Origin of the sequence: Maribacter antarcticus DSM 21422, assembly GCF_000621125.1 — a bacterium.
Lineage (GTDB): Bacteria > Bacteroidota > Bacteroidia > Flavobacteriales > Flavobacteriaceae > Maribacter > Maribacter antarcticus.
Map to the genome: position 1 here is coordinate 1 of NZ_KK211214.1, position 115,343 is coordinate 115,343.

At 38.5% G+C, this 115,343-nt stretch carries 91 protein-coding genes, 1 tRNA gene and 3 pseudogenes (1 of these 95 running past the window's edge); 51 read left to right on the forward strand and 44 right to left on the reverse strand.

What is annotated here, in order from left to right:
- The 3 genes and pseudogenes from Q360_RS23735 to Q360_RS0116580 all read right to left on the reverse strand — a co-directional run.
- Nucleotides 1-275 (reverse strand): annotated as a pseudogene (locus Q360_RS23735) (hypothetical protein); the annotation flags it as partial.
- Nucleotides 276-859: 584 nt separating this feature from the next.
- Nucleotides 860-4,012, reverse strand: coding sequence for a S41 family peptidase (locus Q360_RS0116575; RefSeq protein WP_084273490.1), 3,153 nt, complete (start codon nt 4,010-4,012; stop codon nt 860-862).
- A gap of 295 nt (nt 4,013-4,307) precedes the next feature.
- Nucleotides 4,308-5,243 carry a hypothetical protein gene (locus tag Q360_RS0116580; RefSeq protein ID WP_027078068.1) on the reverse strand — a complete coding sequence of 312 codons (936 nt, stop codon included), beginning with the start codon at nt 5,241-5,243 and terminating at the stop codon, nt 4,308-4,310.
- 221 nt (nt 5,244-5,464) lie between these two features.
- Here Q360_RS0116580 and Q360_RS0116585 point away from each other — a divergent pair, with 221 nt between their 5' ends.
- The 11 genes from Q360_RS0116585 (at nt 5,465) to Q360_RS0116635 (ending at nt 17,385) form a co-directional block, all read left to right on the forward strand.
- A complete protein-coding gene (locus Q360_RS0116585) occupies nt 5,465-6,679 on the forward strand; it encodes a DNA polymerase Y family protein (RefSeq protein WP_027078069.1) in 1,215 nt (404 codons plus the stop codon).
- Nucleotides 6,680-6,824: 145 nt separating this feature from the next.
- Nucleotides 6,825-9,839 carry a DNA polymerase III subunit alpha gene (locus Q360_RS23740; RefSeq protein ID WP_051554784.1) on the forward strand — a complete coding sequence of 1,005 codons (3,015 nt, stop codon included), beginning with the start codon at nt 6,825-6,827 and terminating at the stop codon, nt 9,837-9,839.
- Between the two features lie 23 nt (nt 9,840-9,862).
- On the forward strand, nt 9,863-10,027 hold the full coding sequence (locus tag Q360_RS25915; protein WP_156950148.1) for a hypothetical protein: 165 nt from the start codon (nt 9,863-9,865) through the stop codon (nt 10,025-10,027).
- A 37-nt stretch (nt 10,028-10,064) separates the two neighbouring features.
- A complete protein-coding gene (locus Q360_RS0116600) occupies nt 10,065-10,937 on the forward strand; it encodes an AraC family transcriptional regulator (RefSeq protein WP_027078070.1) in 873 nt (290 codons plus the stop codon).
- A 95-nt stretch (nt 10,938-11,032) separates the two neighbouring features.
- Nucleotides 11,033-12,364, forward strand: a complete 1,332-nt coding sequence (locus tag Q360_RS0116605) for an L-fuconate dehydratase (protein ID WP_027078071.1) — start codon at nt 11,033-11,035, stop codon at nt 12,362-12,364.
- Nucleotides 12,354-13,127 (forward strand): SDR family NAD(P)-dependent oxidoreductase, encoded by a 774-nt coding sequence (locus Q360_RS0116610; protein WP_027078072.1) that lies wholly within the window; start codon nt 12,354-12,356, stop codon nt 13,125-13,127. The genes Q360_RS0116605 and Q360_RS0116610 overlap by 11 nt, the downstream gene beginning before the upstream one ends.
- Nucleotides 13,128-13,144: 17 nt before the next feature.
- The gene (locus tag Q360_RS0116615; protein ID WP_027078073.1) at nt 13,145-13,999 is read left to right on the forward strand and encodes a fumarylacetoacetate hydrolase family protein; all 855 of its coding nucleotides are present in this window, start codon (nt 13,145-13,147) and stop codon (nt 13,997-13,999) included.
- The gene (locus Q360_RS0116620) at nt 13,999-14,829 is read left to right on the forward strand and encodes an amidohydrolase family protein (RefSeq protein ID WP_027078074.1); all 831 of its coding nucleotides are present in this window, start codon (nt 13,999-14,001) and stop codon (nt 14,827-14,829) included. Before Q360_RS0116615 ends, Q360_RS0116620 begins: the two co-directional genes overlap by 1 nt.
- Nucleotides 14,830-14,904: 75 nt before the next feature.
- The gene (locus Q360_RS0116625) at nt 14,905-15,684 is read left to right on the forward strand and encodes an L-fucose dehydrogenase (protein WP_027078075.1); all 780 of its coding nucleotides are present in this window, start codon (nt 14,905-14,907) and stop codon (nt 15,682-15,684) included.
- 15 nt (nt 15,685-15,699) lie between these two features.
- Complete coding sequence (gene fucP / locus Q360_RS0116630) at nt 15,700-17,022, forward strand: L-fucose:H+ symporter permease (RefSeq protein WP_036196258.1); 1,323 nt, start codon at nt 15,700-15,702, stop codon at nt 17,020-17,022.
- Nucleotides 17,023-17,049: 27 nt separating this feature from the next.
- A complete protein-coding gene (locus tag Q360_RS0116635) occupies nt 17,050-17,385 on the forward strand; it encodes an L-rhamnose mutarotase (RefSeq protein ID WP_027078077.1) in 336 nt (111 codons plus the stop codon).
- A 128-nt stretch (nt 17,386-17,513) separates the two neighbouring features.
- Here the strand turns inward: Q360_RS0116635 and Q360_RS0116640 are convergent, their stop codons facing one another.
- Complete coding sequence (locus Q360_RS0116640) at nt 17,514-18,632, reverse strand: ThuA domain-containing protein (RefSeq protein WP_156950149.1); 1,119 nt, start codon at nt 18,630-18,632, stop codon at nt 17,514-17,516.
- Nucleotides 18,633-19,513: 881 nt separating this feature from the next.
- Between Q360_RS0116640 and Q360_RS26775 the strand changes: the two are divergent.
- The 7 genes and pseudogenes from Q360_RS26775 to Q360_RS25920 all read left to right on the forward strand — a co-directional run bounded on the left by Q360_RS26775 (nt 19,514) and on the right by Q360_RS25920 (nt 25,102).
- A pseudogene (locus Q360_RS26775) lies at nt 19,514-19,987 on the forward strand (sugar-binding domain-containing protein).
- A complete protein-coding gene (locus Q360_RS26780; protein WP_245603283.1) occupies nt 19,957-21,153 on the forward strand; it encodes a glycoside hydrolase family 2 TIM barrel-domain containing protein in 1,197 nt (398 codons plus the stop codon). Before Q360_RS26775 ends, Q360_RS26780 begins: the two are co-directional and overlap by 31 nt.
- A 60-nt stretch (nt 21,154-21,213) precedes the next feature.
- Nucleotides 21,214-22,263, forward strand: a pseudogene (locus tag Q360_RS26785) (beta-galactosidase small subunit-related protein).
- Entirely contained in the window at nt 22,172-22,387 is a 216-nt protein-coding gene (locus Q360_RS27020) for a beta-galactosidase small subunit-related protein (RefSeq protein WP_262493236.1), read from the forward strand. Before Q360_RS26785 ends, Q360_RS27020 begins: the two are co-directional and overlap by 92 nt.
- A 287-nt stretch (nt 22,388-22,674) precedes the next feature.
- Nucleotides 22,675-24,633 carry a metallophosphoesterase family protein gene (locus Q360_RS0116650; RefSeq protein WP_051554785.1) on the forward strand — a complete coding sequence of 653 codons (1,959 nt, stop codon included), beginning with the start codon at nt 22,675-22,677 and terminating at the stop codon, nt 24,631-24,633.
- Between the two features lie 37 nt (nt 24,634-24,670).
- On the forward strand, nt 24,671-24,940 hold the full coding sequence (locus tag Q360_RS0116655) for a hypothetical protein (RefSeq protein WP_027078080.1): 270 nt from the start codon (nt 24,671-24,673) through the stop codon (nt 24,938-24,940).
- 3 nt (nt 24,941-24,943) lie between these two features.
- The gene (locus Q360_RS25920; RefSeq protein ID WP_156950150.1) at nt 24,944-25,102 is read left to right on the forward strand and encodes a hypothetical protein; all 159 of its coding nucleotides are present in this window, start codon (nt 24,944-24,946) and stop codon (nt 25,100-25,102) included.
- An 88-nt stretch (nt 25,103-25,190) separates the two neighbouring features.
- On the opposite strand, the gene Q360_RS0116665 is transcribed toward Q360_RS25920, so the two are convergent.
- The 14 genes from Q360_RS0116665 to Q360_RS0116730 form a co-directional block, all read right to left on the reverse strand.
- On the reverse strand, nt 25,191-26,048 hold the full coding sequence (locus Q360_RS0116665; protein ID WP_027078081.1) for an endonuclease/exonuclease/phosphatase family protein: 858 nt from the start codon (nt 26,046-26,048) through the stop codon (nt 25,191-25,193).
- 39 nt (nt 26,049-26,087) lie between these two features.
- Complete coding sequence (gene iolG / locus Q360_RS0116670) at nt 26,088-27,095, reverse strand: inositol 2-dehydrogenase (protein ID WP_027078082.1); 1,008 nt, start codon at nt 27,093-27,095, stop codon at nt 26,088-26,090.
- Nucleotides 27,092-28,105 (reverse strand): Gfo/Idh/MocA family oxidoreductase, encoded by a 1,014-nt coding sequence (locus tag Q360_RS0116675; RefSeq protein ID WP_027078083.1) that lies wholly within the window; start codon nt 28,103-28,105, stop codon nt 27,092-27,094. The genes iolG and Q360_RS0116675 overlap by 4 nt, the downstream gene beginning before the upstream one ends.
- A gap of 34 nt (nt 28,106-28,139) precedes the next feature.
- Nucleotides 28,140-29,045, reverse strand: a complete 906-nt coding sequence (locus Q360_RS0116680; RefSeq protein ID WP_027078084.1) for a sugar phosphate isomerase/epimerase family protein — start codon at nt 29,043-29,045, stop codon at nt 28,140-28,142.
- A 12-nt stretch (nt 29,046-29,057) separates the two neighbouring features.
- A complete protein-coding gene (locus Q360_RS0116685; protein WP_027078085.1) occupies nt 29,058-30,533 on the reverse strand; it encodes a CoA-acylating methylmalonate-semialdehyde dehydrogenase in 1,476 nt (491 codons plus the stop codon).
- A 33-nt stretch (nt 30,534-30,566) separates the two neighbouring features.
- Nucleotides 30,567-32,165 carry a solute:sodium symporter family transporter gene (locus Q360_RS0116690; RefSeq protein ID WP_084273491.1) on the reverse strand — a complete coding sequence of 533 codons (1,599 nt, stop codon included), beginning with the start codon at nt 32,163-32,165 and terminating at the stop codon, nt 30,567-30,569.
- A 9-nt stretch (nt 32,166-32,174) separates the two neighbouring features.
- Nucleotides 32,175-34,034 carry a 3D-(3,5/4)-trihydroxycyclohexane-1,2-dione acylhydrolase (decyclizing) gene (iolD, locus tag Q360_RS0116695; protein ID WP_027078087.1) on the reverse strand — a complete coding sequence of 620 codons (1,860 nt, stop codon included), beginning with the start codon at nt 34,032-34,034 and terminating at the stop codon, nt 32,175-32,177.
- Between the two features lie 15 nt (nt 34,035-34,049).
- The gene (gene iolC, locus Q360_RS0116700) at nt 34,050-35,063 is read right to left on the reverse strand and encodes a 5-dehydro-2-deoxygluconokinase (RefSeq protein WP_027078088.1); all 1,014 of its coding nucleotides are present in this window, start codon (nt 35,061-35,063) and stop codon (nt 34,050-34,052) included.
- Nucleotides 35,064-35,068: 5 nt separating this feature from the next.
- Nucleotides 35,069-35,944 carry a 5-deoxy-glucuronate isomerase gene (gene iolB / locus Q360_RS0116705; protein WP_027078089.1) on the reverse strand — a complete coding sequence of 292 codons (876 nt, stop codon included), beginning with the start codon at nt 35,942-35,944 and terminating at the stop codon, nt 35,069-35,071.
- Entirely contained in the window at nt 35,941-36,894 is a 954-nt protein-coding gene (locus Q360_RS0116710; protein ID WP_027078090.1) for a class II fructose-bisphosphate aldolase, read from the reverse strand. Before Q360_RS0116710 ends, iolB begins: the two co-directional genes overlap by 4 nt.
- 125 nt (nt 36,895-37,019) lie before the next feature.
- On the reverse strand, nt 37,020-38,060 hold the full coding sequence (locus Q360_RS0116715) for a LacI family DNA-binding transcriptional regulator (protein WP_027078091.1): 1,041 nt from the start codon (nt 38,058-38,060) through the stop codon (nt 37,020-37,022).
- A gap of 256 nt (nt 38,061-38,316) precedes the next feature.
- Nucleotides 38,317-40,629 carry a GH92 family glycosyl hydrolase gene (locus tag Q360_RS0116720; protein ID WP_027078092.1) on the reverse strand — a complete coding sequence of 771 codons (2,313 nt, stop codon included), beginning with the start codon at nt 40,627-40,629 and terminating at the stop codon, nt 38,317-38,319.
- 168 nt (nt 40,630-40,797) lie between these two features.
- The gene (locus tag Q360_RS0116725) at nt 40,798-42,540 is read right to left on the reverse strand and encodes a RagB/SusD family nutrient uptake outer membrane protein (RefSeq protein WP_027078093.1); all 1,743 of its coding nucleotides are present in this window, start codon (nt 42,538-42,540) and stop codon (nt 40,798-40,800) included.
- A gap of 17 nt (nt 42,541-42,557) precedes the next feature.
- Nucleotides 42,558-45,530 (reverse strand): SusC/RagA family TonB-linked outer membrane protein, encoded by a 2,973-nt coding sequence (locus tag Q360_RS0116730; RefSeq protein WP_027078094.1) that lies wholly within the window; start codon nt 45,528-45,530, stop codon nt 42,558-42,560.
- A gap of 653 nt (nt 45,531-46,183) precedes the next feature.
- Here Q360_RS0116730 and Q360_RS0116735 point away from each other — a divergent pair.
- Nucleotides 46,184-47,974, forward strand: coding sequence for an alkaline phosphatase (locus tag Q360_RS0116735; protein WP_051554786.1), 1,791 nt, complete (start codon nt 46,184-46,186; stop codon nt 47,972-47,974).
- 94 nt (nt 47,975-48,068) lie between these two features.
- Here the strand turns inward: Q360_RS0116735 and Q360_RS0116740 are convergent, their stop codons facing one another.
- From Q360_RS0116740 to dnaE, 7 genes are all read right to left on the reverse strand, one after another.
- The gene (locus tag Q360_RS0116740) at nt 48,069-48,404 is read right to left on the reverse strand and encodes a hypothetical protein (RefSeq protein ID WP_027078096.1); all 336 of its coding nucleotides are present in this window, start codon (nt 48,402-48,404) and stop codon (nt 48,069-48,071) included.
- 18 nt (nt 48,405-48,422) lie between these two features.
- Entirely contained in the window at nt 48,423-48,785 is a 363-nt protein-coding gene (locus Q360_RS0116745) for a hypothetical protein (RefSeq protein WP_156950151.1), read from the reverse strand.
- Between the two features lie 146 nt (nt 48,786-48,931).
- Nucleotides 48,932-49,005 (reverse strand) — tRNA-Asp (locus Q360_RS0116750).
- A 74-nt stretch (nt 49,006-49,079) separates the two neighbouring features.
- Nucleotides 49,080-50,009, reverse strand: a complete 930-nt coding sequence (locus tag Q360_RS0116755) for a DUF58 domain-containing protein (protein ID WP_027078098.1) — start codon at nt 50,007-50,009, stop codon at nt 49,080-49,082.
- A gap of 122 nt (nt 50,010-50,131) precedes the next feature.
- Nucleotides 50,132-50,449: a thioredoxin gene (gene trxA, locus Q360_RS0116760; RefSeq protein WP_027078099.1), complete on the reverse strand. Its 318-nt coding sequence runs from the start codon at nt 50,447-50,449 to the stop codon at nt 50,132-50,134.
- A 253-nt stretch (nt 50,450-50,702) separates the two neighbouring features.
- Entirely contained in the window at nt 50,703-51,395 is a 693-nt protein-coding gene (locus Q360_RS0116765; protein WP_316931541.1) for a DUF2490 domain-containing protein, read from the reverse strand.
- Nucleotides 51,396-51,674: 279 nt separating this feature from the next.
- Nucleotides 51,675-56,060, reverse strand: coding sequence for a DNA polymerase III subunit alpha (gene dnaE, locus Q360_RS0116770; RefSeq protein WP_027078101.1), 4,386 nt, complete (start codon nt 56,058-56,060; stop codon nt 51,675-51,677).
- Nucleotides 56,061-56,259: 199 nt separating this feature from the next.
- On the opposite strand from dnaE, the gene Q360_RS0116775 reads away from it, so the two are divergent.
- The 3 genes from Q360_RS0116775 to rimM all read left to right on the forward strand — a co-directional run bounded on the left by Q360_RS0116775 (nt 56,260) and on the right by rimM (nt 59,257).
- The gene (locus tag Q360_RS0116775) at nt 56,260-57,681 is read left to right on the forward strand and encodes a sulfatase family protein (RefSeq protein ID WP_027078102.1); all 1,422 of its coding nucleotides are present in this window, start codon (nt 56,260-56,262) and stop codon (nt 57,679-57,681) included.
- A 451-nt stretch (nt 57,682-58,132) separates the two neighbouring features.
- A complete protein-coding gene (locus Q360_RS0116780) occupies nt 58,133-58,714 on the forward strand; it encodes a 30S ribosomal protein S16 (protein WP_027078103.1) in 582 nt (193 codons plus the stop codon).
- Between the two features lie 12 nt (nt 58,715-58,726).
- Complete coding sequence (gene rimM / locus Q360_RS0116785) at nt 58,727-59,257, forward strand: ribosome maturation factor RimM (protein ID WP_027078104.1); 531 nt, start codon at nt 58,727-58,729, stop codon at nt 59,255-59,257.
- Nucleotides 59,258-59,437: 180 nt separating this feature from the next.
- On the opposite strand, the gene Q360_RS0116790 is transcribed toward rimM, so the two are convergent.
- The 3 genes from Q360_RS0116790 to Q360_RS0116800 all read right to left on the reverse strand — a co-directional run bounded on the left by Q360_RS0116790 (nt 59,438) and on the right by Q360_RS0116800 (nt 67,626).
- Nucleotides 59,438-62,785: a VCBS repeat-containing protein gene (locus Q360_RS0116790; RefSeq protein ID WP_027078105.1), complete on the reverse strand. Its 3,348-nt coding sequence runs from the start codon at nt 62,783-62,785 to the stop codon at nt 59,438-59,440.
- A 248-nt stretch (nt 62,786-63,033) separates the two neighbouring features.
- Complete coding sequence (locus tag Q360_RS0116795; protein WP_027078106.1) at nt 63,034-64,512, reverse strand: SusD/RagB family nutrient-binding outer membrane lipoprotein; 1,479 nt, start codon at nt 64,510-64,512, stop codon at nt 63,034-63,036.
- A gap of 9 nt (nt 64,513-64,521) precedes the next feature.
- The gene (locus tag Q360_RS0116800; RefSeq protein WP_027078107.1) at nt 64,522-67,626 is read right to left on the reverse strand and encodes a SusC/RagA family TonB-linked outer membrane protein; all 3,105 of its coding nucleotides are present in this window, start codon (nt 67,624-67,626) and stop codon (nt 64,522-64,524) included.
- Between the two features lie 857 nt (nt 67,627-68,483).
- On the opposite strand from Q360_RS0116800, the gene hutG reads away from it, so the two are divergent.
- The 4 genes from hutG to Q360_RS0116825 all read left to right on the forward strand — a co-directional run bounded on the left by hutG (nt 68,484) and on the right by Q360_RS0116825 (nt 70,739).
- Nucleotides 68,484-69,437, forward strand: coding sequence for a formimidoylglutamase (gene hutG, locus Q360_RS0116810; RefSeq protein ID WP_027078109.1), 954 nt, complete (start codon nt 68,484-68,486; stop codon nt 69,435-69,437).
- Nucleotides 69,438-69,439: 2 nt separating this feature from the next.
- The gene (locus tag Q360_RS0116815; protein ID WP_027078110.1) at nt 69,440-69,784 is read left to right on the forward strand and encodes a hypothetical protein; all 345 of its coding nucleotides are present in this window, start codon (nt 69,440-69,442) and stop codon (nt 69,782-69,784) included.
- A 294-nt stretch (nt 69,785-70,078) separates the two neighbouring features.
- The gene (locus Q360_RS23750; RefSeq protein WP_051554787.1) at nt 70,079-70,330 is read left to right on the forward strand and encodes a hypothetical protein; all 252 of its coding nucleotides are present in this window, start codon (nt 70,079-70,081) and stop codon (nt 70,328-70,330) included.
- A gap of 13 nt (nt 70,331-70,343) precedes the next feature.
- Complete coding sequence (locus Q360_RS0116825; RefSeq protein WP_027078111.1) at nt 70,344-70,739, forward strand: group III truncated hemoglobin; 396 nt, start codon at nt 70,344-70,346, stop codon at nt 70,737-70,739.
- Between the two features lie 50 nt (nt 70,740-70,789).
- On the opposite strand, the gene Q360_RS0116830 is transcribed toward Q360_RS0116825, so the two are convergent.
- On the reverse strand, nt 70,790-71,224 hold the full coding sequence (locus Q360_RS0116830) for a COG2426 family protein (RefSeq protein WP_027078112.1): 435 nt from the start codon (nt 71,222-71,224) through the stop codon (nt 70,790-70,792).
- A 181-nt stretch (nt 71,225-71,405) separates the two neighbouring features.
- Here Q360_RS0116830 and Q360_RS0116835 point away from each other — a divergent pair, with 181 nt between their 5' ends.
- Nucleotides 71,406-72,797 (forward strand): Gfo/Idh/MocA family protein, encoded by a 1,392-nt coding sequence (locus tag Q360_RS0116835; protein WP_027078113.1) that lies wholly within the window; start codon nt 71,406-71,408, stop codon nt 72,795-72,797.
- Nucleotides 72,798-72,800: 3 nt separating this feature from the next.
- Here Q360_RS0116835 and Q360_RS0116840 read toward each other — a convergent pair whose 3' ends face one another.
- From Q360_RS0116840 to Q360_RS0116850, 3 genes are all read right to left on the reverse strand, one after another.
- Nucleotides 72,801-73,622: a universal stress protein gene (locus Q360_RS0116840; protein ID WP_027078114.1), complete on the reverse strand. Its 822-nt coding sequence runs from the start codon at nt 73,620-73,622 to the stop codon at nt 72,801-72,803.
- A 28-nt stretch (nt 73,623-73,650) separates the two neighbouring features.
- A complete protein-coding gene (hemN, locus tag Q360_RS0116845) occupies nt 73,651-75,000 on the reverse strand; it encodes an oxygen-independent coproporphyrinogen III oxidase (protein WP_027078115.1) in 1,350 nt (449 codons plus the stop codon).
- Nucleotides 75,001-75,074: 74 nt separating this feature from the next.
- Nucleotides 75,075-75,536, reverse strand: coding sequence for an Lrp/AsnC family transcriptional regulator (locus Q360_RS0116850; protein ID WP_027078116.1), 462 nt, complete (start codon nt 75,534-75,536; stop codon nt 75,075-75,077).
- Nucleotides 75,537-76,057: 521 nt separating this feature from the next.
- Here Q360_RS0116850 and Q360_RS23755 point away from each other — a divergent pair.
- The 4 genes from Q360_RS23755 to Q360_RS23760 all read left to right on the forward strand — a co-directional run bounded on the left by Q360_RS23755 (nt 76,058) and on the right by Q360_RS23760 (nt 82,080).
- Nucleotides 76,058-79,021, forward strand: a complete 2,964-nt coding sequence (locus Q360_RS23755; protein WP_036196259.1) for a TonB-dependent receptor — start codon at nt 76,058-76,060, stop codon at nt 79,019-79,021.
- A 33-nt stretch (nt 79,022-79,054) separates the two neighbouring features.
- Nucleotides 79,055-79,555 (forward strand): hypothetical protein, encoded by a 501-nt coding sequence (locus Q360_RS0116860; protein WP_036196369.1) that lies wholly within the window; start codon nt 79,055-79,057, stop codon nt 79,553-79,555.
- Between the two features lie 26 nt (nt 79,556-79,581).
- Nucleotides 79,582-80,772 (forward strand): pyridoxal phosphate-dependent aminotransferase, encoded by a 1,191-nt coding sequence (locus Q360_RS0116865; protein ID WP_027078118.1) that lies wholly within the window; start codon nt 79,582-79,584, stop codon nt 80,770-80,772.
- A 123-nt stretch (nt 80,773-80,895) separates the two neighbouring features.
- On the forward strand, nt 80,896-82,080 hold the full coding sequence (locus tag Q360_RS23760; RefSeq protein WP_084273492.1) for an AEC family transporter: 1,185 nt from the start codon (nt 80,896-80,898) through the stop codon (nt 82,078-82,080).
- 144 nt (nt 82,081-82,224) lie between these two features.
- Here the strand turns inward: Q360_RS23760 and Q360_RS0116875 are convergent, their stop codons facing one another.
- Together Q360_RS0116875 and Q360_RS0116880 are read right to left on the reverse strand one after the other, a co-directional pair.
- Nucleotides 82,225-82,566, reverse strand: coding sequence for a hypothetical protein (locus Q360_RS0116875; protein WP_027078119.1), 342 nt, complete (start codon nt 82,564-82,566; stop codon nt 82,225-82,227).
- 237 nt (nt 82,567-82,803) lie between these two features.
- Nucleotides 82,804-84,156: a Gfo/Idh/MocA family protein gene (locus Q360_RS0116880; RefSeq protein ID WP_027078120.1), complete on the reverse strand. Its 1,353-nt coding sequence runs from the start codon at nt 84,154-84,156 to the stop codon at nt 82,804-82,806.
- Nucleotides 84,157-84,320: 164 nt separating this feature from the next.
- On the opposite strand from Q360_RS0116880, the gene Q360_RS0116885 reads away from it, so the two are divergent.
- Together Q360_RS0116885 and Q360_RS0116890 are read left to right on the forward strand one after the other, a co-directional pair.
- Complete coding sequence (locus Q360_RS0116885; RefSeq protein ID WP_027078121.1) at nt 84,321-85,199, forward strand: nucleotidyltransferase family protein; 879 nt, start codon at nt 84,321-84,323, stop codon at nt 85,197-85,199.
- Entirely contained in the window at nt 85,190-86,272 is a 1,083-nt protein-coding gene (locus Q360_RS0116890; RefSeq protein ID WP_051554789.1) for a phosphotransferase enzyme family protein, read from the forward strand. Before Q360_RS0116885 ends, Q360_RS0116890 begins: the two co-directional genes overlap by 10 nt.
- A gap of 698 nt (nt 86,273-86,970) precedes the next feature.
- Here the strand turns inward: Q360_RS0116890 and Q360_RS0116900 are convergent.
- Complete coding sequence (locus Q360_RS0116900) at nt 86,971-88,149, reverse strand: acyl-CoA dehydrogenase family protein (protein WP_027078124.1); 1,179 nt, start codon at nt 88,147-88,149, stop codon at nt 86,971-86,973.
- Nucleotides 88,150-88,245: 96 nt separating this feature from the next.
- On the reverse strand, nt 88,246-89,334 hold the full coding sequence (locus Q360_RS0116905) for an aromatic ring-hydroxylating oxygenase subunit alpha (protein ID WP_027078125.1): 1,089 nt from the start codon (nt 89,332-89,334) through the stop codon (nt 88,246-88,248).
- A gap of 76 nt (nt 89,335-89,410) precedes the next feature.
- Between Q360_RS0116905 and Q360_RS0116910 the strand changes: the two genes are divergently transcribed.
- Nucleotides 89,411-90,721, forward strand: coding sequence for an amino acid permease (locus Q360_RS0116910; protein ID WP_027078126.1), 1,311 nt, complete (start codon nt 89,411-89,413; stop codon nt 90,719-90,721).
- A gap of 8 nt (nt 90,722-90,729) precedes the next feature.
- Nucleotides 90,730-91,608 carry a dimethylarginine dimethylaminohydrolase family protein gene (locus Q360_RS0116915; protein ID WP_027078127.1) on the forward strand — a complete coding sequence of 293 codons (879 nt, stop codon included), beginning with the start codon at nt 90,730-90,732 and terminating at the stop codon, nt 91,606-91,608.
- Between the two features lie 2 nt (nt 91,609-91,610).
- Here Q360_RS0116915 and Q360_RS0116920 read toward each other — a convergent pair whose 3' ends face one another.
- Genes Q360_RS0116920 through Q360_RS0116935 form a run of 4 tightly spaced genes read right to left on the reverse strand, consistent with a single transcriptional unit; the run spans nt 91,611 to nt 95,582 of the window.
- Nucleotides 91,611-92,324, reverse strand: coding sequence for a tRNA1(Val) (adenine(37)-N6)-methyltransferase (locus tag Q360_RS0116920; protein ID WP_027078128.1), 714 nt, complete (start codon nt 92,322-92,324; stop codon nt 91,611-91,613).
- A complete protein-coding gene (locus Q360_RS0116925; RefSeq protein ID WP_027078129.1) occupies nt 92,321-93,781 on the reverse strand; it encodes a sulfatase family protein in 1,461 nt (486 codons plus the stop codon). The genes Q360_RS0116920 and Q360_RS0116925 overlap by 4 nt, the downstream gene beginning before the upstream one ends.
- A complete protein-coding gene (locus Q360_RS0116930) occupies nt 93,778-94,494 on the reverse strand; it encodes a LytR/AlgR family response regulator transcription factor (RefSeq protein WP_027078130.1) in 717 nt (238 codons plus the stop codon). The genes Q360_RS0116925 and Q360_RS0116930 overlap by 4 nt, the downstream gene beginning before the upstream one ends.
- Entirely contained in the window at nt 94,491-95,582 is a 1,092-nt protein-coding gene (locus Q360_RS0116935; RefSeq protein ID WP_027078131.1) for a sensor histidine kinase, read from the reverse strand. The genes Q360_RS0116930 and Q360_RS0116935 overlap by 4 nt, the downstream gene beginning before the upstream one ends.
- Before the next feature lie 373 nt (nt 95,583-95,955).
- Here Q360_RS0116935 and Q360_RS0116940 point away from each other — a divergent pair, with 373 nt between their 5' ends.
- Entirely contained in the window at nt 95,956-97,086 is a 1,131-nt protein-coding gene (locus Q360_RS0116940) for a carbohydrate-binding family 9-like protein (protein ID WP_316931542.1), read from the forward strand.
- A gap of 92 nt (nt 97,087-97,178) precedes the next feature.
- On the opposite strand, the gene Q360_RS0116945 is transcribed toward Q360_RS0116940, so the two are convergent.
- The 3 genes from Q360_RS0116945 to hutH all read right to left on the reverse strand — a co-directional run bounded on the left by Q360_RS0116945 (nt 97,179) and on the right by hutH (nt 102,213).
- Complete coding sequence (locus Q360_RS0116945; protein WP_027078133.1) at nt 97,179-99,182, reverse strand: urocanate hydratase; 2,004 nt, start codon at nt 99,180-99,182, stop codon at nt 97,179-97,181.
- A gap of 59 nt (nt 99,183-99,241) precedes the next feature.
- Nucleotides 99,242-100,489 carry an imidazolonepropionase gene (gene hutI, locus Q360_RS0116950; protein WP_027078134.1) on the reverse strand — a complete coding sequence of 416 codons (1,248 nt, stop codon included), beginning with the start codon at nt 100,487-100,489 and terminating at the stop codon, nt 99,242-99,244.
- Nucleotides 100,490-100,632: 143 nt separating this feature from the next.
- Nucleotides 100,633-102,213 carry a histidine ammonia-lyase gene (gene hutH / locus Q360_RS0116955; RefSeq protein ID WP_027078135.1) on the reverse strand — a complete coding sequence of 527 codons (1,581 nt, stop codon included), beginning with the start codon at nt 102,211-102,213 and terminating at the stop codon, nt 100,633-100,635.
- A 79-nt stretch (nt 102,214-102,292) separates the two neighbouring features.
- Here hutH and Q360_RS0116960 point away from each other — a divergent pair, with 79 nt between their 5' ends.
- A complete protein-coding gene (locus Q360_RS0116960; protein WP_036196261.1) occupies nt 102,293-103,198 on the forward strand; it encodes a LysR family transcriptional regulator in 906 nt (301 codons plus the stop codon).
- A gap of 6 nt (nt 103,199-103,204) precedes the next feature.
- A complete protein-coding gene (locus Q360_RS0116965) occupies nt 103,205-103,759 on the forward strand; it encodes a nitroreductase family protein (protein ID WP_027078137.1) in 555 nt (184 codons plus the stop codon).
- On the opposite strand, the gene Q360_RS0116970 is transcribed toward Q360_RS0116965, so the two are convergent.
- Nucleotides 103,756-104,271, reverse strand: coding sequence for a DUF456 domain-containing protein (locus tag Q360_RS0116970; RefSeq protein WP_027078138.1), 516 nt, complete (start codon nt 104,269-104,271; stop codon nt 103,756-103,758). The genes Q360_RS0116965 and Q360_RS0116970 overlap by 4 nt on opposite strands.
- Before the next feature lie 169 nt (nt 104,272-104,440).
- Here Q360_RS0116970 and Q360_RS0116975 point away from each other — a divergent pair, with 169 nt between their 5' ends.
- The 13 genes from Q360_RS0116975 to Q360_RS0117040 all read left to right on the forward strand — a co-directional run.
- A complete protein-coding gene (locus Q360_RS0116975) occupies nt 104,441-105,679 on the forward strand; it encodes a hypothetical protein (RefSeq protein ID WP_027078139.1) in 1,239 nt (412 codons plus the stop codon).
- Between the two features lie 62 nt (nt 105,680-105,741).
- Nucleotides 105,742-106,107, forward strand: coding sequence for a BlaI/MecI/CopY family transcriptional regulator (locus Q360_RS0116980; RefSeq protein ID WP_027078140.1), 366 nt, complete (start codon nt 105,742-105,744; stop codon nt 106,105-106,107).
- Nucleotides 106,104-108,335, forward strand: a complete 2,232-nt coding sequence (locus Q360_RS26790) for a M56 family metallopeptidase (protein WP_051554790.1) — start codon at nt 106,104-106,106, stop codon at nt 108,333-108,335. The genes Q360_RS0116980 and Q360_RS26790 overlap by 4 nt, the downstream gene beginning before the upstream one ends.
- A 4-nt stretch (nt 108,336-108,339) precedes the next feature.
- Nucleotides 108,340-109,488 carry a tetratricopeptide repeat protein gene (locus Q360_RS0116990; protein WP_027078141.1) on the forward strand — a complete coding sequence of 383 codons (1,149 nt, stop codon included), beginning with the start codon at nt 108,340-108,342 and terminating at the stop codon, nt 109,486-109,488.
- A 31-nt stretch (nt 109,489-109,519) separates the two neighbouring features.
- Nucleotides 109,520-109,996 carry a hypothetical protein gene (locus tag Q360_RS0116995; RefSeq protein ID WP_027078142.1) on the forward strand — a complete coding sequence of 159 codons (477 nt, stop codon included), beginning with the start codon at nt 109,520-109,522 and terminating at the stop codon, nt 109,994-109,996.
- Between the two features lie 5 nt (nt 109,997-110,001).
- Nucleotides 110,002-110,571, forward strand: coding sequence for a crossover junction endodeoxyribonuclease RuvC (gene ruvC, locus Q360_RS0117000; protein ID WP_027078143.1), 570 nt, complete (start codon nt 110,002-110,004; stop codon nt 110,569-110,571).
- 123 nt (nt 110,572-110,694) lie between these two features.
- Nucleotides 110,695-110,994, forward strand: a complete 300-nt coding sequence (locus tag Q360_RS23775) for a four helix bundle protein (protein WP_084273494.1) — start codon at nt 110,695-110,697, stop codon at nt 110,992-110,994.
- A 105-nt stretch (nt 110,995-111,099) separates the two neighbouring features.
- The gene (gene hemW / locus Q360_RS0117010; protein WP_027078144.1) at nt 111,100-112,233 is read left to right on the forward strand and encodes a radical SAM family heme chaperone HemW; all 1,134 of its coding nucleotides are present in this window, start codon (nt 111,100-111,102) and stop codon (nt 112,231-112,233) included.
- Nucleotides 112,234-112,254: 21 nt separating this feature from the next.
- Nucleotides 112,255-113,004 carry a cyclase family protein gene (locus Q360_RS0117015; protein ID WP_027078145.1) on the forward strand — a complete coding sequence of 250 codons (750 nt, stop codon included), beginning with the start codon at nt 112,255-112,257 and terminating at the stop codon, nt 113,002-113,004.
- Nucleotides 113,005-113,032: 28 nt separating this feature from the next.
- Nucleotides 113,033-113,656, forward strand: coding sequence for a DUF4230 domain-containing protein (locus Q360_RS0117020; RefSeq protein WP_027078146.1), 624 nt, complete (start codon nt 113,033-113,035; stop codon nt 113,654-113,656).
- 44 nt (nt 113,657-113,700) lie between these two features.
- A complete protein-coding gene (locus tag Q360_RS0117025; protein WP_027078147.1) occupies nt 113,701-114,093 on the forward strand; it encodes a Dabb family protein in 393 nt (130 codons plus the stop codon).
- Nucleotides 114,094-114,546: 453 nt separating this feature from the next.
- A complete protein-coding gene (locus Q360_RS0117035; RefSeq protein ID WP_027078148.1) occupies nt 114,547-114,903 on the forward strand; it encodes an MmcQ/YjbR family DNA-binding protein in 357 nt (118 codons plus the stop codon).
- A 49-nt stretch (nt 114,904-114,952) separates the two neighbouring features.
- A protein-coding gene (locus Q360_RS0117040; protein ID WP_027078149.1) for a MutS-related protein crosses the window boundary here: on the forward strand, nt 114,953-115,343 show its 5' end (the start). 1,382 nt of this gene lie beyond the right edge of the window; the window shows 391 of its 1,773 coding nt (coding positions 1-391); its start codon is at nt 114,953-114,955; its stop codon lies beyond the right edge, outside the window.

Here is a 115,343-nt window from a genome sequence, read left to right on the forward strand (position 1 = left end):
ACTTGCGCTTTAGCATTAGGCACAACATAAACTATTTCACTATTTTCTTGGTTTTCAATAGGCCATAAATCAGCAAAATTAGGCAACAATGAAAAGCCGTAATCCGTGATTACCTTGCTGAATAAGGTTTCTGCTCTTGAGGCGTCTGACGTTTCAGAAAATTCTTTGTAACTACGTGTTAATAGTGCTTTCCCTAACAAAAATTCTGCTGCAGGTTTTGTTGCTCTACCATAGTCAGACTGTTCATTAGGTAAATTTGCAATAGCAAATTCCAAATCAGGAAGTATTGCTTGACTATAAATTTCTGATTGTGCAGTTTTGTTGGCTTCAATCTCTATACCTTAGGTTTCTTCAAGACTAAGATGGGCGTCCCCAAAAGTGGTGACTACACTTAAATAAAAATAGGCCTTTAAAAACCGTATTTCGGCTATTCGTAAGTTCTTTTGAGCTGCATCCATATCAACATCAGTAGAACGGTTAATAACACCATTCGCTTTTTATACCAATTATCCCAAAGGTCTGTAATATACCCTTCCCCTCCATTGAGACCACCATGGTATAAATTGAAGACTTTTTCATTTTTTTTGATAAAGGACGGATATTTTAATTCTTTTTCGAACTTTAATTGAGCTTAATCCCTTGTTGATAAAAGGTGGTGTCCTTGTTCGTTTCTAAATTTATTTATTGTTTAAAAACCGCTAATAACCAAACCCACAGCAATAATGGCTTTAGAGATCGCTTTAAATATTTTTGACATAGAAAATAACGTATTTCTCCTAGTATGCTAATGGATACAAAGGGCACATGTGTTTTCGCTATACTTAATTTCTTCTTATAGATTTTCTTACTAGATTAACCCTTAGCCTTTTAATTGGCTAAATATTTCTTGTAAGGCGCCATCTAACTGTGGTTTTTCACCATTTATGCGATCCTTAAAATTTTCCGAAATAGGTATGTCCGGTTGAACGCCTGTTTTTTCTAGATTCTCACCATCTAAAGTATAGCATCCCCAAGCTGGTAGGCGATAGAACGAACCATCTACTAGCCCTTTGCCAGAGGTGAAAATAATCCAACGATAGGTTTCCGTACCCATAGTTTTTCCTAATTGTAAAGCTTTGAATCCGGCAGCGGTCATTTCAGCATCACTTAAGGATTGTTCGTTCATCAATAGAATAATGGGCTTTATAGCTGGTGCAAAGTTCGGTTGTGGCGCTAAGTCACCATCTCTATATTTCCATTTTAAATATGGTTTCTGAGATAAAAATTGAAGGACTTCATCATGAACATTGCCGCCGGTATTATAGCGCAAATCTAGGATTAATGCATCTTTATGGTTGGTTTCGGAAACCATTTCCCTTTTAAAATTTTCTAGTTGTCCGCCTCCCATGTTTTTCATATGAACGTAGGCTATTCTATCGTTGCTTTTTTTATCCACATAGCGCTGATTTTCGTCTACCCATTCATCATACAGCAGGCTCCTTTGAGCAGAATTAGCTATGGGGTGTAGGTTTATAGAGATTATTTTTTCTTCTCGCTTAAAATATAATTGTAATTCATCATCTAGGGAGGGCTGATTAAAGTAGAACTCTCTGTTTTTTTTAACATCTATTTTCTGCCCGTTTACAGCTACCAAAACATCACCTTTTTGAATATTTTTTCCAGTAACATTTGCAGGACCGTCTGTGATGATACGCGCCACTGTAAAAGGATTATCGTCTGAAAATTCAATTCCGGTAGCCAAGGTCTTGGTTTTGTAAAACACCTTTTCCTCATCACCACTAGACCTAAAGCCAAAGTGAGACGTATTGAGCTCGCCCAACATATCGTTAAATAGCAACCGCAGTTGATTCCGGTTTGTTAAATAGGGAAGGTATTGCTCATATTTTTTACGAAGAAGCATCCAGTCTTCTCCATGAAAATCACCATCATAAAAATTCTCTTCAAAACCCGCCCATGCTTCATAGAACATTTGACTAAATTCTGTAGATAGATTTCTCCGAAAGGTAAAGTCCATTTCAATTTTTTTGGCCTCATTTTTTTTAATATCTAAGGTGTGCAAATTTCCTTTACTCAACAGGTAATACGTGTCTTTAGCACTTGCTAATTGATATTCATCCGATTCAACATCCAATACCTTTTCTATTTTATTTTTTTCAAAAGGTTTGATTACTGTTTTCCAAAGTTTTGTTTTTCCTTCATCATGATTACTCAAATAAAGCACATGCATAGCCTCATCTTTTTGAATCACATACGGTCTTATTTGTCTTCCAAAAGAGGGACTGATAGCGGTTATTCTTTCCATAATACCTTTTTCGTTGATGTTTATGGTAATGGGTTTTTTAGCTATTTTTTCCCCTTCCTTTTTTTCGCCTTTTTCCTCCTTTTTTTTTTCTTCTTTAAACAATTCCTCATACTTGTCATAAGTAAAAGGTGCCTCATAGTTATCTAAAGGTATTTGGTAAATCTGAGATTCTTTTAGACCATATGGGTAGGAAGGTTTGGTTAGGTTGGAAACCATATATAGGTATTTGCCATCTGGGGACCATACCGGGTCACTCTCTGTTACCCCCGTATTGGTGAGGTTGGTTATTTTTTTATCAGATAAACGAATCACAAAAACATCTGTCTCAAAATTCCGAATCGCATTGTATACAATATGCTTGCCATTTGGGGAAAAGTAGGGTTGTGGCGCATATAGGGCCCAAAACTCATCTTTTAGCAATACCTCACTTTTAAAACTAGACAAATCTAGCAAGCGTAGCTCGTCTCGCCCACTAATGTAAAGCGCTTTGCTAAGCGCTGGATTCATGGTAATATTGACATTATTCCTTAGGTCTTTGGTACGTTGCTTTTCTGGCGTTTTACCTTCTGCATTAATCGTAAATAGATTGGTGTAGCCTTGGTATGTACGATTGTACAAAACGGTTTTGTTGTCTTTTAGCCATTGTACCTCTAGTACACGCTCTGTAGGATCAGTAGTGATGTGTTTTATGAATTTTCCCTTTAAGTCAGACACAAATAACTCACCTCTTGATACAAATGCCAGTTTCTTATTGTCTGGCGATACTGAAAAATTTGTGATTTCGCCTTTTATCTTAAAATCTTGTTTTTTATTTAAAGTTCTATTTTCTGTTATTTTAATAGGTATTTTGGCTGATGTTTTAGTGGCAACATCATAGCTATAAATTTGATAATCCTTGCTAAAAACAACCAGTTCACCATTATCACTAACTTGTGGACGGCCAATAGAGGTGTTAAATTGGGTCAATTGTATTTTAGCGTTCGTTGCTAATTGATAAAGGTTGTACTCCCCATTGTCTTCATCTGACACAAAATAAAGGGTTCCGTTTTGATCTAAGGTAGCCCAGAAATCCTTTCCGTTATAGCTTGTATATTCTTTATACTCTTTAGTCTTGGGATTGTATGATTTTATGTTAGGATTGTACGCTCCTTTATATCTTTTTCTGTGTGTGAAACTTTTCGCTTCCCAGCTTTCGTTAAAAAAGACTTCTTCTGTTTTTGGGTGAATGGCAATATTAGCCACGGTATTAAAGTAATTTTGAAATAGTCGTTTTGGGGTGCCACCAGAGACAGCGACTTCATATCCTGAATAGCGGTTGTTTCGAGAGGAAGTAAAATAGATACTACCAGAATCCCATGCCCAACTATCCATATCATCATTTGCATCATTAAAGGTGAGTTGTTGAATTGAGCCCCCTTCCATTGGCATTAAAAAGATGTCTTTATTGCCAAATTGTGTAGCACTAAATGCCAGCCATTTTCCATTTGGGGATATATTTGGCAGGGTTTCTTCTCCATCCATAGCGGTAAGTCTCAATGCTGTTCCGCCTTTTGCAGGCACACTCCAAAGGTCAGTATCATAACTAAAAACAATGGTTTGTGCATCTGGTGATACCGTGGGGTCTAGTAAAAAGTAGGCCTCTTGGGCGGTAATGGTAATGGTACTGGAAAGGAAACCGAATAGAAGGAGGGTATGCATTTTAGCGTTCATGCTGAATATTTTATGTCAGCTTAAAAATACAAAAAGGGACGTCAAAGTTTACAATGAATTTTGACGACGCTGGTTTTTATAGGAAGGACTGGCTTCTTAAGAAAAAATTATATCCATTATAATATTGTAAATGCATTTAGAGGCATCGAATGAATCCATACCATTATAAAGATTCTTGCTTTGCCATTCAGCAACGATACCGTAGCCTATCTTCGAGTATTTAAAAAATGACCCTTTTAAAGGGTCATTTTTGTTTTAAAACAGATATGCTTGCAATTTTTTGATAGTAAAAAACCTACTTATTTACGCTAATCATGACCGCTTCACAGCTTTTTAAATCAGAGTTAAGAATAATGTTTTCTGACTTGGTGCCATCCGAAATTTCTACGGAAACAGTATTGGGAGGTGAAGTTCCCAAATTATGTGCGTACAAGAAAAGGTCGTTAGACTTATTTGGGTCCAATTCAATCTTAAATTCTTTTTTATAATAGGTAAGGTAGTGTTTGCTTACTACAGAGGCACCATTAAGGTATATAGATACAATATCCCCGTCTTGCCTGCCGTGATCCCATATTTTAACAACGATACTAGTGCTGTTGAACTCTAACTCCTTAGTATAGGAGATTTTCCTTCCTTCAAACTCGTCGCGGACTTTTTTGGTTTCCGTTTTTATGGTATTTTCAGTTTTTAAAGGTTGCTGTATTTCTTCTTTTTTCTTTACAGGGATTGCCGTTTCTTTTTTAGTTGCTTGTTTTTGCTTGGTCTTTCTCTTCTTCCGTTTTTGTTTTTTCGTTTTCTTAGGTACTTCTGTTTCTTTTACCTGTTCTCGCTGTTTTTTTCGCTCATCTGATGCCTTGTTGATAATTGTAAATAGGGGGCTGACGAATTTAGCAATTTGGAATTTATCTTCTGGAAATAATTCGATACTTACTACCTGGTAACGATCTCCGGAACCAATATTTTTTGCTAGTGCTATTCCTTCTGCAATACCAGAATTTTTAAAGGACCCTAGTTCTTGTACGACCATTTCGTCTCTAATGAGAAAAAAACGAGTTGACTTTTTCGAGTCGATATTTTTTACTGACCATTCTAATTTTACAAGATCAGATATGGACCATATGGTGCCTTGGGTGGGATGATTTATGGTGATTTCCGATTTTCCGTCCTGTGAAAAACACAAGGAGATGCCAAATAGAAAAAAATAGAAATAGTTTGTTAATGAGGATTTCATAGCTGATAAATAGGAGTAAAGATATTTTTCTTCAAAAATATACAAATTAGCATATTATGAATTTAGTTAATGTAAAAATAGTTTAGTGTTAATATAACGTCAGTTATGCTTAAATGTTGGATATCAATCTTCTTGTCAAAATTGTTAATTACTTTAATTGGAAATAATCCATAAAAAAGGAAATAATCCATAAATTAGCTATCCCAAATTTCAGGATACTAATGAATAAAACCATTTTACATATAGATTTGGACACCTTTTACGTGTCTGTTGAGCGTCTTAATAATCGCTATTTACAAAACAGGCCTTTATTGGTTGGCGGTACAGGAGACCGAGGTGTTGTAGCAGCTTGTAGTTATGAAACTAGGGGTTTTGGTGTCCACTCTGGTATGCCTATGAAAATGGCCAAGGAACTATGCCCCGAAGCTTTTGTGATTCGTGGAAATTCGGGCGAGTATAGTAAGCATTCGGATATGGTTACCGAAATCATAAAGGAGGAGGTACCGCTTTTTGAAAAATCTAGTATCGATGAGTTTTATGCCGATTTAACGGGAATGGACCGCTTCTTTGGGTCCTATAAGTTTTCGGGCGAATTGCGTAAGCGTATCGTAAAGGAAACGGGACTACCTATTTCATTCGGGCTATCGGCGAATAAGGTAGTCTCAAAAGTAGCCACTAATGAGGCCAAACCCAATAACCACCTTAAGGTAGACGAAGGTTTTGAGAAGTCTTTTTTGGCGCCTTTATCTATTAAGAAAATACCCATGGTAGGCGATAAAACCTACCAAATACTGCGTAATCTGGGATTACGGCAGGTACGAACGGTACAAGAAATGCCCATACATGTGATGCAGCGGGTACTGGGCAAAAACGGGGGTATTATATGGAAAAGGTCCAACGGTATAGATAATACACCGGTAATTCCGTTTTGCGAACGAAAATCTATATCTACGGAGCGGACTTTTACCAGGGATACTATTGATGTGGTTAAATTAAGGGGAATCTTGATTGCCATGACCGAGAATTTAGCCTACCAGCTGCGTAGGGGCGAAAAGCTAACGGCGTGTATCAACGTTAAGATTCGGTATTCTGATTTTAACACCTATTCCAAACAGTTGCGTATTCCATATACCAGCGCAGACCATATTTTAATTCCCACAATTCTGGAGCTGTTCAAAACGCTATACAATAGGCGTTTATTGGTGCGGCTAATAGGGGTTAGGTTTAGTCATTTGGTATCTGGTAATTATCAGATTAATCTGTTTGAGGATACCGAAGAAACGCTTAACCTTTATAACGCTATGGATGCCATTAGAAAACGATACGGCGACAAGAGTGTGCTAAGGGCAGCGGGTATGGATGCGAAGACTATAGGTAGGATAAACAATCCGTTTGACGGGAGACCGCCTGTGGTGTTGGCACATCGGAAACAGTAAAAAAGTCTCGTACTATTATCTATTTGCACAAAACAATTTCCCTCGCTCGCTAGGGGTTAGTGGAGTTCTTTAGCAGGCAAAAGGTAAACATTGCGTATCCAACAGTATCATTAAATAAAAACAAGTCTAAAATCTCAAGTCTGCCATCTATCTAAATTGTCACACATATTACAGCTTGCGTTACGGGACTTTTTCGGAGGTTGCGCTTTTACAATTAGCCCAAGAAAACCATGTAAGTCAATTAGCACTTACCGATATAAACACCACTTCGGCAGGATTGAATTTTGTGCGAAAGGCGCAGGAACTTCATATAAAACCTATTTTAGGAATCGATTTTAGAAATGGGGTAGAGCCCTGTTTTATTGGTATAGCAATGAACAATGATGGTTATCTGGAGCTCAACAATTATCTTTCCGAGCACTTACACCATAAAAAAAAATTCCCTTCAAAAGCCCCTGGGTTTAAAAATGCATATGTCATTTACCCTTTTGAAAAGGTGCTTCAAAATGAAATGGTAAGTTTTTCTGAACACGAGTTTATTGGTGTTTCCATTGCAGATTTAAGACGTTTGCGATTTTCCAGATTAATAGCATTTAAAGAGAAATTGGTGGTGCAACAACCTGTTACCTTTCGCAATAAGCGCGACTTTAACGCACACCGTTTGTTACGAGCTATAGATAATAATACCTTATTGAGTAAGCTTTGTATTACGGAGCAGGCAGACCCTGAAGAGAAAATGTTTCCACTTCAAAATTTGGCTGCACGCTTTTCAGAATATCCTTTTATTCTAGAGAATACAGAGTGTTTTATGAATGCCTGCTCCATTCATTTTGATTTTTCCAAAGGACGAAAACCTCAAAATTTAAAAACCTATCTGGGTAGCCAAGAGGAAGATGAGGCCTTTCTGGAAAAGCTTTGTGCAGAAGGACTTCCGTATCGCTATCCCAATGTAGATGAAGCTATACTTACTCGTTTGGAAAAGGAATTTAGCCTTATTAAACAAATGGGTTTTGTTTCTTATTTTCTAATCAATTGGGATATTGTGAGCTATGCCCGTAGGTGTGATTTTTTTTACGTAGGTCGTGGCAGCGGCGCCAATAGTATTGTCGCATATCTGCTTCGTATTACGAATGTAGATCCTATGGAGCTAGACCTATATTTTGAGCGTTTCATGAATCTGTATCGTGCCAATCCGCCAGATTTTGATATTGATTTTTCCCATCACGATAGACCTATCGTAACCCAATATATTTTTGAGCGTTTTAAAAACGTAGCTCTTTTAGGTACGTATGTAACCTTTAAATGGCGTGGTATGGTACGTGAATTGGGAAAGGTTTTTGGTTTACCCAAAGATGAGATTGATAAACTTTGTGACGGTAATTTTCAAGATTCTAGGCTAGATGGTATTTCTGTCTTAGTAGTCAAATACACAAAACTTTTGGAAGGGATGCCTAATTATTTAAGTATCCATGCTGGTGGTATTTTGATAAGCGATAGGCCATTACATTGGTTTTCCGCTACCCATCTACCACCTAAAGGCTACCCAACTACCCATTACGACATGGTGATTGCAGAAGATGTGGGCTTGTATAAGTTCGATATTCTAGGACAACGTGGGCTTTCAAAAATAAAGGAATCCATCACTATTTTGGAGGCTACAAGACCTGATGAATTTGCCCAGTGGGATATTCATGATATTAAACGCTTTAAAAAGGACCCCAAGATTAATAATCTGATTAAAACTGCACAATGTATGGGCTGCTTTTATGTAGAGTCCCCTGCCATGCGTATGCTACTTAAAAAATTACAGGTAGATACGTATTTGGGTCTGGTAGCTGCTAGTTCCATTATTCGCCCAGGAGTAGCCAAAAGTGGGATGATGCGGGAGTATATTTTACGTCATCGTAATCCGGGCAGGGCAGAAGAACTCGCACATCCTGTTATGTTGAGCATTATGCCAGAAACGTATGGCGTCATGGTCTACCAAGAAGATGTGATTAAGGTAGCGCACCATTTTGCTGGCTTAGATTTGGGTGAGGCAGATGTGCTTCGTCGTGGTATGAGCGGTAAATTCCGCTCACGGGCAGAGTTCCAAAGGGTAGAGGAGAAGTTTATTTTCAACTGTCGCGAAAAAGGCTATGATGACGAGCTTATTTTTGAAATATGGAATCAAGTGGCCAGTTTTGCTGGCTATGCCTTTGCAAAGGGACATTCTGCTTCTTACGCTGTAGAAAGCTATCAAACCTTATTTTTGCGTGCGTATTTTCCACTAGAGTATATGGTAGCTGTACTCAATAACGGAGGCGGTTTTTATAGCGCAGAATTTTATATTCATGAGGCACGTATGTTGGGTGCAATTATTCATGCACCCTGTGTTAACAATAGTGTTGCAGGTAATCACATTTGTGACAAACAGTTGTATCTCGGCTTTATGTATTTAAAGGAATTGGAGGTCCGTGTAATAGATCGTATGTTGAAAGAAAGATCCTTAAATGGTAGGTATGCTTCTTTGGAAGATTTTTTGGATCGCGTGCTCATATCTATAGAGCAGGTAAGTATCTTAATCCGTATCGATTCATTCCGGTTTACGGGAGCCAACAAACATGAACTGTTATGGAAAGCACATTTGTTTTTGACCAAGAACGTTAAAATAGACCACCCAAAGCTATTCCGACCTGAACAGCAACATTTTGAAATCCCCAAATTACATACTACGAATTTAGAGATGGCCTTTACGCAACTGGAGTTACTGGGGTTCTGTTTGTGCAGCCCGTATGCGCTATTGGTAACACCTCCAAAAAACACTACGGGAAGCAAGGATTTGGAGCGCTACTTGAATAAAAATATAGATATCTACGGTTATATTGTTACTGTGAAGAGTACCAAAACCCATAAAGGAAAACGCATGTGTTTTGCTACCTTGGTAGATCAGCAAGGCGCTGTTTTTGACACGGTACTTTTCCCTCCCGTGGCTGCGATATATCCTTTTCAGGGTAGGGGAATCTATCGTTTTTACGGGAAGGTGGTGAGCGAGTTCGGGTTTTTGAGTATAGAGGTGGTTAAAATGCAAAAACAGGATTATGTACAGGATCCTCGCTATGCAGATATGAAGACCAGTGCCAAGGTGTTTGGACCATCAAAAAAGTTGTTAGGGAACTAAAAGGTGGAAATCATATTTAGGTAATGAAGTTCATCAACGCCTATTTGCAGATTGCTAACCAACATAAGGAGGTTAAGATAGGTAATAGTACGGATTCGGCTATAATTGAAATAAAGATCCCCGAGGGAGAAACGGAATTATTAGCTTATTTTACAGCGGCAAACAGTAAGGAGAGTGATGCCTTCTAATAGACGTAGAAAAAATTAATTAACTTCAAAAGTAAATATGAAGCTTCATCTGTTAAACCGATCTAGTGTTTTTAACGAGTCTCTTACGGTTTCGCATAATCTATACTCCAATTTTTTAAGGATTTGGCATTATCATCCAGAATTTGAACTAGCCTTAATCCTTAAAAGTTGTGGGACTCGGTTTATTGGAGATAGTATTCAGAAATTCGAAGAAGGTGAAGTTGTACTTATTGGAAAGGATTTACCACACATGTGGTTAAATGATGAGGCTTATTTTCTAGGGGATACAGCCCTCAAGGCTGAAGCTGTATCCATTCATTTTAAAAAAGAATTTTTAGGAACCTACTTTTTTGAACTGCCTGAAATGCAAGCGATTTCTAATCTTTTGGATAAGGCCGGACTGGGTATTAGGTTTTACGACTTGCCGACTTATCTTTTGGATAAAATAAAAAGTTTAGTAGAAGCGAGTCCTACTGCAAGGGTATATAGAATTCTTGAAATTTTTGATGGCTTAGCGAAGCATAATAAATATGAGGTTCTGTCTAGTACTATTTTTGTCAATTCCTTTCATAAAACCGAGAACAGACGTCTGGATAAAATATACCAATATGTATTCGAAAACTTCAATACCCATATCAGCTCTAGTGATGTGGCCGAGATTGTGGGAATGAATACATCGGCATTTAGTAGATTTTTTAAAAAAACACATAGGAAACCGTTTACCACCTACTTGAATGAGATACGCATTGGCTATGCCTGTAGATTGCTTTTAGAAAATAAGGAAAGTATTACGTCAATAGCGTTTTCAGCTGGTTTCAATAATATTTCAAATTTCAATCGGCAGTTTCGTAATATCCATAAAAAATCACCTTCTTCCTACCTAAAATCTCATAGCAATAAGAACTATTAGAAAAGATATAGCAGCAAAAATAGTATTGATAGTGGTGTGCAATTAGGTGGTTTCTTAGGTCTAGGCCCCTTAAATTTGGTTAAAAACTAGTGCTAATGTCAAAACCAATAATCATAACAGAAGTTATTACAAAGGATATTCGTTTTCCTACCAGTAAGTCACTGGATGGGTCAGATGCCATGAATCCGGACCCAGATTATTCAGCCGCTTACGTTATCTTAAAAACGAATAGTGAAGACGGTATTGAAGGGCATGGACTCACCTTTACCATAGGCAGGGGAAACGAGCTTTGCACGCAAGCTATTGAATCTCTATCCTATTTAATCAAGGGGAAAACCTTAGAGAGTTTCACCTCAAATATGGGTGCTTTTTGGAAGATGATTACAGGGGATAGCCAACTACGCTGGCTGGGTCCGGAAAAAGGGGTTATTCATTTGGCTACAGGCGCTATCGTAAATGCCGTTTGGGATCTTTATGCTAAAGTGGAAGGTAAACCCCTATGGAGGTTGTTGGCTGATATGAGTCCGGAAGAATTGGTAAGCTGTGTAGACTTTACCTATATTACAGATGCTATTACTCTGCAAGAGGCGCTGGCTATAGTAAAGGAAAAGCAGGGTTCCAAACAAGAGCGGATTGCATTGTTAAAGAAAAATGGATATCCTGCATATACAACATCTGCAGGTTGGCTAGGTTACTCCGATGATAAGATGAGAAGACTCTGTAGAGAAGCAAAAGATGCAGGTTTTGATCATATGAAAATAAAGGTTGGTTCAGATTTGGAAGATGATATGCGTCGCGCAGGAATTATCAGAGAAGAAATAGGTCCAGATTTGAGATTGATGATGGACGCCAACCAAAAATGGGATGTTGACGAGGCCATCACTAACATGGCTGCACTGAAGAAATTTGATCCGTATTGGATAGAGGAGCCTACGAGCCCCGATGATATTTTGGGTCATGCAAAGATAGCCGAGGCAGTAGCTCCTATTAAAGTAGCGACTGGTGAGCATTGCCAAAATAAAGTGATGTTCAAGCAATTAATGCAGGCCAATGCAATAGGAATCTGTCAAATAGATAGCTGCAGGGTAGGTGGCGTTAATGAGATACTTGCCATATTGCTAATGGCAGCCAAATTTAAGATTCCGGTATGTCCGCATGCGGGTGGGGTTGGTCTTTGTGAATATGTCCAGCATTTATCAATGATCGATTATATTGCGATAAGCGGTTCTTTGGAGGATAGGATTATCGAATATGTAGACCATTTACATGAGCACTTTTATGATCCAGTAACCATTAAGGACGGAGCCTATATGCCTCCCCAACTTGCAGGCTATAGTATTACCATGAAAGAAAAGTCCTTGGAAACATATCTTTTTCCTAACGGGACATATTGGAAGAACGAAAAAAATAACAAACATGAAATTTAGTTTAAAGCATAAAAATGTGCTGGTCACCGGCGGTGGAAGCGGTATCGGAAAGGCAATCTCTATAGTTTTTGCAGGACAAGGAGCTCATGTTCATATTTTGGAACTACATCTCGATAATGCAAAAGACACCCTAACAGAAATTAAAAGAACCGGCGGTTTGGCAACTAGCTATGCATGTAATGTAGCAAATCAGAAGGGCGTCAATAGCGTAGTGGAAACTATCTTAAAAACTGGAAATATAGATATTTTAGTAAATAATGCTGGAATAGCACATGTTGGGAATATTGAAAACACCTTGGAAAGTGATATGGATAAAGTGTACAATGTAAATATTAAAGGAACGTATAACTGCATGCAGGCTGTAATTTCGGGAATGAAGGAAAATGGTGGTGTTATTTTGAATATGGCTTCGATAGCATCTTCGGTAGGCATTTCGGACCGCTTTGCCTATTCTATGAGCAAAGGAGCTGTACTTACCATGACCTATTCCATTGCAAAAGATTATATAGCCCATGGTATTCGTTGTAATAGTATTTCTCCTGCACGTATCCATACTCCTTTCGTGGATGGATTTATAGAGGCGAATTACCCCGGAAATGAAAAGGAGATGTTTGAAAACCTTTCCAAAACACAACCCATAGGACGTATGGGTAAACCAGATGAAGTAGCCAACCTAGCCCTTTATCTATGTTCGGATGAAGCTTCCTTTATTACTGGAACTGATTTCCCCATAGATGGCGGGTTTATTAAACTTAACGGATAAAAAATAAAGAGTAACGTATGAAATTAATACGATTTGGAACAGATGGAAACGAGAAACCCGGAATTCAATTACCTGATGGCAGCTGGATAGACATCTCAGCTTTCGGAGAAGATTATAATGAAGGTTTTTTCGGTGATGGAGGTTTTGATAGGCTGGAAGCCTGGTTGAGGATACATCAAGAAAATTGCCCTATTGTAAACAAGGAAACACGTCTTGGGTCACCTTTGGTGAGGCCGTCGAAAATTGTTTGTGTGGGGCTGAACTATGCACAACATGCTGCCGAAAGTGGCATGGCGGTTCCGAAAGAACCGGTATTATTTTTTAAGGCTACCTCTGCTATCGTTGGCCCAAATGATGATTTGGTAATTCCAAAAGGTAGCGTAAAAACAGACTGGGAGGTAGAGCTAAGCATTGTTATCGGTAAGAAAGCCTCGTATGTTTCTGAAACAAATGCATATGATCACATTGCAGGATACGTATTACACAATGATTATAGTGAGCGCGCCTTTCAATTAGAAAAAGAAGGACAGTGGTGTAAGGGAAAGGGCTGTGATACTTTCGCTCCTCTAGGTCCCTTTATCGCCACAAAAGAGGAAGTAAAGAACCCCAATAACCTTAACCTTTGGTTGAAATTGAATGGGGAAATTGTTCAGAATAGTAACACGTCTGATTTTATATTCAATGTTCAAGAAGTAGTGAGTTATATCAGTCAATATATGACATTGCTACCGGGAGACATCATTTCAACAGGTACTCCGTTTGGCGTAGGATTAGGATTTAGTCCCCCAAAATATTTAAAGCCAGGTGATGTCGTAGAACTTGGAATAGAAGGTTTGGGAAGTTCTAAGCAAAAAGTAAAGGCATATCAATAATGAGAATAGACAGCCATCAACATTTTTGGGACTATCATCCTGTAAAACATAGCTGGATAGATAATTCTATGGAGGTGCTACGGCGAGATTTTATGCCGAACGATCTTCAGGATATATTGATGGAAAAGAATATGATAGGCTGCGTAGCGGTGCAGGCAAATCAATCCGAAGCAGAAACAAAATTCTTGCTGGATTTGTCAACAAAGCATAATTTTATAAAAGGAGTTGTAGGTTGGGTAGATTTATGTGAATATAATGTAGCAGCGCGTTTAGCACATTTCACTACAGACAGCGCATTCAAAGGCGTTAGACATATATTACAAAGTGAACGCGATGATTTTATGCTAGGAAAAGCCTTTTGTAATGGTATTGCGCAATTAGAACAGTTTAATTTGCCCTATGATATCTTGGTGTTTCCAAATCAGTTGAAAAATACGGTTAAACTAGTGGAACGTTTTCCTATGCAACGATTCGTACTAGACCATTTGGCGAAACCATATATTAAAGATGGCAAGATATCTACATGGAAAACTGATATTGAAATTCTCGCGAAACACATGAATGTATATTGTAAAGTTTCAGGAATGGTCACAGAGGCCAATGTGCTAAATTGGAATGAAAACGATTTTAAACCATATATGGATGTGGTCTTTGAAGCGTTTGGAGCAAACCGGGTAATGTTTGGGTCAGATTGGCCTGTATGTCTTTTGGCAGGTAACTATAGTCGTGTTTTAAGCGTTACGGAAAATTATATAAAACAATTTACCGACGAAGAACAAGGTATGATAATGGGTGAAAATGCCATTGATTTTTATGCTTTGGATATCTAGATTATTATTTAAATTTTTAGGTTTAGCAGGATGAGCTAATGAGGCACACAAAATATGAAGGAATATTAGAATAGAATGGATTTAAAATTAAAAGATAAGGTTATCATCGTTACTGGAGGCTCATCAGGCATAGGCAAAGGCATCAGCATTTCCTTGGCAAAAGAGGGTGCTATACCATATATCGTAGGAAGAAATAAAACGAATGTCATGGCTACGGTTTCTGAAATCGAGAAGCAGGGAGGTCAATCAGGGTATGCGTTTGCAGAGTTGACTAAGCCGAAGGAATGTGAAAATGCCGTAGCTGAATGTATAGCTCGTTTTGGACGTATAGAGGGTCTTGTAAATAATGCCGGGGTCAATGATTCGATAGGATTGGAAAATGGAAGCTATGAAGATTTTATGACTTCCATACACAGGAATCTTACGCATTATTATATGATGGCTCATTATGCTTTGCCAGAGTTGAAAAAGAGTAAGGGAGCTATTTTGAATATTGGTTCGAAAGCATCATTTACAGGTCAGGGAGGCACCTCCGGTTATGCCGCGGCAAATGGAGGCAGAAACGCATTAACCCGAGAGTGGGCGGTAGAGCTGCTTCCTTATGCTATTAGGGTAAATGCATTGATTGTTGCGGAATGTTACACACCTTTATATGAAAGATGGATTAATACTTTTGATAATTCAGAGGAAAGGCTGCAAGAAATTAATAAGCGTATTCCTTTTGAAAATAGGATGACCACTACGGAAGAAATTGGAGATATGGTCACCTTTCTTCTTTCTGAAAAATCATCACATACTACGGGTCAACTTATATTTGTTGATGGTGGTTACACTCATTTGGACCGATCTCTATAACCTAATTAACCAATCATGCAAGAGAATAAAAAACCACCAGTAGTATCAAAAAATGTATTAATACCCTTTATTTTAATCACCTCTTTATTTGCCCTATGGGGATTTGCTAATGATATTACCAACCCAATGGTATCTGCTTTTAAAAAGATTTTGGAGCTTAACAACACCCAAGCATCTTGGGTACAGGCTGCCTTTTACGGAGGGTATTTTACTATGGCTTTACCAGCTGCTTTTGTTGTAAAAAGATACTCTTATAAGGTAGGTATTATGGTAGGTCTTACCCTTTATGCTACAGGGGCATTATTATTTTATCCAGCTGCGGCCATGGAAAATTATTTATTCTTTTTATTAGCACTCTACATTCTTACATTTGGTCTCGCTTTTTTAGAAACTACGGCCAACCCTTTTATTATGTCCATGGGAGCTGAAGAAACAGCAACACAAAGATTGAATTTAGCACAAGCATTTAACCCACTAGGTGCTTTAACAGGTTTATTTGTTGCCCAGGCCTTTATATTGGGCGCATTACAATCCGACGATGTTGACGCCCAAGGCAATAGTATATATGAAACGCTAACAGGAACGGCCAAAGCTGCAATTAAAACTTCAGATTTATTAGTAATTAGAAATCCATATGTGGCATTAGGACTCTTTGTTATAGGTATGCTAGTCGTGATTGCCTTGATGAAAATGCCTGATGGCCGAGAAGAAGGAAGTAGCAAAGACATGTGGAAATCTATTAAAAGGATATTTAAAAAAGAACGTTTCGTAGGTGGGGTTTTAGCCCAATTATTCTATGTAGGTGCCCAAATTATGTGTTGGACTTATATTTATCAGTATGCCGAGAATTTGGGTATTGCAAACAGCGATGCTGTGTACTATGCGTATGCCGCCTTAATTATTTTTTTGCTGGGAAGGTTCTTGTGCACGTATCTTTTGAAATTTATAAATTCAGGAAAACTACTAATGCTTTTATCCGTAATGGCTATAGCTTGCTGTTTGGGAACTATTTTTATACAAGGTGTTGGTGGATTATATTCTTTAGTGCTTACCTCTTTTTGTATGTCACTTATGTTTCCTACGATTTATGGAATTGCGCTAACAGGCTTGGGTGATGATGCCAAACCAGCATCTGCTTTTTTAGTAATGGCCATAGTAGGTGGAGCGTTAATGCCAGTCTTACAAGGGTTAATTCTTGATATGGGAGGAAGTGCTTACAACGATATTAGTATCATGGGTGTGCCAGAGGTTAACTTTTCTTTTATTTTACCACTACTATGTTTTGTCGTTGTTGCATTATATGGCTACAGAACTTTAAAAGTATATAAGGTAGGCTAAGGACTATCAAATAAATCATCTCAGCTTATGAGTAAAAGACATTGCTTTGCCCTCGACTTAAAGGATGACCCAAAGCTAATTGCTGAATACGAGGCATATCATAAAAATGTCTGGCCAGAAATTATCGAGAGCATACAATCGGCAGGTATCCAAGTATTAGATATTTATCGTGTTAGTAATCGCTTATTTATGATTATGGAGACGAATGATACTTTTTCATTTGAAGCCAAAGAAAAAGCCGATGCTGAAAATTCAAAGGTAGTAGACTGGGAGGCTCTAATGCGGAAGTATCAACAAGCACTCCCAATAGCACAACCAGAAGAAAAATGGCTGTTAATGAAACGGATATTTAATTTAGACTAAAGAAGTTGAACATGGGGAACGTTAAAAAGGAACTCAAGATAAATACCACATATTCAGGTGATCTAGAATGTAGTTTTTAAGGAGTTTAGTCCTAAAGTTAAACTGTTATTTTAGATGGGTGCTTCTTCCTATTTTAACTGAAAACTTACGATTTCTAAATTTTTATTTAACCAATATTCATCCGTGTTAAAGCCAAAGGCAGATGGTTTATATGTTCCAATTAGTTTAACGTTCGCTTTTTGAGGTACGGGTAAATCCATGGTCCAAAAAACTCCGTTTACTAAAAGTCTGCGAACATTCTCATTAAGCATGTCCGATGCAGCACCAATCGTTGTTGTAAAGGTTTTTCCTTTTTTTCCGTCGGGAATTTGATAGCTTTTGGTCCATGCAATTGGCATCAGAATATCATTTACTTTAACCCCTTCGCTGTTTTCGGTAGCCAGTATTTTATCTGTAGGTTTCATTCCAAAGAATATATCGTTTTCATCAAATACTCCTTCTCTATTGATGACTTGTCCCAAAATAATAGGCTTGCTGTCTCCGGGAAGAGGAAAACGTACGCCATAAACATCCGTTGGCCCCCAAATACTTCCACTTTCAATACCGTTAGTAACGGGATGGGATGTTGCATCCTCTGCAATAACACCACGCGTACTCTGATTTTTATGATGACCATGATGGGTATGCCATTTTTCTCCAAGTATCAATCTACCAAAACCTTCGGTCCACTCTATTTTATCTCCTGAATACCCATTACTGTAATGGGCGAAATTAGTATCAGCGTCTTTCCCAAAATTAAATGCATGGGTAGCGGTACGAATTCCTATTAAAGGCTTTCCTGCCTTTAGATAGTTTTCGAAATACTGCATTTGTGAATCTGGAAGTGCACGAAATCGAGTAAAAATTACCATCATATCAGCCTTTTCCAAGTTTTCCAAACCGGGAATATTTTTCACATAATTTGCGTTAACGATTCCAGGTTTTTCTGGGTCTTGCGCGAACAAAACAGTGCATTTAAAACCATGATGCTTTGAGAGTATTTTGGCCAATTGCGGAAGTGCTTCCTCAGAACGGTATTCTTCATCACCAGAAACAAGTACGATATGCTTTGATTCTTGATTCTTACCATTAAAAGTCAGCCATTGTTGAGGTTCGTCAACCTCCTTTTTTTCTACCTTTTGTCCACATGATATACATATGCTTAACATAGCTAGTGCAAAAATAGTTCTCAGTTTCAAATACCCCATAGTTCTAATTTGTTTATTTCTATTTGCCTATCCAATGCCATGCGAACTGAAGTCCTTTGATATAAATATCTTCAGAAGGAGAATAAGTACAAGATACAGTAATGCCATGGGCAAATTCAAGAATCACCCTTAATTCACTTCAATATATAAAAGTGCTACCACTTATGTCGAGGATTTATAAAATTTAATGATTTATGATTTTTTAAAATAATTTACCATCTATTTCATTCACTTTAAAATGGACTCGAATAGTCCAAGAAATAGTAGGACTACGCATGTTATCTAAGTACAAGGGTAAAATAAAAAAGCGCTCAATTTCTTGAGTGCTTTTACCGGTCTGGAATGGATTTGGACCCGAGATTCCCTGCGTGAAAGACGAAATTTTAGTAAATTCCCATGGGGTAAAATTATGTTAAGGTCTATAAGAGGTTTACAGGCGTCAGAACAAAGAAAAGTGTCGTGTCAAAGGAGAAAATTCCTATTATCAAAAAACTATAATACACAGTAGCCCCCCCTCATAATTATTAAGGCCTATGTAGCGGAGTTATTATTTTAGTTAAGGAAAATTCTCGATGAAATTTTTAGTAAAAAATTGAATTTATTAAAACATAGGATGAACAATAAACAGCACTTACTTATCTTTCTGTCAGTTTTAGTTATCAGCTGTAAACAAGAACCTTTACCTGAAGTACCCGCGCGAATCAACCACTTCAACCATCAAATATTTGAAGAAAATAGACTACTGCCTAGGGCTACTTTTTTGGGTTTGAATCAGATACTATTTCTGATACGGAAAGTTTAAAACGGTATTTAAGTCTAAATGGGATTGGAAGTTTCATTTTACAAAAGACCCTAAGCAACGCTCCATCACCTTTCAAAATGTGGATTATGACCACAGTGGTTGGGACGCCATTCCGGTTCCTGCCAATTGGGAAGTTGAAGGCTACGACTTTCCCATTTACTTGGACGAACGTTATCCCTTTAATGCCAAATGGCCTGATGTGCCAAACGACTACAATCAAGTAGGTGCCTATCACAAAGAAATTAATCTTGACTAAGAATTCTTAGTCGAAGATGTAATTCTCCATTTTGCAGGAGTGAAATCAGCCATGTAGGTTTATATTAATGACAGTTATGTGGGTTATTCACAGGGCAGCAGAACTCCCGCAGAGTTCAATATTACGGACTACCTATCCGAAGGAAAGAATCTGATAGCTCTGCAACTATTCCGTTGGAGCGATGCCAGTTGTTTAGAAAGTCAAGACATGATGCGTATGAGTGGTGTTGAACGCGATGTTTACCTCTATGCCAGTCCAAGGTATTTGTGTCGGATTACTACGCTTACTCTAATCTAGATGATACTTTTACAAATGGAATATTTAAGAATACCATTTTCATTCAAAATAATTCTGAACAAGCTGTATCCAGAATTATAAATTTAGAGCTTCTGGATGGGGATGCATCAATGTACAAAACGGCTGTAACTATTGAAATTTTGGCTGGTTCGAGTATCGATTTTACATCAGAAAACATTATTAAAAACGTGAAACAATGGTCGGTGGAACTACCTAATTTGTACCGACTTGCCATTTCATTGGAAGATTCTAAAAATCCAAAAGATAATCAGTATATAAAAAGAAACACGGGTTTTAAACGAGTTGAAATCAAAAACGGTCAAGTGCTTTTCAATGGAAAAACTATCTATATTAAAGGGGTAGATAGGCACAAAACAGATTTGTTAATGGGCCACATAGTCTCTAGGGCATCTATGGAAAAGGACATTAAACTAATAAAACAGAATAATATAAATGCCGTTCGAAGTTTGCACTACCCAAACGACCCTTATTGGCTAGAACTTTGCGACCCACACGGATTTTATGTGGTTGATGAGGCCAATATCCAAAGTCATCTGTTGGCTATTGACGAAAAGACCCAAATAGGCAATAAGATGTGTTGGTTACCCGCCTACAGGATGCGCACCCAACGAATGTACTTTTGGGATAGGAACCATGCTTCAATCTATTCATGGTCTTTGGGTATCGAAGCTGGTGAAGGTGAAATTTTTAGGACAACTTACAAATGGCTAAAAGAACAGGACGACAATAGAATCGTACAATATGAACCTGTAGGAAAAGAGGGTTACACCGATGGCTATTACCCCATGTATCCTAAACCGGAGTACCTCATCGAACACGGGAAATCAGATTCAGACAACCCCTCAATCATAATCGAATATGCCCATGGTATGGAAAATTCAGTTAGAAATCTTCAGGATTATTGGGATATCATAGAAACGTACCCCAACCTACAAGGTGGTTTTATTCGGGATTGGGTAGATCAAAGTTTAGAATACAAAGATGAAAATGGTAAACCTTATTTTGCCTATGGCCATGACTACCATCCGGATTTACTCACGGACGGAAATTTTTTGAATAACGGTTTGGTGAATCCTTACCATAAGTTAAATCCGCATCTTTTGGAGGCTAAAAAGGTGTCTGAGCCTGTTCAATTTAGCTATTGAGGAAAGGGAATTATAGCAATTGAAAGTAAAAATTTCTTCGCCAATTTTTCAGATAAACAGGTGTATTTTAAAATTTCGAATAACAGAAGGGAAGTCCATCAGCAATTCAAAATGGAACTGAATGTTCCAGCTCAGCAAACGCAAAAAATTCAATTTGATAACGTTCCTGATATTTTTATTCCTGAAGAGGAATATATTGTAGAAGTTAGAATGATTCAGAGAAATGAAACACTTTTAGTTCCCAAGGGCTATGAAGTGTCTTGGAATCAGTTCATTCTTAATGAAGGGGCAAGGCATGTCGCGGCCCTTCCTCACAAAATAGCGTCGCAAATAGGTACTTCTGGGGAGGATATTCAAATACAAAATGATAAAACGGACTGTAGAATCAACAGTAAGACAGGTGAGTTTATATCGTGGGCCTTTGAAGGAAAAAAGATTACCAATCAGCCTATTAGACCTAGTTTTTGGAGACTGCTTACCGATAACGATTTAGGAAATGGAATGGATAAATGGGCCAAAATTTGGCAGGATGCTTCCTATAGCTATTCCGCCAAATTAATAGGGAAACCCGCCAAGACCCAAGAAGGTGTTTCGTTCAGTGTTGGGTATATACTTCCCAATGCAGAGGCTGATTTTAAAGTTGATTATGAAATTTTAGCGAATGGAATATTATATATTGATTATCACTTTAAACAGAATCAAAAAGAGCTGCCAAACATTTCGAAATTAGGGATGTATCTAACACTTCCCAATTCGTATGCTGATATCTCCTGGTACGGTAATGGCCCTATGGAAAGTTATTGGGACAGAAAAATAAGGGTTAAGGCAAGTATCTATAGCGGGAAGGTAGCGTAGCAATTCCATAGCTATATGAGGCCGCAAGAAACTGGAAACAAGACAGATGTTCGCTGGTTGCAACTTTCTTCAGATGCATTAACCTTGGAACTCAAAAGCAATGAGTTACTAAATTCTAGTACTTTGCCATTTGCTATGAAAGAAATCGACTTTAATAGTGAAGATGCGGGTATTTCTGCCGCTAGATTGGTACCCGTCACCAAAAAAGCATGGTGCAGATATCAAAATCGGAAATACTGTACAATGGAACATTGACCATTTACAAATGGGCGTTGGTCGCGATAATTCATGGGGAGCTTTGGTACATGGTGAATATACGATTCATCCTAAACAGTATGATTATTCGTTTTCGATGCGGCCTATGATGAACACAGATTAAATTGGTAGAAAAATAATATACATTTTTTCTATATGTATATTTTCTTCTTTGGTGTTGAAGTTGTGCTGTTCGCTAACCACTTTTGATTTCTAATTTAGAATCTGTTTTGTCTTAGTTTCTAAACCTACCTAAGACTGCTAATCCAAATATAGGGGAGTGTCGTGCTATTTCAGTGATCACAGTTAATTTTATAATAATCTTCTTTCAACAGCTGCAAACGTTTGCATAACAATAATGGTCGGGATAACCTTTAATCACTAGTTTTATGCGATATAGCAATCTTATAAATGAAAATGTGTTGTTTTAGAAAAATCAGTTATGGCTCTCTTTTGGTTTTAGGATTTTTTGTGTCTTCTTGTGCTACACAAAAGGAGTTGAGCCAAAAAGAAATTAAATTCGCAGTCATTGCTGATGTTCATTTACAAGATGTATATGGAACCTTGGAGGATTCTGATTATACTGGCGTTAAAAACCCTATAAATGGAGAGCACGTATTGATACGGACTATGGCTAGCCAGTTACGTTCTACGCGAATTTTTAATGAAAATTACTTTGCCTTTTTAGCTGCGCTTGACGATGTGGTGGAAAGGAATATAAAGTACGTGCTTCTTCCAGGGGATTTTTCTGACGATGGGCAGCCTTTACATATCCGAGGGTTAAAAAAAATTTTAAAGCAATACGCTAAAACTAACGATATTTCTTTTTTTTTAGCCACGGGAAATCATGATGTGGTTAGACCTTTTAACCATAACGATGGGAAATACGATTTTTTAGGTGAAGGAGGAAAACAACAACCCATTTTTTCTGATGCTGCAATGCATAGCCCTGATTTGAGTACAGCGCATCCCGTTGTGATTACCAAAGACATTCAAAATTTAGGATATGAGGGAATTAGCCAAATGCTGGGTGATTATGGTTTTTATCCTAAACGGGAATATGGCTATTGGGCCTCTCCATTTTCTAATTATTCATATAAGGATTACAACTACGAAGAAGCTAAGCTCCAGGCTTCGTTGCAACAAAGAAGCCTTCTTATTGACTCTTACGAAAATAGGTTACCAGACCTTAGTTATGTAGTAGAACCTATTGAAGGGCTATGGTTAATATCGCTCGATGCCAACACTTATTTAGAAAAGGCGGTTGTCTTAATTGATGATAACAACACCTTGGAATACCCTAACACTGGTTTAGGGCACGATAATTTATTAACGAATAAAAGGTACTTAGTAGATTGGGTGAGTCGAATTGTCCAAGAGGCAGAAAAGCACGGAAAAACGCTTATTGCTTTTAGTCACTACCCCATGGTAGATTTTACTAATGGGGCTTCTGAGGAAATAGGGAGTTTGTTGGTGGGGGGTAAAATGCAAAATAGTCGGGTTCCTAACAAAAAGGTGGCGGAAATTTTCGCACAAGCAGGCCTTAAGCTTCATTTTGGCGGTCATATGCACATGAATGACACAGGGGTTCATAGTAACGTTGATGGGAAGACATTGATAAACGTACAAGTACCTTCCTTGGCAGCATATAAACCTGCATATAAGGTAGTAACCCTAAAAAACAAAGGGATTGTTTCTGTTGAGACGGTACTTGTGAACACTGTTCCTAGTTTTAATGAGTTTTTTGAGTTGTATGAGCAAGAATATGACTTTTTAAAGCGTATGGGTGGTGAAAAAATTTGGAACCGTACTATTTTATCTTCAAAGGACTACGGCGATTTCACCAATTGGCATTTAAAGGAATTAGTACGATTGCGTTTTTTGCCATCAGATTGGCCAAAAGAATTTTCAAGGTTTTTACTGAACAGTTCAGGGAAGGAATTATTGGCGCTATCACATGCTAAACAGGGAGAAGGTTTTGAGGATTTAATGCGTAGAATGAAAACAGAAAAAGAGTTTGTTTCCAGCCTATTACTCAGAAACGATATTGGTCTTGGAAATGATGAATTTAACTTAAAAAGGCTGGAAGATTGGTCTGGTGCCGATCTCCTATTTGACCTTTATAGACTGAGAAGTGCAGACCAGCTTGCGCAAACAGATATTGGTCAAAAGCGTCTTAGCGAATACCAGTTAATAGCAAGCTCTTTTCTGAATAAGGATATGGTGGCCGGCAAAGACTCCATAACACGAAATATGCTTGAGCTTATGTCCATATTGGATAAATTTATGAATGGTGCACCCTCCAATCACTTTCAAATCTATATGAACAGTGGTGTTGTAATGCCATTAAAACGCCGTAGCGGAAATTAGATACAAGGCATTGTAAATAAAAACATACTTAAGAAGAATGTCATGGGTGCTTTTTCTCATACTAATTAAGTCACCAATCTGGGCGCAGGAAAAAATGAAAGTGGATGATGTAAACCCTTTAAGAGACACCTCCATTTTTAGCTTTTCAGAAGGAAAGGATGGAGTAGTTACTATGCCCTGCGTAGGTTCTCCATTTGCTATGACAAACTTTATGGTACAGACAAAGGAGAACAAAATTAGTGAAATGCCGTATGTGTATGAGGATACTTCTATAAAGGGATTTATGGCAACACATCAGCCAACGTGATGGATGGGCGATTATGCTTATGTTAGTATTATGCCACAAATAGGCGCTCTAAAATTGCTTCCTGACGACAGGGCATTGCCCTTTTACAAAAAGATGAGCAGTAGTTCCTTGGTTTTTGAAATGGGTAATGAACCTAATTTCACAGTATTTGAAGACCAATAATTTCACTAGCGTAAGAGAAGATATTTTTGTTATTTCAATTAACTTTCCAATCCTTTAAATTCGATAATTATATAGCGTTAAGAATGTACTATAATTCTATTTGCGCAAAAACTGGACAGTGATCGGATAAATAAATATCATCTAACATTTCAGAAAATACCGCATATTTAGTCACTTTACTAATTCCTTTTAAAAATATATAGTCTATTACTTTCCGTTCTTCGAACGGCCTGTTATCAAAACCGCAGGTGGTCCAGTTGGGTCCATAAGTAAACGTAGCTGCACTACTTGCATTGATCAATGTGTTTTTTCCATCGGTTTTAATCAAGGTTCTAATACCTTCTGACTCGGGAACAAGGTTAAAATCACCCGTTAGAATTAAAGGTAGGTTTCCTGCTAATGCTATGGCTTTTTCTTTTAATAATTTAGCGCTTTCAACACGAGCTATGTTTCCAATATGGTCAAAATGAGTATTCATAAAGATGAACTCTTCTCTTGTATTCTTATCCTTAAATACCGCCCACGTTGCAATTCTTTCCAAATCAGCATCCCATCCTTTGCTAATTTCATCAGGGGTTTCACTTAACCAGAACGTACCACTTTTTAATACCTTAAACCTGTCTTTTTTATAAAAAATTGAGGCGAACTCTCCCTTCTCCTTGCCATCTTTCCTTCCAATACCAATAGTTTTATATTTGCTTAGGTTCGTTTTTAGATAGTCTAGTTGATTTACCAAAACTTCTTGCATACCTATGATATCTAAATCATAAAAATGAATCATACGAACCACATTTTTCTTTCTATGATGCCAATTCTGTTTACCATCCTCTGGATTATCATATCGTATATTAAAGGACATGACATCCATTTTTTTAGCTTTTTGAGCGAACGTAAATGATGATAAAAACAATAATTGAAAGAATAGGAAAGCTATCTGTTTCTTCATATAAATTGAACTTTTCAATGAGTAGGAATACCTCTTGCATTAAACAATCTCGGATATCTTCACTGGTCTATTTTCCTTCAATGATTTAATAGCGGCAAGACCTATTTTCAAAGATTGTAGTCCGTCATTACCATCAACGGACATTTGTATTCCGTTGGAAAGCCCTTTCACAAAATCTTGTATTTCTGTCTTATAGGCTTCTTGATAGCGCTCCAAGAAAAAGTGTAGGGGATTGGCGGCATGAATACCTTGTTTATTGTAGAGCTTGTGGGAGTCATGAAAAATGTTGTTGGACTGCACCATACCTTTTGACCCAAAAACCTCTACACGTTGGTCATAACCATAAGCAGCTTCCCTGCTGTTATCTATAATGGCCATACTGCCGTCTGTATAGGTAAGGGTGACCACCGCTGTATCAATATCTCCGGCAGCTCCAATGGCAGGGTCCACTAAGACCGCTCCTTTTGCGTATACTTCTACTATTTCATTATCAACAACATAGCGGGCCATATCAAAATCATGTATGGTCATATCTAAAAACAGACCTCCCGATTGTTTAATATAACTAACTGGTGGAGCTCCAGGATCTCGACTTGTTATTTTTACTAAATGAGGTTTTCCTACGGCATCTTCTTTCACAAGCTCATGCACTTTCTTAAATTCCTTGTCGAATCTGCGGTTGAAACCTAACATTAGTTGTACACCGCTCTCATTAACGACATTTAAAACCTCCAACACCCTTTTCAGGGATAGGTCTAAGGGCTTTTCACAAAAGACATTCTTCCCCGCTAAAGCGCCCATCTCGACATAATCTGCATGGGTATTTGTCGGGGAACATATGAGTATGGCACTAAAGTCGCCCATGGATATCAAATCCTTATAGGACGACGTAATAAACGGAATATTATTATTTTTGGCATATTCCCGGCATTCTTTAGATGGGTCCATTGCAGCCACTACTTCTACTCCGTCCATTTGAAGGATGTTATCCAAATGTATCTTTCCTATTCTGCCTAGGCCGGCAATGGCGAACTTTATGGTACTCATATTTTTATAAGTTTATTTTCTTTAAATGATTTTGTTGCCAAATACGCTATGTTCGTTGATTTTGTTCCATCTTCCGCTTTAATTTCTGGTTTTTTATTTTCAATAATACAATCTACAAATTCCTGCATTTCATTAACAAATGCTACTTCAAATCTTTCCTGAAACGATTGGGAACATTCTTGCCTTACACCATGCGAATCTAATATCTCGACCATATTCTTTCTTGGTACAGATCCGATTCTAAGTGTAGCTTTTGTTCCTATGATTTCAGTTTCCACATTATAACCATGGGTTGCCGTTCTACCTGCCAAGAAAAAGGCCATACTCTCATTGTCAAACTGCAATAATGCCGATACGTTATCGCCATCGCCATGCTCTGCAAATTCTTTATGTGCATAACATCCGCCAATGGCAAAAATGCTTTTTGGTTCTGCTTTTAGCATCCACCTTGCTAAATCGATATCATGAATGGCCATATCCAAAAATTGTCCAGCACTGTGTTCGACATATTTTAAGGCGCCATCTATCGCCGATTCAGGATCTACACTATAGCTCCTAAAAAGAATGGGCTTTCCTAGTACACCTTCATCTATTTTTTGCTTTGCATACATATATGAAGGGTCGTACCTTCTCATAAACCCCAACATAAATACCTGATTTGCATTTGCAGCTACAGCTTCTTCTACGGCTAAGCACTCTTGGAGGGTAATTCCTAAGGGTTTTTCGCAAAATACGTGCAATCCTTTTTGAAGGGCATATATGGCTTGTTCACAATGATTGGCCGATGGGGAAACAATCACAATAGCGTTCAGGTCAGAGTCGTTGATCATTTCTTTAAAATCAGAGAAACAATAGCCAACGTTCAATTCTTTTTTCGCTCTGGATAATTCTTCTTTATTAAGGCTACATGCTGCGGACAATTCTGCATTTTTAATTATACTACTAATATTTTTGGCATGAATAAAACCCAATCTGCCCAATCCAACAATACCAATACGAACTTTGTTCATGTTTATTTAAATAAAAGCGGTTGCTTTAATTAGGTTATAATCCAATTGAATTGAGATACTCACGATTTGTCCTTGCACATATTTTCGGGTTTCCCATACCTGGAAGTATATCTTGTTCTACCACAATCCAATCGGTGTATTTTTTATCCTGCAATAGATCAACTATTGTTTTGAAATCCACACTTCCTTTGCCAAGTTCACAGAAAACCCCTCTTTTTATGGCATCAAAATAATTGCCATTCGCTTCTCTTGATAGCCGCGCAGCTTCTGGGTCAAAATCCTTAAAATGGACATGCCAAATTCTATCAGAATGTTTTCTTAAGGCACTTACAGGATCGCCTCCGCCAAAGGCATAATGCCCCATATCTAAACAAAGTCCTACTAGGTTGGGGTCGGTCATGGACATTAGGGTATCTATTTCTTGTGGCGTTTCCACATATCCGGCGCAATGATGATGGAAAACAGTTCTTAGTCCATAAGCTTCTTTTACGGCTTTTGCCACTTTTTCAGCACCATTTGTATAGGTTTCCCACTGGTTCTTGGTCAATCCCATTTCTGGAGTGATTCTACCGGCATTTTTTGTCCGCTCTGGAATACTCCCGTTGTTATCTGCCAAAACTATAAAAGCATTTTGATATCCTGCCTTATACATGAGTTGAGCAACACGAAGGGCGGATTGGATACCCATTTGATGCGTTCGCTCATCTACCAAGGCTACGGGAACAAATGCTCCTAAGAGTTCTAGGCCCCTGCTATCTATCGCTACCCGAAGCAGGTCAGGGTCCGTAGGCATGTAGCCCCAGTCGCCCAACTCCGTGCCAATGTAGCCGGTATCTTTGATTTCGTCTAATACTTGTTCAAAACCAATCTCTTCTGATTTTTCTTCCAAATCAAATTCAAGTGCACCCCACGAGCAAGGTGCGTTTGCGACTTTTATCATTTAAAATGAGTGTTAAAATTTACGTGACCATATATTCGGCCATCTTTCTATAATTACTTTGGTTTGCGTAAAAAATTCAATGGCATGCTTGCCCTGTCCATGAAGATCTCCAAAGAAACTATCTTTCCAACCACTAAAGGGGAACTGTGCCATAGGTGCGGCAACACCAATGTTGATGCCTATATTTCCGGCATCGGCCTCATTTCGGAACTTTCTTGCATTCGCGCCACTACCAGTAAAAAGACACGCCATATTCCCATAACTGCTACTGTTTACAAAAGCCAGCGCTTCATCGATATTTTTCATCGATATTAAACTCATGACAGGACCAAATATTTCAGTCGTTATCAATTCCTTGTCTAAGGCCACATTTTCCAGTATGGTGGGCGCTATGAAGTTGCCGTTTTCATAACCAGAAATGGAAGTTTTTCTACCATCGAGAAGTAGCTTGGCGCCTTCATCAATACCTTTTTGAATCAATCCTTCTATACGGTTCTTACTTTCCGGTGTGATAACAGGCCCCATACTAACGCTATCGTCCCAGCCATATCCTGTAGTTCTGGATTTAACGGTTTCGTAAAGTGCATCTTTAATTTCTCTCTTTTGGTCATCAACCGTAATAATGGTAGAGGCTGCTAGGCAACGTTGTCCTGCACATCCATATACAGAATCGGCAATAATTTTGGTCGACATTTCAATATCAGAATCGGGTAAAATGACGACTGGGTTTTTTGCGCCCCCCTGAGCCTGTACCCGTTTGCCATTGGCTGTTCCCTTACTATAAATATATCGCGCAACAGGAGTACTGCCCACAAAGCTGATAGCTTTGATTTTTGGATGCTCCAAAATTGCATCTACGGAGTCCTTACCACCATGTACCAAACTAACCAGACCTTTGGGCATATCCAATTGGTCTAATAGTTCAAATATTTTCATCATGGTCAACGGCACTTTTTCCGATGGTTTTACGATAAAAGCGTTCCCGGTAGCAATAGCGTAAGGTAAAAACCAAAATACAATCATACTGGGAAAATTAAAGGGCGTAATACAGGCAGCGATACCTAGCGGCTGTCTGATCATCATTTCATCAATTCCCGTTGCAATGTCTTCGATTACATCACCGGCCATAAGCATTGGGGTGCCGCAAGCGACCTCCACATTTTCAATGGCTCTTTGTATCTCACCTAAGGATTCTGCTTTGGTTTTGCCAGATTCTTCCGTTATGATTTTTGCTAAGGGTTCCATGTTCTCCTCAAGTAGAGATTTTAATCGATACAGTACTTGGACCCTTTTTATTACCGGAACGTTACGCCATTCGTTGTACGCATTTTGTGCTGCGCTAACTGCGTGGTCAAGGTCCTTTTTTGTTTCTGGTCCATAGGGAACCTTTGCCAGTGTATCTTGATTTGCAGGGTTGACCACATCAATGGTTTCTTTTGATGTACTATGTTGCCAAGTTCCGTTTATATAGTTTTTTAAGATGTTCATTTTAAATAATTATAGGTTAATTAATTTTTTCTTTTATCCATTTTGGCCCAATAAAATATAAATAAGTAGCGTCACCGCACATAGACCAATGGACATGGCTTTTGTGTATTTCCAAGGCACTAGGTTTACCACGCCAACATCGGTAATCTCATACCTATTTTTTCTAGGGTTAAAATAAGATACACTGTACATTATGGCAACATTCAAGAGAAATTCAATACCCCACAAATGCACAAAGTGTATTCCGTGGCTGGTATACCCCCATGTCATAAAAACGTAAAAGCATAACCCAAAGATCAAAGCCACCTTAGCACCTATCGCAGAAACCTTTTTCATAAAGAAACCGGCTAATAGGATAGAAGCAATGGGGATAAAGAATATGCCATTAAGCTCCTGCAGAAGTTGGTACAGGCCGTCCGAAGCATTTGCTACCATTGGGGCGGCAAAAATGGCTATGACTGCCAAAACTGCTGAGGTGGCCTTGCCGATACGGACCAATTTTGTATCACTTATATCTTTACTGAGGTGTTTTTTGACAATATCAACACTGAACAGTGTGGCTACAGAATTAAGCACAGAGTTAAAAGTGCTCAAAACCGCTCCCATGATGACCGCAGCAAAAAAGCCGATTAACCATACGGGAAGTACTTTTTTTACCAGCATTGGGTATACTGAATCCTGTTGGTCAAAATAGGTGTCCTGAAAATAAAAATAACAAATGACCCCTGGAAGGACTATTATCAAGGGTATTAGTATTTTAAATAACCCGGTAATCAACAGTCCTTTTTGAGCTTCTTTAAGGTTTTTGGCTCCTAAGGCTCTTTGGATAATGGTCTGGTTCATACCCCAAAAATAGAGTTGATTGATAATGAGCCCTGTAAACAGCACTTCAAAAGGTAGAACAGAATCTGGTGCCCCAATGACGTTAAATTTTTCTGGAGCATACTCATAAACTTTCACCAATCCATCGATAATATTGTTATCCCCAATCGCCATAAGGGCCAATATTGGAATCAGCAGCCCCCCTAGCAATAGGCCGGCGCCATTAATAGTATCCGAATACGCGACCGCTTTTAGCCCGCCAAAAATGGCATAAATTGATCCTATCGCCCCAATGATTACAATAGTGATCCAAAGCCCTTCAGTTTTATCTACACCCAAAATATCCGACACTCCGAATAAACTTTCAATACCGATAGCACCGGAGTACAGCACAATGGGTAATAAGGTGACTACAAAAGAGAAAATAAGGATACCTGCAACCATGGTCCTTGTAAGCCCATCAAAACGGCTCTCCAAAAATTGCGGAATAGTGGTAAGCCCCATTTTTAGATATTTAGGCACAAAAAAAATGGCTGCAATCACTAGGGCTATAGATGAGGTTACCTCCCAAGCTATTACGATAAACCCGTTAACGTATGAATTTCCGTTCATCCCTATTAAGTGCTCGGAAGAGATGTTCGTAAGCAACATGGAACCTGCAATTACAGTACCGGTTAGACTTCTGCCTCCCAGAAAATAGCCTTCAGAAGAGCCTAAATTCGTTTTCCGTAGGCTGTACCAAGTAAAGATGGCTACCCCTGCCGTAAAGGCAATGAAGGAAACTAGGATAATGATGAAGTCCGTACTCATTGGTTGATTTTAGAGGTGATATTTTTGGGTCTTTTTGTTTTCCTGATATATTTCATAGGACTCAGTCACTGCCTCTTTTTCAGATATTTCTGCTACGGCAACATCCCACCAAGCATAGCCTGGAATACCTTTTTTACGATCAACCTCAATATAGATTAAGGTAGTCTGGTCAATAGTCTTGGCCTTTTTTAGAGCAGTATTTAATTCTGTTACGTTTGTGGCCTTTATTACATAAGCACCCATACTTGCCGCATTGGCTGCATAGTCTATGGGTAAAAGACCCCCATCTAACTGATTTGTCTCCTCATTGCGATAACGGTAATAGGTGCCGAACCCTTCGCTCCCCAAGGAGGAAGAAAGTCCGCCTATACTGGCATAGCCGTCATTGTTTAGTAATACAATGGTCAATTTCTTTCTCTCCTGAACGGAAGTAACGATTTCCTGAGCCATCATTAAATAACTGCCATCGCCTACCAAAACATAAACTTCACTATCTGGATGGGCCATTTTTGCACCAAGTCCACCTGCTATTTCATACCCCATACAGGAATACCCATATTCCAAATGAAAGCCCTTGGGATTACGGGTGCGCCATAATTTATGTAAATCGCCGGGAAGACTACCTGCCGCGCATACCATAATATCATTGGCATCTGAAAACGTATTTACAGCACCGATTACCTCTCCCTGAAAGGCTGGGACCACATTTCTTTCGGCATATACTTCAGAAACATAAGCATCCCAAGAGCTATTAAAGTCCACTATCTTTTTACTGTAATCATCAGCAACCTTAAAGTTGTCTAGTTGCGTATTGATGGCCTCAAGTATGGCTTTGGCATCGCCCACTAAGGGTAGGGCACCATGTTTAAAGGAATCAAATTCGGTTATATTGATGTTTATGAATTTTACATTTGGGTTTTGGAAGGCCGATTTGCTTATGGTGGTAAAATCACTATATCTGGTGCCGATGCCTATTACTACATCCGCATCGTTTGCCATTTTTATAGCCCCAGGCGTTCCTGTTACGCCGGCTGCACCAAGGTTTTGGGGATTGTCGTAATCGAGTGATCCCTTTCCTGCAAAGGTTTCTATAACCGGTATTCCAGTGCGGTTTACGAGGTTTTTGAGTACTTCGGTAGCTCCACTATACATGGTTCCTCCACCCGCAATGATAAGCGGTTTTTTACTGCTCTTAATTTGCTGTATCGCTTTTTCTAACAATGAGGCATCGGGCATGGTGCGCCCAACATACCAAACCTTCTTTTGGAATAAGGCCGAAGGAAAATCAAAGGCTTCGGCTTGGACGTCTTGGGGAATGCTAAGGGTTACGGCTCCTGTTTCTGCCTGTGAAGTTAATACGCGCATAACCTCGGGTAATGAAGTAATTAATTGCTCTGGTCTGTTGATACGGTCCCAATATTTTGACACCGGTTTAAAACAGTCGTTTACCGATATGTCTTGGGTCACATTAGATTCCAATTGTTGTAATACTGGAGCAACATGTCTCGTCGCAAAAATATCACCAGGTATTAAGAGTACGGGAATTCTATTAATTGTTGCGGCTGCCGCGCCAGTTACCATATTGGTAGCTCCTGGCCCAATGGAGGAAGTACATACAAACGTCTGTAATCTATTCTTTACCTTAGCAAAGGCCGCAGCGGTATGTACCATGGCTTGTTCATTTCTGGCTACATAGAAGGGGAAATCTGGGTTTTGATGCAATGCCTGTCCAATACCAGCTACATTTCCATGGCCTAAAATCCCAAAACAGCCCGCAAAGAATTTATGCTGAACCCCGTCACGTTCTACGTATTGGTTTTTTAGGTATGTTATGGTGGCTTGTGCCACGGTAAGTCTCGTTGTCTCCATAATTCAAATCAAGTATTAAAATCCACCATTTTTTTCAATGAAGTCCATAGACTCTTTTAAGGTAGGCATAAAGTTGGCACAGCCTTTTTGTGTAACTACATGTGCTCCACTGGCATTGCCCATTCTGCAAGATTTATAAAGGTCCCAACCTTGTAACATACCATATAGAAATCCACTTGCAAAGGCATCACCAGCACCAAGAACATTGAGGACATCCACCGGGAAACCGGGAACATCTTCTTTTGAACCATCTTTTTTATAAATACTGGCACCATCTCTACCTCTCTTAACGATTAGTGTTTCTATGCCTGTAGAGAGTAAACGTTTTATAGATGCCTGAATATCACCAGTGATTTCAGGAGCTGATATCTGCTGGTGCTTGATGGTTACCTGTGACACATGCTCCAAAGTAGCAGCCAAGATTTCTTCCTCTGTGCCAATAGCGATTTTAACAAGGGGTAGCACCGCCCTCATGGTCGTGCCAAAGGCGCGATAGTCATGCCACTGATCCGCTCTAAAATCTAGGTCCAAGACCACATCAACGTCGTTTTTATTAGCTATTTCGGCAGCGTAGAAGGTGGCACTGCGAGAGGGTTCCATGTTCATGGCAGTTCCATTTATGAGTAAAATACGGTGCTCAGGTATCTGCGCCAAATCTACATCGTCAATACTTACTTGGCTATCTGCTGCATTATCTCTGTAATAGACTAAGGGGAATTTATCCGGCGGTTCTATACCAAGTACTACAGCGCTGCTTCTAGCAGATTCTTTTGTGGGAATACCGTAGGTGTTCACACCTTCCTTTTTCAAAAAATTAAGTATAAATTCCCCTACTTTATCCCTACCTACAGCCGTCAATAGACTTGCATTCACCCCTAATCTTGCACAACCAACAGCAATGTTCAACGGTGAGCCGCCCACGAAAGCATCAAAGCCTTTAATTTCGTTGAAAGGAGATCCAATATTTTGTGAATAGAGGTCTATGGAAGATCTTCCAAAAGTAATGACGTCATGTTTCCTTAAGTTCATATGTTCTATTGATTGTTCATTGCAGCTGTTACCAAGGGTAGTCTACTATCTTTTGAGGTCCATGAGTCATAGATCCATTCGTGGTCTGGATCTGTTGTATTCGCTAAACATTGGTCGGTTCCGGCCAGAAAATTGAGGTAATAACAATGAAAACCATGTTCTGCAACTACGGGATGAAATCCTTTAGGAATCATGACCACATCATTGTGTCGGGGCCTAACAATTTCATCCAAGGAACGGTCTTTTGTATAGACTTGCTGTATAGCATAGGCTTCGGATTTTTGAAATTTATAGAAATAGGTTTCTTCTTGTATAGGTTCCAAAACAGTACCGTCCTTGGCCAAAATACGTTCATCGTGTTTATGTGCGGGAAAAGAACTCCAATTGCCAGAAGGGGTGTATACCTCTCTAACAACAATACTGTTGCACCCAAATCCCGGAGGTATGAGGTCATTGAACTGCCGTGTAGCGTTGTCTCCACCGAAAATGACCACCGGAGTTTCTTCCGGAGTTATAAATTTTGCAGGAAAATCTTTCTCGGCCTTGCACCAACCATAGGCTATATCAAGTTTTTCGCTTAAGGCGGTTAGGGTAAAGTTGGTATTTTTAGGAAGGTATAAGGTATGAGCTACACCGCTAAAGACATCTTTTCTACCATTTTTTGCTTCCCAATTACCTTTGTCGCTATCTACCTTAAAATTACCACTTAGTAGCACAATTACTAGTTCATTTTCTTCAGTATCATGTTCCCAAATTTCATTTTTTTTCATTAAACGGGCCTCAAAAGAGAGGTAATTCCATTTAGCGGACTTGGGAGTTATGCTGTGGTATGACACTGCATTTTCATTTGGTTTTGCCAATAGATGGGATTGCTTGCTCATTTTTTATATTTTTTATGGAGTGTGGTCGCCTTGCCAGTGGCACCTAAAAGGTCAAATTTTTGTACCATGAATGTTTCGTAGGCATCCATATAGGTTTTGCCTGGGACAATGGGGTCAAACAATTCAGGACTATCCAGAAAAAATTCTCTGTGCACCCTAGACCATAAAAGTCTAGTGTCCGTAGCGATGTTTATTTTGCAAACCCCAAATGGAATGGATTTTATGATTTCTTCTGGGGTTACGCCTGATGCATTTTCATTCAGCATCCCACCAGCCTTGTTTATTCGTTCCACTTCGGTTGTGTTCACTGCCGAACCGCCATGGAGCACAATCGGGAAGCCGGGTAATTTTTGTTGAATTTCTTCAAGTATATGAAACTGTATTCCTTGGCCCGAGCTGAATTTATAGGCTCCGTGACTAGTGCCTACCGCAACGGCAAGGCTATCACAATTGGTGCGTTCTACAAAAGAAACAACTTCATTGGGGCTAGTGTAGCTGGCATTTTCTTCATCAATCGAAATATCGTCTTCCACACCACTCAATACGCCCAATTCAGCCTCAACGAAAATGCCTTTTTTATGTGCCTCATCGACAATCAATCTGGTTCTTTTTACATTGGTTTCGAAATCATCATGCGAGGCATCTATCATTACCGAATGATATTTATTGGACGCTATTGCATTAATAGCATGCGCTTCATTACCATGGTCCAAATGAACGGCATACACTACATTTGGATATATTTTTGATGCAGCATCAATCATAGCTATCAACATTAGCGAGTGCGCATAATTTCTTGCTACGGGTGTAATCTGCACTAAAAATGGTGCATCGGCCTTAATACCTGCCCTGAATAGACCATGTACTTGTTCCATGGTAAATACGTTTACTGCAGCAATGGCATATGTTCCGTAACAATGTTTAAAAAGTTCCTTTGGTAAAACCACCATTTGTTCATTGTTAAAGGGCTAGAATATGCCCACATTATAAAAAAACGATAAAAAAACGATGTTAAAAAGTAATTAGCCTCAAAAGATAATGCAAACCTTTGCATTATCCTTAAAATTTAAACATGTTAGGCGGGAACTATAAATGGTCTGGAGGATCCTCTAACCACCAGTTCAGGTTTAAATACCTCTTGGCGAAAAGCCAAGTTGTCCGCATTGTCGCTATTTAAACGTCCGAGTGCAATTCTAGCCGATAACATGCCTATGCTATAAACTGGTTGCCATACGGTAGATAAAGAAGGTCTGAAATAGGAGGAATGGGGTTCATCGTCAAAACCGACAATAGATATATCCTCTGGTATTCTCATACCCATTTTACGAGCAATATGCATAGCGGAAATAGCTATACTGTCGTTCATAGCAAAAATCGCATCTGGTAAGTGGGATGATTTTAGAAGTTCTGTAGTGGGTTTAAGACCATCGTTATGGGAAAATCCTTTAACATGGGAGATGTACTCTTGTCTTACAGGGATTTTAGCGTTTTCTAAGGCATCCAAATACCCTTGTAACCTATGCTTTGTTGTACTTAGATTTAATGGGCCTCCTAAATGGGCTATTTTTTCACAACCAGACTTTATCAAATATTCCACAGCTTGGAAAGCACCAGCGTAATCATCTACCAATATTTTATCTGCTTCCAGTCCCGGGCAGTCTCTATCAAAAATTACCACGGGGATATTATTTTTTTGTAAGGTCCTGAAATGGTCAAAATTCTTGGTTTCTGAGGCTGGAGATACTAAAACAGCATCTACTTGTATTTTTAATAATTTTTTAATAATTATCGCTTCTTCTTCGTAGGATTCGTTAGAAAGACAAATCATTATATTATACTCAGAATTAGATATAATATCTTGGATGCCAGTGATAATCGCAGAAAAGAAATGACTGGTAATTTCTGGTACAATTACTCCTATAGTGTTTGATTTTTGTCGTAATAGGCTAAGTGCCATAAAGTTTGGTTGGTACCCCAGTTTTTCTGCCAAAGCCCGCACCGCTTGCTTTGTTTCTTTTTTAAGGGCAGGATGGTCATTTAATGCTCTGGAGACTGTAGATGGCGCAACATTGAGTTCTTTAGCTATATCCGTTATTGTGACCCTTCCTTTTTTCATGGTTGCGAAGTTCTATTTTCTTTAGTTTATTCTTTCGGTGGGTATATGGTATCAAGGTGTGCTTCTACAAGTCCAAGACCTATTATCTATATGTAGAATATCGGTTTTGATTAGAATGGAAACACTAAATGACCATTTTTAGATTTTTAAAAAAGATGACTAATCACTTAGGAAAAATACAAAAAATCATTGACTTATTAAGATTATAAAATCGGATACTATAGAGGCAAATTCAATATAAAATTACGAATAGTATTTAGGGGTTATCAAACTGGTACTTTAGGGTGCCTCCCGATGTAATACTGGAATGATGTAAGTTCATTTTTTCTAGATTTTTACCATTAAAAAGGACTTTTTTTGGAATACTTTCATTTGTTAAACTAGTATTCTTACTAATTATAAAAGTTTTGCCAGAATAGTATTTAGGATGTAGGTCGATTCTGATTTCATCGAAAATAGGAGGGCTCAATTGATACTTAGGGTTATTTTCAGTACCCCCGTTCATTTGGAAAAGCCCTAGCTTCATTAACACAGCTAAACTACCCATTAGACCTTGGTCTTCATCACCGTTATAACCTGTGCCCGGATTTAAACCACTAAAGACCTTATCCAGGACTTTTTTTGACCAGTATTGTGTCAGATCTGGTATATTTAAGACATGGAACATATAAGCAGTCTGCATAGAAGGTTGGTTTCCATAATTAATGGGTATTCGACTATACTCTGGATGCAGTTCTACATCATGAGATGTCCCTGATGTAAAACCAAGTTTTTCTGCATTTGTAAATTGTTTGTTTAATTTTTGAACAGCAGCCTCCTTACCTCCCACCAAAGAAGCTAGGCCTTCTGGATCATGGGGTACAAACCAAGTCGACTGGGCACCATTACTTTCGTTAAAGCCATTCTCATAAAGGAAAGGGTCAAAATGCTCCTGCCATTCTCCGTTAATTTTCTTAGGCCTCATGTATCCAGAACTATTGTCAAATACATTTTTGTAGTTTTGGGAGCGTTTTAAGAAATAATCGAAGTCGTCTTTTCGGCCCAACTTCTTGGCAAGCTGCGCCAAGGTCCAATCTTGATATGCATATTCTAATGTGAGACTGGCACCATCTTGGTGTCCTCCAAACTTACCTTCTGGAATAGGATAGGGCACAAAACCGTTTTCCATGTAGTGTTTAAGGCCTCCACCTAAAGAAGTAGTGTGCTCATATCCTGCTTTGGACATTATACCTCCCATCGTATGATTTTTTCGCAAAGCCATATAGATACTATCCAAGTTATCTTTGAGAATTTCCTTTTGAATAGCACTTACGACAAAGGGAGTTGAGGAGGCCCCGGTCATTACATACGTGTAATTACCACCGGAAGGTCCTCTGGGTAGTATGCCGCCATCTTTGTAGTATTGCATTAAAGAATGGGTAAAATCTTCCATTATATCTGGATAAACTAGTCCCCAAAGGGTACTTAATGTCCACTGCGCTCCCCAGAAGGCATCAGAATTATAGTGATTAAATTGGATTTTTCCGTTACTGTCAAGGGGTAGTTGCCCTATTCTTAAATCGGGACCTGTATTATCTGGATAGGCCCCATTTATATCATTAATAACACGCCGACCCTGAAGTGCATGCCAAAGATCTGTGTAAAAACGTCGTCTTTGGGTTTTTGTATTACCCGCTATTTTAACCCTGCCTAACAGGGTATTCCATTCATCTTTAGATTCATTTACCACTTTTTCAAAATCCCAATGATCAAGTTCAGTAGCACTATTGTTTTCTGCATTTTTTATGGAGGTATATGAAATACCTACTTTCATTAAAACTGTTTTCTGTTCAGGATTTGTATACACTAGATAATTGCCAGAATCTTGGTCTTTAGTAATGGAATCCAAGGTTGTATTGAACTGCACCTGAAAAAAAAGTAAAAAGGGTTTGGGTCTCCTATGGGTGGGTGCCATATCTAATTGACCTACGAGGGTGCGACCATCTATTTGCTCTAAACTACCATTTTGATTTTTGCTTGGACCTAACATAGTATTTAAATTGAACAGAATTCCTGGACTTGCATCCTTTGGAAATGAATACTGGTGTAGACCAACTCTTTTTGTACTAGTTAGTTCAGCCTTAATTCCGTAGCGTTCTAATTGCACCAAATGATGACCTGGCGATATTTTTTCCGTGTCATGGGAAAATGCAGAATAGAAATCTTCAAAAATTGTTGATGTGTGCTCTTTGGTTAGGGTTACTGGCATTACTGAAAGACCGGAAGTCTGCCACCCGTGAATATGGCTAAAACCTTTTATAGTATCCGTTTTGTAGCGATAACCACTTCCCCAAGCACCCTCTATTTCCGTATCTGGACTTAAGTTAACCATGCCAAACGGTCTACTGGCAGAAGCGAAAAAGAACCAACGGCTATGTTCAGTATCCAATTGCGGATACACCATGTCAACATAGTTTACAGGTTCAGTGCTTTTATATCCCGGTTGTTGGTTCGTATTACAAGCAGAAATCAATACAATAGCTAAAATGATTCCTATATTTTTAAATAATAGAATAGTACTTGGTCTCATAAGATAGTTTTTAAAAATAGACATAGCCCTGTTGTAATCTTATTTTAAGATAGCCAAGTTGATTTTGAAAGTTTAAGGTAGTATTATTCTATTTTAATTAAAACTCAAATAGAACAAAGGCAGGCAATTTATTGCCTGCCTTCATATAAAACTAACTCAAAAAAATATTTAATATCCTTGATTTTGCTCCAAGAACCCGTCTATTCCAGATGCGGCATCGACTGCACTTTGGGGAATGGGAAACAATCGCTTGTTTGGATCTGAATCTGTTTTCTCTGTCCAAGAATCTTCATAAGTTCCAAAACGAATTTGGTCGCCTCTTCTAAAACCTTCCCAGTATAATTCAAAACCACGTTCCCTAAGTAAGATGTCCGTATCAATAGCCGCTAGTGCTGGTGGCGTCTGATCTGGTCTTGCTGTTCTTGAGGCTCTTACAAGGTTAAGATCGGCAAGTGCTCCTCCTGTATCACCATTTCTCAATTTGGCTTCTGAACGCATCAAATAAATTTCCGCTAGTCGCATCAACACCAGGTCCACACTACTAAAGTTGTTACCGTTAGGAGATGTTCGGCTAAATTGATACTTAGCGCAACGATACCCAGTATTGTGGAAGGAGCCTTCATTGCTAAAATCTATTTCTAAGGTATGGTTTACATAGGCTACATCTCGATCAGGAGCATTACCTTTTCGTTGCAGTACAGGATAGATGCGTACTCCGCCATCACAAGTAAAAAATGTACCATCATCTCCTTTTCTGGGCCCCCACTGAGTGCCACGGATAACGCCGCGATCCATTTCAAAGTCTTCTGGAACAGCGCAATAAAAGTGATCTTCATCATTCAATGGAGTAAGGCCCGTAAGGTCTTGCAAATCGTCAGGCACGATAGTATTCTTTTGAAAGAATCGTGCATCCGCTTCCGCAGGATCCACATCACCATAGGCATCAGCCCATGATTGAAAAAAGTCAGGTGTAAAAGCAGGACCATCGGTCCCATCTGCACTAGGATATTCCGGTCTAGGAAACATAGAGCCAGCTATGGACCAATATGCCCAACGACTATGCTCTCGTTTAAGTTGACCTCGTTGATCCAAAGCAAATATTAATTCAGCATTACTGTTGTTATCATCGTTGAATAGTTCGAAATATTCTGCGGATAATCCAAAATTCCCGGTGTTTATGATATTATCGGTATATTGAATTACTGCGGTCATATCTTCTGGTGTAAAATTGGGTGTGCCATAGGGATCACGGTACACTGCAGCATTGAGGTGTAATCTGGCTAAAAAGCCCCATACGGCAGATTGCGTAATTCTACCAGGACCTCTATCAGCATTGATAACGTCTACTACAGAAAGTAATTCACTTTCAATATAATCAATGGCATTCTGTGCCCGTAAAACCTCAGAAAGATCACTTGAGTTTTCTTTTTGGAGGACTAGCCCCCAACTATCCAACATTAACATATTCAAATAAGCCCTTAGGGCTATCATTTCGGACAATGCCGAAGACGCTTCACTGTCTCCTTGCTCAGATAATGGCCTAAGAACCTCTATTGCAGCTAAGGTTCTAGAAATATTGGTGGTAAGCTCGTTCCATCCATCTCCGATTAAATCGTTTGTTGGTGTAAAGTTGTGTTGATGGGTAGCTAAATATTTACCACCATCGAACCAATCTGAACCACCACGATAGGGTAAAATAGCCTCATCAGAAGGTATGAGCTGTAGTCCATAATAATGTGTATGACGCCACGTCCAGGAAACATAACCATAAGCTGGTGCGATAGCACCACTAATAACCTCTCCTTGTCCGCCGAATTCTGCTTCGTCTAGTCGTACTTCTTCTAGGTCGGTACAGCTCCATTGTAAAAAGGATCCTAATGCAAATGCAATAACTACTATTCTATTTTTCATTTGAAACAATTTTTTGATTAAAAAGATACATTTAAACCTATTAAAAGAGTTCTTGGGGAAGGGTACGTAAACCTGTCAATACCAAATGTTTGAATTCCATCCGTGGCAGCTCCCGTGTTAACTTCCGGATCAAAGCCAGAGTAGTCGCTTATGACAAAAAGATTTTGTCCTGTCAAGGTCAATCTAAGATTGTTTACCCAATCACCGAGCCCAATTTTTGAGGGGCTTAGGGTATAGCCCAAGGTAGCATTTTGAAGTCTGAGGAAACTACCATCTTCTAAATATCGGGTTGAGACTTCGTTGGAATTACTATTATCCTCATTAGGGAATTGAACGGCAAAATCCGTGGTATTTAAACTTCTGCTCAATTGGCCTCTAGAAAAAAGGCTCATTGCGGTATGGTTATAAATCTTATTTCCAGAAACGCCATTAAAGTTAAATCCTAAATCAAAATCCTTGTAGTTAAACTTAAAATAAAAACCGTACAAAATATCTGGGAGGGCACTACCAGCCACAATCCTATCATTGTCTAAAGACTCACCATCGGGCACTACATCTGTAAATTGATTCAACCCATCGGTACCAATACCAATGAACTCTTTCATGAAGAATGAACCAATGGGTTCATTGTTAATGTAGCCGTTTATCGTTGCACCGGTTTGGCCTGCACCTTGTGCTGCTCCGGTTGTAATAACTGCAAATTGGGAGTTTTCTACCCTATTGTCGGTATATGTGAAATTACCTCCTATGTTAAACGTAAAGTCTTCGGTAAAACTACCCCGATAATCCAATGCAATTTCAAGCCCTGTGTTCTTTATTTCCATACCCTGAAGGTTGGTCCATATCTTTTGTGTTGGTTGAATAGGGTCAATTCTATTAGAAAAATTGACCACATCGCTGGTAACTTTATTAAAATAATCTAAGGTACCGGTCAATTTATTTTGGAACATACCAAAATCCAAACCAATATTGGTTTGTGTAGTTACCTCCCATTTAAGATTGGGGAATGCAGTTCTTACGGGTACTGTTCCAAAGGGGTAATCTGCCAAGGATACCTCATTGCCACCGACCGGGTAGGTATCGTTTTCTGTTTTTGAATCTACATAACTTGCCAAACTTACTTTGCTAGGAATACCGTCTTGGTTTCCTGTTTGGCCCCAGCTAGCTCTTAGTTTCAGGGTATTGAAAACAGCGTTTTCTGCCAAAAAGCTCTCTTTATTAATATTCCAACCCAAAGCCACTGATGGAAAATATCCATATTCATTATTTTCGCCAAACCTAGAGGAACCGTCCGCTCGCATGGTGGCGGTTACCAAATACTTATTTGCATACCCATAATTTACTCTACCGAAGTAAGACTCAAGTTCATTTATGAAAGCTCCCGAGTTCAACGTAGTGGGAAATACATCTGTGCTAATTTGGTCTTGGTACCTTGGTTCTATACCATTATCTGCAAAACCTTCCAACTGAAACTGCTTTTGTTCAAAGGTAGTTTCTTGGTAAGAATGCCCACCTAGTAAGGTTACGTTGTGGTCTCCTTTTTCAAAAGTATACGTAAGCGTATTTTCAATTAGGGTATTACTATTTACTGTAGCCGATGAATTCAAAAATCCAAATTCAAAACCTTCTATCAGGTTAAACGGACTTCTTTGTTGATCCCGGGTTGTAGATATATAATCTATACCTAAGTTCATTTTATAGGTCAGCCCTTTAATAATTTCAAAGGAAGGTAAAATATTTGCTAAAATGCGGTTACTTACCGCTTCGTCCGTATATATTCTGTTCCTGACCAAAGGATTTAATCGTTCATCAAAAAAACTAGGCTCGCCATTGGTGAATGGTGATAAAGTAGGGTTTAGTGATAGCATGTCAACAACATTTGCACCTGAATCTGGTCTTTCATTGACTGTTCTTGAGGCTGTTAAGTTGAGGTCTACGCTGAAACGCCCTTTAAGCGCCTTTTGTGTAAGATTAACACGACCAGAATAGCGCTTTAAGGAGCTGTTTTCAAAGGTTCCTTGTTGATCATCTACACCTGTGGAAACAAAGTATGAAGATTTATCTGCTGTACCACCACTCATAGAAAAATTAACATTTTTAGAAATACCTGTCCTAGTCAATTCATCTTGCCAATCAGTATCTGCACCAGCATCGAACAAAGTTCCGCCAACAGCAGCCACTTGATTTCTAAATTCACTAGCGCTAAACACATCCATAGGATTTGCAATTGTAGAGAAAGCTGTAGAAACATTAAGGTTCATTTCTGCCTTTCCTGCTTTTCCTTTTTTGGTCGTTATTACAATTACACCGTTAGCAGCACGAGCCCCATATATGGCAGTAGCAGAGGCATCTTTTAAAACATCCATGGAAGCAATATCTTGCGGGTTTATAAAGTTCAAGGGATTAGATGCTAATCCGGTACTTGAGTTATCAATTACAAAACCATCTACCACAAAGAGTGGGGTCGTACCCGATCGTAAACTTCCAACACCTCTAATTATGATATTTTGATTAGCACCAGGTTCTCCGCTCACGTTTGATACATTGACACCTGCCAGCTTGCCTTGTAAAAGCTGTCCTGGGTTGGCTACTACCCCTTGGTTGAAATCTTCGCTTTTAATAGAAGAAATCGAACCTGTTACATCCGATTTTTTCTGAACACCATATCCTACGACAACCACATCTTCCAATTGGGTTGCATCTTCTGCCAGTTGTACTGAAATACTACTTCGTCCGTTTACAGCAGCCTCCATTGTTGAATACCCAATGTAAGAAAATTCTAACACCACATTTCCATTGGCTATAGTAATAGAAAAATTTCCATCAAAGTCTGTAGTTGTGCCATTCGTTGTTCCTTTTTCCAAGACCGTTGCCCCAGGTAAAGGGGTATTTAGTTCATCCGTTACCGTACCGATCACGGTGGTCTGAGCCCATGAAATCGAAACGATTCCGAGCGAGAAAATCAGCATTAAAAATTTAATTTTCTTCATTTTTGATTGTTTAGATTAGTTATTCTTCATCCAAATAACAATAAAATTATGATAGTCGGAATTAATTGACACAAAAACGCTATGCAAACGTTTGCACAGCTTTACACTCTGTTAATACAGATTTAAACATTTGGAAATGTTGTCTTTATAAATTTGTGTTAGGAGATTTTTAAGAATATGGGAAGTTATTATTAGACCTAAATTTAAGTTGATTCTATCAAGTTTATAGGTTTTACAAAAGGAGAAATAGCAAATTAGCAGGTATACCTTGTATGGGAACCATCCGGTATTGAGAGAAGGGATTTAACCTAGCTCTCATTGCTTAACTCTGATACTAAATAACAATATGGTTCATGCCACGGATAATTTAAGGTAGTTTAGTTTTTCGGTTGTTCGAATACCTCCATCCTTTACTTCAACTAAGATCTTGTTACTAAATAATTTGCAAATCACTAAAATTAGTAGCGTACAATGTTAATCGTAAATGTAGGAATTCATAATTCGATTAAGTTTTGATTTCTATGTGCTAAGATGCAAAGCTTTGCATTGTTCAGTAGTTAATATGGTGTTAGGGAAGCTTACATTTGTATGGTATGGCTATTTCTAGTTTTTGCTATAGTACCAGTATAAGTTTCACTAATTACATATAAATTATGTTAAAACGCTATTCTTTCTTTCTTGTTCTGGGTTTAACCCTACAACTTATTTCCGCACAATCCTTTAAGGTCCATTCCCATAATGATTATTTACAAGAAGTGCCTTTTTGGAGTGCTTATGCCAATGGTGTCAATTCTATTGAGATAGATGTTTTTTTAAAAGAAGGGAAGCTTTATGTTGCTCATGCAGCATCTGATATTGTACTGAATCGCACGCTCCAAACCCTATATTTGAAACCTATTGAAAACATGAGGTCCTTACAATTGGGAAAAGGTCAGGCCCTACAAATACTGGTAGATGTTAAGTCTGAAGCCTATACTACATTGAGCCAATTGGTTTTAATCCTAAATCAATATCCTGAAATTGTTAATGATAAAGATATATCAATTGTGATTTCAGGAAACCGCCCTAAAGTTGATGATTTTTTTAAGTATCCAGCATACATAAGCTTTGATTACCAAAGTTTGGAGGCTCTAGAAAATAAAAAAGTTTGGGATAAAGTGGCATTGATTAGCCTTGATTTTAAAAATTTCTCATCTTGGAACGGTAAAGGTCGATTAACCTTACCTGATTATGAAAAGGTAAAATCTACTATAGATAAAGCGCATACTTATAATAAACCCTTTCGCTTCTGGGGTACCCCCGATTCTAAAACGGCTTGGAAGGCTTTCTTAGATCTTGGGGTAGATTTTATAAATACAGATATGCCTTATGCGTCAACCTCTTATTTGAATACATTGAATAGTCGTGTTTATTACAATATCGAAAGCTCGGAGGTGTATAAGCCAAGCTATAAATCAGATCAACGGGATGCTGAAGTAAAGAACATTGTTTTATTAATTGGAGACGGTAATGGGCTTACCCAAATTTCATCTTCTGTACTAGCCAATGGTGGAGCTTTGACACTTACCCAATTTAAGAGTATTGGTTTGTTAAAAACACAATCCGCCGATGATTTCACAACAGATTCAGCTGCTGCGGGAACAGCTCTAGCTACTGGTGTAAAAACAAACAACCGTGCTATAGGAGTAGATAATATGGGTAGCCCGGTTAAGAACCTTACAGAAGTGCTGCATGAAAAAGGTTTTCTTTCTGGTGTTATAACTACAGATGAAATCACAGGTGCTACCCCTTCAGCTTTTTATGCCCATAGAACAGATCGTTCTGATATTGACGGAATTATTTCAGACTTATATAAAAGTAAACTTTCTCTCCTTATTGGTGGTGGTGCTACATCTGTTGCTAGTGGTATAAATGAAATCGGTTTTGTAATAGCAGAAAGTAGTGATGAGATAAAAACAAGTACGGAAAAACGAGTGGCATATTTTTTATCACAGGAAGGGGTGCCAAGTATTTTAGAAGGTCGTGGGGCAGCGCTAGCAAAGGCGACAAGAAGTAGTCTAACTTTTTTAAACAATAAGAACAAACCTTTTTTCTTAATGGTAGAAGGTGCTCAAATTGATAGTTATGGCCATTATAATAATGTGCCGGGAATTGTATCCGAGGGCATCGATTTTGATCGGGCTATTACGGAGGCTGTTAAATTTGCAGATGCTACAGGAAACACTTTGGTTATTGTTACAGCCGACCACGAAACGTCTGGTTTTAGCATACCGCAGGGGAATTTGGAAAGTGGGATGATTGAGGGTGATTTTACAACTGAGGACCACACGGCCGTTATGGTGCCGATATTTGCTTATGGGCCAAAATCAGATGAATTTCAAGGGGTTTATGATAACTATTCCGTGTTCAGTAAAATTCTTAAAGTCCTGAATAGTAAAGATTGAATTCTTGTTAAGGATGTGAAGAAGCCAATATTAGATAACTACGACTTACTTGGCTCTGTATGTACTATTCTGACTACAAGCTATGATATATGTGTTATTTTTGCACGTAATAAAATTCTATAATCCTAAATAAGTCTTCTTTTACATCTATTTTCAACTTCTCTTTTTTGATAAACTGTTTTATTCGTGCTGCATGCTCACCAAAAAGTGCAACAAATTGCTTTTCTTTTTTAGGTAATTTTGTGGGTGTTTCAGAATCAGCGGTAACACCCATAATATAAAAGGCCTCCCTGGCTTTGGTGAACCTCCCAGGTTTATTTGCCTCAAAACTATGCTTGGCTAATCTTACAGGAGTAAAATATATATTTTCCTTTAGGTAAATTACAATATTACCTTGGTTATATATTTTTTCAAAAAATGTAGTACTCATCTCTTTTTTCTCATCCTTCTAGGAATGGGTTTCATATTCCCTATTTGAACCATCCAAAAATTTTATTTCATACGCATAGGACTCTGATAAGGTCATAATTACATCATTTTCCCCTCTAAATTCGATAGTATTTTCAACAGCATTGAACCGAACAAAATAAGTCATTTTTGACTTGTTGACATTGGCGGGTAAAAACTTCTCATTGAGATATGGTGAACCTATCACCTTATTGAATGTTGAGGTAGTCTTCACTGGCTCATTAAAATACAATTCTACATGAGCACCATTCTGAAGCGACTTCAGCTGATCCTGACTAAAAACAGATAATGAAGCCAAGCAAAAGATGAAAATAAACACGCTTTTAATACTTTTTAGAATCATAACCTGTTTATTTCTAGCACGAATTTTAGACCTTTATTAATTGTGTAAGTTATTAATTTTCGACTAATGGGTGTAAGTAATAGTCCTAGCTGCCAAATTAATATTTAGAACACAAAAAAAGCCTTCAATTTCTTGAAGGCTTTTTGCGGTCTGGACGGGACTCGAACCCGCGACCCCCTGCGTGACAGGCAGGTATTCTAACCAACTGAACTACCAGACCGTAGCGTTTAGCGTGTGCAAATATATGGTGTTTATTCAATTGCACAAACATTTTCTTTTAAAATATGAACTTCATTATAAGAATTTGTTTCGCTCCGTTAAAAATGTATTCAGTACGGTAGAAAAATCACCCTTTATATCAACGTCTATATAGTTGATTCTATATTGGGCACACTTCAGTTTAATTTTGTTCAGATAGCTCTTAACTTCATCTTTATAAGCTTCTTTTATGTTGTCTGCATATAAATCTAAGTGCTCACCCGTTTCTACATCTATGTACCGCTTTGGTGTATTGTCAAAGCTGAAATACAATTCGTGTTCTTTATCCAGAAGATGAAAAAGAACAACCTCATGTTTGTTGTATTTTAAATGTCTTAGGGCATCAAACAATTCTTCATCTGATTTTTGTGTCTGAAACATATCCGTAAACAAGAAAATAAGACTTCGTCGTTTTATTTTTTCCGCAATTTGATGCAGGTATGTATAGGTCGCCGTTTCTTTTGTTGGCGCTGTGTTTCGACTTACTTCATTTAGTTTTGCCAATAACATTTGAAAATGGCGTTCGCTTCCTTTTTCTGGCGCGTAGTAATCATAAGCATTAGAATAGATACTTAACCCTACGGCGTCCCGCTGTTTTTTTAAAACATTCATCAAAGCGGCGATTGCGAGCACCCCAAAACCTATTTTGTTAAGGTTGTTCACACCTAGCTCTTTTATTTGCGGGTAGTACATCGAGGCAGAGTTGTCTAGAATCATGTGGCAACGTAAGTTGGTCTCTTCTTCGTACCTTTTAGTGTATAGTTTATCTGTTTTAGCAAATAGCTTCCAGTCTATATGTTTGGTGCTTTCTCCGTTGTTATAGATTTTATGTTCTGCGAATTCGGCCGAAAACCCATGAAATGGACTTTTATGTATGCCGCTAATAAACCCTTCAACGACCTGATTAGCCAAGAGTTCCAAATTTTGAAATAGGGATGCCTTATTTAATTCTGATTGTAAATTCACAGTAATAAAGATAGGGAAAGGCTACTGGTAAGCAACGTGGTAGCACTAAAGTTTACAAATAAAAAAGAGCCAGTTTTTCCGGCTCTTTTTTATTATCTAAATGATATGTAACAAAGGATGACTTACAATAGCGCATCAATTGCATCTGTATAGGCTTTCTTTGGAGAAACACCTACTTGTCTACTTACAATTTCCCCTCCTTTAAATACCAATACGGTAGGGATGTTACGCACGCCATATTTAGCGGCAAATTCTTGGTTGGCATCTACATCAACCTTACCAACAACAGCTTTGCCTTCATACTCTGAACTTACTTCGTCAATTATTGGGCCTACCATTCTACAAGGACCGCACCAAGCTGCCCAGAAATCTACCACTACGGGTTTATCGCTTTTTAAAACTACTTCGTCAAAAGTAGCGTCTGTTATTTCTAATGCCATTTTAATTTACTTTTATTGATTATACAAAGTTAGTCAATTAATTTAGTTGTTCCTTACGGGGGTTATATATGTTTTGGTTATTAGGGTATTGACATAGCCTATTGGGTTTAGTGTTGTGTTTAAGCTAAAGGTCTTGGGCCAAAAAAGAGTAGCTGTTTTATTTTGGAACGCTTACCATAAAGGAGGGCTATTTGTTTGCGTTTCATTATTTTTATTTGAACGATTATTTCGACTGATTGCTTTACATAGGTATTCAAAAACTGTGATGAAGGCTAAATTGTAATTGCCCTTTACCCCAGTTTACCGTTTTTTGGTTCATCCAACCCAGTTGGACTCGAACTTTGGACGATAGTACATATCCTAGTCCCAAATAGGTCCGATTACGGTCAAAAAGTTCTGTAGTTCTGCCATTACCAATATCAGTTTGGCCATTGATGAAAAGTTCATTATACAGTGCCAGATATACGGCGTCTTTTTCTAAGGACGTTTTATTGAAGGGTACGTTAAACAATAACATATAGCGGTAGCGGGTTCTGAAGTCTTGTGACGCAACAAAACGCTGTTCGTACCTAAAGCGGTGGGTAAGGTAGTAACAGCCTCCTAGTTTTTGAGGAATTAGTGCTTCTCCATAAATTCTGTTTTCACCTGAGGTGTCATTAATCTCTCCCGGGACTCCTGTGGTAATATTCGCATACCCAAGAGTAAAAAGGACATTGGCTTTCTCTGGTCTAAAGGTTAGTCCGCTGCGTAGTAACAGTTGTTCCATATCGCCAACTCCAGCCCAATCCCGATATTGCAAATCACCCTGTATTCCCCATTTGCTGTCATTGAAAGTGGTATTGTAAAAATACATGAACCAAGCCCCTGTTTGGGATTCATCTACCTGAGCAGCAGTTTTCGGACTTATCGCGATGCAAATCAAAAGGAGTACAAGTCTCTTCATCATAATCTTTCTTTACGACAAAGCTATAAATATTTTAATGGTACATCAGGTTGTTCATGCTAGAATGTCATAGAAAGAAGATTGGCGATTAATAGCATGTTACGAAGCATAGGTTCAAGGAATGGTAAAATTTGTTTAATAAGGGTGTTTTGTTCCCTACATAAATTTTGGAGTTTAAATGCTAATGCGTACTAAGGGTCGTTTTGATATGTTGGTTCGAATACCAGCTCTGAAGTTTTAGGATTAACCTGAGAATTCAGAGTTGAAATTAGAACTTTTTGTTTAATTCAGTTTAAAATGTACCTCTTGCTTTTCCAGTTCTTGTAATAACTCACTGCTAATCTGTACTTTTTGTTTCCTACTAGTTAGTTTCACTTTAATTTCTTCTTGCATTTCGTAAATCACAAAATTAATGGGGTGGTCCCCCTTGTGCAAAGTCAAGGTGTCTTTCAATTCATGAATGCCTTTTTCTTCCAGCTTATCTATGTTTAATTTAATAGTTAGCTTCCTAGCATAGGTTTCCATTACTTCCTGTAAGAGTATAAAACCGTTGAATTGCATTCTTGGGTCTCCTTTTTTACCGGTATCCCTGTTTACCCATCCTTCTTTGATAAAGATTTTAGCGTACACAAATGAATTGATCATTAAAAAATGCCTGAATTTCAGGTACTCTTCGCCAAAGATTCTAAACTCAAAGGAGTCTGTATAATCTTCCATGGTAAAAGCTGCCCAGCCCTTACCATTCTTGGAGATGCGATGTTGCACATCGGTAATAACCCCTGCAACGGTGAGTTCTCGGTTAAGGTAACTGTCCATATCCGTAAGGTGCGAAATACCAGCATTACAAAACGCGTTTATTTCGGTCTTAAAATCATCCAACGGGTGGCCGGAAATATAAATGCCTACTACTTCTTTTTCACGGCGTAGTTTCTCCATTGTACCCCACTCTTCACAAGGAGGTACAACAGGTTCTGGAATTTGTGCTTCACTAATGCCACCGAACATATCCATTTGGGAAGAGTTTTTATTCTCTTGGTGTTTAGCAGCAGACTTAATAACCTTTTCTAAAAAAGTAATACTATCGCCTTCTGTATGAAAATACTGCGCGCGATGTGTTGTTCCAAAGGAATCAAAACCACCGGCTACGGCTAAGTTTTCAAAAGCTTTTTTATTAGCCGACCGTAAATCGATTCGCTTTGCCAAATCAAAAACTGAATGAAAATTCCCATCCGTTTTACGATGTTCCACAATAGTTTCTACGGCTGCACGTCCTACACCTTTTACAGCGCCCATGCCAAAACGTACGGCGCCTTCCTTGTTTACGGCAAACTTGTAGTAAGATTCGTTTACGTCTGGCCCTAATACATCCAAGCCCATACGCTTACATTCTTCCATAAAAAAGGTCACTTGTTTTATATCGTTCATATTGTTGCTCAACACCGCAGCCATATATTCGGCAGGGTAGTGGGCTTTCAAATAGGCGGTCTGGTATGCGATGTAGGCGTAGCAGGTAGAGTGGCTTTTATTAAAAGCATAGGCAGCAAAGGCTTCCCAATCTTTCCATATTTTCTCCAATACTTCCGTTGGATGACCATTTGCTGCCCCACCTTCTAAAAATTGGGGCTTCATTTTCTGTAGTACCGCAAATATCTTTTTACCCATGGCCTTACGCAGCACATCTGCATCCCCTTTGGAGAAACCTGCCAGTTTTTGCGATAGTAGCATCACTTGCTCTTGGTATACCGTAATACCGTAGGTTTCTTTTAAGTACTCTTCCATTTCAGGAAGGTCATAGGCAATTTCTTCATTTCCGTTTTTACGGGCTACGAAACTTGGAATGTACTCCATCGGCCCTGGACGGTACAAGGCGTTCATGGCAATAAGGTCGTCAAAAACGGAAGGTTTTAAATCCTTCATATGTTTTTGCATTCCTAGGGATTCATATTGAAAAACACCAACAGTTTCTCCTTTTTGAAACAACTCATATGTTTTCTCATCGTCCAGCGGAAAATCATCAGGAACTAAATCTATATCGTGTTTTGCCTTCACGATTTTTACGGTGTCCTTGATCAGGGTCAGCGTTTTTAGACCCAAGAAATCCATCTTTAAAAGGCCGGCACTTTCCACTACGGAGTTATCGAACTGCGTAACATACAAATCCGAATCCTTGGCGGTGGCTACAGGAACAAAATCGGTAATATCACTAGGGGTAATGATAACCCCACAGGCATGTATTCCTGTATTCCGAACCGAACCTTCCAAGGTGCGCGCCATTTTTAAGGTTTGCCCTTCTAAGTCATCCCCATCATGTATGTTTAGGAGTTCATGTATTTTTTCTAAATCTTCTGCGCGGAATTTCTTTTTTAAATCAGCTTCTGACTGACCAAAAATCTTGCCCAGTTTAGACATGGTAGGAATCAGCTTTGCAATCCGATCCGCATCTCCTAATGGAAGGTCTAATACACGGGCAGTATCCCTAATAGAGGATTTTGCCGCCATGGTGCCGTAGGTGATAATTTGTGCTACTTGGTTGGCACCATATTTATTGATAACGTAATCCATTACACGACCACGTCCTTCATCATCAAAATCGATATCAATATCGGGCATAGACACCCTATCCGGATTCAGGAATCGCTCAAAAAGCAGGTCGTACTTCAGTGGGTCTATATTGGTAATCATAAGGCAATAGGCTACTACTGAGCCCGCAGCCGAACCACGACCTGGACCTACCGATACATCCATATTCCGCGCTTCACGAATAAAATCTTCGGTAATCAAAAAATAACCTGGATACCCTGAATTTTTTATCGTGTCGAGCTCAAAATCGATACGTTCCCGAATGTCATCGGTTAGTTCAGGATAGCGTTTTTTAGCACCTTCATACGTGATGTGTCGCAGATAGGCATTTTCACCACGGTTACCCCCGTCAGCGGAATCTTCTGCATCCTTATACGCATCAGGAATATCAAACTTAGGTAAGAGTACATCCCTTGCCAATTCAAAAGATTCTATTTTATCTACAATTTCCTGAACGTTTAAAATGGCATCAGGAACATCCTTGAAGAGTTCCTTCATCTCATCCTGAGATTTAAAATAATACTCTTGGTTGGGTAAACCATAGCGGTAGCCACGACCGCGTCCAATGGGGGTAGCTTGTTTTTCCCCGTCCTTTACACAAAGTAGAATATCATGTGCTTCCGCATCTTCTTGGGCGCAATAATAGGTGTTGTTAGAAGCGACCAGTTTTACTTCGTGCTTCTTTGAAAACGCTAACAGTACCTGATTTACACGGTCCTCATCTTCTTGTCCGTGGCGCATCATTTCAACATAGAGGTCCTCGCCAAATTCAGCTTTCCACCAAAGCAGTGCCTCTTCTGCTTGGTTTTCCCCAACGTTCAATACTTTCCCTGGCACTTCACCATACAGGTTTCCCGTGAGTACGATGATGTCTTCTTTGTATTGTTGAATTACTTTTTTGTCTATACGGGGCACATAGTAAAACCCGTCCGTATAGGCAATAGATGACATCTTCGCCAGATTGTGGTAGCCCTTTTTGTTTTTAGCAAGTAATACAATTTGATAGCCGTAATCTTTAACGTTTTTATTGGTATGGTCCTCACACACGAAAAATTCACATCCAATAATAGGCGTGATTTCTTTTGCAGTAGGTTCTTCTCCGTTTTCTAGAGCAGCAGCATTCTTTTCTTTTACCCCTTTGTTATGACTACCGACTTCTTTTACAAAGTGAAAGGCACCCATCATATTGGCATGGTCTGTTAGCGCTACTGCGGGCATATCGTTATCGGCCGCAACCTTTACCAAGGACTTTATATTGATGGTAGATTGTAGTACCGAGAATTGGGAGTGGTTGTGAAGGTGCACAAAAGTGGCATCTTCTAGTGTTTTTATGTTTTCCTTGATTTCATCTTGACTCACACCGCCAGTGTCTTGGTCCCAAAGGGCATCGGCAATTTTTTTTGATGCTTTTTTAAGGTTGATGTGTTTTAGACCAATTAGCGGTATCTCCTTGGGATTGACCTCCGAGAAATTCTTAAAATAGTCGGGTTGCACATCCAACTGTTCGGTGGTGTATTGTCGTAAACGTACCAGTTCTAAAAAACAACGCGTGGTAGCTTCAACATCAGCGGTGGCATTATGCGCTTCGCCAAAAGGCTTATTAAAAAGATGCTGGTGCAGTTCCGTTAGGGTGGGCAATTTAAACTTACCACTACGCCCTCCTGCAATCTGACATAATTTTGCTGTGTGTTCTGTACAGGTATCTAAAACAGGTAGTTCGTGTAGTGGATTTTCTACTCCTAAACGATGGAATTCCGCTCCCATAATATTCAGGTCAAATTTCACATTTTGTCCTATAATGAACTTTGTTTTTGCCATAGCGGCATTAAATTTTTCCAAAACGGTACTAAGGGAAATTCCTTTTTGTTCCGCTAATGCTGTAGAAATACCGTGAATCTGTTCTGCATCATACGGAATATTAAATCCATCTGGTCGCACCAAATAATCTTCATGTTCAACAACCTTACCCATGTCGTCATGCAACTGCCATGCAATTTGGATACAACGCGGCCAATTATCGGTATCTGTGTAGGGTGCGTTCCAGTTTTTTGGTAATCCGGTGGTTTCGGTGTCGAATATTAGGTACATGTAGTGGGTTTGAGGTTTCTCTTGTTTCAGGTGTTACATGCTAAAATGTAACACCTGAAAACAAAAAAAGAGAAGTCATTATTGCGTCTATAAAAGTAACCAAAAGTCGCACTTTTAAAAAGAGGAGTTACAAAGAGTTATTAACCTAGCGAGATTTTTAATATTTTACTACCTTAACAGAACTAAAGTCACTCTATTCATGAGAAATTATTTGTTTTCTATGCTATCCTTTAAGTTTTTGATACTAGCCTGTTTTTTATTTGTAACTACTGTATACGGACAAGAAGAGGATAATAATTCACCCAATTTCATTATCATTTTTGCAGATGATCTGGGGTATGGCGATTTGGGAGTCTTCGGCAACCCTTCTATTAAAACGCCTCATCTAGATAAAATGTCCTTTGAAGGTCAAAAATGGACGAATTTTTATGCGGCTGCTAGTGTGTGTACCCCTAGTAGGGCGGGTCTTTTAACTGGAAGGCTTCCGGTTCGGAGTGGGATGGCAAGCAGCACGAATAGGGTGTTGTTTCCGAATTCAAAAAATGGCTTACCCGCTTCTGAAATTACCTTGGCTGAACAACTGAAGGAAGCAGGGTATACGACAGCGGCTATTGGAAAATGGCATTTAGGACACAAAGAGGAATTTTTGCCTACCAACCACGGTTTTGATACCTATTTTGGTATTCCTTATTCCAATGATATGGATCGGCTTCAGGGCGAAGCATATAAGGGCTATTGGAAACGCCCAAATGACAGCATTAAGACCGAACATTTTAACGTGCCCTTGCTTCGGGGAACGGAAATAGTGGAACGGCCGGCAAACCAGAACAATATTACCAAACGGTATTCGGATGAAGCCGTTACGTTTATCAATCAGCAGGACGAAACCCCTTTCTTTTTATACCTAGCGCACAATTTACCCCACATACCCCTTTTTGCATCCGAAGAGTTTAAGGGAAAAAGTAAACGTGGCCTGTATGGTGATGTGGTAGAAGAAATTGACAATGGTGTAGGGAAGATACTGGATGCTTTAAAAGAGAAAGGGCTTGCAGAAAATACTATAGTCGTATTTACTTCGGATAATGGGCCTTGGCTGCCTTTTAAAAATAATGGAGGTACTGCCGGTTTGTTAAGAGCAGGCAAAGGAACTACGTGGGAAGGTGGTATGCGTGTGCCGACGTTATTTTGGGGCCCAAGTATACTAGCGCCAGCAGTCATTTCCGATTTAGGTTCCACCTTGGATCTGTTCACCACTTTTTGTACCATGGCAAATACCAATATTCCAACCGACAGAATTATAGATGGAGTTGATTTGACTGATGTCTTGTTAGAAGGAAAACCTAGTCCCAGAAAAAGCGTATTCTATTATCGCGGCAGCGAATTATTTGCGGCACGGGTAGGGGATTATAAGGCACATTTTATAAGTCAAGGCGCCTATGGAGAACTTGGAGAGCGTGTTCAACACGATTTGCCACTACTCTTTAATGTAGCTTTTGATGCTAGTGAACGTTTTGATATCGCTGATGCCCATCCAGAAATTCTTAAAGAGATTACGGAGTTGGTTTTCAAGCATAAATCAAAATTGGTTAGGGGAAAAGATCAATTGGTGGAACGGGAATAAATAATATAAAATGGACGATAGCAGGATACGCTTACCTCTTAAGTATTTCCTGTTGGGTGTTTGTCGGTTTGTAGTGGGCCTTAGATGTTGGTCTCGAAGATGAAGTGTCTTTACAAATTCGCTTTTTCGGATAACGGAATCTATTTTAAATACAAGGGATATAATATCTAGATTTTATACTGGAAAAGCAGCGAAAAAACACAGGTATAAAAAAGATAAGTTTCAAGGCTTATGCGCTACGGATGTGTAAAGCTACCCTATAAAACATATCAGATTTTTATGATTGTAGGTTTAATGGGTAGGGTAGTGATGGGTTGAATAATTCAGCTCTAAATTTACTTATGTGACATAGTGAACTATTAAATTGAAAGTTATATATTTGCAGCCCTTTACGAGGGAAATTAAAAAGAATTAATAACTAAGGGTCGGGGACCCTACAAATTAATGTGATATGCCAGTAAAAATTAGATTACAAAGACACGGTAAAAAAGGAAAGCCATTCTATTGGGTAGTTGCAGCAGATGCAAGAGCGAAAAGAGATGGTAAATTCTTAGAAAAATTAGGAATCTATAACCCTAATACCAATCCCGCTACCATCGAGATAAAAGTAGATAACGCTGTACAGTGGTTACAGAATGGTGCACAACCAACAGATACGGCAAGAGCTATTCTTTCTTATAAAGGAGTTATGTTAAAGAATCACCTTTTGGGAGGTTTACGCAAAGGAGCTTTAACGGAAGAGCAAGTGGAGGAGAAATTTAACGCTTGGTTGGAAGAAAAAGGTGCGTCCGTAGCTACTAAGGTCGGTGGTTTAGATAAAGTAAAAGCAGATGCTAAAGCAAAAGCTTTAGAGGCAGAAAAGGAAATAAATGATAAACGTGCTGCTGAAGCTGCCGCTTTATTAGTTCCTGAGCCAGTTGTTAAAGAAGTAGAGAAAGTTGCTGAAGCTGTAGTTGAAGAAGCGCCCGTTTCTGCTCTCGATGCCGCTGTTGAAGAGGCAAAAGGAGATGCTGCGCCTTCTAAAGAGAAATAAAGTATAAACGATATGCTTAAGTCAGCTTGTTTCTATCTTGGCAAAATCGTTTCTAAATACAGTTTTAAGGGAGAAGTTCTCGTCAAATTAGACACGGACGACCCTGAAATATATCAAAACTTGGAGTCAGTGTTTGTTTCTTTAGGAAACAACCTGGTTCCATTTTTTATTGATAGATGTCGACTTCATAAGTCCGACTTGCTGCGTATAGATTTTGAGGAGGTAAAAACGGAATCTGATGCAGATCGTATCATGGGTTCCTTGCTTTATTTACCACTTACCATGCTTCCTAAACTAACAGGAGATAAGTTCTACTTTCATGAAATTATAGGGTTCACCTTGATGGATGCAGTTCATGGTGATATAGGAATTGTACAAAGTGTAAATGATACTACGCCACAGGCACTTTTCGAAGTCCAAAAGGGAGATACGCAATTACTTATTCCTATTACGGATGAGATTATTACAAAGGTAGATCGTGAAGACAAAACCATTGCTGTTACTACGCCAGAGGGTTTGGTGGACTTGTATTTAAATTCTTAAGTTAAATCTTTAATTTTCTTTACTTGCTTAGGATATAATGGAGCGGTTGTCGCCCAATAAGGGTGCTTGCTCTAGACATTCTAAAATTAGTTTAATACACATGGTAGTTGTAGTAAGAAAGTGATATAGCACCTAGGGTATTTAAAGTCTTCTCATACTACATAAGACATATTTTTTATCTTATTGGTTGTCCAATACTTCAAAATATTGCAATTCATCATTATTGTTACCTACTAAAATACCTTTTCTAGCACCGATAGAAATGACGGCCATCCGTTTTGCATCTTTTGGAGCGTAAAAGCCTATGTCAGCACCTCGTTTTACCGTGAACCTACCTTTTCCATTTCCTAAGAGTAGAAGTCCAGTGCCTGAATCGTTTCTAGGGGTCTCTATTTCAGATACGTATAGATTTTCCACGGCCAATACATCTAAAAAGCCATCCCCGTTAAAATCCTGTACAACCATATCATTGATATTTGATAATTGCGCTAATGTAGGAAGTACAGCTACTTTAAATTCTCCATCTCCTAAATTTTCTATGTAGGCAGAGGCAAACATATCTGTTTTATAATGAAGCGCATTTTTGAGCTGATTTTCCCCGTAAACCTCTTGAAGTTCTAAGGAAGCAAAGACATCATATTTTTGAATTTTATCCTTCAAACCAGGTATTTGTTGAGAAGAGCAGGAAAACCCGCGAAGCGGATAGTGCTTTTCATTATTGTAATAGCCTAAAACAATATCTGCGTTACCATTGGCGTCAAAATCGTTATAGTAGATATCAAATGGCTCTTTTGGGTCTGTTTTGTATTTGTAGTTGAGGCCAAGATTTCCGGCTATGAAATCCATATCGCCATCGTTGTCAAAGTCCCCTTGTTCTAGGCTAAACCACCATCCTTTGGTTTGTTCAAGTGTGGGAATATTGGTTTTTGTTAATGTTCCGTTTTCGTTTGTAAAAACGGTAATAGCCATCCATTCTCCAGTTAAAATGAGGTCCAGGTCTTTGTCGTTGTCGTAATCGGACCAAAGCGCATCTGTAACCATACCAATATCCTTAAGCTCCTTTGCCAGTTCCTGTGTTTGGTTTTTTAATTGTCCGTTATCATTTATAAGTAAGGAACTAGCCGTGGGGTTGGGGTATTGATGGGGTAGGTGCCTTCCGCCAACAAATAGATCCAAGTCTCCATCGCCGTCATAGTCGGCAGCCTTAACGATAGATCCGCTTACTCTATCCGCGTTTAGGATAGCCCCTTTTTTAAAGCCTCCTGAGCCATCGTTTAGGTATAATCTATCCGTATAGTGGAAATCGTTTTTAGGGTAGGCATTTCCACCACTAACCACGTATAAATCCTGATAACCATCCCCGTTGACGTCTGTAAATAAGGCATCCACATCCTCATACGCTTTTTCCTTGTTCCAAAAGGGAAGAGCAGTGGGTTCAAAAGTACCTGAAATTCCTTGTAGGAATAAAGTAGGACTTTGCCCTGCGGCCCCACCAGCGTATATATCTTCTAGTCCATCGTTGTTGATGTCCCCTACGGCAAGGGATGGACCAAACTGAGACATTTTATGAGGCAGTAGAATTTGTTTTTGAAAATCATCAAATGTATTTTCCTGATGTGTAAACGCTGCTTTAAAGTTTTCTGTTTCATCTTGGAAGAGTGCATTGGTAACATGGGTTAAAAGCGTACCCTCTAGGTTATCAGCAGTATTGACCGCTAATTGGAGCGTTTGATTTACGGCTATATTTTTTTGTGTACTGCTAGTTCCGTTTGGCCAGTGCACACTAATACTATCTACTTCGGTTATTTTGCCAAGACCAAAATGAACGAAAGGTTCGCTAGTGGAATAAATACCTCTAACGTTTGTAGTCTCCTGTGTTTGTATGCCTTCTGAGGTATGTAAGTTAATTCGGGTGCCGAAGACCGGTTTGTTTTGTGCGTCGGATAGTTGGATTCGTAGATAGTTGTTACTGTCAATAATTTCAGAATTGTTTTTATAGACAAAAGCCGCTGCATTAATATTATTTACAACCAAATCTAAATCACCATCGTTATCTAGGTCTGCGTAGGCAGATCCGTTGGAGAACGATTCATCATCTAGTCCCCAATCTGCAGACACTTTATTAAATGTAAGGTTGCCCATATTTTTATAGGCGTAGTTCTTTAAAGGTTGGGAGGGAATCATGTTTACCGCAGTGTCTAAATCAACGATATCCCAAATACTCTGAAGCGTTCCACCATCCGGGTTCTTGGATATATAATCCATTCTGGCGGTATTGATATAGTTTGCGATTTTCTTATCCGCATCCGTATTTCTAATATCACGGAGAAGACCATTGGTGATATAGGTGTCTTTTAATCCGTCATTATCAAAATCAGCGATGAGGTTAGACCAGCTCCAGTCTGTCGCCGCCATATTTGAGTGTTGCGCTATATTGCTAAAAGTGCCATTTCCGTTATTTAGTTGTACCGTGTTGTACATGTATTGAAACCCGCCGCCATCATTTACTACCTTCCAGAAAGCACTAATATCCATACCACTCATGTTAGATTTTTGGCGATAGTTGTCTTCGGAAACCATATCCACTACAAAAACATCCAGTAGGGCATCGTTGTTTATATCCGCTACATCTACGCCCATGCTGTAGAAGGAAGTTTGTTTTAAGGCTAGTTTTTCGGTACTAGAATAGGTCCCATCTTGGTTGTTTATAAACATGAAGTCTGGAGCATCAAAATCGTTTGCAATGTAAAGATCTGTCCAACCATCATTGTTAAGGTCGCTTGCAGAAACGGCATTCGGAAATCCAGTACGTTCCAGTCCAGCTTTTTTAGTGACATCTACAAAAGTGTCTCCTTGGTTTTTGTAAAGTTTAAGGGTGTATTCTGGCAGTAAAAGATTATCAGCAGTAAAATATTGAGAAAGGCTGCCAGGGTTGGGAGGCTGTGTAAGGAGGAACAGGTCTAATAAGCCATCTTTGTTATAATCTAAAAAGGTTGCGTGTCTTGTTCGTTGATTATTATCGATGTTATAGGCCGCTGCCTTTTCTTCAAAGGTGCCATCTCCCTTGTTGATGTATAACAGGTTCTTTCTCCAATCCGAATTTTCATCGTATAGTTCCCTGCTTACATAAATGTCTACATAACCATCGTTGTTTATATCTGCAATGGTCACCCCTGTAGACCATCCTTCACTATTCAAAATGCCGGCTGCTTCCGTGTAGTCCTCAAATACTAAATTACCTTGATTCAAATATAATTTATCGGGCACCGTATTTCCGGCAAAAAAAAGATCTTGTAAACCGTCATTATTGAAATCTCCAACGCCTACACCTGCGCCACCGTAATAATTAGCATACAAGAAGATACTTTTGTCTTTGTCATCGATTACCGTATTGACAAAATCTATGTTTGTTTGTTCTGATGTTAAAAGGGTAAAACGTTTTATATCCGTTTTCTCAACTTCCTGCTTTTGGTTGCAGGACCCTAGGAAAATAATAGATAGGTATAAGGGAAAGTGATGTAATTTCATCTCCTGTCATTTAATTGCTTTGGAACATGTATGAGCGTAATTTTAGCGGCTAGCGCTTAATCTGCCTGGAACAGATATCAGCTGCTTAAAAGATACCTCTTAGACGTGCTAAACAAATATAAAGTGATTTTTTCGTAGTACAAAATACGACTTTATATAAAAGAATAAAGGAGGGTTTCCCCTCCTTTATAAACTCAATTAAAACTAACTCAAACTTTAAAGTACTTTTATATAAAGTACTTTAAATACTATTGAACATCCCACCAAACGCGTGTAGTTAAGATATCCGGACCTTGATTTGATAAGGCTGCTTCGTAATTTGCTGCGTTAACAGCAGACTCGTTTTGATTGTACGTAAGCCTTCTTGGAATAGTTCCACCAGTTTCATTACCTGGGAAATTTACAGGAACCAATACAGGGAATCCAGTTCTTCTCCAGTTAGCGAAGCTTTCATACTCATTAAGGAATGTTGCTGCCCAGTATTGGGTATTTATCTGTTCTAATGCATTTGCCGCATCATAAGGATTGTTTGCCAAGTACGTTGCAATAGCTCCATCCTCAATGGCCGCATCGGCGCTCCACAATGTTAATTGCTTCATGGCTGCGGTAACTCCATTATTGTAATGGGTTGCTGCATCACCACCTATACTCCAGCGAACGTTTGCTTCTGCAAGCATAAATTCTACTTCAGCATAGGTTTGAAAAACCATAGGAGCTTCAAAACCTGCCAAAATAGCCCTATTAGGCTCTGCGTAATTATCCGTGTTTTCTTCACCAGTCATATCCAATAACATTGCGTTGTTCAATCCGTTAGGAAAACCAAGCAGATCAGCTGGAGCTGTACTACCATCTCCTCTTCTAGCTGCAAGTATTGGAAGTCTTGGGTCGTTCCCATTTTGAAAGAAATCGATGAATGTTTTCGCCATTCTTGGATTTCCGTCAGCAGCGAATACTTCAGAGATTCCGTTACGGTTGTTACTATCATGCTGAAGATAAAAAATATCATCATTAGACGTCATAACACCACCGGCAATAGCTTTAGTTACCCAAGCTTGTGACGCGGCAGGATCAACCTTTATCAATCTGAAGCCCAAACGTAACATTAAAGAATTCGCTAATTTTTTCCATTTAGCTTGGTCTCCTCCGTACATCACATCAGCAGCGCCAAAGCCAGAAGTTCCACTACCTAATGCAGCGGCAGACTCTTCTAGTTCTTTAAGCATGTCGGGATAGATTTCACTCTGTTGGTCATACTTAGGAAGGAATATACCTTCAAGAACGGCTTTTCCTGCTTCGCTGTAAGGAACATCCCCGTAAAGATCAGTAAGCCTAGAAAATGCAAATACACGTAAAATTCTAACGATAGCTTTCATTTCTTCTGGCGCTTCTTCGTTGTCCAATTGAAACTTTAGGTCTTCTATCGTCTTTATAGCATTCCCATAGTACCTATCTATTAAGGAAGATGCATACCCTCTGTTCCAGGTGTATTTATCACCATCCCAGTATCCGGCCGTAGTTGCAATATGCTGCATCATGGTAGACTGATAAATCAGACCCGCCCTCCAGTTGTCATAACGTTGACTGGAAATAAATTTCTGCACGGCTGTTAATTTGTTTGCTGCTGCAATTTGCGGTGCTCTCGTTGGATTCACGTTTAATTCGTCAAATCCATCATCACAAGCGCCAATTACTAGCGCCATCATTAATAAAAGAATTACTTTTTTCATATTTTTTTTTTAAAATTTTAAACTGACACTCATTCCATAATTTCTAGAAGATGGAACTCCAAAATACTCCAAACCTTGAGAATTACCAACATTATAGGCGCTTTCAGGATCGATATTATCTATACTTCTAGATATATAGAACAAATTGGAAGCGATTAAGGAAACATTCACATTGGTAAGGAATACATTTTCTAAAGCCTTTTGTGGTAAGGTATACCCAATACTTATTTGTCTGAATTTAATATAATCGGAATCTTCAACAAATTCTTCAGCAATATTACTTATTCTTCCCCAATAACTCTGCAGGTTTTCTGGTGCAACCGTCGTTGTAAAAGGCAAATCTGTAGCAGCGTCTATACCAGAAACTACTAAGCCTGTTTCTCTTCCTTCAAGTGTGTTTTTGTGCAGTCCTCTACCGTAAAGTAAGGTATTGGTTCCAGAAAATATTTGCCCTCCAAATTTACCGTCGATTAGCATATTTAAATTGAAGTTTTTGTACCTGAACGAGTTTGTGAAACCTAGGGTGATAGGTGCTACACCCTCCCCTAAGGTCTTGCGTTCTCCTTCGACTGCTCTTGGAACGCCTTCGGAATCAATGTCATACTTTATAACCCCACTAGCATCTCTTTCGTAAGATACACCTACAATGGTACCGTAACGTTCACCCACTTGGTGTGTTATTCTAACGTTCCTTGTACGTGGCTCATCCAAGTTAACATCTGAGTCAACATCGTCCGTAGCAACAACCAATCCTTCGTTGTATGCTCCGTTCAAGCTAACATTCCAGCTAAAGTTTTCTGTTCTAATTGGAGTACCACTAACCAATAATTCAAAACCCTCATTAGAAACTTTACCAAGATTGGCACTCGCGCCTCCATAACCTGAAGATCCAGAGGTGGCAACATTTACAATATCATTGGTTGTCTCATTGTTATAATAAGCGAGATCAAAGGATAATCTATTATTGAACATACGCAAGTCTAAACCAATCTCCGTTTCATTTTTGCTAAAAGCGACTAGATTTGCATTTGGTACGCTACCGTTACTAATCCTTCCTGTAGGCTGCCCTTGTAATGGATTTCCGAAAATACCATAGGTTAACCCTAACTGGTAGGCATTTTGTGCACCACCGGCAACTTCAGAATAACCACCTCTAAGTTTTAAGAAATCTATAAAGGCTGGCATTTCAAAGGCATCAGATAAAACTAAACTTGCGTTTACTGAAGGGTAAAAATCGTCGTTTGGTGTCTCTTTTCCTGGAAAGGATAGGGTAGAAAACCAGTCATTTCTTCCAGTAAATGTCACATAGGCCCAACGATCATAGGAAAGCTCTACAGAACCATAAATAGCTCCAATTTTTCTCTCAGAAAGAGAGCGGCTTCTTGATTGCTGCACAGTATTTCCTATATCTTCTAGTCCTTGAACAATAAACTCACCACCGCCTAATCTGAGGGTTTCATTTTTTATATGGTTGGAGTTGGCACCGAACAAAGCGGATATGGCAAATTTATCAGTGATATCCTTATCAGCAGCAAGAATTATATCTGCATCTACTTGATTCGTTCTAATTTCTGATTCATTAATACCTCCTAAGGGTGAAAATCCAGTCCCAAAAGGAGTTACTCCTGTTCTTCTAATCACGTCATTATCAATACCTACTCTACCGGTTAAGGATAACCAGTCCGTAAACTCATAACGCAACGAGGTAGAAGCTATGATTCTATTTCTCTGGTCTTCATTGTTAAAATTAAAAGCAGCAAAATAAGGATTAGTAGTAAAGACGTTGTCTGTAAACTGGCGTTCAGCACCATTTTCGTCTGTGGCCGGTAACATGTCATTTACATTAAGGTTTCCAGGAAGAAGCCCTACGGAAAAGTTTGCATTACCAGGACTATCAGATAATCTTGGTCTGTTTTTTACCTTTTCAATGATGTATTTAGCGTTTACTTGTTGGGTTAATCTTTTACCCAAAACTGCCGTCGTATTCAAAGAAATAGATTTTCTGTTGAATCCAGCATTCGGCAATACATCTTCGTTAGTCAAATCTGACACAGAAAACCTATAGGTTAAATCTTCTTTGGCATCTGTAAGGGCCACTGTATTAATAAAGGTAGTACCAGTTCTGTAGAACCTGTCCATATTGTTTCCAGTATACGAGTAAGGTCTAGATTCCCCATCCCATTGTGGTACAGAAGAACCATCAAAAGCTGGTCCCCAAGAGTTGAATCCTGCTTCCGAAGCACCTGTTGCTGTCGAAGGTTTAGCACCTAGGAGACCTTGGCCATAATCTGTTTGGTAATCCTGTAAGGAAGTGTCTACGCGGTCAAAAGTTACCTGACTGCTCACTTCTACGCCAAAACCTTCTTGGCCCTTACCTGACTTAGTAGTAACGATAATTACACCGCCAGCAGCACGTGAACCATACAGTGCAGAGGCTGCACCACCTTTAAGTACAGAAATAGATTCGATATCGTCTGGATTTAAACTAGAAATACCATCACCACCATCAGAACCACCCCATAAACTTGCGGAGCCGTTATTTCCGTTACTAATCGGAATACCATCTACAACATATAAAGGTTGGTTCCCGCCGGATAGCGAACTAGAACCTCTAATAACAACCCTACTAGAACCAGCGGCACCAGTAGCATTTTGTGAAATACTAACACCTGCAATTTTACCTTGTAAGGAGTTGATGGCGTTTGGTGTTTTTATGGTTGCGATTTCTTCTCCACCGACTTCCGTCAAAGAATACCCTAAGGCTTTGGTTGACTTTCGGATACCAAGTGCAGTTACTACTACTTCATCTAATTGACTTGCATCCTCTGCAAGTGTAGCGTTGATAGTAGATTGGCCGTTTACTGAAACGTCTTTGCTCTCATAACCTAAAGAAGAGAAAACCAAAGTGGCATTGTTGCCTACTTTAATGGAGTAATTACCGTCAAAATCGGTTGATGTTCCATTAGAAGTTCCTTTTTCTACCACATTAACTCCGGGTAGTGGGACGCCAGAAGGGTCCGACACTAGGCCGGATACTGTGCTGTTTTGTGCCACCATTCCTTGAAAGAATAGTAGAGACACAAGTGTCAAAAAATTTAAGATTTGTTTGTTCATAAAAGTTGAGTTTGTTATTAGATTTGTTAGTTAAGATAAATTTAACATTTAAATGTGATGAGATACACACGAATGGTAAAAAATATTCGACTAGTAACACTCCTTGTTAGTTAAAGAGCGCGGTATCGAAAACGTTTCAGTTAAAATATCTTAAAATTTCTGTGCGTAAGAGCTTTAGTATTTGAAAGAATATGTTTTTGTATTCTTGGGTATTGTATGATTTTGGGAGAATAAATTGAAAATATTGTGCACCTGCGAACTTGGTATGGTGTACAATAAAACTCGGAAGCCTTTATTCTTGCTATTTAGTTTTTGATAGGTTCCATTTTCTAGGTTTAATTATAACGAATGTATCGTTAAGAGTGTTTTTAAGGTAGAGTTATAAGATGATTTTGTTGAGACTAGTTATACAAGGTGCATAAATTAGATGTGCATTTTAATGGCAAAATAATTGGCTTGTTTTAGACCATTATTTTTGTTGCCTCGAAAATCATAGGGTATCATCATAAGGCATTGTCAAGCATTACCTTTCGTAAAAACTAAGTTTTATTGAAGTTCCCTATTATTTTGAACGTAAGGAGTCCACCACATACTGGCTTGATTTATAGATGGAAATGAATCCAAGACATTGCCTAACCCTTCTCTAAAGGAAAAAGTAAGGTATGCAAGAACGGTCTTTAATATTTTTTCTTAGTTTTTTACCGTGTTGTACCCCTGAAAAATTAGCTCTATTTTATTTCTGGGTACTAGAAAATGAATCCATTTGGGGCTCAGCGGACGAACTTTTAGATGGTCATTCTAAAACGCTCAAAATGAAAAAAAAAGAGTTAATTTTCAATGTCATACAAAACTAAAAAATGGAACTTTACAATAGAACATCTCCGGAAACTTATTCAGGACGAGCATCCAATCAAAACTTGTACGTGCACGAGAAGGTTTTATGTGTAGATGTTTCCAGTTTGGAGAAGTCCAGTGACAAACGTGTGGCGCTTTTAGGCTATGCATGTGATGAAGGTGTTAAGCGTAATCAGGGGCGTTTTGGAGCTGTAAAAGGTCCGGATGCCATCAGAAAAAAGCTGGGTAAATTACCAAATCATTTAGATGATGAAACTGCTTTGTTAGATGTGGGAAGTATTCACTGCTCAAACGCTGATTTAGAAACTGCACAAGACAAGCTAGCCCACCAAGTTCAACAGCTATTAAATGGGAATCTATTCCCTATCGTTTTAGGCGGAGGTCATGATATTGCTTATGGCACGTACAACGGCATCAAAAAGTATTTAGGGAATGCAAAATCTATCGGTATTATTAATTTTGATGCACATTTTGACCTTCGTTCCAACCAAGATGGAAATACGTCTGGCACCCCTTTTTATCAAATAGCGAAAGACTGCGAAGCATCAGGTACAGCGTTTCATTATCTATGTCTAGGAATTCGCGAAGATGCCAACGATAGTTCACTTTTTAAGACAGCCAAAGAACTAGATGTGAAATACATCTTACGAGATACGTTTCGAATCGAATTCCACAACGAAATTAATGCTTGGATTAACGCTTTTATACAAAATGTAGATGCTGTTTACGTAACTATTGACTTAGATGGGTTTTCCTCCGCCTATGCGCCTGGTGTAAGTGCTCCCTCCCCAATGGGTTTTACACCAGATGTGGTGCTAGCTTCGCTAAAAACAATTATTGCTTCAGGTAAGCTCACGGCCCTTGATATCGCTGAGTTAAATCCTACATATGATATTGACGACCAAACCGCACGGTTGGCAGCCTCGTTAGTACATTCAGTCATTCACAGCCTCTAAGAATGGAAAAATTTATACTCAGAGAACATCCAAAATTAAACATAACGATGTTAAATGATAGGTTCAGTTTTAATCGACCAGAAAATCAAACATCCGAATATATCTACAAAGAAGTTGATTCCTCTAAAATCGGAAAAAGAGCGAATCGGTTAGTACGTGTAGTTTCGTTTACAGTTGGTTTTTCTATTGGAAGTTCTGGCGATGTTTACAAAGAAAAAGACCTGCTCCAGTTTAACTATAAAAGCCAACCTGTAAGCATATGTGTAAAGGAAGGTGACCGAGAGACAATTGAAAAAGTAATTAAAAGAATTAAGGAAAAGCTTCGTCAATCTTTAAACCTTTCCTAAACCGATTCTGCCTAAAACAAAAAAAGCCTTCCTTTTATGGAAAGCCTTTCATTGGTTACGACCGATTAAAACCGATCTACACAATTTGTTCCAAACGTTGTTTGGAACACAACACAACGGGTCAAAGATAATAAAGGTTTTTAATATTTATCAACTAGGTGTGTTTTTTTCTTATCCGATGAACTGCCGTTTTCATCTTTAACTTTCCCAAAGCAGTATTTGTTTATTTTAGATAAAATTCACGTTTATAGGTTTAGGTGTAATGCCGTCTACAATCATCGATAATCCAATTTTATGTTTCTGCATTTTGGGGTGGCTACGCTGTTCATAGCCATAGGAATATGGGTTTATGTGAGTGTGAGCTTAAACAAGCCTTATTTTCTTCAAACAGGACTCATGGTGCTTTTAATACTGATGTGGCTAGCACTCTATATCTTTGGGCGGCTGGGCAAACGAAAAGGACGACCTCAAATGGAAGTATTACACCAGTTTATGATGGAACCCTTAGAGATAGCTAACGCGTTTAAAACGGCCACACTACCTTAAATAAATTCGACTCATGGAGGAAACTACAGATTTAATCAAAGACAGAGCGGATGTTTCTTTGCTGGTAAGAACCTTTTATGGTAAAATCAGAAAAGACGACGTCTTAGGACCTATATTCAATAACAATATAACGGACTGGGAAAGCCACTTAGAACTGCTTACGGATTTTTGGGAAACTCAACTTTTCTTAAAACGTACCTACCATGGCAACCCTATAACCGCTCATCAAGAAGTAGACGAGAAGATGAACTACGCTATAATTTCAGAACACTTTGGACTATGGTTAAACCTTTGGTTTGAGACCATAGAGGAACTATTTACAGGAGAGACTGCTTGGATTGCCAAAAATAGGGCTCAAAAAATGAGTACAATGCTGTTTATGAAGTTGTTCGAAAATAGGACTAGATGAGATTAAATAGGGAGAAAAGCAGTACGCTTTTAGATGTGTATTGCTATTTGTTAAGCAGCACCTTTCATTGCCAAAACAGTTGTAACCCAAACAATTACAGATGAAAAAAAGATGCCTACTGCATTCGCAGCGAAGGCTCTCTTTTTTTCCATTTTAAATATATAACTGGCAATGCTTCCGGCATAAACACCGGTGCCGGGAACCGGAATCATTACAAAGAAAATAAGTCCAATAAAACCATATTTCTTTATTTTCTCACCTGATCCATCTTTTGCCTTACGAGCAACGTAAATAGCGGATTTCTTGTAGTAATGCCATTTTAGAAGGTATTTATTTATTTTAGTCAAGAAAAAATGCATGATTGGAAAAACAAGGACATTGGCAAAAAAACAACCTGCAAAGACCAAATAAATATTTACACCATTCAATAGTCCATAAGGAATCCCAACCTTTGCTTCTCCAAAAGGAGAAAGGCTCCAAAGCATTGCTATGATTAAATCTAAAGCCAAATTATATTTTAATAATTTGCAAAATTACATTCTTATAATCGATAAACCATTTATTAAATCATAAATAATCTCTAAAAGAACGCGTTTCAGATTGCAGATAAAATCACTATTTTCGTTAGGCTTGGAATATATCCCAGCATATATTGACTCCTGAAAAATGAAAAAAAACGAATCTAGAAGGTCTTTTCTTAAAAAAGCTTCACTTACTACAGCGGCCATTTCGGCATCACCTTTATTATTTGCAACAAGCCGAGAGGAGAAACTACCCCTAATAAGGTCATATTCCAATCGGTCTTATGCTGCGAACGACCATATAAATTTAGCCCTTATTGGCTCTGGTATTCAAGGAATCTATGACACTACTACTGCATTAGGTGTAACCGGAGTGCAACTAGTAGCCGCTTGCGATTTGTATGATGGCCGATTAGACCGAGCAAAGGAATTATGGGGAGATTCGATTTTTGTGACACGCGACTACAGAAAAATACTACAACGTAAAGATATTGATGCAGTCATCATTGCTACTCCAGACCATTGGCATCAAAAAATTGTAATTGAAGCTTTAAAAGCTGGCAAACATGTGTACTGTGAAAAGCCCATGGTGCAAAAACACGAGGAAGGTGAAGCAATCATTAATGCTCAAAAGGAAAGTGGTAAAATATGTCAAGTAGGAAGTCAGGGAATGTCTTCTTTAGGTAATGAAAAAGCCAAACAGTTATATGAAGATGGCGCTATTGGAGATATAGTGATGCTGGATATGTATAATGACCGATATTCTGCCGAAGGAGCTTGGCAGTATCCCATTCCACCAGATGCTGATTCAAGTACCATAGATTTTGACACCTTTTTGGGCACGGCTCCTAAGGTCCCTTACGAACTCAAACGCTTTTTTAGGTGGAGAAACTATCAAGATTACGGAACCGGTGTAGCAGGTGATTTATTTGTACATGCCTTTTCAACGTTAAATCATGTTCTAAGCTCACACGGTCCTAATAGAGCATTTGCTACAGGAGGTCTTAGATACTGGAAAGATGGCCGTGACGTACCAGATGTTACCATAACGTTGTATGATTATCCTAAAACGGAAACCCATGCCGCTTTCAATGCTGCTTTTCGAATTAACTTCATCGCTGGGAATGGTGGCGGTGGCGGATTTAAATTGATAGGTACGGAGGGAGAAATGGAAGTTGGTCAGAACCAAGTAACTTTAAAACGGTCAAAATTAGGTGGGGGGCCAGGCGGTTATTCTTTAATTGCCTATACGAAAGAAACCCAGCAAAAGATAAAGGACGACTACACTAAGAATGAATTATCATCTAGAGTACAATCGTTGAATACTGGAACTACAACTTGGCAAGCTCCTAGTGACTATAAAGGAGGTCATTACGATCATTTCAACAATTTTTTTACCGCTATTCGCGAAGAAGGTAGCATAGTGCAAAACCCAACTTTTGGCTTAAGAGCTGCTGGTGCAGCCCTATTAGCTAATGAAAGTTATTATAAAAAACAACCTGTAGACTGGGACCCAACAAATATGAAATTATTGTAGTGCCTATATCTTAAAAGTGACCACGGGTAATGTGGAGTGGTTGGCGACATCCTCGCCAATACTGCCCAAAAAGAAATGGGAAATTCCTTTGCGGCCGTGAGTAGGGATTCCAATTATATCTGCATGGCTCTCCATGGCAAAATTTATCACACCGCTTTCAACGGAGTAATCGTTGTAAATAGCAACTAGCAGGTCAAAGCCAACCGTATCACAAAAGGCAACTATTTTTTCTTGAATTTCCTTGGTGCTCAAAAACGCATCGCCAGGTGTATTTACATATACCAATCTCAGTTCTGCTGCAAAGATTTCAGCTATATATTTAGCCTGCTTAAAAGTATGAAAATTCTCCTCTTTAAGATCACAGGCGAATACCATTTGCTGCGGTTCAAAATCATCGGTATCGTCTTTGATAACCAGCACGGGTATATCGGAATGTCGCACTACTTTTTGCGTATTGGAACCAACAAATATTTCTTTAAGTCCTTCGCTGCCGTGGCTACCCATAACGATTAAGTCAGCCTTATTTTCTTTGGCTACCGTGCTTATTTCGCTAAAGACCTTAAAATGTTTTATTATTGGGACAATTTCAACACCCTCTAGATAAGGTTTGTCCAGAAACGCTGCTAATCGCTTCTCGGCAAGCCGTATTAAAAAAACGGTATGCTGCATTTGAGCCCCTTCATTCGAAGAAATTAACGCTTCATTTAATTCCAGCATATGTAAGGCATATAACTTAGCCTTATGCTTTTTGGCTATTGATGCCGCTACTTTGAATGCATATTCTGATTGAGTTGAAAAATCAATAGGTACTACAATATTTTTCATATCAGTGATTTTAATGGTTTATATTGGCTTAGACCGTGATGGAAAACAATCTTGTATTGGGGACTTTTTCATATAATCTTACATCAAAGGCCATGTACACATTTCGCACGAAAGGCCTTCTTTTTTGTGTGACTTTGAGTTGCTGTGTATTTATCTCAATTAGACCGTCCTGTCGCATCTTATCTAATCGTTGCAGAACAATGGGTACATCAGAAAAAATCATTTGTTCATTAATCCAAGAGGTGTCCATACTACACATAAGATTTAGGATATGCTTACGGATGACTTCATCTTCTGGAGAAAGCATATACCTCTTAACTACTGGAATTACGTTATTTTCAACCAAGTGCCTGTATTCTTCTAAACCTTCCACGTTCTGGGCAAAACCATACCAACTATCGCTAATGCTTGAAGCGCCCAAACCTATCATTAGTTGTGTTTTGGAAGCCGTATATCCCATAAAATTACGATGTAAACGTCGTTCTTGTGTAAATATAAATAATTCATCAGTTTTTAAGGCAAAATGGTCCATCCCTATTTCCTCATATCCAGGTTGACCGAGCAAAGCCTTTCCTGTTTCATACTGTTGTCTTTTTAAATCTGCAGCGGGCAAATCAGCATCCTTGTAACTTCGTTGCCCGTTTCCTTTCATCCACGGCACGTGTGCATAACTATAAAAAGCCAACCGGTCTTGAAGTAAGGTTTTAGTCTCGATTACGTGATTCATGGTTTGGTGGGGTAATCCAAAAATAATATCTTGCTCTGTATAAGTATAGCCAATTTCACGTGCCCAATCCGCCACTCTTTTTAAATTTTCAAAAGGTTGAATCCTATGGATTGCCTTATGCACCTTTTTATTATAATTCTGCACGCCATAACTAACTCTCCTAAAACCTACATCGTACAATACTTGTAAATGTTCTTTGGTTGTATTATTGGGATGCCCCTCAAAGCTAAACTCATGGTTTTCGGCCTTTGTCGCTTTTTTAAAAATCCCATTAATAAGATTTTTTAAATTCTCGGGACTAAAGAAAGTAGGGGTGCCGCCTCCCAAATGCAGCTCTTTAATAACAGGTTTTTCGGAAAATAGGGTTACATAAAGCGACCATCTCTTTAATACGGTTGCTATGTATGGCTCCTCTAGCTCGTGTCGTTTTGTGATTCTTTTGTGGCAGCCACAAAACGTGCATAAACTTTTACAGTAGGGTAAATGAATATATAGACTTATTCTTTCGGTGCTATTTGATTCAGAAAGGCTTAGTTGAACCGAAGCTTCCCATTTTTTGTCTGAGAATGTGTCTATATCCCAATAAGGTGTTGTTGGATAACTAGTATATCTAGGTCCGGAAACATTATATTTTTGGATAAGGCTACACATGTTCATTACACTTTGATACAAAAGTAAGGCCTCGATACGTTTTATAATATGACAATTGTCATACTATAAAAAGACTATATAGAAAAATCGATGTGTCTTGTTAGGTTTTGTTCTACCGAGATAAATGATTCCACTCCCTTAATTCCTTTGATTGTCAAAATTGAATTCTGGTAAATTTCCCGATAGTGTATGCTATCTTTCGTGTGCAGTTTTATAAAAACATCATATTTTCCAGTAACATGATGCACCTTAACTACTTCTTTTACCTGCATAAGATGTTGGATTACCTGTTTATAACGGGTATTTTCGGTAAGATATATGCCTAGGAAAACCGTAAACTTCCATCCCATTACGGCATAATCCAAATTAAGGGTGGCTCCGGTAACTAGTCCCATATCCCTCATCTTTCGCATTCTCGCATGAACCGTTCCGGGAGAAATAATTAATTTCTTGGCAACTTCGGTATATGGAGTCTGGGCATCTTGCGTAAGTATAGATAAAATATCAAAATCCACTTGATCTAATTTATTCTTCACCTTTTAAAAATTAACCTTTTTGTTTAAACTTTTCAATATATTGATAAACTAATTTGCTTACCTGTAAATATAATTTAACGTTTTTTAATTTTTAGATATAATTCCGTAATAAACGTCATGTTTTAGTAGAAATAACATAAAATTTTATATTTCAGATTATGATAATCATAAAAGTATTTATCACTGCAATATTATCAAATGAATAGATTTTCTAACTAAAAAAACGTGAATTAACCATATCAATAGAAAAACAAAAAAAAGCTACCTATTTGATGGGTTTTAGCTTATAAAGCTCATTAAAACCAGTATTTTCCAAAGGTTTCCAGTTTTATTATGTCCATAACTCTTGCTACTATTGTATGTGCCAAAATTTAGCTTTAAATAGTTGTTTGAAAGCACGAAAGAAGTGTCCGGAACTTTTCTTTTACCATGTCTGCTAAATAACAATCTTCATTGTAATGTGTTTTATGGATTGTGTGGATATGGGATTTTGAGTATTAACTAACTAACCCTCAAGAATTATGAAGAAATTTTTATTACTATCCTTGTTTGTGATAGGCTCAATGACAGCCGTTCGAGCTCAGGATATAAGTATTACTGGAAATATTACCGATGAAACTGGTCCGCTTCCGGGCGTTAACGTTTTAATTAAGGGTACCACTAAGGGAGTTATTTCTGATTTTGATGGCAACTACTCCATAGATGCCCCAAGTTTAGGAACTCTTGTGTTTTCATACATTGGATATGGAAAGAAAGAAATCAAAATTGATGGCAAGACCACTATCAATACCCAACTTGAAGCTTCTGCAGAACAACTCACCGAAACTGTTGTTATAGGTACGAGAGGCCAGGCAAGAACTAAATTGAAAACTGCAGCACCTGTTGATGTAATTAGTATTAGCAAGCAGCAGATAAATATGCCACAATTAGACGTTGCACAGATGTTGGTTGCTTCAGCACCTTCATTTACGGCAGTGCGTTCTCAGGGTGGTGACCTTAGTTCAGCTGTTTCACCACCTTCGCTAAGGGGTTTGGGTCCAAATCAACTTTTAGTCCTTGTTAACGGTAAAAGGCGCCACAGCGGGGCACAATTAATTGGCACGGCAACAGGAGGTACTTCAAATTCGGTAGATATGGATTTCTTAGCTGCCGATGGAATCGATAGAATAGAAGTCTTAAGGGATGGTGCATCGGCCCAATATGGTTCGGACGCGATTGCTGGGGTAATCAATATAGTTACTAAAAAAGGTACCAACAAGTTTACCGCAAATTACTCAACGGGATTTTATACGAACAGTAATCCTGATTTAGGTGATTCAAACATTAGTGAATCCGATCAAGCATTACTTGAAGATACAGACGGCCTGGATGGAATAACCCATCAACTTGGAGCCAACTATGGTTTATCCTTTGAAAATGGCGGGTACTTTAATGTAACTGGAATGTATCGCCAAAATGAAGCAGCCATTAGACCGAATATAAGCGGTGCAACCCCTTACGGAAATTCGTATTTAAACAACGAAAGAACAGATACGCAGGGCAATCCTATTATTACCAACCCAGAGCTACTGGCTGCACAGACTACTGGAGATGCAGCCCTTGCCGCTGAACTTCAGACCGACTCTGGCTTGCTGGCTGCACGAGGTCTTACAGCGAGGGACGTATCTACTTTTGCAGGTTTACCTGTAACTATGTTAGGTTCCGTCGGCTATAATTTAGAGCTTCCGCTATCCAAAGATTCTGAAACTAGTTTTTATTCTTTTGGAGATTTTGGCTATAAAAATACCGATGGATTTGGCTGTTTTTACCGCAGGGCGGCGCAAAATGATCGTTTCAATTATGATTTATACCCTAATGGTTTTAGACCTCAAATGATTATTACACAAACCAATATTGGCTTTACTGGCGGTGTTAAAGGGAAACTGGGGGATTGGAACTTTGATTTCAGCAATACCTTTGGAACCAACAATCAAAGATATGGCCAGTTCAACACGTTTAATGCTAGCTTACAGTCGGAGTCACCTACGGAAATGGATTTAGGTGCTCATAAATTTTCGCAGAATACGGTCAACTTTGACCTTTCCAAATTCTATCCAGATGTTTTGTCTGGATTGAATATTGCAATGGGAGCGGAGCTGAGGTTAGAAAATTATATTATAGAACGAGGGCAACCTGAAAGTTTTGAAGCTGGGGATGCTGGTGTTTTTACAGCAACAGAAGACAATCAAGAACTCATTGGTCCAGACGGTTTTCCTTTGGAAGATTTGGGAGGGAATCCAATAGTTGGTAGCGAAGGGAATGCGTTAGTACTGCCTTACGGTGGTGTCAGTTCTTATCCTGTATTGCAATATAGCCCTAATTGCCAATGTTTTAGAGGATTTGCACCCGAGAACGAAGCAAATCAGTTCCGTTCGGTTACTGGTCTTTATTTGGATTTGGAATTAGATGTTACGGATAAGTGGTTTGTAAGTGGCGCGGTACGAACAGAACAGTATTCTGATTTCGGTGGCGTCTTCACGGGTAAATTCGCCACCCGGTATTCTATAACCGATAATTTAGCTATAAGGGGTTCTTTAAGTAATGGCTTTAGGGCGCCTTCTTTACAAGAATTGAATTATTCGCACACGTTTACCTTCTTTGTTGACTTAGAACCTTTTGATGGGACGCTTTATCCGAATAATAGTTCTGTTGCCAAAGCTATCGGCATAGACCAACTGCAAGAAGAAAGGTCTATGAATTTCGCTTTGGGTGTTACTACAAAATTGTTCAATAAATTAGAGCTTAGTATTGACGCCTATCAAATAGATATCAAAGACCGCCTGTTTTCGACCGGCAACTTCAGCGCTACGGATGCTCCTGTGTTAGAACCCTTAATCGGTTCTGGATTGGCAAGTTTTCGTATCAATGGAGGAGATGTAAGTACGCGAGGGGTCGAAATAGTAGCGAATTATTCTGATCGTGTTGGTGAGGGTATGTTAAATTTAAACTTTGCTGCAATCTTATCAGAAAGAACCTTTGAAGGGGCCAACGTTCCTGATTTGAATACCGCATTATCCGACCAAGACCTTGAAGCCCTTTACATTGATCGTGCCGTAGTAGGTGCATATGAAAAAGGGGTGCCAACTACGAATTTTATAAGCTCTGCAACATATAGCTTGGGTAAATGGTCTGGGATGTTAAGAGGTACTTATTTCGGTGAAATTTCAAGAATAGACGATGGTGAAGGAAACCTTACAGATATAAACTTCGGAGGTGCGGGCACTAGAGGCTTTTCAGATCAAGCTTTTTCAGCACAGTTCACTACGGACCTAGGAATAACGTATGCTGCAACAAAGAACCTATCACTTACTTTAACAGGGCAAAATATTTTTAATAATTATCCTGATTTGTATAGATCTGAAGAAAGAGGATTTTACCTGTACGGCAATGGACAACAGGGATCACTTGGAGCTAACTATTTAGTAAGAGCGACAATAAGCTTCTAAAGCATTTAATTGACACCTAAAAATAAAGATATTATGAAGACCTATATAACACGATTATCCTTAATAGCAGTAATGCTACTTTTACTCAGCTCCTGTGATTTAGAACGTCTAGAAGCAGAAACAGCTACCGCCTCTGGCGGCGGAACGCTTACAGAATTTACGGCGTATACTATTGATTCAACAGATCCTGATGGATCAAATGTAAATGGAAGAATTGTTTTTTGGGAAACCAGTCTGGACCAAACACTCGTTCAAATATCTCTGTATAACACCATTCCTGGTCTTTTGCATCCAGCACTTGTTTTAGAGGGAGCCGCTGGATTAGACGGGTCTATTATGCTTACCCTTGATGAAGTATCCGGGGATACGGGTGAATTAAGCGAAAGCAAATTCTTTCTTATTAGTGATACTGGATTTTATGACACGATAACCACTATGGACTCTCATATCAGTATTTACTTAAGCCCATCAGATGATACGATAGTGGCTACCGGAGATTTAGGTATAAATGCAGAGCCAGTAGATTCAAACTAGAAATTTTTAACTTAAATATAGCAAACATGAACACAAATGTAAACCGAAGAGATTGGCTCAAAAGAGGCGTTCTTACCGCTGCGGGCGTTATGGCAGCACCGTATTTGTCCTATGGAGCGTTTCCTACACAACCCATTAACATGGACAGTAAAGGAAATATTCCTTACACCCCTTTTTTTAAAGAATATTTGCCTTATACACTCGAAGCACCTGTTGAACTTTTGGCAAAATTGAATGCTAATGAAAACCCAATTGGCCCATCGCCAATGGCGGTAGCTGCTATGCAAAAGTATGCTGCAGGAGGTAACCGTTATGCATGGAAGGAGTTATATACTTTAATGGATAAAATTGCTCTAGAGGAAGGGGTTAAGCAAGAACATATTATGATGGGTCCTGGTTCTTCTGATTTGTTAGAAAAAACGGCAATGGTATTTTTCCAAAATGGGGGCAACATTGTTTCTGCTGACCCAGCATATATGTCTTTAATTAAAGTTGCAGAGGCTACGGGCGCAATTTGGAAACCAGTAAAATTGAAAGATGATTGGTCTCATGATTTGGCGGGTATGGAGGCCGCTATAGATGCAGACACTAAATTGGTTTATATCTGTAATCCAAATAACCCAACAGGAAGTATTACAGAACATGAAGCACTTTTAGATTTTTGTTCACGAGTTGCTGAGAAAGTTCCAATTTTTGTAGATGAGGCGTATTTAGGCTTCCTTGGTGAAGGTTTAAAAAAGAGTATGGTCTCTTTGATTAATGAGGGTAAGAACGTTATGATTGCGCGTACTTTTTCTAAGATTCAAGGTATGGCAGGTTTACGTGTTGGATACATGGTTGCACAACCAGAAACTTTGGGAATCATACAAAAAATAACACGTGGTGGTATGGGTATATCTTTACCATCAGTGCATGCGGCTATGGCTAGTATGGACGACGCTGAATTCAAAAACAAGACAATTACATTGAACAAATCCTGTAGAGAATATGTCTACGAAAACCTTACGAGAATGGGGTTTGATTATGTGCCTTCTTCTACAAGTTTTATAATTTTCCCTATTGAGATGGAAGGAAAAGCGTTCTTGGAAGAAATGACCGCTGAAGGAGTCGGTGTACGGGCTTTTGAAATCTATGGTAAAAACTGGTGTCGCGTGAGCATGGGCACTATGGACGAGATGAAGCTATTTACTAATGCGCTAGAAAAAGTGCTAGTTTAAGTTTGAATTAGCCCTGGAGTTGGATTCTTTAGATAATTGCCTTGAAAATCATCTTTAGTCTAACTCCTTAGGGCTAATCTATACCTATTTAAAATAAAAAATAATCTCTAAGCCTTCATATCTATGAATTTTGCCCTTCAAAAAACATTGGAACTCTTGATTATTATTGGATTGGGACTACTTTTGCAAAAAAAGGTAGCAAAACAAGATTTAAAAGGAGTTAAGGTACTAATACTAAGCGTTGCCCTACCTGCAACAATCTTTGTTGCCTTGCTCAAAATAGAATTAAAAGGAACACTATTAATTTTTCCTTTCTTAGCGTTAACCTTTAATCTAATAATGTTACTCGCTTCAAAATACTTTCTTTCGGTATCCCTTCCAAAAAACGAAAATGCCAAGAAACGTACGTTAATAATGCTCTTACCATCTCTTGCTCCAGGATTATCTTGTTTTCCATTTATTGTTGTCTACCTAGGAGATGATTCACTTGCTCTAGCTGCTCTGGCAGACGTAGGAAATAAAATATTTGGGCTTATTCTGCTTTATATGTTAGCCATGCATTGGTATCACAAAAGAGCAATAAAAGATAACTTAGATTCCTCCAAAAATAAAATAAAGAGTTTAGTTTTATCTCTGATAAATGAACCTATTAATATGATTATAGTTCTTGGGTTATTACTTTTAGGATTTGGATGGCACTTAAATTCGTTACCCTCATTTTTACAAAATACCGTACTTAGTATGAAAGTACTCATGACACCATTGGTATTACTTTTTATTGGTATGGCCGTTCGTGTTAAATCGGGGGAATTTAGAATTATCATTTCCATGCTCCTGAGACGTGCTGGTATTGCATTCTGTCTATCTGCCCTTGTAGCTTTTAGCATTCCTTCATTAACCCCAGCGATGCTCTTGCTATTGGTAGTATTTCCACAAAGTTCTTGTAGTTTTTGGCCTTTTGCTCACATGAGTGCAATTAATTCTATGGAAGAAAAGGATGCACATCCTGAACCAACATTTGATGTTAATTTTGGTGTAAATATATTGGCGTGCTCCTTACCCTTTTCCACCATTCTGATTATAGGTATTTTCTCCTTCAGTGAGTTTTTCGTCAATCCAGTTGCTCTAATTGGAATAGGACTTAGCGCACTGGCAGTTTCGTACGCACCTGATATTTTTAAATCGAGAAGTTTTATGATGGATAGGGAAAAAAGAACTTTAGATGCACCACTTAGAAAAAAGTCCGCTCTAAAAATTAAGAGAAAATCCACGTTAGAAGAGGTTGCTAACGAATCAAAAGCTAGCTGAAACAGAAATTAAAGTACGAATTACTTTAATTTCCAATTTCCCAAATACTATAACACATCCCTAGTGCCTTTTTAAATTTGATATAGTAACATTAAAAATTTAGTAAAGCATCTATTTCCTTCTTTCGCGAGCCAATTAATTTTTTCACAACACTACTTCAATCGGTACACGATAAATTATTCCTTCCACGTAACTACCCTTTCTAATCTCCTGAAAATCTATATTCTCTCTGAGATATTTGGCAAGCATGTCGCTTTCGGTAGTTATAGATAAAATACTGACTATACCTTTACCATCCACCGCAAGGCGGACTTCGGCCTTTTGTCCTCTAATTTCATTCGGAATCCAATCTTCTCCTAGCATTCCATAAATCTGACTAGTTAATGCTCTTGCATTCTTTGGTTCAGTATCTCGAATATCATTTGCAGAAACAAATGCGGTATTCAAAAAAGCAGTAATTACAACGATACATATAAAATTCCTCATAGCTTAATTATTTAATTCACAACTAAATATATTAATTATATCTTATCATATATGTTATTAAAATATTAAATTCTTATTATTTAGTACTTTAATTAACATTATTATAATAATAAGCGCGTCAGAATATGTTACAGAAAAGAAATATGTATTAGATATTGCACAAAATCAAAAACCAAAGGGTTATCGCTATGCGTCCTTTTGTTTTTTGATTTTATTCAGTGAAACCAACAAACAAATTCAATACGTTTCTTTCATCCATTCGTAAGGTTGACGATTTATCCACAAACCTCTAGTGAAATCAGGAAAATCTTGAGGTTCACCGTTATTGTCTATAGAGAGCTCAGACAACGGAGTTACAGCACTCCAAGCGGCAGCATCGTAAGCATCCATTGGAGGAGCTATGTTAGCTTTTGCAGATTCTATAAAAGAGTTCATAACAAAGAAGTCCATTCCACCGTGTCCAGCATCTAAAGCATATTCGCCGTATTTCTTCCAAAGGGGGTGGTCATATTTTTTCAACCATTCCGTGGCTTCACTCCATCTATGTGATTCAGATTGACCCTCTATATATATTCTATTTCCATCTACCTCCCATAAACCATTTGCACCTTGGACCCTAAACCCTAAGGAGTAAGGTCGGGGTAAATTACAATCATGTGTAATAATAATAGTTTCCCCATTTGCAGTATCAATAGTAGTGGTAATAACATCACCCTGCTTAAATTTAACTTTAGCATTCGGGTGGTCTTTTCCTCCCACCTTTTCAATATAATTATGTAATCCTATTGCCTTTGTTGCATGCGACGTTAAAGACATAAATCTATTTCCCCTGTTGATATCTGCCATAGCTGCAACAGGACCTAGGCCGTGTGTTGGATACACATCAGCATTTCTTTTTACCGAGTGTGCCGTACGCCATTTGGCTTCGGAAATCCCCTTTTTCCCAAACTCTGCACCTTTACCAGAGGCTGTTTTCCCATCGTTAAATTTTATATGGCGTAAGTCGTGCTGGTAACCGCACCTAAAATGTACCAACGCTCCAAAAACGTTTTGTTTTACCATGTTTAAAACAGCGAGTACGTCTCTGCGATAATTCACATTCTCCATAATCATCATATGGGTCCCAGTAGCCTCATGCGTATTCACTAAATCCCAACATTCTTCCAAGGTATTGGAAGCAGAAACCTCTACTCCTGCATATTTACCAGCTTTCATAGCGTCTACCGTCATGCGAGTATGCCATAACCACGGTGTGGCAATAATAACGGCATCTACTTCTTTAAGCTCTAATAAATTTCTGTAGTCGTAATCACTAGCTCCAAATACCTGCGGTACTTTAGCGCCTGCTTTTGAAATCAAATCCTTGGCAAGCGTAATTCTAACAGGGTCAACATCACAAATAGCGGTAATATTTACGTCTTTACGTAATAACAAATTTTGTAAGTGATTTGTTCCCCGTAATCCGACTCCAATCATTGCGACATTAAGCTTGTCTGCGGCACTGTATATGTTTTTAGTAAAACCTGGTACCGCAAATAGTCCAGCTCCAGCAAGTGATGTGTTTTTAATGAAATTACGTCTTGAGCTCATATCAGTATGTTGGATTTATGCATTGAATTTATGAAAAACTTGCATCATTGGACAAGATATGCTGTTTATTATTATAGTTATTACCCTATTAAAACACCATACATCTAACTTCCGCAGTGTTTTTTAAAGACAATCCTTACTTTTACACTATAAATATAACAACCATGACATTACTTTTAATGGCTGCTGGAAGCGGCAGTAGATACGGAAAATTAAAGCAATTTGATGAACTCGGCCCTAAAGAGGAGTTCCTAATGGAGTTTGCTATTTATGATGCGATTAAAAATGATTTTAATCAAATCGTGGTTATTACCAAGGCGGAAAATGTACACTTCTTACATGAATACCTAAGCGAACGATTACCGAAAAACATAAAACTTGATGTATTGGCACAGGAAATAAGTGATTTGCCCGCTGGTATTGCATTTACAGGAGAACGGAAGAAGCCTTGGGGCACTGCACATGCTGTTTGGACCGCAAGAAACGCAATCAATGGCCCTTTTGTGGTCATTAATGCTGATGATTTCTACGGACAAGCAGCGTATAAGAAAGCAGCCGATTTTATCAAATCTGATAACAGTGCATACGCTTTATTAGGGTACACTTTAAAAAACACGCTATCTGAACACGGGTCGGTATCTAGGGGGGTTTGTAAAGTATCGGGTGATAATTTATTATCTGTAGAGGAACGATTAAAACTAGTTCAAAAAGGACAGATAGTCCTAGACGAGGATACTGGTTTGGAATTTACCGGTGATGAACAAGCAAGTATGAATTTTTGGATATGCAGACCATCTATTTTTGCGAAAATTGAATCGGAATTTAAAATTTTCTTAAATGATGATGAACGAATTGCCAATAGCGAGCTCTACTTGCCTTTTATGATACAAGAGATGCTTCAAGCAAAAGAAATAGAGGTGAAATGTATTCCATCTGGTGGCGATTGGTTTGGCGTAACCTATGCCAGCGATAAAGAAACGGCTATCGAAAGTTTGCAACACAAAACCAACCAAGGGCAGTATGTTTCTCCTTTATGGAATTAACAAATAGCACATATACGTCAGAAGATCTTCAAGAACTTCTGGGGTGTTTTGTAGTAGAAAAGCAACAATTTAGATTTCAACCCCTCACTGCTGGCTTAATAAACGAAACGTTCTTGGTGTGTAACGAGGATCAACCCATGTATGTTCTCCAGCGTATCAACCACGCTGTTTTTCCTGATGTTAGTGGATTAATGAAAAATGTTTCCGGTGCCTTGAAAGTCTTGAACGAAAGGGACTATTCCGAAATTAGACTTTTAAAAACTAGGGACGGTTCTTATTTTATTAAGGTGACTTCGGGTTATTGGAGGTTAATGAGTTTTATTGTGGATAGTACCACCTATAATACTACGGAAAAAGAAGAAACTGCCTTTGAGGCGGGGCGGATAATAGGAAACTTTCACCTACTCCTAGAAGACCAGAATCTTTTAGAATATACGGATACCATTCGACGTTTTCACGATTTAAGTTTAAGGGAGCAACAGTTTAAGAGTGCGTTAGCTACTGCAGACACTTTTAAATTAGAAACCGCTCATGCTCACATAGCTTTTGCTAAAGAAACATTAAACACTTTAAAAGACATACAGTTAGATGGGTTAAAATTGCGCGTATGCCATAACGACACCAAATTAAACAACATCCTATTTTCCAAGCAAACGGGTAAAGGACTATGTCTTATAGATTTGGATACGATTATGAAAGGGTATTTTTTCTATGATTTTGGCGATGCTATTAGAACTGTAGTTAATACAGCACCTGAAGACGAAAAACAATTAAGCCACATCTGCTTTAAAGACTATTTGTTTACCTCATTCGTAGAAGGACTTGCCAGCAATCCTTCTTTTTTAAGTGAGGAAGAATTAGAATCCTTGCCCATGGGCGCAGTTTTTATGCCTTTCATTCACGGTCTTAGGGCGCTAACGGATTATCTGGAAAACAATAGGTACTACAAGGTTACTTATCAAAACCAGAATTTAGACCGATGTATAAGCCTGTTTGATTTTTCAAAAAAAGCTTTGGATAAAATTCCATTTATGGAAACGGAATTAAAACGTTTGTTTTCCGCTAGCCTTTAACAAGAAAAGAGACATAGCACCCATCCTTTTATCCCTTTCCAAGAGTGGAGGCCTTTTATTTAAATCTAGCAGTTTAGTTACTTTGGTTACAATACTAGTGTTAATAAAAATTTCGCTTCTTTAAGAATTTCTGATTTCCTAATAACTGGAATTTGGCTGTAGCAGATTAAGACCACTATCTGAATTTTTGCTAAAGCTGACAAGCAGTAGCGTAAGAAAATAATAGGAGGCTTCCACTTTTAAAAATGTTTAAAACCAAAAAGAGTCCGGTTGTTTCGAACCGGACTCTTTTACGAGAACACTATATGAAAATGAAAAAAGTTTATTCGTTTTTCTTACATAGTAAAAATACCTTCTTTTTACCTGTTGTAAAACTTATTGTTGTGAACCCATGCAGTTCTGTTGTGAACGAAGACAATTTTGTTTTAAATGCGTTTCACATGGTTTAGAAGTTGAAAAATCAGAAATTAATTATCAAATTAATCATGACCTTAAATATGAAATAAGGCATTGTTTTTATAATAAATTGGATGCCACACAAAATAGAAAAACATTTCGGTATATGGTATAAAAAAGCCGATGCTTCCATCGGCTTGTACTAACTAACTTAAAATATGAACATCTGTTCCATAAGAACATTATAAAAATAAGTCGTTCACATGGAGTTGGTGTTACGTTAACCTAAACAATAGGTTATGTTATTTGAACGCTGGATATCCTGTAATATCAGCACCCGTAATTAACAGATGAATATCATGTGTTCCCTCATACGTTATCACACTTTCTAAGTTCATCATATGTCGCATAATACTATACTCGCCTGTAATTCCCATGCCGCCCAATATTTGCCGCGCTTCACGTGCAATTTTAATGGCCATATCTACATTGTTACGTTTAGCCATGGAAATTTGAGCAGTAGTAGCTTTGCCTTCATTCTTTAATTGCCCTAGTCTTAATGCCAATAACTGTGCTTTGGTAATTTCTGTAATCATCTCTGCAAGCTTCTTTTGTTGTAACTGAAAAGCTGCAATAGGCTTACCAAACTGTACGCGTTCCTTAGCATATCGTAACGCCGTATCGTAACAGTCCATGGCAGCACCTATAGCACCCCAAGCAATACCATAACGTGCAGAATCCAGACATCCTAATGGAGCACCCAGGCCTGTTTTGTTAGGCAATAAGTTTTCTTTAGGGACTTTTACATTATCGAAGATTAGTTCTCCTGTAGCCGATGCGCGAAGTGACCATTTGTTATGTGTTTCTGGCGTAGAAAAACCTTCCATACCCCGCTCAACTATTAAACCATGGATTCTTCCTTCTTCATTTTTTGCCCAAACAACTGCAATATCAGCAAATGGGGAATTAGATATCCAAAGTTTTGCACCGTTCAAGAGATAGTGGTCACCCATATCCTTGAATTTTGTCTCCATACCACTTGGGTTTGAGCCATGATTAGGTTCCGTAAGTCCAAAACAGCCCATCCATTCGCCACTCGCTAGCTTGGGTAGGTATTTTTTTCGCTGTTCTTCTGTGCCATAAGCGTATATAGGGTACATTACTAATGAAGACTGTACAGAAGCTGTAGATCGTACTCCGCTATCACCACGCTCTATTTCTTGCATTATAAGTCCATAACTTATCTGATCTAGACCAGCGCCACCATATTCTTCTGGTATATAAGGACCAAAAGCACCAATATCCGCAAGGCCACCTATAATCTGCTTTGGAAACTCAGCCTTTTGGGCATATTCCTCAATAATCGGAGAGACATCTCGCTTTACCCATTGGCGTGCGGCATCACGGACCAATTTATGTTCATCGGAAAGTAAATCATCTATATTATAATAATCTGGGGCTTCAAATAAATCAGGTTTCATACTTTACAATTTTCATCAAAGATAAATAGAAAAAATATAACATTAGAAAGACTAATTGTTGTATTAAACATGTAGTGTCTGTGTTGAAATAACGGTTTAAGCGTTTAAAAATTGCGCCAATAGCTTATGAAAATGGTGTACTCCTTTTTCCCGAGTAGGTGAAAACCTTCCTGCTTTATAAAAATGGGATTGTACACCTTTCTGCACACCTTCAACGACTTCTTCATCTTCTAACTCCACCTTGTCTAACCCAGAACCAGCTCCCTTATCTAGTTTGTTCTCCTTATAGACATAACTCATAAATGACACTTTAGTTTTCTTCATATGTAATGGTTGGACCAGATTAATGGATACCCCCCAAGGGTAAAAATTGAACATCATATTGGGGAAAACCCAGTAATAGTAAGCTGCTACTTGTTTCTCAAAATCTGGATGGCCTGCCGGTAACTCAAAAACCGCTTCAGACTCCTTCGCGTAACCAATTTGAAGAGTACAATGATCGTACAAAATAGTATCATAACTGCCATAATCAAGAGCAGCATCTAAACCTTCATGCACAAAAGGAATATGAAAACCTTCAAGATAATTATCACAATAAAGAGCCCAATGTGCATTGACCATATATTCCTTGTTTCTGCTCTTATCAAGTTTAAATTCATCTAATGGTAAAAACCCCACACGTTCATTCATACTATCTATAACGTCTTGAAAATCAAAACTTGGGTTTAGACCTGCAAATAAAAAGGGTCCCCATTTTCGTAATGGAAATTGATGTAAACTGTCGCAAAGTCTTGGAAAATCTTGGGTTTCTTTAAACTCTGGCATATGTTCAAATTTCCCATTAAGTGCGAAACGTCTACCATGGTATCCACAGACTATTTTTTTTGTTTTCCTAGGTGTATTAATTAAAAGATTGCCTCGATGTGTACAAACGTTAGTCAAGCAATATATAACCTCATCAGTATCTTTAGTTAACAGCATGGGTTCAGTTAAGAAACCATCTAACAAAATAAAAGGATGTGAATTCGAAGTATCTTTTATTTCTTGTGTACTGCCAACCCATTGCCAAGATTTATAAAATATGGATTGTTTCAGCGCTTCAAAAACCTCAGGGTTTCTATAAAAAGAGGACGGCAGTGTTTCTGCTTTGGAAATGTCAGCATCTATATGAAAGCTATAATCCATAACTAATTAATTTGTAAATTAGGCAAGGTTCTTTTCAAAAGTAACCAATTATCACCTAAAAGAACTTCACAGTTAAATGAGTAATGAAACTAAAAAAATAGGTTTATGGACCTGCACTTCGTTAGTTGTAGGGAATATGATTGGAGCCGGTATCTTTTTAATGCCAGCAGCCTTAGCTTCCTATGGAGGCATTAGTATCTATGGATGGCTTTTTTCTTCAGTAGGGGCGTTATTATTGGCTTCGGTGTTTGGAAAATTAAGTACCCTTGTTAAAAATAAAAATGGCGGCCCTTATGTCTATGCAAAAGAGGGAATAGGGGATTTTGCTGGCTTCTTGGTCGCTTGGGGATATTGGATATCTACCTGGGTTGCCAATGCTGCTATTACTATTGCTTTTGTTAGTGCGCTGAGTGTTTTTTTTCCGGTTCTGGAGACAAACACCCTTTATGCCGTTTTATTAGGACTAGTAACTATATGGTTTTTAACATGGATTAACGCTAGGGGCATACGCGCATCTGGTAAGGTACAAGTAGTAACCACCGTATTAAAATTGATTCCTTTGATACTCGTTATTATTAGTGGCATCTTTTTTTTCAATATTGACAATTTTATTCCATTTAATTCGAGTGGAGAAACTGATATGGCAGCTATTGCCATAACAGCAACCTTAACGCTATATGCCTATCTAGGCGTGGAAAGTGCAACGATACCTGCCGGAAACATCGAAAACCCGGAGAAAACAGTACCGAAGGCGACCATGTTAGGAACCATAATCACCACTTTAGTTTATGTGTTAAGCACGGTTGTCATTATGGGAATGATACCATCGGATATTTTATCAACATCGCCTGCTCCTTTTGCTGATGCGATGCATATAATAGCAGGAGAATGGGGTCGAAATCTAGCTGCTTTTGGGGCAGCAATTGCTGCTTTTGGCGCTTTAAATGGTTGGATATTGATACAAGGTCAAATAGCAATGGCAACCGCAAAAGATGATTTATTTCCTAGAGTATTCAGAAGAGAAAATAAGAATGAAGTTCCTGTTTTGGGAATTATTATAGGGAGCATCTTAACCTCACTGGTCATGGTAATGAACTATTCTGAGGGTTTGGTAGCGCAGTTTAAATTTATAATTCTACTCACTACGCTTTGCTGTTTAATTCCATATTTATTCACTGCCGCAGCTTATATTTTAATTTTAGTTGAGCGCAAATCCCCAAACCTTAAATGGTTACCAGAAGTGACGCTTTCTAGCCTTGCCTTTAGCTATTCTTTATGGGCAATATACGGTGCTGGCGAAAAAGCAGTTTATTACGGATTTTTGTTACTGCTTGCGGGTATTCCTTTTTATGTTTGGATGAAATTTAGAAATCGATTAAAAAAGTAAAATACATTATGAAGTATACGAGTCATTCTGAATACCTTCCCTTATGTTCCGTTTTTATAAAAACCGCTTCTGATGCTTTCATAAATGAGGATAAATTAGAAGCCGAATGGGAGACCCTAAACTATTTAGGCAAACCCAAACTATTAAAATCAAATACTGAATATGAGATTTTTGAAAACATCTTAAAGGGTAAAGGTGTTGAAATAATCTATTCTCCTATGGATACTAATTTATCCTTAGACGCAATTTATTGCCGAGATGCATCTATCGCAACCAATGAAGGAATTATTATCTGTACCATGGGCAAGCAAGAAAGAGCGTTGGAGCCAGAAGCACAACGAAAATCTTTTCTAGACAATGGAATTCCTATTTTAGGAACCATTCAAGATCCTGGCACATTAGAAGGTGGCGATGTAGCCTGGTTAAACCAAAATACCTTAGCTGTTGGACTCACCTATAGAACCAATCTTGATGGAATAGAGCAATTGAGAACGCTACTCAACCCTCAAGGTGTTAGCGTGATAACGGTAGACTTACCACATTATAAAGGTGTTGAAGACGTATTTCATTTAATGTCAATTTTTAGCCCTGTTGATAAAGATTTGGCGGTGGTCTATTCTCCATTAATGCCTATTAGATTTAGAAATCTATTATTAGAAATGGATTATAAATTGGTTGAGGTTCCTGAAGAGGAGTTTGATAGCATGGGTTGTAATGTCTTAGCAATTGCACCACGAAAATGTGTTATGGTAGCAGGCAATCCAAAAACAAGGCAAGCACTTGAAAAAGTAGGCTGTGAAGTTCTTGTTTACAGCGGAAAAGAAATTAGTGTTAAAGGTGGTGGTGGTCCTACTTGTTTAACAAGACCAATAAAAAGATTAAAATAAAACTACATTTTCAAATAAAACTCTTTCGTTAGTGCACTGTAAGCTTCGGTGTATTGATGTCTTTGAACTTCAATGGTCAATTCATCTTTTAAAACTTCTTTTTTGTTAAACGAAAACTGAAGCAAACTTCTTTTGATTCCGGAGGAAGGGGTGCCTTTTACCCTGGTTATATGTTGCGGGTAAAGCCCTAATTGTGATGCTAAATCTATAAATTGAAGCTCTTCCTTGTATGGAATAATAACTGCAAAAGAACCACTAGGGGCTAATAATTGTGCTACGCCTTGGAGTAATTCCTTAAAAGGTAAAGCAGTGTTTTGCCTAGCTAAATCTCTTGAGACATCTCCACTAGAAACGTCCTCGCTGTAAAACGGTGGATTGGAAACAATCAAGTCATAGGGCTCATCTATTTCATCTACCAGTTCGTCTAAGCCAGCATGAAAACAAAAAAGCCGGTCTGCCCATGGCGAGGCTTCAAAATTATCCACACACTGCTCGTAGGCAGCCTCATCAATTTCTATCGCTTCAATATTTTCTGCGTCGCATCGTTGTGCGAGCATAAGTGCAATTAGTCCCGTACCGGCACCTATATCCAAAATGGTATTCGGTTTAGCTTCCACTGAAGTCCAAGCACCTAATAAAACACCATCCGTACCAATTTTCATGGCACATTTGTCTTGTTGAATGCTAAATTCCTTAAACTTGAAAGGTTTGCTCATTCCATTTGCCCCGCTTCCCTAGTTTCTGTACCCTCTAGTTCTAGGAGGGAATCTCCTAAACGGGAACGCATATCGTTCGCCAACAGTTTTATTTTAGCTACTATTTCTGGATGCTTTGATGCTACATTGTTCGTCTCGCTTACATCGTTTTGCACATCGTAAAGTTCAATTTCTTCCATATCTATCATACGGTAGTCTCCTGGTAAGCCATCTTTGCCCAATTCCATTCCGTCCATAGTTCTATATCGGTGTGGAAAGTATAGCTTCCATTTCCCATAGCGTACCCCAAATAGTTCATTTACCCTGTAGTAAAAGAAATAGGCTTCCTGAGGACCTGTGTCGGTCTCTCCCGTTAATAATTTTAGAACACTCTTACCATCGATGATATTTTTAGGTAAGCTTGCTCCTGTCTCCTCTGCAATAGTGGGTAGGATATCTATGGCCATGACAGGTTCTGCAATCACCTTACCCGAAGGAATTAATTTTGGGTATTTAATAATAAAGGGTTCACGTTGCCCACCTTCCCAAGCGGTTCCTTTTCCTTCACGCAACGGGTAGGCGCTTCCGGCGTGGTTGCCATACGAGAGCCAAGGTCCATTATCTGAGGTGAAAATTACGATAGTATTTTCTTCTAGTCCGTTGGCTTTCAAAGCAGTTAGAATTTGGCCTACAGACCAATCTATTTCCATAATTACATCGCCATATAAGCCTCTATTGGATTTTCCTTTGAACTTGTCTGATACAAACAAAGGAACATGAGGCTGTGGATGGGGAACATATAGAAAGAAAGGATTATCCTTGTTTCTATTAATAAAGTCGACACTTCTTTCTGTAATCTGAGTAGTTAACTGAGATTGTTCTTCCAAGGTATCTATAACAGTTTCGTTTTCATATAACGGAAGGTCGGGAAAGTTAAAAACTGGACCTTGCTGGGGATGGTAGGGCCACATATCATTAGAATACGGAATACCAAACCACTCATCAAAACCATGACGGGTGGGTAAGAACTCTTTTTGATGCCCCAAATGCCATTTTCCGAATATTGCAGTGGCGTACCCTTGTGTCTTTAGCATTTCTGCCAATGTAGTCTCGGAAGCATTTATACCATGGGTATTTCCAGGCCCAAGGGCATTATGGATGCCTATTCTATTTGGATAGCACCCTGTAAGTATACCTGCTCGAGAGGCCGAACATACCGCTTGAGCTGAGTAGTAGCTTGTAAGTATGGTTCCTTCCTTTGCCATTTGATCTAGGTGTGGCGTTGCAATGTCGTCTGCTCCATAAACCCCAACATCATTATACCCTTGGTCGTCTGTAAATATAAGCACCACATTAGGAGGTTTACTTATACCTTCAGTTTCTTTTGGTGCTTCTTTGCACCTAAGAAACAAACATAAAACACCAATAGAAAGAAAAAAGGGAACCTGGGTAATAGCGCTTAATAATCTGCTCATCATATATTAAAATTTGGAAGGATTCTACTTTTTGCATCGTTCAGGTAACTTCTGCCGATGGTATATCTTAGGCCACCAACTTCAACACTGTTACCTTCTACCACACTTACCTTATCTATAGCAATAGTATAAGATCGATGTATTCTTAAAAAACGGTTCGAGGGCAAATCATCCGTAAAGCTACTTAGTGTACTATGGATAATATACTTGGAAGTTGGGGTTATGATTCGGATGTAGTCCTTGAGACTCTCCACCACCATGATCTCATCGAGGAATATCTTTTGGAGTTTCTTTTTATCCACCTTCACGAAAATACTAGGCTTCTCCTTTCTATCGTTGTCCGAGGCTTTGAGAGCACCTTGCTTTAGACCAATGACCCGGTCAACAGATTTTAAGAACCTTGGTAATGAAATAGGTTTTACCAAATAGTCTATTGCCTCTAATTCAAAGCTCTTTAATGCATGTTCCTCATGGGCGGTCGTCATGATAACAAAAGGTTTTTTATGCAGTGTTCCCAGAAGTTCCAGTCCATCCAACATGGGCATGTTAATGTCCAAAAAAATAATGTCCACATCGTTATCCCTTAAAAAAGAGGAGGCGTCCATTGCATTTGAAAAGGTTTCTACTAGTTGTAGTTGCTTAACCTTCAAAATATAATTTTTTAATATGTTGATTGCTAAAGGTTCGTCATCTACAGCTATAACTTTTAATATCATATCACTTTAAGTTTAAGTATTACATTAAACATATTGTTCTCCTCAAAAATGGTAAGATCATAATCGCTTTGGTCATAACCTAGTTCTAATCGTTTTTTTACATTAGACAAGCCGATGCCACCTGCCCTTGTTGGTAAGTCTCTAGACGTATTTGCATTGGGGATGGTGTTCGCAATGTTAAAGGTCATAAAACCATTAGTTACCTTTAAATCTATGGCAATGTGCATTTTTCCAATATTTTTACTAGCGCCATGCTTAAAACAATTTTCAACCAAAGGTATCAGCAACATGGGAGCAATTTTACAGTTGTTGAGCTCGCCAGAAATATGCATGTTAACTTTCAAAGAATCATCAAAGCGGATACGTTCTAGATCGATATAGTTTTGAATACATTCTATTTCGCTAGTAAGATCTTGTTTCCTTTTTTTGGTAGCATATAAAAGATATCGCATAAGGTCGGATAGTTTTAAGATAACTTCCGGGGCCTTATCTGACTTTTCCAAGGTTAAGGAATAAATATTGTTTAAGGTATTAAAGAAAAAATGTGGGGAAACTTGTGACCTTAAAAACCGTAATTCTGTTTGTAGTTGTCTTCGTTCTAAATCATGTAATTTACTACTTTCCTTTAGCCAATCAATAGTCAATTTAATAGCAGTAAAAAAAGAGATGACATATACCTCCCCAATCATGGTCTGCACTGCATAACCAAAGGTGAGGGTGTTAGTTTCCACGGGACCTTCTGGCCAAACATCGGTACTTACCAGATTATACGTGAGATTATACTTAATTAATAGCATTACAAAAATTGCTGAAACGATACCCAAAGTATATAAAAAATATTTTTGGGTGTATACCAGTTTTGGCATAAGGTAATAGACATTAAAATAGGCTAAAATCATATGTATAGGAAAGCCGATTAAATTTGTCTTTAACGAATAAATAAAATCGTCATGAATACTGCTCCATCGCAGGGTGTTGAAAAGAAAATATAGTCCCCAAAAAACAATATGATGCCAGTATTTTATTCCATAATTCGAGGAAGACCCTGTTTTTCCTAAAAATTCTCCTACACTTTTATTTATCTGCATACCTCAATAATTACCCTCGCCAATTTGTATGTTTAACAACGTTACCTTGTTGTTGGTCTAAATTTATTCCTAACCCAACAAAAAACAGCAAAATTTCTATTGTAAAAAATTTAATTCGGTAGTTTGCTCGTATTTAGTATAAAAAGTGACTAAAATACTTAAAAACAATAGAATAAAAATCATCCGAATAGGAAAGAGGTGATTTTGGGAATTTGTAGGTTTGAAAAAAATCATCATTTTACAAATTTTACACTAATCGGTTTTGTTACATTCTATCTATTTCTAAATCAGATATTAAAAATGTTTTAATTGTTCAGTATACGTTTCGAATTAATTTTAAAAAAGACCTTAAAGCAAGTAAGACAATGTCGATATGATGAAAATACTAATGACGATGCTTAAAGCAATGCGTATGCACGACCCTTCAATTAGATATAAAAAAACCGTGGCACTTGTCCTTTTTACCTTGTACCTAGGATGTATTTCGATAGTGGCGCAAAATATGCCAAGAACTTATGTTGCGTGCAACACGACGGAAACAATAACGGTGGACGGTAAAATGACGGAGTTAGCTTGGCAAAAAACCCAATGGTCCCAATTGTTCAAGGATATCGAAGGTGAGAAAGCAGCAACGCACCAGACAAGGGTTAAAATGATTTGGGACGAGGATAACCTTTACTTTTTTGCAGAACTAAAAGAACCACAAGTCTGGGCAACATTAAAACAAAAGGATACTGTGATTTTTTACAACAACGATTTTGAGATTTTCATTGACCCAGATGGGGATACACATGATTATTATGAATTGGAAATCAACGCCCTGAATACGATATGGGACCTATATTTATCCAAACCGTATCGTAACCGCTCCCATGTTCTCAATAATTGGGATATTAAAGGGTTACAGTCTGCCGTTCAAATCAATGGTACACTCAATGACCCTAAGGACATAGATGAGGGCTGGAGTATAGAAATTGCTATTCCATGGTCTTTTACCAAAGGCCCGGTTGGAAAGGCCGTAGTGCCAAAAAATAAATACTGGCGATTAAATTTTTCTAGGGTCAACTGGGATTACGAACTGACTGACCAAAGGTATTCCAGAAAGAAAGATGTCAACGGTAACTACCTTCCTGAATATAATTGGGTATGGTCTCCGCAAGGCGTTATAAATATGCACGAACCCGAACATTGGGGCTATGTCTATTTTTCTTCCGATGCCGTTGGGGTCGATACTAGTTTCGATATCCCTAAAGATGAACACATTAAATGGTATTTATACGAACTTTACCGGAATTACAGAAAGGAGGAGGGTCAAAAGGTTGTTTGGAAACCCATAGGAAATCAATTTACGACAATACCGAAATCGATTTTAGGAAAACCGATTTCGCCTATGTTAGAAATTAATAGTTTTGGTTTTACTATTTGGACCACAAGTCCTTTTACCGGTGATAAATTGATCATACATAATGACGGAAAATTTGAGCGTATTGATAAAGAGGACTAATAAAGATTAAGATGCTCATTTATCACAATTCAAACTTGACATTTGCTTTGTGCTAAATAAACTTCCTAAACTTGTAGATTTAGGTTGTTTTTTTAATTGAATAAATCGTTTAAGAGCTCATCTTTTACAATATTAGGTAAGGTAACTTTAAGTTCTGGAGTGCGTTCCATTTCACGTTCTATAGCAAAAATAGCTTCTTTGTTCCGGGCCCAACTTCTTCGTGATACGCCGTTGTTTACATCATAAAAGAGCATGCTTTTTAGTTTTCTACTAGCTTCTTCCGAGCCATCAAGTAGCATCCCAAAGCCACCATTGATGACCTCGCCCCAACCAACGCCGCCGCCATTATGAATGGACACCCAGGTGGCTCCCCTAAAGCTGTCTCCGATGACATTATGTATGGCCATGTCGGCCGTAAATTTACTACCGTCATAGATATTACTGGTTTCTCTAAAGGGAGAATCCGTGCCGCTAACATCATGATGGTCCCTTCCAAGAATTATGGGTGCAGAAAGTGCTCCAGAAGCGATAGCCTGATTAAATGCTTCGGCAATTTTGGCGCGTCCTTCGGCATCGGCATAGAGAATCCGTGCTTGTGATCCAACCACTAATTTATTTTGCTCGGCTTCCGCTATCCATTTGATATTGTCTTGCATCTGTTGCTTAATTTCAGATGGTGCAGTCTGTTCTATGCGTCGCATAACCGTTAATGCGATACTATCTGTTTTGCTGAGGTCTTCGGGATTTCCAGAGGCGCATACCCAGCGGAAAGGGCCAAAACCATAATCGAAGCACATAGGTCCAAGAATATCTTGAACATAACTAGGGTATTTGAAATCGATATTATTTTTTGCCATAACATCTGCTCCAGCGCGAGAAGCTTCCAATAGAAAGGCATTCCCATAGTCAAAAAAGTAAGTCCCTTTTTGTGTGTGATTATTGATAGCATCCATTTGTCTGCACAAGGATTCCTGCACCTTACTTTTAAATGCATCAGTATCTTCGCTCATTAATTTGTTAGATTCCTCAAAGGGTAACCCCACAGGATAATAGCCGCCGGCCCATGGATTGTGCAGCGAAGTTTGATCGGAGCCTAAATGGATAAAGATATTTTCTGTATCAAAACGCTCCCAGACCTCTACAATGTTACCTACGTAGGCTAAGGATACTATTTCTTCTTTTTTGATGGCTACTTTAGTACGGTTTACTAGCATATCCATATCTGAAATAAGTTCATCTACCCAACCTTGCTCATGTCTTTTGGTGGCAGCCACAGCATTGACCTCTGCGCAGATAGTGATGCATCCAGCTATGTTTCCTGCTTTTGGCTGCGCACCGCTCATACCTCCGAGTCCGGCGGTCAAAAATAGTTTTCCAGCAGGAGTTTCATCGTTCTTTAACACTTTTCTAAAGGCGTTCATTACCGTAATAGCTGTGCCATGAACAATACCTTGTGGGCCAATATACATATAGGATCCGGCCGTCATTTGTCCGTATTGCGTGACGCCAAGCGCATTGTATTTTTCCCAATCATTTGGTTTTGAGTAGTTGGGAATCATCATTCCGTTGGTAACCACCACCCTAGGGGCCTCCTTGGAGGAAGGGAAAAGTCCCATAGGGTGACCCGAATAAATATGAAGCGTCTGTTCCTCGGTCATCGTAGCCAAATACTGTAGGGTTAAGCGGTATTGCGCCCAATTTTGGAACACGGCACCGTTACCGCCATAGGTAATGAGTTCCTGCGGATGTTGTGCCACGGCAGGGTCTAAATTGTTCTGAATCATTAGCATTAATGCAGCCGCTTGAAGTGTCTTTGCAGGATAGTTATGTATTGGGCGCGCATACATCGCGTATTCCGGCATAAACCGGTACATGTAAATCCTGCCAAATATTTTTAGTTCTTCAGCAAATTCCTTAGAAAGTTCTGCATGCCACCCTTTGGGAATATAACGTAAGGCATTGCGTATGGCCAGCTTTTTTTCTTCCAGAGATAAGATATCCTTTCGTTTTGGAGTGTGACTCACCTCTTTTGAACGCTCTTTTCTTGGTGGTAGTTCCGATGGTATGCCTTGTAGTATTTGTTCTTTGAAATTCATTTTATTTTCTTTTTACGCCATACATATCTTTGGCAGTCTTTTAAATTCAAGCTTTCCGTTTACTTATGCTTATCAAACACCTTAACGCCTCGTTTAAAAACCACACATGGTTTTAAATTACCTTGGTTGTACAGTATTTCCTGATAATTACCGGTGTGGAAAAGGCTAAAGTCGGCCAGTTTGCCTTCTTCCAATTTCCCCCGATCTTCTAATTTTAGTGCCGCCGCTGCCCTAACCGTAATTCCTGCCAGGACTTCCGCGTTTGAAAGCTTTTCAAAAGCACCTAGGATTGCAGCCTGCGTTAGTAAATCGCCCATTGGGGCGGACCCTGGATTATGGTCGCTTGCAATGGCTAATGAACCGCCAGCATCAAGTAATTTTCTAGCAGGCGTGAAAGCGCAACCCAAACCTATGGATGCTCCCGGTAAGGCTATAGCTATTACAGTGCTGTTAGCTAATAATTCTATTTCTTTATCGGTGCTTACTTCTAAATGGTCGGCACTTACCGCACTAAAAGCTACAGCAACGGTACTTCCTCCTGTAGAGAATTGATCTGCATGAACCGTGATATCAAATCCCATTTCTTTTGCTTTTTTAAAATAAGGAGCAATCTGTAGGGTCGAAAAGGCACTTTCCTCTACAAAAGCATCGATACGATTCGTAAGTTTTTCCGATTTCAATTTTGGAAATAGTTTACTACTTATTTCTTCTAAATAATTTTCAGCACTTCCTCTATAATCCTTAGGAAGCATATGCGCTGCAAGGCAGGTAGTGATGAGGTCTGCTGGAATCGCTTCATCGGCCTCCTTTATAGCGTATAACATTTTCAGTTCTTCCGCTACAGATAGTCCGTAGCCGCTTTTTACTTCTAGGGTAGTGACTCCATTTTTTAGGTGTCGGTTAGCTCGTTTTATAGTTCCTTTTACAAGCTCCGTTTTAGTTACTTTTCTGGTCTGGGTAACCGTATCCCAAATGCCGCCGCCTGCTTTCGCAATTTCTAGGTAGGTGTTTCCAGAATTCCGCATGGCATAATCATTGGCTCTTGTGCCTCCAAAACAAATATGGGTGTGGGCATCTACAAAACCAGGGAGGCACGTATGATCTCCCTGTAGTTCATGAATTTGGATGGCGTTGAACTTTGCTTTTAGTTCTTGGAAATTTCCGATTTCTTTAAGGCGTTCCCCTTCTATAATTATTCCGGCATCTTGTAAAACTACCAACTGCTCATCTGCAAGGGCTCCTTTTAATGGAAGACCGGTCATAGGTATAAGTTGTTTAAAAGGACCTATAAGTTTTAATTCTGGCATTTTTTTTACTTTTTTCTGTTAGACTGTGCTCAGACTTGGAGCGAGCTTCTTAGCATCGAAGGGTTACTACTGCACCCAGACTGATATTCTAATTTTCAATAGTTTTTGTTCCTGTATTAGCTAACATATTTTCCTTTTTTTATTTAATATACTTCAAATTCCTCGGAGAACTTACTTTTTAAAGATATCCCTTCTTTTTTACTGATGTGTTCGATTAGCTTGATAATGGTCTTACTTTTAATTATTTTAATTCCTTTTTTAATATCATCGGCAAAAACTCTATCCTTATCTGCAAAAGCTACTTTTTTTCTTATTTCCTTGTGAATTTCATCTAAAAATATACCTGATTTCATGGGTTTTCTAAATTCAAAGGCCTGTGCTGCGGTCAATAATTCAATAGCTAGTATTTTTTCCACGTTGCCAATAACCTGTAAGGCTTTGCGTCCACTAATTGAGCCCATGCTTACATGGTCTTCTTGGCCAAGCGATGTAGGGATGCTATCTGCACTTGACGGAAAACAGAGCCCTTTGTTCTCACTCGCCAAGGCTGCCGTGGTGTACTGCAGAATCATATAGCCAGAGTTAATACCGGTGTCTTTCATTAATAATTTAGGTACTCCTGGACTATTACCTTCTAAGGCTAAGTAAATACGTCTATCAGAAATATTACCTATTTCCGATGCTGCTAAGCAGGCGTAATCTAAAGCCATTGCTAGAGGTTGTCCGTGAAAGTTTCCGCCACTAATGGTTAGTTCTTCATTTATGATTACAGGATTGTCCGTAACGGAGTTCAATTCTACTTCCAACAATTCTTTTAGATGAAGCCAGGCGGTACGCGATGCTCCATGAACTTGAGGAATACATCGTATAGAGTAGGGGTCTTGTACGCGCTCACAGTCAATATGATCCTCCATTATTTCGGAACCTTTCAATAAACGTTTTACACGCTTGGCCACATGAATATTTCCCTTAAATGGTCTTAAGGCATGTAGCTCATTGTAAAAAGGTTTGACGGAACCTTGTAAGCCTTCAATCATCATGGCACCAATGATATCAGCTTGGGATAATACGGAGTGTAATTTTTCTACCACTTTTACCGCATGCGCTGCAATGAACTGCGTTCCGTTGATTAACGCTAAACCCTCTTTTGGTCCCAGGGAGAGCGGAGAAAGTCCTGTACGTTCAAAAAGTTTGGACGTGGTCATTGTTTCGTTTTTATATACCACCTTTCCTAATCCGATTAAAGGAAGAAATAAATGCGATAGCGGAGCTAAATCTCCCGACGCACCAACCGAACCCTGAGAAGGAACTACAGGAATAGCGTCGTTTTCTATATGCCAAAGAATACGGTTCAAGGTGGTTTCCGCTATTCCGGAATAGCCTTTTGCTAAGGACTGTGCCTTTAGTATGAGCATTAATTTAGCAATAGTTTTTGATATTGGTTTACCCACACCTACGCTGTGACTCTTTAAAATGTTTGTTTGTAGAATATTAGTTTCCGATTTGGAGATTTTGGTGGTGCAAAGTGGACCAAATCCTGTATTGATTCCGTAAACGGGGTTTCCCTTGTCTACAATACCTTGCACAATTTGCCAACTGTGAATTACTTTTTTGCGAGTGGCTTTTGATAGTTCAACTGTAATATGACCCTTTGCAATATGTAGGGCAGTACTGGCAGTAAGCCACTCCTCACCCAATTTAAACGATTTTGACACAGGTTCCATCTGAAATTGTTTTAGTTTTTTAAATTTAATACTTAAGTTTGATAAGTACCAATACCATTTTGATTCATTATCGATAACTATGAGTACTCAAATAGAATTAAGACACCTTACCTATTTTTTAGCTGTTGCGGAAGAGTTGCACTTTAGAAAAGCTGCAGAAAAGCTTTTTATATCTCAACCAGGATTAAGTAGGCAAATAAAACAGATGGAAGAATTGTTGCAAGCGAAGCTATTTTTGCGAAATAACAAAAAAGTAGAACTAACACCTGCAGGGCATTATTTAAAGCATAGGGCAGCCGATATTTTTAAACAGTTAAAAGAGACAAAAAGAGAGTTAGCACTCATTGGAGATGGTGACACAGGTGAGTTGCGCATCGGGTTTTTGGGTTCGGCTATGCAAAATGTAATTCCAGAATTACTGGTTTCAGTTAAGGAAAAGTACCCAAAAATAAAAACATCTTTAGAAGAGCGTTCTAATTTAGAGCAAGTAGCTGCTGTTTTAAATAATGAATTGGATATTGGCTTTGTGCGGTTGGATAGGGTCCCTTCAGATTTACATATGCAAACCGTTTTTGAGGATACCTTTTCTTTAGTTTTGCCAGAGAGCTATCCAATGTTGACCAGAGAGTACAGGGGAATGGAGCGCTTTGCAGCCGATGATTTTATATTATTTAGTCAGGAGTATAGTCCTTACTATTATGATACCATAATGAGCATTTGTGCAGATGCTGGTTTTAAACCAAAAGTGTCACATAAATCGGTTCATGCACACACCATTTTTAAGTTGGTTGAGAACAACCTTGGTATCGCTATTGTTCCTACTGCATTGCAGGCAGGTTTTCAAATGCGGGTAAAGTTCATTGATTTGAAAAATATCAAGCAGCGGGCTATGTTATCTGTTATTTGGAAGAAGGAAAATGCTAATCCTGTGTTAAAAAATTGCATGGATTTACTTTTAAGTGGATCTTCAAGAAAAAGAAAATAATATAGAATGATTTTTGATTTAATAAAGCACCGCCGTTCGGTTTTTCCGGCACAGTACATAGATAAACCAATAGCAAAAGCTGATATCGAAAAAATCTTGGAAGCTGCCAATTGGGCGCCCAACCATAGAATGACCGAACCTTGGCGCTTTAAAGTGATGCAAGGGGATAAACAAGCGCAACTTGGCCAGTTTTTATCCAATACCTATATAGATGTTACGCCAAAACCAAAACAATTTAAAGCTAAAAAGCTCATTGAAAACCCCAAAAAAGCGGGTGCTATTATAGCTATTTGTATGCAACGAGACCCTATGGAATCAGTTCCTGAATGGGAAGAAATTGCAGCCACAGCCATGGCCGTTCAGAATATGTGGCTATGTTGTGCCGAAATGGGAATAGGATGTTATTGGAGTTCACCTTCACTTGTAACCTATATGAACGAATTTCTTCCTATGAACGAAGGCGAAAAATGTTTAGGTTTTTTTTACATGGGATACTATGAGGGCGAACTCGCCGAGCAGGTCAGAAAACCAATAGGGGATAAGACCGTTTGGCTAGATTAGTCAAAATAGGGAAAAAGCGCCGCCTTGTATGCCCAAGCTTTGGTTATAAAAAGACCTAGATATACAATAGCGACCATAAACTTTAAAAATGTACCGGTCAAAAAACCTAGGAAAGATCCAAAAGCAGCCTTTGTGGCTGTTTTTTTATCAGCCTTGTTCAATAATTCTCCTACGAGCGCTCCCACAAACGGCCAAATAACGATACCTAAAGGTCCTAAAATCGGAAAAAAAAGGGCAACCAATAACCCAATTGTTGTCCCTATCATCCCCGCTTTCGTTCCACCAAATTTCTTTGTACCCATAGCGGGAATAATATAGTCGAGTGCAAGAATAATAAGTGCTATGGCCAAGGTGATGCCCAAAACCCACCAATTATCTGGAACAGCTTTAGTAAGATAAAGAAGGAATAGTCCAACCCAGCTGATGGGCGGCCCTGGTAATAGGGGTAAAAAACTACCCAAAATACCAACAAGCATAAAAAGGAAACCAATAAGCAATAAGGCTATATCCATGTAAGATTTTTTCTATTGGACTACTATAATTCTATTTTGTTACAGCTGTGGCAGGTAAAGGTTTTTAGTAGTCATTCGTAGCTACTCAAATTAATAATCAACTAATAAATTAGTTTAAACTAAATGTTTAGTTATATTTGTTTGAATAATGAACGGAAAAAGTAGTTAAATGAAATGGTTTTATATGTTTTTCGGTTTTTTTATTTTAGTCTCTTGCCAAGAGGAGAAGCCAGTCGTAGTAACGATAGAATTTAAAACAGATTATTTGTTCAATGCGGAAATAGAAGAAAAAATAGCGTCGGACACTACCAAAAATGAACATTTTACAGGATTTAAGTATCAGATGGCGGCCACTGATTATGCAACTAGTGGAAGCTATAAAGAAGCATTAATAGCTTGGGATTCAGCTATGACACCAAAGGTTAGTACGTATACTGATTTCCAAATAGATTCCATCAATAACAGTTATGAAAAGGTTAATGCATCAAATTATATAGTAGAGAAGTCGAAAAAGCATCAAATTGTTATCATCAACGAAGCGCACCATAACGCCATGCACCGCAGTTTTACAAAATCCCTCTTGCAAGAATTGTACGATACTGGATTTAGAAATCTAGGATTGGAAGCTTTAGGTAATGGCGCGTATTTAGATGATGGACTAAACAGTAGAAAGTACCCCATTCAAGATACTGGATTTTATATTAAAGACCCACAATTCGGTAATTTGGTTCGAACAGCTTTGGAGCTAGGGTATTATATTTTTCCATACGAATCCGGTCCAAGCAAGAATGGAAAAGAAAGAGAAATAGAGCAGGCAAAAAACATCACAAAGGTTTTGGATTCAGTAGTTGAGGGGAAAACTTTAATACATTGCGGTTTTGCACATGTGCTGGAAGGTGAATATAGTTACAATTCTTGGGGAAAGACTATGGCGGGCAGACTAGCGGAGTACACAGGATTAGATCCATTTACCATAAACCAAGTCCAATTTTCAGAAAAAAGCAACCCAGCATATAATCATCGGTTTTTAAAGGCCTTAAAAGTAAGGGAGCCAAGCGTATTAATTGATGAAAATAAGAGTCCGTACAAATATAAACGTGATCAAAGTTGGGCCGATATTGCTGTGTTTCATCCCAATACAAAGTATCTAGCAGGCAGGCCAAATTGGTTGTTTCAAAATGGAAATAAAAAAGTGATGGTTGCCATAAAAGATATGCATTTGACTTTCCCTGTCTTGGTGATGGCTTTTAAAGATGGCGAAGATATACAACAGGCAGTTCCGCTAGATATGGTTGAGGTGAATGGGGCAGGTCAAGAAGTAGTCTTAGGATTGAAGTCGGGAAGATATGTTATCGTCGTTACTAATAAAAAGGGAGATGCCAGAAAGTTTGAACTAAAGGTTGATTAACAATCAAATTATAATAAAAAAATTCCCGCCTTCGCGAGAATAGAAACTAAACATAGTAATTCATGAAACAGTTAACAAAGGCGGAAGAAGAAGTAATGCACGTATTGTGGCAGCTGGAAAAATGTAATGTTGCCGCAGTAATCGACCAGCTTCCAGAACCCAAACCAGCCTACAATACGGTATCTACCATTGTGCGAATTTTGGAGGACAAGGGATTTGTGAGCCATCAACAAGAAGGTAGGGGGTATTTATATTTTCCCCTGATTCAAAAGTCAGACTATAGTAACCAGAGCATTAATAAATTGGTAGATGGCTACTTTCAAGGCTCTTTTAAAAGTATGGTTTCCTTCTTTATGAAAAAGAATGACATGAGTCTTTCGGAGCTGGAATCCATCTTAAAAGAAATCGAAAAACAAGAAAAGCCATGATACAATACATCCTAGAATGCATCGCCTTTCAACTAGCCTTTCTGGTCATTTATGACTTCTTTCTAAAACGGGAAACCTTTTTTCAATGGAACAGGTTCTATTTGATAGCCACATATATTGTGTCATTGGTATTGCCATGGATAAAAATAGAAGCATTAAAAACGACTGTTCCGGAACAGTATTTCCCGTATTCAGAATTTCTTTGGAATGGCAACAGCCCCGCAGTTATAGCTACAGGAACAGCGAGTTCTGTTTTTCAAATCTCTTGGCAAGAAGGAGTGTTATACGGAGGTATGTTGCTAGCTGCATTTTATTTTGGATATAAATTATACCGGTTACAGCAACTGCGAGCGCAGGGGACTATAGCCCATTTTCCTAATTTTACCAGAGTTGTGGTAAACAACAGCGAGTTGGCTTTTTCTTTTTTTAAGTCGATATTTTTGGGGGATAAAGTCCTGTTGAGGGAACACAAAAGTATCATCCAACACGAGCTCGTGCATATAAAGCAAAGACATTCTTTAGATTTGGTATTTTTTGAACTGATGCGCATTGTAGGCTGGTTCGATCCCTTGGTCTATGTCTATCAAAATAGAGTGTCGGAACTACACGAGTTTATTGCCGATGCTCATTTGCCCAAAACGGAACGCACCGCACACTACAATCTATTACTGTCCCAAGTGTTCCAGACTCAGAATATTTCCTTCGTCAATCACTTTTTTAAAAAATCATTAATCAAAAAACGAATCGTCATGTTACAAAAATCAAAGTCTAAGAGAATTTTTAAGTTGAAGTATTTGTTATTAGTCCCCTTAGTTTTTGGGATGTTAGCCTATACATCTTCCGAAACTCAAGAGCGTAATGTTGACTTGCAGCACCAAACCCCAGAGGACAAAGTGTTAATCGCTAAAATTAACACAGAAATTGAGAATGAAATCGTTAAAATGGGGAGCTTTCATAAAGTCTTTTTAGATTGGCGCCGAAAGCATAAGGACTATTTAGAAGGCAAACTTTTAAACAAAGAAACTTACTTTGAGCGAGAAATTTTACATGAGAGGCGAATTGCCATGGTTATGGATAGTTTATTAGCTGCCAAAGCTCCGTTTTTTAACCGAATTAAAACGATAAAAAAAAGAACGCCATCAACGGGTAGGTATCAAAGCTATGTTCAGCATACAATGGCTTTTCAAGTATTGGATAAGAATTTACAGTATTCCATTGAAAATAGGTTTCAAAATGGCGGTACCAGCATAAAACTTTTAGATGTAAATGATAATTTTTCTAGTGAGTTGTTCGTCTTTGAGGTTAAGGATGTAAAAGATCTTTCGGGTAATGAAGTACGTGCTTTTAATACTATGATTTCTGAAATATTTGAAACTAAAACATCCAAATTTAAGGGTCTCGTAGTAACCGATGCGGCCTATTCTTTTGAGGTATTCGATTTGGATTTAGAGGAAAGTGAGGCAGTTGAAAATCCGGTTAACAATGATTCTATCGTGATTTCCTTTTCCGAAGTCGATAATGTACCGGTGTTTCCGGGTTGTGCCGATGACGCAGATAAACGAGGGTGTTTCTTTGAAAGTATGAGAGAACACATTCGTAAGAATTTTAATTATCCGCAGGAAGCTCAGGAAAAAGGAATTCAAGGCCGTGTCAATACCATGTTTACCATAGATGAAACGGGTTTGATAACTAATCTAAAAATGCGAGGCCCAGATTCTTTGCTAACGAACGAAGCAAGTAGGATTATTGGTAAACTTCCTAAAATGATTGCAGGGTCGCATAAAGGAAAAACTGTTGCAGTAGCTTTTTCTATTCCTATTAGTTTTAGATTAATTTCGGAACCTTCAAATGAAAGTGAAGAAGTTAATTATAACAATGCAACTCAAGTACCTTTTTCCGTAATTGATGAAATCCCTATTTTTCCAGGTTGTGAAGATGTTGAGGACAAAAGAGTTTGCTTCAATAAAATGATGCAAAAACATATCAGTAAGAATTTTAGATATCCTCTAGAAGCTCAGGAAAAAGGAATTCAAGGGCGAGTCAATATAATTTTCACAATTGGCAAGGATGGTGTTGTTCAAAACCTGAGAATGAGAGGTCCGGATGCGCTATTAGAAAATGAAGCCAAACGTATCGTTGACCTTCTGCCAAATATGAAACCTGGAAAACATAAGGGAAAGGAAGTGGATGTGCCGTATTCTATTCCTATAACCTTTAAACTACCATAATATTTTGCAAAGAATACGCTTAGTTTTCCTCGTTTTCCTGGCATCTAATTTAAACGCACAGAAGCCAAGAATAGGTATTGCAGACAGCCTTTACGCTACCGGCAGCTATGCCAAGGCCATAAATGCGTATGCTAGTTTGGGAACTACTTCAGCAGGTTTGCAGATAGCACGAGCTTACAGGGCTATTGGGAATTACGAAAAGGCACTGCTGCAATACGAAACTATTGTAAAGGAGAGTCCCGCGTTGCAGATTGCTAGTTTTGAGCTAGGGAAACTGTTGCTTAAGGTCAAGGATTACGATGTAGCTAGAAAGTTGTTTTCAAAACTAGTAGCCATCAATAATCAGAATCCCGAATATCACTATTATTTGGGGGAGGTTTATCGCGAATTGGAGCAACCTGCAAGTAGTTTGGTAGCCTATAAGAACGCTATTGAAATAGACAGTACGCACCTGAGAAGCCTTTTTCAATTAGGAAAATACTTTACCATAAAGCAAGAGCGTGATACTGCATTACGCTATGTAGACACTGGATTGCGGTTTTATGAAAAGGACGTTTCCTTGATTAACCTTAAAGCCTTGATTTATTATAACGATGGCCGATTTGAAAAAGCTATTCCTTGGTTAGAAAAAGTGCTGGCATTGGGAGAACAGAAGGAGTACGTGTATGAAAAATTGGCTCACAGTTATTACAAGGAATGGGAATTTGAAAGCGCCAAGGAAACCTACACGGAGTTGTTGAAGTTCAATGACTCTAATTCGGATTATTATTACGCACTAGCAGAAACCTATCGTAAGAATAAACAGATGGATAGTGCAGCCCTTTTTATACGTAAGGGCATGGATATTCAAAGGCCGGTTCTCGCCAAAGGCTTTATGGCCTTGTCTGTTTTGGCCAGGGAAAAAGACGATCTAAAGCTGGCTTTGGACTATTTACAATTGGCGGTAAAGGAAGACCCTAACGATGGTATGCTTTTTTTTAGATTATGCACTTTGATAGATCGTTATTACAAAGACCCCGACTTAAAATTGAAATATTTTGAGTCCTATATCGCGCGTTTCGGTACGAAGGTGCCTTATTTTTCTATGATGGCAAAAAAACGAATTTCCGAACTCAACGAGGAAATACATTACGCCAAGGAGTCAACTGACTAAAAATTTGTAATTTTCCCGTATAATTTTTACGATGCGGCGTTTTCTTATCGTTTTGCTTTACTCAAGTCTGTGTTCTTGTAATTTCTTTGAGTCCAAGGAAAAAAGAACGCAAGAATTGATTGATTCCCAACTCAACGAAATCGATTGGAATTCCATAGATACCTATCCTCTTTTTTTGGACTGTGACGAGACCGCTTCAAAAGAAGTACAGCGGCACTGCTTTGAAGGGAAACTGATAGCCCATTTTGAAACCACGCTAAACCAATTTGAATTTATCGTAGATTCTGATGAAAACCCTATTGTAGCCGTTATCTTTGTTATAGATTCGGATGGAGACATCGCTATTTTGGATATAGAAAAAGACCGATTTATTTTAAATCAAATGCCAGAATTTGACGGTATTGTAACACAAAGTCTAAAAACGGTTCCAGAAATTGCACCAGCGCTTAAAAGAGGTATTCCGGTCAGTACTAAGTTTCGAATCCCTATCCAACTAAACACCAAGTAGAAAATTTGGCAAACGAAAAAATTATACTAGGCATCGATCCTGGAACGACCATCATGGGTTTTGGCCTTATTAAAGTGGTGGGTAAAAAAATGGAGTTCATGCAAATGAACGAGCTCTTACTTCAAAAATACAGCGACCCCTATACCAAGCTAAAACTCATTTTTGAACGGACCATTGAACTCATAGATACCTATCACCCGGATGAAATTGCCATTGAGGCGCCTTTTTTTGGAAAGAACGTACAGTCTATGCTCAAATTGGGTCGCGCCCAAGGTGTTGCCATGGCAGCGGGCCTTTCTCGTGAAATTCCCATTACAGAATACCTACCTAAAAAGATTAAAATGGCGATTACCGGAAACGGAAATGCCAGTAAGGAACAGGTAGCGAAAATGCTACAAAGCCTATTGGGATTAAAAACCCTACCGAAAAACCTAGACAGCACGGACGGATTGGCTGCTGCCGTTTGCCACTTTTATAACGAAGGCCGTATTGAGGTGGGTAAAAGTTACTCTGGATGGGATGCTTTTGTGAAGCAGAATGAGTCTAGAGTGGGGAAGGTGAAGGGTAAGAAGTAAGATTCTTTAGTAAATAGTAAAAAGTAGGAAGTGAAAAGTAATGAGTGAATAGTAAGAAGTAATAAGCAGGAAGTTGTGTAAAAGTTAAAAGTATTAAGTTGGAAGTAAAAAAATACTAATGCTATGAAATTTCAAGACCTTTTGGCATACAAGAAATCCTTTGAAGTCGCTATGGAAATATTTGAGGAAACGAAAAAATTTCCAAGAGAAGAAAAGTATTCACTAACAGATCAAATTAGAAGGTCCTCTAGAAGTGTTTCGGTTAACATAGCTGAATCTTATGCAAAGCGTCGTTATCCAAAACATTTCATTTCAAAATTAACGGATAGTGACGGTGAAAATTTGGAAACTCAATCATGGTTAGAATTTGCTAAAGAATGTAAATATATTGATGATCATAAATTTGAAATATTATTTAAATAGACCATTCAAATAGCCAAACTGATTCATTTTATGATTAATAATCCAGAAAAATTTGGTTCAAAATAAAATTCATTTACTTATTACTTTTTACTAACTACTATTACCATGTCCGGCATCTACATCCATATCCCTTTTTGCAAACAAGCTTGTCATTATTGTGACTTTCATTTCTCAACAGTTATGGGAAAGAAAGAGGCTATGGTAGCGTCTTTATGTAAAGAATTAGCGCTTCGCAAGGATGAATTTAAAAATACCTTGGTGGAGACAATTTATTTTGGAGGGGGAACGCCATCCGTATTGAATACTCAGGAATTAGAGCAGCTTATTAGCGGAGTCTTTGCTAATTATAAGGTGATAAGTGAACCTGAAATAACCTTAGAAGCCAATCCGGATGACCTTACTGCTGAGAAGATTTTGGAGCTTTCGGAAAGTCCTGTCAACAGATTGAGTATTGGTATACAATCGTTCTTTGAGGAAGATCTAAAGCTAATGAATCGTTCACATTCCTCCGAACAGGCTATGGAATCCTTGTCTTTGGCGACGCGCCATTTTGATAATATATCTATCGACCTCATTTATGGTATGCCCAATATGAGTCAAGACCGTTGGAAGGCTAATATTCAAAAAGCCTTGTCTTTTAACATCCCTCATATTTCTAGCTACGTTCTTACCGTAGAACCTAAAACAGCCTTGTTTGATTTCGTTAAAAAAGGCCTGATTAAACCAGCGGAAGACGAAGTGGCGCAAGCACATTTCAATCTCTTAAACGAAACACTCACAGCTGCTGGATATTCCTGTTATGAGATTTCCAGTTTTGGGAAGCCGGGCTATTTCTCCAAGAACAATTCTGCCTATTGGCAACAGAAGAACTATATTGGTATTGGTCCGTCTGCGCATTCTTTTGATGGACATAGACGTGGGTGGAATATCAATAATAATCCAAAGTATATAAAGTCAATAAATACGGGTATCCTACCCATGGAAATCGAAGTGCTTTCAACGACCGATAAGTATAACGAATATGTTATGACCGGACTACGCACCGTTTGGGGTATTTCGCTCGATACGGTACAGTCGGAATTTGGCGAAAAATACAAGGAATATTTAATGCTTCAGGCCGATAAATTTATAGGAGAGCATCTGTTGTATTTGGATGGTAATGTGCTTTTAGGGACCAACAAAGGTAGGTTCTTGGTAGATGGTATTGCCGCGGATTTGTTTATGTTGAAAATGAAGTAAATTTAAAAGAGACAGACAGCTATGAGAACCATTATCCTGCACAACAAAAAGGAATACCAAATAAACTTATCAAAACCGCTGGATATTTCCATGCCGCTTCGTGGTGATGCTACAAATGTAAATGCTTGGTATGTAGAGCATCCACGGATAGTGCCCCATACCCAAGGTGATTTTGTAGGTAGTATAGAAAAGGGAGCAACTACCAACTTTAATGATATTTGGTTTAATCCACATGCACATGGCACACATACGGAGTGTGTGGGCCATATCACTCGGGAGTTTAACTCTATCAATCAAAGCTTAAAGCAGTTCTTTTTTCTAGCGGAGTTAGTTACAATTGCACCCGGAAAAATAGAAGACGATTTTGTAATTACTAAAAAACAGTTACAAAATGCTATTGGCGATAGAAACATGGAAGCCCTTGTGATTCGCACGCTGCCTAATACTACATCTAAGATGTCGAGACAATATGCGCATACCAATCCGCCTTATCTGTTGGAGGGTGCTGTGGAATTTTTGGTGGAAATAGGGGTGCAGCATTTGTTGATAGATTTACCATCGGTAGATAAGGAAAAGGATAATGGAGCACTTTTGGCACACAAGGCGTTTTGGAATGTAAGCGGTGCTGTTCGTAAAGAGGCGACCATAACCGAATTCATTTATGTACACAATGTAATTTTGGACGGCAGCTATTTTTTAAACCTGCAAGTGGCACCTTTTGAGAATGATGCAAGCCCTAGCAGGCCGGTCTTGTATAAAATAACAGCGTAATACTTTACTTTCTTAGTAACTTCACGGTATGGATAATATTTTCGAATTGTTTCTTGGGCTTATCTTAGGTGCGATTTTTATGTATTGGTTATTTGCTTTTTTCAGGAAGAAAAAGAACAAGGAGTTGACTACCCATCAATCTACCGTATTGCTGGAGAAAATAAAGAGTGTTTGTAAATTGATATCGGTGGAAGGTGATTTTGCTGAAATTTATAAATATGAGAACACCAGAGAACGTTTTTTAAGTTTGGTCAGTAGTAAGAAAAAAGCATTAATCGTGATTAAAGCTAAAGCTCAAATTGGATACGATTTAAAAAAGATACTCATGTATGCTGATGATGGAAAAAAGAAAATTATTCTTACTAGTTTTCCTGAGCCAGAAGTACTATCCATTCAGCCGGAGCTAGATTTCTATGATATTAAAAACGGGATGTTCAATGCCTTTACCCCAGACGACCTTACAACACTTAACCAAGAGGCTAAAAAACATATTTTGGAAAAAATTCCAGAAAGTGGCCTTATGGAAACAGCCAGAAAGGAAGCCTTGCATACGGTGCTGTTAATCGAAAAAATAGTAGAGACTATTGGTTGGGAATTGGACTATTCAGCCTTAAAAATTACGGAGGAGCAAAAGAAACGTATAGAATATTAAAGTTGTATTTTCGGTAGACTAAAAAGCAAGTTAAAGAACAACGAATGAGAACCCTTATAACTTTACTATTTTTAATAACGGTAGGAACGGCTTTGGGCCAAACAACTAAAAAGATGAACCAATTTGATTCTAATTTTGCACATACCGTATATTTTTGGTTAAAAAACCCTGACAGTCCAGCGGATAGGCAAGCTTTTGAGACATCGCTTCGAACTTTTTTAGATAACTCGGCTTATGCCAAAACACAATTTATTGGAAAGCCACCCAGAGCGGGTAGGGATGTGGTTGATGGATCCTTTACGTATTCGCTAATTGTAACTTTTGAATCTGCGGAAGCCCAAAAGAACTATCAAGTTGAACCCCCGCACAAAAAGTTCGTGGAAGAGTCCAGCGGATTATGGACCAAAGTAATCGTGTATGATTCAACAGGTATCTAATTCTAATGATATCTTTTAGGTAAGCGTGCAAAGAAGATTACGACAACATCACTGCCTTACATGCAACGAACTGGTAACAAAATTATAGCGGGTGCTTTAGTGATTATTTTTTTGACCATGAGGTGCATCTAGATGGGCTGATAGTTTGGAAGGAACGGTATTTAAATCTGTCTGTGAATCAATACATCCTTATTGCGGAAGAAGATGGAATACTTTTAGGATTCTGTTGCGCCTATGTCAATGAAATTCGGTCTCGGTCAGGATTGGATACACTGTATTTCTGGGTTTTGGATAGTACTGATGTAGCTATCAATTTTTATGACAAATAAAAAGGGAGAAGAGAAAAACCTATTAAAGCAAATGACATCGGGGATGCCGAGTTCTGGAAAATCAGATATGTTTGGGATAGTTTGGCACAGCCAGAAGAATGTGTTAATGCTTAATTAGAACAGTATGAACATCGAAGAATTTAGGGACTATTGCCTTTCTAAAAAGGGAATAACAGAAGAATTTCCGTTTGATTCTGTTACTTTAGTTTTTAAGGTCATGGGAAAAATGTTTGCCCTCTGTGGTTTGGTGCGCGTACCCACTCAGGTAAACCTGAAATGCAATCCAGAAAGGGCTATTCAATTACGGGAGGACTATGAGGAAATTATTGAAGGATGGCACATGAGCAAAGTCCATTGGAACACGGTTCATGTAGCGAGGTTAGATTCCAAACTAACCAAAGCGCTTATTGATCATTCCTACGATTTAGTGGTTGCGAAGTTTACAAAAAAACTGAAGGCGGAATTGGACGCACTCCCTTAAGTCCCTTATCCATATCTTTGCATTTTAATTGCAAAACCGTACCGCTATAATGCAAGATGTCGCTTCTTTTTATAAATCTGAAATTCATAAATATACCACCGAACTTTCCAAGCTAAAAAAGCAATTATTTGCTTCCAGTATGCTGCGATTATGCGTTTTTTTGGCTGCTATCCTTGCTGTGTATTTCCTGTATGGCAACACCAAATTTGTAGCTGCTGTTATTTTGGTCACCATAGTTTCGTTTTTATATTTAGTATCCAGACATAGTAATCTGCAAAATAAGCGGGACAAGCTAAAGGAGCTTATCCGTATCAATAAAATAGAGGTGCAGGTGTTACAACGTAATTTTCACAACTTACCAGATGGCGAAGCGTACAAAGATCCTATGCATTTTTATAGTCAGGATATAGACCTGTTCGGTATAGGCTCCTTTTATCAAT

Excerpts from the sequence above, each read along its gene's own strand:
- Q360_RS0117035 (WP_027078148.1), top strand. The coding sequence starts at position 114,547 with ATGAACATCGAAGAATTTAGGGACTATTGCCTTTCTAAAAAGGGAATA.
- Q360_RS0116615 (WP_027078073.1), top strand. The coding sequence starts at position 13,145 with ATGAAATTAATACGATTTGGAACAGATGGAAACGAGAAACCCGGAATT.
- Q360_RS0116980 (WP_027078140.1), top strand. The coding sequence starts at position 105,742 with ATGAAACAGTTAACAAAGGCGGAAGAAGAAGTAATGCACGTATTGTGG.
- Q360_RS25920 (WP_156950150.1), top strand. The coding sequence starts at position 24,944 with ATGGGCGATTATGCTTATGTTAGTATTATGCCACAAATAGGCGCTCTA.
- Q360_RS0116995 (WP_027078142.1), top strand. The coding sequence starts at position 109,520 with ATGCGGCGTTTTCTTATCGTTTTGCTTTACTCAAGTCTGTGTTCTTGT.
- Q360_RS0116600 (WP_027078070.1), top strand. The coding sequence starts at position 10,065 with ATGAAGCTTCATCTGTTAAACCGATCTAGTGTTTTTAACGAGTCTCTT.
- Q360_RS0116625 (WP_027078075.1), top strand. The coding sequence starts at position 14,905 with ATGGATTTAAAATTAAAAGATAAGGTTATCATCGTTACTGGAGGCTCA.
- hutH (WP_027078135.1), bottom strand. The coding sequence starts at position 102,213 with ATGGAACCTGTGTCAAAATCGTTTAAATTGGGTGAGGAGTGGCTTACT.
- Q360_RS23755 (WP_036196259.1), top strand. The coding sequence starts at position 76,058 with ATGAAGAAATTTTTATTACTATCCTTGTTTGTGATAGGCTCAATGACA.
- Q360_RS0116865 (WP_027078118.1), top strand. The coding sequence starts at position 79,582 with ATGAACACAAATGTAAACCGAAGAGATTGGCTCAAAAGAGGCGTTCTT.
- Q360_RS0116935 (WP_027078131.1), bottom strand. The coding sequence starts at position 95,582 with ATGCAGATAAATAAAAGTGTAGGAGAATTTTTAGGAAAAACAGGGTCT.
- Q360_RS0116920 (WP_027078128.1), bottom strand. The coding sequence starts at position 92,324 with ATGAGCAAACCTTTCAAGTTTAAGGAATTTAGCATTCAACAAGACAAA.
- Q360_RS0116825 (WP_027078111.1), top strand. The coding sequence starts at position 70,344 with ATGGAGGAAACTACAGATTTAATCAAAGACAGAGCGGATGTTTCTTTG.
- Q360_RS0116940 (WP_316931542.1), top strand. The coding sequence starts at position 95,956 with ATGATGAAAATACTAATGACGATGCTTAAAGCAATGCGTATGCACGAC.
- trxA (WP_027078099.1), bottom strand. The coding sequence starts at position 50,449 with ATGGCATTAGAAATAACAGACGCTACTTTTGACGAAGTAGTTTTAAAA.
- Q360_RS23775 (WP_084273494.1), top strand. The coding sequence starts at position 110,695 with ATGAAATTTCAAGACCTTTTGGCATACAAGAAATCCTTTGAAGTCGCT.
- Q360_RS0116970 (WP_027078138.1), bottom strand. The coding sequence starts at position 104,271 with ATGGATATAGCCTTATTGCTTATTGGTTTCCTTTTTATGCTTGTTGGT.
- hutI (WP_027078134.1), bottom strand. The coding sequence starts at position 100,489 with ATGCCAGAATTAAAACTTATAGGTCCTTTTAAACAACTTATACCTATG.
- Q360_RS23760 (WP_084273492.1), top strand. The coding sequence starts at position 80,896 with ATGAATTTTGCCCTTCAAAAAACATTGGAACTCTTGATTATTATTGGA.
- Q360_RS27020 (WP_262493236.1), top strand. The coding sequence starts at position 22,172 with ATGCGGGTATTTCTGCCGCTAGATTGGTACCCGTCACCAAAAAAGCAT.
- Q360_RS0116635 (WP_027078077.1), top strand. The coding sequence starts at position 17,050 with ATGAGTAAAAGACATTGCTTTGCCCTCGACTTAAAGGATGACCCAAAG.
- Q360_RS0117015 (WP_027078145.1), top strand. The coding sequence starts at position 112,255 with ATGAGAACCATTATCCTGCACAACAAAAAGGAATACCAAATAAACTTA.
- Q360_RS0116900 (WP_027078124.1), bottom strand. The coding sequence starts at position 88,149 with ATGAAACCTGATTTATTTGAAGCCCCAGATTATTATAATATAGATGAT.
- iolC (WP_027078088.1), bottom strand. The coding sequence starts at position 35,063 with ATGAACTTAAGGAAACATGACGTCATTACTTTTGGAAGATCTTCCATA.
- Q360_RS0116650 (WP_051554785.1), top strand. The coding sequence starts at position 22,675 with ATGAAAATGTGTTGTTTTAGAAAAATCAGTTATGGCTCTCTTTTGGTT.
- Q360_RS0116775 (WP_027078102.1), top strand. The coding sequence starts at position 56,260 with ATGAGAAATTATTTGTTTTCTATGCTATCCTTTAAGTTTTTGATACTA.
- Q360_RS0116740 (WP_027078096.1), bottom strand. The coding sequence starts at position 48,404 with ATGAGTACTACATTTTTTGAAAAAATATATAACCAAGGTAATATTGTA.
- Q360_RS0116780 (WP_027078103.1), top strand. The coding sequence starts at position 58,133 with ATGCCAGTAAAAATTAGATTACAAAGACACGGTAAAAAAGGAAAGCCA.
- Q360_RS0116930 (WP_027078130.1), bottom strand. The coding sequence starts at position 94,494 with ATGATATTAAAAGTTATAGCTGTAGATGACGAACCTTTAGCAATCAAC.
- Q360_RS0116800 (WP_027078107.1), bottom strand. The coding sequence starts at position 67,626 with ATGAACAAACAAATCTTAAATTTTTTGACACTTGTGTCTCTACTATTC.
- Q360_RS0116605 (WP_027078071.1), top strand. The coding sequence starts at position 11,033 with ATGTCAAAACCAATAATCATAACAGAAGTTATTACAAAGGATATTCGT.
- iolG (WP_027078082.1), bottom strand. The coding sequence starts at position 27,095 with ATGAGTACCATAAAGTTCGCCATTGCCGGCCTAGGCAGAATAGGAAAG.
- Q360_RS0116685 (WP_027078085.1), bottom strand. The coding sequence starts at position 30,533 with ATGAACATCTTAAAAAACTATATAAACGGAACTTGGCAACATAGTACA.
- hemN (WP_027078115.1), bottom strand. The coding sequence starts at position 75,000 with ATGTGTAGCCTTATCCAAAAATATAATGTTTCCGGACCTAGATATACT.
- Q360_RS0116915 (WP_027078127.1), top strand. The coding sequence starts at position 90,730 with ATGAAGTATACGAGTCATTCTGAATACCTTCCCTTATGTTCCGTTTTT.
- Q360_RS0116945 (WP_027078133.1), bottom strand. The coding sequence starts at position 99,182 with ATGAATTTCAAAGAACAAATACTACAAGGCATACCATCGGAACTACCA.
- Q360_RS0116620 (WP_027078074.1), top strand. The coding sequence starts at position 13,999 with ATGAGAATAGACAGCCATCAACATTTTTGGGACTATCATCCTGTAAAA.
- Q360_RS0116765 (WP_316931541.1), bottom strand. The coding sequence starts at position 51,395 with ATGATGAAGAGACTTGTACTCCTTTTGATTTGCATCGCGATAAGTCCG.
- Q360_RS0116575 (WP_084273490.1), bottom strand. The coding sequence starts at position 4,012 with ATGAACGCTAAAATGCATACCCTCCTTCTATTCGGTTTCCTTTCCAGT.
- Q360_RS0116925 (WP_027078129.1), bottom strand. The coding sequence starts at position 93,781 with ATGATGAGCAGATTATTAAGCGCTATTACCCAGGTTCCCTTTTTTCTT.
- Q360_RS0116790 (WP_027078105.1), bottom strand. The coding sequence starts at position 62,785 with ATGAAATTACATCACTTTCCCTTATACCTATCTATTATTTTCCTAGGG.
- Q360_RS0116840 (WP_027078114.1), bottom strand. The coding sequence starts at position 73,622 with ATGAAAAATATTGTAGTACCTATTGATTTTTCAACTCAATCAGAATAT.
- Q360_RS0117025 (WP_027078147.1), top strand. The coding sequence starts at position 113,701 with ATGAGAACCCTTATAACTTTACTATTTTTAATAACGGTAGGAACGGCT.
- Q360_RS0116715 (WP_027078091.1), bottom strand. The coding sequence starts at position 38,060 with ATGAAAAAAGGAAGGGTCACAATAACGGATATAGCTAAAGAACTCAAT.
- dnaE (WP_027078101.1), bottom strand. The coding sequence starts at position 56,060 with ATGTACCTAATATTCGACACCGAAACCACCGGATTACCAAAAAACTGG.
- Q360_RS0116745 (WP_156950151.1), bottom strand. The coding sequence starts at position 48,785 with ATGATTCTAAAAAGTATTAAAAGCGTGTTTATTTTCATCTTTTGCTTG.
- rimM (WP_027078104.1), top strand. The coding sequence starts at position 58,727 with ATGCTTAAGTCAGCTTGTTTCTATCTTGGCAAAATCGTTTCTAAATAC.
- Q360_RS0116795 (WP_027078106.1), bottom strand. The coding sequence starts at position 64,512 with ATGAAAAAAGTAATTCTTTTATTAATGATGGCGCTAGTAATTGGCGCT.
- Q360_RS0116910 (WP_027078126.1), top strand. The coding sequence starts at position 89,411 with ATGAGTAATGAAACTAAAAAAATAGGTTTATGGACCTGCACTTCGTTA.
- hemW (WP_027078144.1), top strand. The coding sequence starts at position 111,100 with ATGTCCGGCATCTACATCCATATCCCTTTTTGCAAACAAGCTTGTCAT.
- Q360_RS0116890 (WP_051554789.1), top strand. The coding sequence starts at position 85,190 with ATGGAATTAACAAATAGCACATATACGTCAGAAGATCTTCAAGAACTT.
- Q360_RS0116610 (WP_027078072.1), top strand. The coding sequence starts at position 12,354 with ATGAAATTTAGTTTAAAGCATAAAAATGTGCTGGTCACCGGCGGTGGA.
- Q360_RS0116975 (WP_027078139.1), top strand. The coding sequence starts at position 104,441 with ATGAAATGGTTTTATATGTTTTTCGGTTTTTTTATTTTAGTCTCTTGC.
- Q360_RS0116655 (WP_027078080.1), top strand. The coding sequence starts at position 24,671 with ATGTCATGGGTGCTTTTTCTCATACTAATTAAGTCACCAATCTGGGCG.
- Q360_RS0116735 (WP_051554786.1), top strand. The coding sequence starts at position 46,184 with ATGTTAAAACGCTATTCTTTCTTTCTTGTTCTGGGTTTAACCCTACAA.
- hutG (WP_027078109.1), top strand. The coding sequence starts at position 68,484 with ATGGAACTTTACAATAGAACATCTCCGGAAACTTATTCAGGACGAGCA.
- Q360_RS0116875 (WP_027078119.1), bottom strand. The coding sequence starts at position 82,566 with ATGAGGAATTTTATATGTATCGTTGTAATTACTGCTTTTTTGAATACC.
- Q360_RS0116585 (WP_027078069.1), top strand. The coding sequence starts at position 5,465 with ATGAATAAAACCATTTTACATATAGATTTGGACACCTTTTACGTGTCT.
- Q360_RS0116580 (WP_027078068.1), bottom strand. The coding sequence starts at position 5,243 with ATGAAATCCTCATTAACAAACTATTTCTATTTTTTTCTATTTGGCATC.
- Q360_RS0116725 (WP_027078093.1), bottom strand. The coding sequence starts at position 42,540 with ATGAAAAATAGAATAGTAGTTATTGCATTTGCATTAGGATCCTTTTTA.
- iolB (WP_027078089.1), bottom strand. The coding sequence starts at position 35,944 with ATGAGCAAGCAATCCCATCTATTGGCAAAACCAAATGAAAATGCAGTG.
- Q360_RS0116880 (WP_027078120.1), bottom strand. The coding sequence starts at position 84,156 with ATGAGCTCAAGACGTAATTTCATTAAAAACACATCACTTGCTGGAGCT.
- Q360_RS0116960 (WP_036196261.1), top strand. The coding sequence starts at position 102,293 with ATGAGTACTCAAATAGAATTAAGACACCTTACCTATTTTTTAGCTGTT.
- Q360_RS0116885 (WP_027078121.1), top strand. The coding sequence starts at position 84,321 with ATGACATTACTTTTAATGGCTGCTGGAAGCGGCAGTAGATACGGAAAA.
- iolD (WP_027078087.1), bottom strand. The coding sequence starts at position 34,034 with ATGGAGACAACGAGACTTACCGTGGCACAAGCCACCATAACATACCTA.
- Q360_RS0116640 (WP_156950149.1), bottom strand. The coding sequence starts at position 18,632 with ATGGGGTATTTGAAACTGAGAACTATTTTTGCACTAGCTATGTTAAGC.
- Q360_RS0116720 (WP_027078092.1), bottom strand. The coding sequence starts at position 40,629 with ATGAGACCAAGTACTATTCTATTATTTAAAAATATAGGAATCATTTTA.
- Q360_RS23750 (WP_051554787.1), top strand. The coding sequence starts at position 70,079 with ATGTTTCTGCATTTTGGGGTGGCTACGCTGTTCATAGCCATAGGAATA.
- fucP (WP_036196258.1), top strand. The coding sequence starts at position 15,700 with ATGCAAGAGAATAAAAAACCACCAGTAGTATCAAAAAATGTATTAATA.
- Q360_RS0117020 (WP_027078146.1), top strand. The coding sequence starts at position 113,033 with ATGGATAATATTTTCGAATTGTTTCTTGGGCTTATCTTAGGTGCGATT.
- Q360_RS0116675 (WP_027078083.1), bottom strand. The coding sequence starts at position 28,105 with ATGAACAAAGTTCGTATTGGTATTGTTGGATTGGGCAGATTGGGTTTT.
- Q360_RS0116835 (WP_027078113.1), top strand. The coding sequence starts at position 71,406 with ATGAAAAAAAACGAATCTAGAAGGTCTTTTCTTAAAAAAGCTTCACTT.
- Q360_RS0116965 (WP_027078137.1), top strand. The coding sequence starts at position 103,205 with ATGATTTTTGATTTAATAAAGCACCGCCGTTCGGTTTTTCCGGCACAG.
- Q360_RS0116680 (WP_027078084.1), bottom strand. The coding sequence starts at position 29,045 with ATGATAAAAGTCGCAAACGCACCTTGCTCGTGGGGTGCACTTGAATTT.
- Q360_RS0116860 (WP_036196369.1), top strand. The coding sequence starts at position 79,055 with ATGAAGACCTATATAACACGATTATCCTTAATAGCAGTAATGCTACTT.
- Q360_RS0116815 (WP_027078110.1), top strand. The coding sequence starts at position 69,440 with ATGGAAAAATTTATACTCAGAGAACATCCAAAATTAAACATAACGATG.
- Q360_RS0116730 (WP_027078094.1), bottom strand. The coding sequence starts at position 45,530 with ATGAAGAAAATTAAATTTTTAATGCTGATTTTCTCGCTCGGAATCGTT.
- Q360_RS25915 (WP_156950148.1), top strand. The coding sequence starts at position 9,863 with ATGAAGTTCATCAACGCCTATTTGCAGATTGCTAACCAACATAAGGAG.
- Q360_RS0116905 (WP_027078125.1), bottom strand. The coding sequence starts at position 89,334 with ATGGATTATAGCTTTCATATAGATGCTGACATTTCCAAAGCAGAAACA.
- Q360_RS0116830 (WP_027078112.1), bottom strand. The coding sequence starts at position 71,224 with ATGCTTTGGAGCCTTTCTCCTTTTGGAGAAGCAAAGGTTGGGATTCCT.
- Q360_RS0116690 (WP_084273491.1), bottom strand. The coding sequence starts at position 32,165 with ATGAGTACGGACTTCATCATTATCCTAGTTTCCTTCATTGCCTTTACG.
- Q360_RS0116665 (WP_027078081.1), bottom strand. The coding sequence starts at position 26,048 with ATGAAGAAACAGATAGCTTTCCTATTCTTTCAATTATTGTTTTTATCA.
- Q360_RS26790 (WP_051554790.1), top strand. The coding sequence starts at position 106,104 with ATGATACAATACATCCTAGAATGCATCGCCTTTCAACTAGCCTTTCTG.
- Q360_RS0116710 (WP_027078090.1), bottom strand. The coding sequence starts at position 36,894 with ATGGTGGTTTTACCAAAGGAACTTTTTAAACATTGTTACGGAACATAT.